Origin of the sequence: Paenibacillus paridis, from assembly GCF_006345825.1 — a bacterium.
GTDB lineage: Bacteria > Bacillota > Bacilli > Paenibacillales > Paenibacillaceae > Pristimantibacillus > Pristimantibacillus paridis.
Genome location: NZ_VCIX01000086.1, coordinates 1 through 115,343, shown reverse-complemented (window position 1 = coordinate 115,343; position 115,343 = coordinate 1). Strand labels below are relative to the sequence as shown.

Sequence of the window (115,343 nt, the reverse complement as noted above, 5' to 3'; positions counted from 1 at the left end):
ACGTGGAGCTGCTCGGGGAACAAGAATGGCTCCGTGATCACGATCGACAACGAGCCCTTGAGGAACTGCTTCACCTTGGACTGCAGCTGCACTGCGAGCTTCTCTAGCAGCAAATCCTGCTTGGCTGACGGGAATTCATCCTTGAATTGCAGCAGGAAAGCCAAGTAGCCATGCTCTTCCTTGACGCCCCATACCTTCATATATTCCCCAAAAATTTCTTCGGCAATATTAATAATCGCATATTCCATCAACTGCTGACCGTTATGCCGGTACTGGCTGAATTCATCCTCCATACGGACAAGCAGCAGAGCGCAGTCTCCGAATACAATCGGCAAGCTATAATTCTCTAGCTTACGGCTCCATTCCTCCGCAGCCATCTTCTCGCCGCGCAATCCGTCAAGCAACAGCTGTCCGCGCAGCAGCGGCAGATTTTCACGCAGCGTATATTCCGTTCGCTCATGGGAGCTGATGCTCTCCCACTCCTCCTTCAATTGATCAATGGCGACTCTTACCGCTCCGAACAATTCATCATCGGTTGGCGGTTTAAGAAGGTACTCGACCGCCTGATGCCGGAGCGCTTCCTTCGCATAATCAAAGTCAGAATGTCCGGACAAAATGATGCATTTGATCCGTTTGTCGTATTCGCGAATTTTTTCAATCAGCTCAATGCCAGTCATCTCCGGCATGAGAATATCGGATATGACGATATCAACCGGATTCGTCTCGATAATTTGCAGCGCTTCCCGCGCAGAATAAGCTTTGTGCACCTGTTCAATGCCCAGTGTATGCCAAGGCTTGTGCATGGACAGATTATCTACCCAGTGGGCTTCGTCATCAACGATGATCATTTGCATGTAGTGTATCTCCTTGTTGAGTTGATGGTTGAGAGGATGGTTGAGATAATTCTGCTGCGGCAGGCGTCTGCCAAATAATTTCGGTCCGGAATCCGCCAAGCGGCGAAGCGGTAAAATGCAAATAGGAACCTTCTCCGAACTGATGGTAAATCCGCTGATTGGTATTCCATAGCCCGCAGCCCATTTCTTCCTGAAGCGGCTCTTTCATCTTGCGGTTCAGCGCTTCCTGCCCGTCCGCGCTCAGGCCTGGCCCGTCATCGTCGACATAGACGCGGCAGCAGCCGCCGGAGATTTCGCCTCTAATCCGAATTTCGCCGGACGAATACGACTTGCCAACGCCGTGAATGACGGCATTCTCGACGATCGGCTGAAGCATGAGCCGCGGAACCTGCTGCTTCAGCATTTCATCCGGAATATCGATCGTGTATTCAATTCTTTCGTTGCGCAGCTTTTGAATATCCAAATAATTGACGAGCAGCTTGATTTCTTCTGCAACGGTTGCCGTTTCCCGCTCCATCCTTGTCGTGTAGCGGTAATACGCGCTCAAATTATAAGCCATGGAGACAACCGCCTCCTGCTCCTTCATCTGTGCCATATTAATTATATAGCCGAGGCAGTTGTACAGGAAATGGGGATTAATCTGCGCCTGCAGCTGCTTTAACGTCGCCTCGCGCGCGCGCAGCTTCTCGCCAAGCACCTTCTCGACCAGATCTTGAATTTGCCGCGACATCTCATTGAATCGATAAAATAAAAAGGCAAACTCATTATTCACGTTCGACTTGATTTGCACGGAGAAATCTCCCCGCTGCACGCTCTGCAAGCCGCGAATCAGCTTGATGATCGGACGCTGCACATTGCGGTACAGCAATACAGAGGCAGATATTCCGACCACGAACAATAAAACCATCGATAAATAAAATAAATTCCGGCTGGATGAGATCGGCCCAAGCATCTGGTCCAGCGGCACAATATCAACGAGATACCAGCCCAGCTGCGGCGATTTGACTGCGCTTACCAAATAATTTTTATGATCGAGCAGGACCACCTCTTGATTCGTATCCGCCAGCTGCTTGCCATCCAAATAAAGCGTCAGCTCAGAAGACAGCTTCTTGGAGGCGCTTCGGTTCAGAATCGGCGTTTCCCCTTCATGGTAAAAGATAGGATCACCTTGTCCGCCTGCTTTATACGTGTCCAGCATATTTTGAATATTCTCGTGTCCGAAGCTCGCCTGCACGACGAGATTGCTGCCCTTAAGCGTTCCCTGATGACCAAAAGAATCGGTATAAAACCAATTAAACGATTTTTGTGTCCCAGCGGTCGCCGCTCTTCCGTCCCCGTAGGTCCAATCCCCTGTCATGTTATTTTCCAGATAATCCTCGTCATATTTGACGGTATCTTTATTATTGGATATCGCTTCTTTGTTCTGCTGCGAATACAAGGTGTACGTCACCGGCCAAATATTCATGACGCCTGACTGCAGCATCATCTTCTCCTGTACGACATACCGAGTCTGCATTTTATCATAAAGGTCATCCCAAAGATTAAGCCCGTTAAACTTCTCGACATTCGGGTCCTTCGAGAACGTAATGACAAAGTCCACGGTCTGATTGATTCTGGAGTCAATTTGGCTCGATAGGAACGAAAGCTGCTTAATGTTCGAAGCCTGCAGCTCCTTGCTGATCACATGCGATGCCACCTGATTGGAATAGGTAAAAAGGATGATAATCGGAATGAACAACAAGAGGATTAATATATTCATTTTGGCAAAGAGACTGACCCTTGCCCCTAGTTTTTTTTTGAAAAAAGGCATGCTTTTATTTAGTACCATGATCCTACCCCTCCAAAATGATCTCCCTAACAAAAACCTATGAATCCTAACATTGTCTTATAGTTTCGAGCTTACGCACTTTGTTACTATTTATATCAGGGTTTCACATGATACACAAATATGATTTTATGGAAAGGGAGAACTATGGACTCTAATACCCTACAACAAGCAAACCCTAACGTCGCCCCTAAAGTGAAAAAAGATCGCGGCTACAAGCAGCCCTGGACGCTTCATTTGATGGTACTGCCAGCTGTTCTGCTCGTCCTTGTTTTTGCTTATTTGCCTATGACGGGACTTGTAATGGCATTTCAGGATTATAAGGCCGGCTTAGGAATATCCGGCTCCCCATGGGTCGGCTTGAAGCATTTCCGATATATGTTCGAGAATGAATACTTTTTGCAAATTACATGGAATACGTTATTTTTTGCCTGCTCCAAAATTGTAATGAACTTGATTATTCCGTTCCTATTCGCCTTGCTGCTCAATGAGGTACGCAATATGGGACTAAAGCGCTCCATCCAAACGCTCGTCTATCTGCCCCACTTCTTGTCGTGGGTAACGTTATCCGGTATTTTGATCGATGTGCTTGCCCAAACCGGCATTGTGAACCAGTTCTTGACCAGCGTGTTTGGCATTAAGCCGATTTTCTTCCTCGGTGACGGCTCATGGTTCCGATTCACGATTATATCCAGTGACGTCTGGAAAGAATTTGGCTTCAACACGATTATTATCCTTGCTGCGCTATCCGGCATTAATCCGGCACTGTATGAAGCAGCCGAGGTCGACGGCGCAAGCCGCTTGAAACAAACGATGCATATTACGATTCCTTCGCTGATCCCAATTCTGATCGTTGTAGCCACGCTGGCGCTTGGCAACGTGCTTAACGCCAACTTCGACCAGGTATTCAACCTGTACAGCCCGCTCATTTATCAGCAAGGCGACATTATCGATACCTTTGTCTACCGCGAAGGCTTGCTCAGCGGACAATTCAGCTTTGCTACAGCCGTCGGCTTCTTCAAATCCATGATTAGCTTAATACTGATCGTTATCTCCTACCGACTCGCGTACAAATTCGCCGGCTACAGGATCTTCTAGAAAGGGTGACTGCATATGTACCACAAAACAATACCATACCGTATATTCAGTATTATAAATAATACCGCGTTGTTGATCATCTCGATTGTCTGTCTGCTTCCGCTGCTTCACCTGCTAATGGTATCCTTAAGCTCTTCTGCGCCGGCCAATGCCGGCATGGTTACCTTCTGGCCAATCGGCTTTACGCTTGAGGCTTATTCCAAAACGTTTGAAAATGCCAATTTCCTGTCCTCCTTGTGGGTATCCGTACAGCGGACCGTACTCGGAACGGCACTGGCGATGATCGTCAATGCGGTTGCCGCTTACGCCCTCTCCAAGGACTCGCGCATTTTCCGGGCGCGCAACGTATACCTCTGGTTTTTTGTCGTAACGATGCTCTTCAGCGGCGGCTTGATCCCAAGCTACATTCTTATTTTGAAACTGGGGCTTATGAACACGCTGATGGCGCTTATCCTCCCGGTTATGGTTTCGGTTTACAATATTATTCTGCTGCTGAACTTCTTCCGCACAGTGCCGAAGGAGCTTGAAGAAGCAGCCTTTATTGACGGTGCCGGCCACTTGCGCAGCTTTATTCAAATTTATCTTCCGGTTTCCATGCCGGCGATTGCGACGATTTCCTTGTTTACGATGGTTATGCATTGGAACGCTTATTTTGACGGCTTGATCTATATTAAAGAATCCATGAACCTGCCGCTGGCGAGCTTCCTTCAAACGATTATCGTTCAAGCGGATATGACCAAATTTGATCCGCAAATGGTAGCGAATATGTCGCAGCGTACGATTCGCGCTTCCCAGATCTTTATCGGAGCCTTGCCGATTCTAATCGTCTATCCGTTCTTGCAGCGCTACTTCGTTAAAGGGATCGTTATCGGTGCGGTAAAAGAATAGGTTGCCGTACTATATAAGTTGAACTAAAGTTTCTCGTTTTGGTCGCTGCGCGAGTAGATCATTCTTACGATCGCGGTTGTAACCAGATTCTTTGATTGACTAAGACCTTTAAAGGTAAGAATCCGGCTACAAAGGCGAACACTTCGTTTCTCCAGAACGATCTTCTCGCTTCGCTTACACTACATTTCTTTTGTTCCACATTTATAGAAGTGCCGTACCAATTCAACAGCAATGAATTTACGAACTAGAGGGGCTGCAAAATATATGTCTAACGAAACGAACCAAACCGTACAAATCGGTGGTAACTCTATAACTTTGAACGACTTGATCGGGAAAATGACGCTTGACGAAAAAATTGCGCAGCTCATTCAGCTAGCTGTTCCTTTCTACGAGGGAGCTGAGGATGCCGGACTGATTACAGGTCCAATGGAATCGCTTGGCATTACCGAAGACACCGTCCGCAACAGCGGTTCCGTGCTGGGGATGGCTGGAGCCAAAGACGTCATCAACGTACAGCGCACGCATTTGGAAAATAACCGTCTAGGCATCCCTTTGCTGATGATGGCCGATATCGTTCACGGCTTTAAAACAATTTTCCCTGTTCCGCTTGCGATCGGCTGCTCTTGGGACCTGCCGCTTGCCGAGCTTAGCGCCGAGATTGCCGCTAAAGAAGCTGCCGTATCCGGCGTCCACGTGACATACGCGCCAATGGTTGACCTTGTGCGTGATCCGCGTTGGGGTCGCGTGATGGAATCCACAGGCGAGGACCCTTACCTGAACGCCGAATTTGCGCGCGCATTCGTTCGCGGTTTCCAAGGAACGGACCTGGCTGGCGATTATGACCGCGTAGCGGCATGCGTGAAGCATTTTGCCGCTTATGGCGCAGGCGAAGCCGGCCGCGATTATAACACGGTTGATTTGTCGGAGCGTCAATTGCGCGAGTTCTATTTGCCAGGCTACAAAGCAGCACTCGATGAAGGCTGCGAGATGGTTATGACCTCTTTCAATACAGTCGATGGCATTCCGGCGACGGGCAACTCGAATTTGATGCGCAAGCTGCTCCGCGAGGAGTGGGGCTTTGACGGTATCCTCATTTCGGATTGGGGAGCGGTTAAAGAGCTGATTGCCCACGGCATTGCTGCCGATGAGACGGAAGCCGCCGCCAAAGCGCTCAAAGCAGGCGTCGACATCGAGATGATGACCTCCTGTTACGCGAAGAACCTGGCTGATTTAGTGGCCAAAAATGAAATCGACGAAGCGCTTATCGATGAAGCGGTTATGCGCATTCTTACATTAAAGAAGAAGCTTGGCCTGTTTGAAAATCCTTACCGTGCTGCTAATCCGGAGCGCGAGAAAGAAATCGTATTTTGCGATGATCACCGCGCGGCATCGTTCGAGCTGGCATTGAAATCTTGCGTGCTGCTTAAAAATGAATCCGTTCTTCCGCTTCAATCTGGACAGAAGATTGCCGTTATCGGCCCGTTCGCCCAAAGCGGCGATTTGCTTGGACCTTGGTCTTGGACCGGCTCGCATGATGCCGTTGTCCGCTTGGCCGACAGCATCAAGAACAAGCTAAGCCAGCCTTCCTCCTTGCTCGTTGCGGCTGGCTGCGATATCGAGTCGTCAACGGAAGAACAATGGCAGGAAGCTCGCGCAGCGGCTGAAGCTGCCGATGTAATCGTGCTTGCGCTTGGCGAGCATTCGGATATGAGCGGCGAAGCCGGCTGCAGAGCAAACATTCAGTTACCTACAGTTCAGCTTGAATTGATCCGCAAGCTGAAAGCATTAAACAAACCGATGGTAGCTGTCTTGTTTAATGGCCGCCCGCTTGACCTGCATGGCGTATACGATGAAGCCGATGCCATTCTAGAAGCTTGGTTCCCAGGCAGCGAAGGCGGCAATGCGGTAGCCGAGCTGCTGTTCGGCGGCGCCAACCCGTCCGGCCGCTTGACGATGTCCTTCCCGTACAGCGTTGGGCAAGTGCCTGTGTATTACAATGCGTTCAATACCGGACGCCCGCAAGGCGCGGCTGACGCTCAAGTGCGCTATGTATCGCAATATCTGGACATTCCGAATGAGCCTCTGCTTCCGTTCGGCTTCGGGCTAAGCTATACCGAATATGACTACAGCGAAGCGAGCATCTCTTCGGATACAATGACCGCGGAGCAACCTCTGACGGTTACCGTGAAGCTGACGAATTCAGGCAAGGTTGCAGGCGAGGAAACCGTGCAACTATATGTTCGCGACATCTCGGGCGAGGTTGTACGCCCTGTCAAAGAGCTGAAGGATTTCCGTAAAGTGCTGCTTCAGCCGGGCGAAACCCAGGAAATCGAATTTACGCTAACCGAAAGCCAGCTTCGCTATTATCATTCCGACCTTCAGCATTTTAGCGATGCGGGTGAATTTCTAGCTTTCGTTGGGCCAAACAGCAAGCAGACAACGGCGCTTTCGTTCAAATTAGTGAAATAACAGGCACAACAAAAACAACCAACATGCCCTTACAGCGTGTTGGTTGTTCTGCTTTATTAATGAAGCAATACAAATACATATTAATTAATGATCCCTATTCCGCTTTCCTTATTGCTCTATACGCCTGCTTTTGCTGTTAGCGTCTCCAATGGCTGCGCATTGCCGTAAACGGGCCGTTGGCGTCCCACGGGCTGCGCCCATTTCACGGCATTGGTGATGACGCGTTGAATGTCGGCGTTGTGATAGGTCGGGTACGTTTCATGGCCCGGCCGGAAATAAAATACTTTGCCGTTCCCGCGCATGAACGTGCAGCCGCTGCGGAACACCTCTCCGCCTTCAAACCAGCTGGTAAAAATCACTTCATCCGGCGCTGGAATATCAAAGTGCTCGCCATACATTTCTTCTTCCTCAAGCTGAATGTATTCGCCGATTCCTTCCGCGATAGGATGGCTAGGGGCAATGACCCAAAGCCGCTCCTTCTCCCCTGCCTCGCGCCATTTCAAGTCGCAGCTTGTACCCATCAACAGCTTGAAAATTTTCGAAAAATGGCCGGAATGCAGGACGATCAGGCCCATGCCATCAAGCACGCGCTGCTGTACTTTACGAACGATCTCATCGCTTACTTCATCGTGAGCAAGATGTCCCCACCATACGAGCACATCGGTGCTGTGCAATACTTCATCGGTTAAGCCATGCTCCGCTTCATCAAGCGTAGCCGTGCCCGTTTCAAAGCCCGCTTCCGTTAAAAATTGTGCAATTGCGCCATGAATGCCTTGGGGATAAATCTGTCCCACCAGCGGATTAATTTTCTCGTGGCGATTCTCGTTCCATACCGTTATCCTTGCCATTGTAAGATCCTCCTCGAAAACTTGTTAATCCCAGTATAAAAAAACCGCTGCTTGCGCGTAATGCTAAATGATGCTTATTTATTATTCAAAAGTGCTATACTCAAAGTGGAGGTCATGTCCATGTCCGTATACGGAGCCATAAGAGAAGCCTATTTCGAGGCTGTAAATGAAGAAGTCGTCTACCAAAACCCGTTGCTGTTTTTAAAAATATGGGAAATTCGCGGGGAAGCAGGCCAATCCAGCACGTTGGAGCAGCATCCCTGGCACTGCCACAAGGAAGTCGAATTTCTTGCCGTTATTGAGGGCAGCTTAGGCGTGCAAAGCAAGCATGGCTACCTTGTTCTCGGCCCTGGCGACGTGATGGTACTAGGTGCCTATCAGCCGCATCGTTCACATAAGCCAACTGTCGATACGGCGCTGCATTATATCGTTTTTCAAATCGATCTGGGCAAGCATTTCGACCAAAGCACGATGCCCTATTTATATTGTTTCTCGGAGCTGACTCAGCCGCTCGATATTTTAAACTATATTTTTGCGGAAAGCGCGGCTGCCAAGCAGAAGGCACATGCTTATATACTCGAGATCTTCAATGAATCACAAACACGGATGAGAGGTTACGAAATCGCCATCAGCTCTGCGATCAAGAGATTGCTGCTGCTTCTGCTGCGAAGCGATACGCGCAATCTGCTGAACGATACGGAAGAAAGCGAGCTTAGCCGCTTAAGGCCGGTGCTTGATGACATCGACGCAAGGCTGAATGAGAAGCTCGTTGTAGAAGAGGCATGCGCCATGCTCAATTTGAGCTATCATTATTTTATAAAATATTTCAAAAAAACGATGGGCGTTTCCTTCGTCGATTATGTGAATTATAAACGGATTAAAAAATCCGAGCAGCTGCTGCTGACCAGCGAGCTCAGCATTATGGAGATCAGCTACGAGGTAGGCATCTCCAATCTCGCCCAGTTCTATAAGCTATTCAAACGGCATAATCATTGCTCGCCACGGATCTTCAAGCAGCGTATGCGCAGCGAATCCAAATCCGCGATGGAAGCCAAGCGGCACGCTGTGGAGGAGTCTTAATTAATTATATTACCAAGGTGAAACGATTGTCCCCGTCCTCTGGCCGCGCAACGCATTTCGTTCAGAGCAATATAGAGAATGTATAGTCTACGGATATACTTTGCTATTAATTGAAAAGAGCTCCATGCCTCTGGCATGGAGCTCTTTCTCATTCCACAAAGTCAGCCTATTTGCATCGTTAAGGAGATCTTAAGGATTTGATAAGGGGATGATCCCACACTTATTAAGAACAGCCCTCTATACTTGCCTTATGAATAGGAAGAAACAAATGAGGCGGACCGCCTGTTTCAAGCTGGATCGCTATTTGTTCGAAGATGAAAGGGGCTTATAGAACGTGCAATGGGTTAAACAAAACAAAGCTTGGTCGCTAGCGATTGTTCTTATTTTTACGCTTGCCTTTTGGCTAAGGGCTGATTTTCTCACCTCGGTTACTCACTCTATCTCACACGACACGAAGTATTATAATGAAATGGTGCACCGGCTGCTCGATCAAGGCATTTATTCTTACAAAGAAGAAGTTCCTAATGCAAGGGTAACGCCAGGCTATCCTTTATTTATGGCTGGCCTGTATGTGGTCGCCGATCAACTTTCCGTTGAGCCGTTTCCACTCATTCGATGGGTACAATTGCTGATTAGCCTTGGTGCAATGCTGCTCATCTATACGCTTGCGATGCAGGCTGCTCGAAATAAATGGGTGGCGATCCTCTCGCTATTGATCTCGGCGATATATCATCCTTTTATTTGGACGAACGGGGCGGTACTGACCGAATCGCTTGCGTTATTTTTGTTAATGTCCTATTTATCCATGCAGCTCCATGCTTTCCGAACGCAGCGGAAGCGCGACGCCGCCTTTGCAGGTGTGTTGCTCGGGCTTACCGTGCTGGTCCGCGCCGAGTTTTTGCCTTTATTTGTGCCGCTGTACGGCGTGTTTTTGCTTCAGCAATGGTTTAGGGCTAAGTCTCCTCAAGAAGAGGCCCATTCCTCCAAGCTCGCGATGTTCAAAAAAGTCGCGTTGCTCGGTGTCATTACCGGCCTATGCCTGTCCGCGATGATGCTGCCCTGGTGGATTCGCAACCTCGTGACGCTGAATGAATTCGTGCTGACGGCTTCCCAGTCCAATCCGTTTAGTGCAGGTACGTATCCGGACAAGGACTATACCGATAAAATTGTGGAACGCAATGGCATGTCGCAAAACGAATATGCTTGGGCGCGCATCAAAGCGGGCTTTACCCAGCAAACTTGGAAATACGTAAAATGGTACACCGTCGGCAAGCTGAAATATACGTATACGCATATGTTCTTCGGCTCCGGGCACTCACCTGTCTATTACGCTTACCCGCATGTCGCCTATTTGCACTTGCTTATCCTATACAGCACAATTATCCCGCTGCTAGCGCTAATTCGGAAATGGCGGCATCCGGCCGTCATGCTGGCGGTAGTGATCATCGTGATGTCGCTGATTAGGCTCTTGTTCGTACCGGAGTACCGTTACAATTTTACCGTTATGCCGCTGTTTATTATTTTGTCATCTTGGCTTGGCGTATATTTATTGAAGCATATAGGGGCATATCTCACATTTCGAAAAGCAGCAACCAAATCGTATACACCGATTCCACTACAAGAGGATGCCTCCCTTTCAAAAAAATAAGCGCCTTTCGGCGCTTACGAAGCTTTCGGTGCTATATTAGTTGCGCGGCAGATCTAACAGTAGGTCATTCAGGTTGTAACAAAAGCCCGGCTCCTCCGTATCAGCAGGCGCGACCATCATCACATATAGTTCCAGAGGCCGCTCCTCCCGAAGAGCCTCTACCTCCAATCGATGATCCCCGGCAGTCAGATTCAGCTCTACCCGCTGTCCTTCTGCTCCCCGATGATAGGCTGGAAGCCAATCGGCGGCTCCAGTGGTTTCAAGCACGGTCTCGCCACCCAGCTTCAATCGGACCGCTCCCGGTGCCGACACGATGAGGCAAATTCGACGGTCCAACGGATTATGCAGCATCGTCCGCCCTGTGTACCACCCTTGGGCCTGCAAGCCTGTAATTTCATCCAGCAGCATACGGTTGCCAGGTATCCAAGCAGGCTGCTCATTCGAACCGTCAGGACCTGAGACCAACCAGCCATAAGCCCGAACTAGAGCAAAGGTGGCATGATACTGTGCCCATTCCGAATAATTGTGCAGCCGGGTGAATTGGAGCTGCAGGTTGTACGCCGCTTGCTGCAAGCTCTGAGAGGCATGAACAGTCGTATCCCAAATGTAAGATTCACCGGCTGCCAACGTAATCGCCTGCATGTCCTCACCCGTCCAATCCTTCGGCAACAAAAGCTCCAGCCGGAATGCCAGAGAAATGGTTGCCGTGTTCGCAATCGTGAATTGCAGCTTTTTCTCACATCCGGCACCTATGGATGGGTCGTTGCCTTCATATCGAATTTCCACCTTCAGCAGCGCATGCTTCTGCGAGCCTTCAGGCAGGTAGCGGATATCGACGGCCGGATCCCGTGTCCATAATGGCTCCAATGATTCATCGGCTTCTGCCCGGTAATCCAGCTTGCTCGGCGCATCCGACCGAATAAGAATTGGAGAGCCTGCGTAGGCCAATATCTGCCTGCCCATCGCAATCGTTCTGCCCGTTAGCTCCTCCAACGTCACAGGATACGGAAAGCCTTTAATCGGCGGGCTGACCACGACCTTGTTGCCGACAGGATCCACCCACTTGGCCGGCAGCCCTTCCGGTCCGAGTATCATGCCAAGGATAGCAGCGAGCGTAGCGGCAGTGCAATCGGTATCATAGCCGCAGTTCACCGCTTTAAGAATGGCATCCTCGAAATCATCCCCGTACAGCCAGCCGAGCAGGGTAAAAGCAATATTTTGCGGCGTATCCGTAAAATTCTCGCTCCCATGATGCTCCAAAATAAGCTCGCGCGCTACCTTCCACTCTTTCCCTTCCTTATGCCAGCGCAATAAATCCTGAATCGCCAGCGCCGTTCGGCAGTCAGGCGGTATGAATTTCATGCCAATGGCGATTAGGGCATCCCGATCCTTCTCGAAAAAAATCGCGCTTTCCAGAGCCGCGAAAAACATCTCCCCGTAAACGCCTTCGCCGCCCGCATGGTCCGTAATAGCATCCTCGTAGGCATACCGGGCTGCGAGCTCCGGCATGCCGGGAGCTACCATCGCCCAGATTTCAGAGCGGATCGGAGAGCCCATGCAGCTGGTGAACGGATTATTAAAGAGTCCCGCAATGGGCGGCTTCAGCCCTCTGCGCATGTTGGTTAAGGCATAGCCATATTCATCAAATGGAAAAAAAATATGGTCTACCCACTCCTGGGCGAGGTGCGCAGCCGTGAGCCCTGGTCCATATTGCTCCAAGGCATGAAGCCAAACCAGCTGCAAGTCAAGATCATCGTTCTCCAGCGGGCCGTCTGGCAGCTCGGGGTAATACTCCAGCTGCAGCAGCTCTTTGATGCCTTCAACTGGAGCGCCAAGCGTTCCGCCGATATTTTTGCCCAACCAGCCGCCATAAACGATCCGGTAATAGTCCTGTTCATTTAGAATACCTATCTCTGTACGCATGTCGACACTCCTCATAAACTATCTTCCAGCTCAATTCGAATCCCTTTTCCCTTAAGACCGCCTTGTCTTGCCATTCAACGCTTAATTCAATGCCAAAAGCGCATAAACCATTCGCGCCGCTTCCGCACGCGTAGCATAGCCTGTCGAAGAAGGAGTCCCGCCGAATCCTGGATTCGTAATCAGCGTTGGCTCTTTTCCGATTGCAGCGGCAGCATTTTGCGTCATCGCAATCATTTCGGCAATTGTAAGCAACTGACTCGGATTGAAATGTCCTGATGAATCCGCTGTGGCAATGCCCTTCCAAGCCGCGGCCGCCATGGCCGGATAGTTCGCATCGGTGCTTGCAATATCCGCGAATGCCGCTGGCGTATCCGAGTAATCAGCTGAAATTTGCAGCGCCTTCACCAGCATTGTGGTGAAATTCGCTTTGGTCACATTCGCCTCTGGCAAATAGTGAGTAGCGCTTCCGCCAGAAACCAATCCCTTCGTCGCTAGATTCTCAATGTATTCTTTCGCCCAATGTGCTGCATTTACATCGCTGTAGGTTTTTCCGTCCAGCTTCACTACCGTCATGGAATAGGGCTGCAACGTCACGGTTGCCGCAAATCCTTCGGAAGGAATAACCGGCAGCGGATTCGTTTTGGGCTCCTGTCTCCAAATCGTGTAATCATTGACGAGATAATCCGGAACCGGGTCGCCGCCATATGTCCAGACCGGCATCAGATTCTGACCGGGGATGGAAACCTCAATTTCCTTATTCGTCCTGTTGCTGAATACAACCGTGCCTGCGCTCGTTGCATCGCCAAGTCCCCATGCGCCTACGTCATTAATCTTCAGATCCTTGCCATATACATAATTGGCAGGCGATGCGTTGTTCATCATCCGGAAGTCGCCGCTGGTCATATCCATATCATAGTAGTAGTCGTTTTCACTCAGCAGCTTGCCGATTTCTCTAAACGTATAATAGGGCGGCAGGACGACCATGCCCGTTTTGTTGGCGGAATCAAAGCTATCCTGAACGACGCCAAAAAACTGATTGTCGATAAGGCAATGGTAAGCGCTCACCTGCACATTGCCTGACTTCATGAAATTCATAAACCGCTCCATGTAATGCATCGAATAGGCTGGCGTTTTTCCAAGATGGATACGGCCTTTTTCCGTTGTGTTGGTCTCGCCGCCGAAGATGAGTCCGCTGATGCCGCCATATTCGGTAATCCACATTTCTTTGCCTGGAAACTCCAGCGCCTGCTCTTTGATGAGCTGGTAGCGGTTTTCGTTGTTCACATACAAAAAGTCCATGAAATCCGACTGCGTCAGGTCATCGATACTGTGCACGCCGGTATATTCATGCGGAACGACGGCGTCATAAATATCTGGGTGGTCAGCGATCGTCCGGTTCCATTCTTCCCACCGTACATAACGGTTGTTGGCCGTATCCTCCAGATCAAGCGGATCATTCGGCTTATGCGAATCCGGATCTTTGACAATGATCGTCTCCTGCCATTTGTCCAAAATAACGATTCCGACTTTAATATTCGGGTCAATTCCTTTGATGGCGGCATAAACCAAAGCTGCCTTAGCCACGTAATCGGTCACGGACGGAAATTCATCGCCGTAATGGTTCAGATAAAACTCATTGCCCATTTCAATTCGGACAGGCTGATCGGAGAGGCTTTGGATTTCTTCCACCTGCTCGGTGATCTCTTGAACCGTCTGATAAGCCACATTCACCACGAAGGTGCTTGGCAGTTCAAGCTCATTTGGCGACCTGAATATATCATCCATAAAAATGCCGTTCAGCCCGTTGTTAATTCCATTAACGGAAGTATATTCGAAGCCTGTCGTAATGCCGCTGAATCTTGGATCGTTCGCGTTGACCAATGACCCGTCCTTGTACAAATAATAGTTGGCCGACGTTCCGTCTGGCACCCTTAAGATATCAACCCCAATATCCTGCATTAAAGCAATGTCTCTTGAGCTGTACCATTGATCGGTCCGGCCCAAATCATTCAGCTTCTGATAATTGATGCCGTATAAGTCCTCGGGTATTTCTTGCATAGCGCCGTTAAAAGCAAAGGTGGCGCTGCCGCTTGCAGGTATAACAGCCGGCGTGACCGTGACGTAACAAATGACCGTAATATTGTTGTCGGCTGTAACCGCCTGAATGGTTGCTGTCCCCGGCGCTACCGCCGTGACGGCTCTGGCTTTGGACGTGCTGCCGGTCAGCTTCACCACCTGCTCGTTGCTGCTGCTCCATATGACGCTGTCATCATCAAGCACAACCGTTGCTGGCTCGTAAATGGCTCTCAGATTCTCCGTCTCCCCGACTTTCAAATCCATCGCTGTCTTGTGAAATTGCAAGCTGCTTAACACGGGTCCCGTATAAGGATTATCCGCAGCAAGGGCATATACCCGCACGTTATCCAAACTCGGCTTGAGCAAATGATGGCCGAACGTAACTGTTCTTTTGACGGCATTGTACAGACCTTGATATTGACCCATCGTCTCATACTCGGTCTCTCCAGCTTCTTTCACCTGCACAATGGCGGAATTGCCATCCACAAGCAATCGGAAATCGTAGCTTTCACCGGAAACAATGGTGTAATCAGCGATCTTTGTTTCGCCAGTGATGCCCGATTTATAGAAGGAGATTTTGTTTTGCTTAATGAGCAAGGAGTCATAATTCGCGCTGTTTACGTCACCCAGATCCACTCGGGCAAAAGCGCCTGCCGCCGAGACATCGGGGATGGTCAACTGGAACGTGAGCAGAAACTTTTTCCACGACTTGCCTTTGATTCTTGCCTTAGAGGTAGAGAAGGTGTCCTTGGCCGTAAAACGCCCGTCAAGATATTGGTAGTTCATATAGTTTCCGGCGGGTGTATCCCATTTGGCCGTTGGATTCACAAACAGGTCCTCAAAGACGACGGGCCATGAAGCCGTTACCTGGTTCACATCGGGAATCAACGAACCATCGTTCTCCTCCGAAAAGATTCGAACGTCATCTAGGCTTGGCTTAGCTAGGTTATGCCCAAAGGTAACCGTTCTTGCGGACGCCGCCGATAGATTCTCATACTCACCAAGTGCTTGATAGGTAGCTGCTGTCGCCGGCTTCACCTCTACAGTGGCCTTCGTGCCACTCACGAGCACTCTGAAAGCATAGCTGACACCGGATTGTATCGTATAGTTGGCAAGCGTGGTCTCCCCTGTAACGCCGGATTTATAGAAGGAAATCTTGTTCTGCTTGATCAGAAGCGAGTCATAGGCGGTGCTGCCTGCATCTCCCAAATCCACTCTGGCAAAAGCGCCCGCTGCCGAGACATCCGGTATGTTCAGATTGAACGTCAGCATAAATGTTGACCAGGATTTTTCCTTGATTCTTGCTTTGGAGCTAGCGTAGGTATCCTTGGCGGCAAAGCGCCCGCCTGTATATTCATAGTTCATATAGTTCCCGGAAGGCGCATCCCAATTGGCGGCAGGCTGATCGAAGGTGTCTTCAAAAACGACGGGCCACGATGCTTCGATCTGGTCCAAGTCAGGCTCCTCCGTGCTTTGTGCTTCCACTGTGCCAAACTTCAGGTTAAGTCCGCCAATCAAGAGAGTGATAATTAAAAGAAGTGAGACAAACCTCGCAATCTTTTTCATCGTCCAATCCTCCTCAAAGTATTGTCAGCGCTTTATTTCTCTCCGATTTAATGAACAGGATTTTCTCCCGCTATATGGATGAATTTCAGACTTTTGATGCATTTAACCGGAATTTATCCCTCTAATTTCAGGGGTATACCGAAATTGGAGAAAAACAGTTAGATTAGCGGGAGAAATTCCATCTATATTAGTTGAGCTCTTAATCTCCCTAATTGGATTGGAGTCATCCCAATGCTAAAAGGTAGAACTCCCTTCCTCTACTAAAACCTTCAGCCGGGCCCTGTCTGTCACGCCTTTCCCCGCCAGTACATCCTTCTCTTCAAATACTGCCAAATAAATTTCCTTGTCCGCATAACGCTCTCTGTCGTAAATCACGTAAATCAAACCGTCCTCGGTCTCTACGCCATCCGGATAGGAGACATTATCCCGCTCATCAAGCAGAAGGAACCCTTCCCAGCTGTTGCCGTCATCCCGAGACACCATCGCGCTAAGATTGTTTCTGCCCTCGAACGCATGGTGATTAATCAGGAGCAGATTTCCAGAGTGCAGCCGGCGTATGAAAAACCGTGAGCAAGGACCTTCCAGCACATCGGCTTTAGGAGCTGACCATGTTCTCCCTTTATCCGAGGAGAAGCACTCGCCTATGCCGCCATAAGTGCGCACAAGCATCCAAATGTCCCCGTTCGTTTTTTCCACCAGCATGTGCTCATCATAGCTTCTGCTCGGCATATCCACTTGACCGACCAATTGAAAGCTCTCTCCGTTGTCGAGAGAGGAAATGACATTGGAGTACATTTGCTCGGGAAGATGATTATAATCGGATGCGACCTGTATCCCCTCTTTGTCGCGGAAGCCCCATACCGCGCAGGGCAGCAGCCACTCGCCTGAAGACAGCACGGTAGGCTTGTTCATCATCACGCCGTCCACGATCCGTCTTGGCTCGCTCCAGGCCGGGACAGATGCATCGGCATTGTTGCTTACCATTGCCCATACGCCGGCCCTGCCATCATAAAATCCATAGCTTTGCGCCCAGAACAGCCAAAGCCTGCCCGCCGGGTCATGCCATAAGCAAGGGTCGAAGGCACGGACCAAACCTGGGGGGTCCACGGCAAGCACCGGATCGGACCATGTCACCCCGTCATCCTCGCTTAAGATCAGGGCGACATAATTATCCGGTCCCTCCGTATCTCCGCCGCTATATAAGGCCGCCCATAATCTCCCGTTTGGCGTCCGCTCAATTCCGGGAATTCCCTGCCATTGCCGGTTTTTCTTTAAATACTTGGCTCCCGGCTTTGTATAAATGTCCGGCGGCTCCAGCGATAAATCCTTCTCTGCGTTCATGGTCGTTTCTCCTCCTGCTGCATCTGACTGATAACGCTCACATATTTCCGGGCCAAATCGGCCAGCGCTTCATATTGCCCTTCCTTTACCCATTGCTCCTGCACCAGCCGTGCACCGACACCAACCGAAGAAACGCCTGCCTCTAGCCACTCCTGCAGGTTGCTCACGTCAATGCCGCCTACCGCCATCACCGGAATATGGCTTAGCGGAGTCCGTATGGACTTCATGTAGCTGATCCCTAAATCTCCGGCGGGAAACCATTTAACGATATCCGCTCCATACGCATAGGCTGCCACCATTTCGCTGGGTGTCGCAGCTCCGGGAATGGAGACCATGCCTCTAGCCTTTGTTCTCTCAATCACCGCTGCGGATGTGCTCGGCGACAGAATGAACGCTGCTCCCGCATCGCTTGCGAGATCCACCTGCTCTTGGGTCAACGCCGTGCCGGCGCCAATGCACAGCTTCTCGCCAAAATGTTGCGACAGAAGAGCAATGATCGACGAAGCTTCATTTGCCTTCTGCTGATTAAACGGAATTTCCAGCAGCCTGATCCCTCCTGCATACAAAGCCTCCGCCACCGGAATGGCCTGCTCAGCGTCCAAGCCCCGCAAAATCGCAACCAGTTTATGCTTTAAAATTATATCCATCACTTGCTCGCTCATCAGAATGCCTCCTAGCTAACGTACATTTTTTTTGCAGAAAGACCTTCCGCATCGTCTCCTCTTCAGCTTTCAAAATATTATCCCTATCCTTCCAGAGTTAAAATCACCCCGGCTGCTAGGCGGTAATGCAGGCCGGGGTGGGTTCATTTCAACTGCTGCCTAAGGCTTCAACGGTTTGAAATCTGTTTTCTCATATTTGCTCAGGTCAACCGTTCCGGCTTCGACATTGGCTTTCGCCAATTGATTAAAGGCATCGCCGAGCTCCTGCAATTTCTTTTCAATTTCCGGAAGCTCTTGGTTGCTCATAAACAAAGCGTTCATAATATCATTCACTACGCCTGCTTTGTTGACATCCTGCGAGCCTACCTTCAGCGGAGGATTAACGACCGAATAATCAAGTCTTGGAGCCATCGGATAGCTCACCGATTGGTCATCAATGAGGAAGCCTTCGACCCCTTTGCGGTCTGTCGGCTGAATCGCTTTGTCCTGAGCGGCAGCATTCGTGAATGAGCCGAGGCCTTTTTTGGCCAGCTCTACGAACATTTCGTCAGAAATAAGGAATTCCCATACCTTCTTCGCTTCTTCCAGATGCTTCGTTTTTTTATTGATGCTGAAGCCATTGCCCGTCTCAAAAGCAGGACCGCCCAGAGCCTCTCCATCCCATGTCGGGAAGTCGGCTACCGCCCAATCATTTTTGGCTGGGAATTGATCATTGAATACCCCGATATCCCATGTAGCTGCGGACAGCATGCCGATATTTCCTTCCGCAAACTGGGCACGAATCATATCGTTGTCATACGTTCCTGCGCCTGGGAACACGCTGCCTTCCTTGTTAACATCAATCCACCACTTGACATATTTGCCAAAAGGCGCAAAATCGTATTGGCCGGTCACTGCATTCCAGCCCTCGCGGCCATTATTGTCTCCCGACACAGCCGCTGGATGGATCACATAATATCTCCAAAACACCGTTTGCTTGACCGGCAGCCCGAGACCGAATTTCTGTCCGCCTCCACTCGCCGTAATTTGCTTGGCATACTCCTGCATTTCTTTCCAAGTCGTCGGCGGCTTCTCAGGATCAAGTCCCGATGCCTTAAATAGGTCCTTGTTGTAAACTAGCTTGAAGGTGGTCACATTCTCGAATACCCGGTCCAATTCCCCGTTTTTGGCGGTAGGAAGCACCGTGAGAGCGGATTCATCAAATCGGTTGCGAATGTCATCGGTAATTAGCGGATTCAAATCCAGCGGATAATCCGCGTTGGCGAGATCGGCGGAAATATTGTAGGCCAGATCCGGTAGATTGCCGGCATTCAGCGCAAGCTTTAGCTGCTCTTCATAATTGTCCGCAAATATTTTGTAATTGATTTCGATATTGTCCGGATTCGTTTCATTAAATTTTTTGATCAGGCTCTCCCGTACCTCTAGATCATGCCGCGAGTTGGCCCATACCTCGATTGATACTTTCTCTTTCGGCTTATCGGTTGCCGACGAACCGGCATCGCCTTTGCTGGAGCATCCGGTGATAACCAGAAGCAAAGCGGCCGCTGCGAGGATCGCCTGCTTACCCCGTTTCATTTTAGGCAAAATGTTCAACCCCTTAAGTTGTTTTGTTTACAACCTGATTATAGAAAGGAATCCGAATCTAGCTAACCCCTCAAAATTCATATTTACTGCGCAAAAGCCGTTCATTTTTTTGGCGGTTTCCGTTATTTGGAATAGGGAAGCCGTAATTCGAAGCATTTTCCTTCTTCCAGCTGCTTGAGCTCAAGTCCATAAGATTCGCCGAAATACAGCCGGATGCGTTCATGGACATTACGGATGCCAAAGGACGTGGGGTCCGGTTCCTTTTCGCTGAGAAGTCGCTGTACTTTGGGCACATCTAGCAGTAAGCCATTGTCGAACACCTCGATCCTGTAGCTTTCCTCACTGATCCGTTTTCCTTTGATTTCAATGCGGTTCCCGCCAGCCTGACGGCTCATGCCGTGCATAATCGCATTTTCTACCAGCGGCTGCAAAGAAATCTTCACGATATTCTGGCTCAGCAGCTCTGGCTCCATTTGCACGGATATGGAAAATTGCTCTTTGTAGCGGATTTGCTGCATGCCGATGTAATTGTTCAAATGCTTCAATTCCTGCTCCATCGTAACGACGTCGTGCCCATCCAGTCCTGCCCGAAGAAAGCCGGTCAAGTGCTCAATCATGTCCGTAAGCTCGCGATCTCTATGCTCTAGCGCTTTCCAGTTAATCGTATCCAGACTGTTGTATAGGAAATGGGGATTAATTTGATACTGCAGCAGCCGCAGATGATATTCCCGCTTCAAAATTTGCTCCTGGCGGATTTCCATCAGCAGCTCTCGAATCCCGTCATATAAAATGCCAATTTCGTCCCCGCGCGCAAGCGGCGGAATATTTAGATGGGCGCCATAGCTCTTCTTGCGAACCACCAGGGAAGCCAGCCTCTCGATCGGACGCGAGAAGTTGCGGGCCAGGCGGCTGGATACGAGCGTTGCGGCGAGCAACAGCAGCCCCATCACACCGGCGGTCCACTGGTAAACCTCATACAGCGGAAACAGTACATGCTTTCTAGGCACGATGCCAAGCAGCGTCCAGTTTTGCCCGACATGCCGTGCGGAATAATAGTTTCCGCCTTCCGTAAAACCGCTGCCCGTATTCTCATTCCCTGTAATTCCGGCAACCTTCATCAGGCTTGAACGCAGCTGGGAATCCTCTTCAACCCCATGAAACCCCAAAAACATATGGCCTTCCAAGGCATTATCGGCGAGCAAATATTGCCGCTGTCCCGATTCTAGCGGCTCTCCCAGCAAATCCTTAATTGCGCTATAAGGAATGGAGATCAGCATACACCCGTAAATCTCTTGATGGGTGATGCTGCCAATCGGCACGATCCATTTGAATTCATCCGGCTTATCGCCCCCGGTCAACCTGTAAATCTGATCCAGAGCGCCCGAAGCCAAAGAAAGACCCTCGATAAATGCCGGGTCGGCTTTCACTGGAAGGCCGTAATGGGACAAATAATGCTCCTTGGGCAAGAGAAAGGAAATCCGAAAATCCGCGTTAATATATTTAATATTGGTGAGGTACTGCAGCAGCCGGTTAGCGACTGCAGTCTGTTTAATCACGGACATTTCCGAGCTGTTAATCGCCTGGACAAGCTCTTCGTCATGCAGAAATAGCCGCTCCGTAGTTTCGAACTCCTGGTAGAGCTGTTCGAAGGGAGCGGCCGTGCGGGAGAGAATCATATCCGAGCTTTCTTCCAGCTGCCGGGTAAATAAATTGGAGGTCACGATAATATTTACAGTTCCGACAATAAGGATCGGAGCCAGCGTGAGCAGCAGAATCAGCAGAAAGAGCTTATGATGGAAACGTTGAAACGGCAGCCGCCGGCTTCTCATACTAAAGCCCCCCGATATTCGGAGGGTGTCATGCCGTATTCCTTTTTGAATAGCTTCACGAAATGCTCCACCTTGTTATAGCCGACCTTATAAGAAACCTCATATACTTTGAGCGTCGGGTCCTTTAGCAGTCTGAGCGCCGCTGCCATGCGGACCTGAAGCAGATGCGCGCGGAACGTAACGCCGGTCTGCTGCTTGAACAATTCACTCAAATAGACCGGCGATATGCTGAGCTCCTCGGCAACGGTCGTAAGCTGGATATCCCGGTCATATTGAATCTCCATTCGCTCCAGCGCAAGCCGGATAAGACGGTGCGAGCCTTTCCGGTGCCGCTGATGAATCAAATGATGAATGTCATGAATGAAAAATTGCAGCAGGTCCTTAATTTTGTTCTGGCCGGCAATACGCATCTTCAAATTCTCCGTATCCGGCAGAACGTTCTCTTCTCCAGTCTGGATATGCTCCCTGATGGTAGTCAGCCACTCGAAGCACCAGCGCCGGGCAGCACCCAGCTCCCACTCTAGGAAAGAAGGCGTGAGGTGATTCAACCAACGGACAACCTGCTCCGTCTCTCCGCCCTTCATCCATTCAATCAGCTCGGCCATCGGCTTAGTCCACTGCAGATAGGCCAGCTCACGGCTGGAAGGCCGCAGGAAGCGAATCGGCTCCTCCTGGCTTTCTCCCATGTATTCCATCATCTTCTCGGTTTCCCAGAACAACCGGGATAGCTCCAACGGGCTTTGGCCTGCCTCTGAAACCATAATATGCACCTTCTGCTTGGTGAAGCGTTCGATCGATTCATACAGCCGCTGCGCCATGCTCAGCAGTTCTTCTTCCACGGCGCTGCCGCCGGTGGTGAGCAGCCACTTTCCGAAAGAAAGCCGGATCGCGCATACGGCCTCGTATTCGGACAATAGCTCATACAATACATTCTGAACGGCAAATTGGGCGCTTTTGTCGATCGTCGCATGGCCTTCCAGCGTCACTAGAAACAGCCTTAGCTCTCCCTTAAGCATCCACTCCAGCCCGACATTCGCGCATTCCTCCTGCCACTCATAGCCGGGATGATTGCCAAGAATCAGCTCCTGAATATACTGGGAGCGGATCGATTCCTCATAATATTGATTGCGCCGGACACGCTGCTTTTGCACCTGCAATTGCGCCAAATAATCCGCCTGCTTAAGAAGAACCTGCAATAGCTCTTCAGGCCTCGTCGGTTTAAGCAAATAGTCGGTCACGCCAAGCTGAAGCGCCCGCCGCGCATAATCAAACTCACCGTAGGCGCTCAGAATAATATAGCGAATATCCGGCTTTCGCGCCGCAGCACGCGCAATCATATCAAGCCCCGTCATATCCGGCATCCGAATGTCGCTTATGACGATATCCGGCGACAGCTGCTCGATCAGCTCCAAGGCGCTTGCTCCATCCTCGGCCACGCCGGCAACCTCAAGATCATACTCTCCCCAGGGGATCATGGTGACCAGTCTTTCCCGTATGAAATGCTCATCATCTACAATTAGCACCTTGTACATCCCCATCCCCCAATCGGTCAGCCCTTCACAGCTCCTTGCGCAAGTCCGCCTACAATTTGCCGGTTGAGCAAAATAAAAACAGTCAATACCGGAATGACGGAAATCATGGATCCGGCCAAAAGCAGATTCCATGCGGCTGCCCCCGTTCCCGTATTCCGCAGCTCAATCACGCCTACAGTCAAGGTCTTGGTATCCGGATTTCCGATACTCATGACCAGAGGCAGGATGTAATTGTTCCACTCCGCAATAAATTCCAATAAAAAGAAGGTCGCCGTAATCGGCGCCATTAAAGGCAGCGTCAATCGAAAGAACCGCGTGAAGTAACCTGCGCCATCCATAATACCCGCCTCGTCCATATCCTTGCCTAACGATTGGACAAAACCTTCATACAAAAAGACGCTAGCCCCCAGTCCATATAAAGCGACAAGCGGGATCGTATATATACTATCCGTCAAACCCCAATCGACTGCAAGCTTGAATTTAGGGTATAGGGTCATGGGACCGAGGCTGATGAACATGACGCCGATAATTAGCATAGACAGCACGCGCTTGCCCGGAAACTGCGTTCTTGCAAACACATAGCCAGCCATTGCTCCCATCAGCACCGACATCCCCGCGCTCACGACGGAAAAAATGACCGAGTTATAAAAATACAACGAGAAATTAAGCTTTTCCCAAACCTCGGTATAGTTGGACCATGTCCACACTTTCGGGAACAGGCTGCCTCCCGTAATCAGCTCTTGGTTTGTTTTAAAGGAATAAAAGAACACATACAGCACAGGCACCAGTGTCAAAAACGCCGCAGCTGCCAAAAACAAATATTTCATCGCCTGCAAAATAAGCCTCATCTTGCCCCTCCTTATCCATTGTCTATAAATTGAACTAGAAATGTTTACGTTGGTCGCTGAGCGAATCGATCATTCTTTAGGGTCGCCGGTTGCAGCCAAATTCTTTGATTTCATTATTTACTTGTTAATTTCAATTTGAATAGTCCATTTTTTTGGTCAGTTTAAAATAACCAACGGATATAACGACCAGCATAAGCGCGGTCACAACCGCTACAGTGGCACCGTAACCATAATTGCTGCCGGCTTCGCCTCCAAAAAATTGATGGAAAATATAAAGGAAGGTCAGCTCCGTCGCATAATTAGGTCCGCCATTGGTCAGCACGAGGAACGGGCCCATCGATTTTAAGGTACCAAGAATGGATAAGAACAGAATCATTTGCAAAATACGGCCCATCATCGGAATCGAGATATAACGCATCCGCTTCCAGCCTGTGGCTCCGTCCATATCGGCGCTTTCATACACATCCTTCGGAATACTCGTCAATCCTACCAGGAAGAACAGCATGTTGATCCCAAAGTTTTGCCAGGCGTCCATGAACATGCCGCTGGCGAAGGCTGTCCAGCCGCCCGATAGAAATTGTATCGGATGGTCAATGACGTGTAGCTTCAGCAATAGCTGGTTAAGGCCGCCGTTATACGGGTTTAGCAAAATATACATAACGAGAGCCATCGTAGACCCTGGCAAAATATAAGGCATAACGAACATGGCCCGAAATACGTTTCTCCCCCGCAGGCGGGAATAAAGGAACAAAGCCAGCAGAAAGGCGAGCGGAAGCTCTAGCAATATTTTCAGAGAGAACAGCGCCTGCTTCCAGAGACTGGTCCAATAGATCTGATCCTCCATCAGCCGCTGGAGATTGGCAAGTCCCGTGAACCGCTCCGGCATTACGCCGTCATAATAGAAGAAAACATACTTCAAAGCCCACATAATGGGATATAGCGAAAAGACGGCAAAGAAGCAGACGGGTATGAGTAGCATCAAATATGCAGGGCCATACTTCCTGAAAAAACGGGAAAAGGAGCTTCGGCTTCTCGGATGCAAGGACGCGGCCGCTAGATCGGACGCTGCGGATAGCTTGCTCATACTCCCCGCCCGCCTTTCGTCACATGGCCTAGGGTAAGGCGCTGGACTGGAGGTTGTGTAAGACAATTCAACTTTTTTTCGCCGAATTTCATCGTAATGCCCCTTTCTTATCTGTCAGTAACGCTATTATAGCACCGCCATTTTTGGGCTTCGCCCCCTTAAACTTTATAATTACTGCATATTTTCAGGAGAATTTATCCCTTAACTGCCCGTGGCTGTCCGTTATGGGGTAAGGCTGCCACGCTGCGTCCCTTGGGGATGCAAAAAAAGCCGCCAAGCGGTCTGTTGACCGCTCGGCGACTTCATCCTACTGCATATTAGCCTTCACATAGTGAAGCTTCCTCAAGCGTTCCGGACTCCGGCGCGATACGGAACGTCTTCACCTCAAATCCGTTTAAGCTGACTTCCTCGCGTATGCCAAGCTTGGGGATGCTGACCGTTGTCGAGCCGCCCAGGCCGGTCGGCTCAAACAAGCGTATCACATAGCCTTCTCCCTGCTCCTCTTTCTTGAAGGCGCTAAGCTGAATAACGTCATCCTCCAGCGTAAGGAACGAATCGAGGCTTTCCCCCTCTCCCGAAGGAAAGAACGACAACGCATACGGCTGCTCGTTATGAAGCAGGCTTTCCCGGTCTACCTTTTGTCTTCGATCGGCAAGCTCTCCTGCATTCAACCAGAAGGTATAGCTGCGCTCGCCCTGATCCATGCGCGGCTGGAAGCGGTCCTGAACCATAATGGGCCGCTCGCCAATCGGATGCGCGCAATATCCGGCGCTCCGCAGCAGTGACAAACGCATCTCGCCTTGGCGGAAATCGCTGCCGTAGATCCCGTTATTCAGACAAGTAACTGCGAGGTTTTGAGCAGCATCCTCTACCGAAATCCATTTTTGCGATACAGTCTCGTTGCCCTCACGGTCCAGCGGGTTAACGCCAAAGGCCGTTTGGCCGAAGAAATCCCCTTGCTCCAAAGAGGTAGGGATGGACAGCTTGAGCATTTTGTCCTTCTCGTTCCAGTAGACCCGCAGCTCGATCTCCACCTCGGTTCCTCTCTTCGGCAGCTTATATACCTGGCAAATGGATGAACCGCCATACTGAAATACCGCTTCAATAACCGTGCGAACCGCTCCGTCCTCGATCACCCTCACAGCAGGTAGGGAACCGTTCACACCGGAGAAACGGCCGCTCTCTTCCGGACTCATCAGCGAGAAGCTTCCTTCCATTTGGTCAAAAATATTCGTATCCATCCGCCACGGATCTTCATTGTCCTTCATCACCAATGCCGCAAAGGCATTGGGGCGCAAGAAAGATACATTCCCTGCCACGTATTCGTCAAGAAGCCCCGTTTGCGCATTAATGACCACGCGCAGCTCAGCCGTCTCGAACGTATAGCAGCCCCCTTGCTCTTTCAGCTCAGGAAGCGGCTTGGCAGCGAGCATTTCGATTCGGCAATCGAACCGGCTCATGGAGGAAGGAGCTAGCTCTGCTGCGAAGACAACTCTTTTTCTCCAGTCCAAATTCAAGTTGCTGCGTTCCTTCTCTGGCTGGCAAGGCAGAAGCTCTCCGTTCTGATATACCAACGGCATCGAAAACTCTTCTTTCCAGTTCTGGTCCTCCAGCATGAATTCACATTCAAATATCCCTTTAACCGGGAACGGATGTGGGTTATAAATCAAGATCGGATATTCTTTAAGCGCTGCCTTCGGCTGGCCGGTCGCAAGGGCGAAGAACGCTCGCGCTTTCAGCCGTGCTGCGATCTCAAGCCCATGGTCAATCAAGCGCAGCGATGCTTCTTCGGCAGGCTGGATCGACGAACCCGGCAAAATATCGTGAAACTGCGCCGTCAGCAGATCGCATAACGCTTCATGCAGCTCGTTTGCGGGGTAAGACAACAGCCCTTGCAGCGCAGCGGTTGAGAGCATTTTTTCCGTCATAAAAAATTCATTCTCGAGCTGGCGGTGCTTCTGCTTAATGCGGATCATGGAGGTGTAGCAGCCTACGAAGCGAGGATTCAAATCCCCCGCAAAGGCGGGCAGCTCTTTTTTCCGTAAATCCTCAAAATAACGTTCCGGCGTAGAATGGATAATTTCATAGTCCGCGCGCTCCTGCATCAGCAGACGAATCTGCTCAAGGTCGATGCGTGACGGCCCTCCGCCGTGATTGCCTACGCCCCACAGCACCAGACTCGTTTCTTCCTCGGGATGGCCTGCCAGCCACTGCTCTATTTTATCGCGGGTCTTGCCCATCAGCGTGTTATAGCCGCCCTGAACTTTATGGGCCATCACCTTGCTGCCGTTATACCCCTCCCATATAAAGTCTATGGCAGGGAGCTCCTCCATTTCATCCGGGCGCATAAAGAGATAGGAATCATAGCCAGCCTGCTCCAAAATTTGCACTAGCCCTCGCGTATGGCCGAAGGAGTCAAAATTGATAGCCGTCGTCGGCTCCTTCCCGAACTTCTCTTTGAAATAGGCTTTGCCTAACAAAATCTGGCGAACGAAGGACTCGCCGGATAGCATATTGCAATCGGGCTGCAAATACCAGCCGCCCATGATATTCCATTTGCCCTCCTGCACCAGCCGCTGAATGCGCTTGAATAATCCGGGCTCGTATTCCTCGATCCATTTGTAGAGAATGACTTCATTATGATTAAAGATATAACCGTCATATTCTTCGCAAAATTCCGCCGCCGCGCGAAACGTAGATACGGCTGCTGCTGCCCCTTCTTCCCATTCCCATTGCCATACCGGGTCAAGATGGGCGTTGCTGAGCAAATGTAATCTCTTCATTATTGCTGCCTCCTCAATAAGATAGCTAATCTGTATGATCTATTTTGAGGCCGCAGGGTTGCCAAGTACATTTCCAATTCAAGCAGATATTTGTCTTATTATGATATAATCGAGAGAAAAAACGGAAAGAAGTTAAATCAATATGGACCTTAACGACTGGAAAGCCAACCTACCTCCTGTATTCAATCGAATATGCCGGGAAATTCAAATTCAAGATGCAATCATCGAGTGGGTAGATATCATTTTTGAACAAATTGGCACAGCCAGCAAATGCCCGCCGCATGCCCACACCTGGTTTGAATTTAATTATGTGCTCGAAGGTAAAATGGAAACGCGATTCGACGGGGATTCCCTATCTGTTCGGAAGGGCGGCTTCTTCCTCATCCCGCCAGGCATGGTCCATTCCCATTCCTATACCCGCGGCAATCCGCATGAAGGGCTCTGCTTTAGGTGGCGAATTCGCCGCGCCGAACCGGAACGGGAAGCTAAGCCAGAGGAGTCACTATATGCCCAGCTCGAGCTTCTGCATAAGTGGAAACCCGGCGCTTATCACGATGAAGCAGGCTTTGGCATGATGCTCCTTCATTTCTTGGAAGAAGCCCGTCTGAACCGCTCGGAGCTTGGACTTCAGCTCCTGCTTGTGCGGCTGCTGGAGAGCCTATGCCTGCTGCAGCAGTCGGCCGGTGGACAAGTTGAATTAATGAGAACCGCTCAGGACCCGCTAGTACGCAAAGTGGAGGTCTATCTGGAGGACTTTCAGGGGGGCAGACTGAGCGTAGCTGAGCTTGCCGCATCCCTGCATATGAGCTACGGACATCTGTCGCGCCAATATAAGAAGCTTACGGGGAACACCATTGTGGAGAGAATGAACCAGATCCGCCTTGAGAAAGCCAAAGAGCTAGTGCTGCTGCCGGGCTCGCTCATATCCGAAGTGGCGGAACAGGCAGGCTTCGCCGAGCTGTGCTACTTCAGCAAAGCCTTCAAAAAAAAGTATGGGCAAAGCCCCCAGAGCTACAGAAAGCTCCATATGACAAGGAATTCGGAATAAGAGTTGTGATGGTATAAAAATGATCATGCATATCGCTCAACCATAGGCGCTACGGGCTGTCCTATTTTTATTCCCGCCAAAAAGTGGAGCAATCTGCCTTATCCAAAATGTTAAACTCAATCATTTGCTCAAGCAAAGCGTAATCAACCGGTTGATTCCACTGAATTCGCACCAGCAGCTTCGTGTGATCATAGCCAGCCTGCACAATGGAATCAGCAAACTGAGCCATTCCAGCCTTTTCAGGGGCAACGGCCAAATGATGCTTGGAAACGCTAAAGCCAATAATGTATGTGCCGTGATCGGTAAACATAGGCTGTTTCCATGCTATTTTCGGCAATAAATTCGGAAATTTCTCCGTTACCCACGCCAATACCTCTTCCGTTCTTGCCTGGTGATCCGGATGATCTATTTTCGCTAAATAGTCTGCAAATACTTCCATGTTGTTCCCTCCTGAAAATAATAGGATTTCGCTTAAAGAGGCTCTTGAAGAACGCCTGTTTTTCAACTATATATTTTACACGCTAGATAGTCAAAACGATGGAAAGGGCTATCATGCGGTTTCGAAAGAGAAGATCCTTATAACAACAATATATTATCTAATTAAGAAAAAAAATTATTGATAAACGATAAGACTCATGTTAAAGTCAAATCAAATTCAATCATAAGTGAGGGGCTTTACATGAATCGAGGAACAACGCTTTTTTTAAAGGCAGCTGTTATTTTGATTGGAATTCCAGTTCTTGCATTATGTATATTTCTGGTGCCAGAAATCGCGAATTTTGCAGCAGAGCTGTATCCGGATATGACTTATATCAAATCTCTTGTTTTCATCGATCTGTATGCGTCCGCGATACCTTTTTACATTGCTCTGTACCAAGCTTTTAAGCTATTAGGCTACATTGACAAGAACAATGCTTTCTCGGAATTATCTGTGCAGGTTTTAAAAAATATAAAATATTGCGCACTCATAATCAGCATCTTATATGCGGTAGGCATGCCGCTCTTCTATCTCATCGCAGAAATGGACGATGCCCCGGGCGTCATCGTCATTGGATTGGTCATCATTTTTGCTTCCATGGTCATTGCTGTTTTTGCTGCTGTTCTCCAAAAGCTGCTAAAAGAAGCTATTGAAATAAAATCAGAAAATGATTTGACGGTCTGAGGTGAATAACATGGCGATCATAATCAATATTGATGTAATGCTGGCTAAAAGAAAAATGAGCGTAACCGAGCTTTCAGAGAGGGTTGGAATCACAATGGCTAACCTTTCTATATTGAAAAACGGAAAGGCAAAAGCGATTCGCTTCTCCACCCTAGAGGCGATTTGCAAAGCTTTACATTGTCAGCCTGGCGATATTTTAGAATACAAAAGTGACGAAGACACCACCACTATCGGTTAAAAAAGGCGCCCTCATCATCGGCTTCCTTTTAAGCCTTCGGATACCTCTCGTTCAGATAGGCAACCGATTGGCCTATCAATTCTTTCAGTACAGCAACATCAATATCCGCTACTTTATTGATATATACACAGGCTTTGCCCGCGGTATGTTTGCCAAGGCTTTGCAGCAATGCAGCCCTTTCCGTGTCCCCGGTCGCAAAGTATAAGCTGACTTTTGCTTTTCTAGGCGAGAAGCCTGCCAGCGGTGCATCCCCTTCGTGGCCCGTGTCATAGCGGTAGTGATAGGAACCAAACCCAATGATGCTCGGTCCCCACATCTTGGCTGGGTAGCCCGTTGCTTCTGTGAAAATAGCTAAGAGCTTATAGGCGTCCTCGCGTTTCTTCTCATTCTCGATAAGATCAAGAAACTCGATGACGCTGTTGTCGGTTTCTTTTGTTTTCTGTTCGTACATGAGGTGTAAAGCTCCTTTCTTCTTACGTTGTATCGTGCGGTTTCACAAGACTGGGCTATTTCCGTTTATTCGTTTGTTAACCTTGCTTAGCAAAGGACAGTCCTTTTTCTTTGAGCACTTCAATCAGAATCCTCACCGCTTTAGGCCCTACGCCATGCAGCTTCAATAGGTCTGCTTCCGTTATTTTCGTAAATTGTTCAAGTCTATATATGCCTGCGTTGGAGAGTGCACGTAGTGCAGGCTGACCGATTTTGGGCAAATCAGATTCTGGTTTTGTTTGATCGATATGGCTCATAACCCTACTCCTTTATCGATGAATTTAGATCCCAGTATACACTGTGCCTTGCATATCATTCATGCTTCACAATTCGCTGGCAGATTTGGCGCCTTGACTATGCAGCCAATGAACAAGTTCGGCAGCAGAACTTCGTTTCGCTGCATCAAGCGGGGTCAATCCATCCCAAGCGGAGATCCAGTTCAGTTCGGCACCACGGCCAAGAAGGTACTCTGCCGAACGCCGTTGTCCACCATGGCAAGCACACCAGAAAGCGACGGCAATCTTGTCCGGAGTTGAAGAGCGGCTTGCTCCCCAAGGGTAACGCTCTGAAAGCTTGGAACCCGCGAAGTAGGCCTCAATTGCTTCAAATTGCCCAAGCGCAGCTGCATGCCAGAGTGCGATTTGCGCTCCACGTTCAACCAACCTACGCGCTGCCCGCCACTGCGCGAACGCTACTGCATCGTCTAGCGGTGTGCCGCCTGCAATCACTGCACCTGCCGCTTCGATGTCGGCACCCGCATCAAGCAGCGCATCAAGCACTTCAATGTCATCACAACTCGAAGCCCAATGTAGCGGTGTCTCGGCGTGTGATCCCGTAAAGCGAGCGTTCACCTCCGCACCAAACTCGACTAATGCATTTACAGTAGCAGAGCCGTTAGGAAAGTGGCCGGGCCAGTCGGTCACGATATGCAAAAGGGTTCGGGATGCTTCACCGCTATTGACGTTATTGTCGTTGTTACTGCCTTTGCCGATAATTCTTGCCTTAGCCAAGCCCGGATTCTCGGCAAGAAGTCGTTTCAACGATGGAATATCGCCAGTGTGAATTGCTCTCGTAACGGTTACTGCCAGCGCTTCATCTTCGTGAATAAATTCCATATCCAAATCACCTCATGCAAATGTAATCCCACCTATATCTGACACTGTCCTCCAACCTAATTCCTGTATGGCTCCCGCCTCCTACCCTTCTCCCGTCAATTCAGCCTGTCATTATAAATTTCCATACGCTTCATCCGATACAGGTTCCAGCCATTCGGTATCGCCCATATGGATATTGGTGCTTATCGCAATATGTGTAAACCAGCTATTCGCTGCCGCTCCATGCCAATGCTTCACATCCGAAGGGATTTGTACGACATCGCCTTCACGAATCACTTGTGCTGGCTTGCCTTCTTCCTGGTAATATCCCGTGCCGCCAGTAACAAGCAGAATCTGGCCACCTGGATGCTTGTGCCAATTGTTCCTTGCGCCAGGTTCGAACGTTACATTGCCAATCGGGCAATGTAGGGGAGAATCAGAAGGAACGAGCATCTCCAGCCAAGCTCCTCCAACGAAATAGTTATTTGTGATTTTTTGGCCTTTCGGGAAGATCACGCTTTCCGATAAATCTTTTGCTTGATTCATTTTTTAATCTCCTTGTCTCATTCATTTAGTTGGTCCATCTTCGGTTAGGATAACAGCAACACTCTTTAGCTCAGGCTTATTGTGGTGTAGAGCGAATAATTCCTTCTTTTCTTTCCTTCTTACTGCGCGCCAACTACAGGATGGGGAACATATAGCTCTTCTAGCGACGCAATCTCATCCTGCGTTAACGTAATCGCAAGAGCACCTACCGCCTCTTCGAGATGGAGCAATTTCGTAGCACCGATAATGGGTGCGGTTACTGGTTTTTTCTGCAATAACCAGGCAAGTGCAATTTGAATGCGAGGAACGCCGCGTTTTTCTGCGATCGCAGTTACACGATCTACGATCAATCGGTCCATATTTGCCGTTGCATCGTATTTCATTTTCTGAGCTTGGTCGGTTTCGGAACGATGTGTGGTTTCGGACCAATCACGTACCAATCTTCCTGAAGCAAGAGGGCTGTACGGAATAACACCGATTTTTTCTTCCGCGCAAAGCGGCATCATCTCCCTCTCTTCTTCACGGTAAATGAGGTTAAGATGATTTTGCATGGATACAAATCGGGTCCATCCATGCTTCTCGGCAACATGCAGCGCCTTAAGGAACTGCCATGCGTACATGGCTGATGCCCCGATGTATCTTGCTTTCCCTGCCTTCACTACATCATGCAAAGCTTCCATCGTCTCTTCAATCGGCGTGTTGTAATCCCATCGGTGGATCTGGTACAGATCAACGTAATCAGTGCCTAGCCGCTTCAAGCTCTTATCGATTTCACTCATAATTGCCTTTCGGGAAAGGCCTGCACCATTAGGGCCTTCATGCATTCGGAAATGAACTTTCGTCGCAATGACGATCTCATCCCGATTGGCATAATCCTTCAACGCTTTTCCCACAAATTCCTCGCTTGATCCGGTTGAATATATATTAGCCGTATCAAAAAAATTAATGCCCAAGTCCAAAGCCTTTTTGATAATTGGACGGCTATTCTCTTCATTAAGTACCCACGGATGTGTCCACCGCTCGGCTAAGCCAAAGCTCATGCATCCAAGACAGAGACGCGAGACATCCAATCCGGTATTTCCTAGCTTCACATATTCCATTTTATATTCCCACTTTCCAAGTCGTAGTTAGATGATTGAGATTTGTTATTTAGTGAACAGAAGCTTAGTCATTGTTTATGATCTCTGAGAAAACAGATGTCTTAGGCATCGTGCTCCCTAAAGAAAACGAATATGATCTGTGAATGCTCCAATGTTCACTTTCCCCGCTTCAGCATCCGTCACCTTCTGTTTGTTCATATAAAACTCTTCGATTAATACGTCCTTTACCATACGGGACTCGTCGAATCCGATAATCGATGAAGCTGGCGTATCGCTGCCTGCATATTGAATTTGGCTAAAATACACATGCTCAATACAGTTGCCTGGTACCGGGTTATAATCCTTATTCCAGACCACTCGAATATCAATAATTCTTCCCTGCTCGAATGGTTCGATACGAATGTTGCGATAAACCACATTGCGAACGATATTTTTATCTCCTGCATTAATGGTTAAGCAACCGCGATATCCTTCTTGCGGCTCATGATGTTCTAAAATATCGATATTCTCAAACAAAATATTTTCAATTATATCCCCGTTTGCATCATAATCGCCATGCGTACCGATCATCGTTGGATGAGCAACATCTGCCCATAGTACCGAATTTCTAACAGCAATATATCGTGTATCCCCGTAATAACCCCAACGATGGCCATAGATTGCAATACAATCATCCGAATTGCGCATAAACACATTATCAATTTCTACATAGGAGCAGGACATCATATCGATCCCATCCGACCACCCGCGCGTACTGAATGATTCAAAGTCATTTATTTTAATACGCTCAGCTTGTCCTAAGTAAATGCTGTAATGCGGTGGATCAATGACGGCAATTCCTGAAACTTCGATATGACTCGAGTATTGGATACGGACTCCACGAAATGCGGAAAATCTTCCAAAGTCCGATAAATAGATTAATCCTCTGCCGCTAATTTTCACATGCTCCACCCTGTCGCAAACGATAGATCCGACAAGGACAGATCCCCCGGCTAAATAAATGGAAATATTCGAAGGAATGCTTAATAGCACTTGTTCAATATGATGCATGCCTGGTTTAAAATATAACGTATGTACCTGGTCCTTTAATTTGGCAAATAATATTTCCGTACGATGTATGCCTGGCTCAATGACGGCAACGCCTCGGTCCGTCGGATCAGGCGGTCCCTCCTCTACAGCCTTGGCAAATAGATGCAAATTATGAAAACGGTCGCCATTGATCTCAATGGACAGTTTTTGGGGGCGATCCAAACTGAATCGGATAATTCGTTCCCCTTCAACCACAGGTATTAAAGCTGATGATAACGGCCGAATCTCGACTTGCTCGATCGACTCCCTATGGCAGGTAACCTCGATATCTACCACGCCGGCAAAATCAAATCGTGACATAGAAGCTTCCCTAACCTGGTGCATATCCACCTTAACTAGAAGGGTGTCAAGCTCCTCCCACTCCCCCTCTGGCCTCCGCACACGTACCGTATAATCAGCGTTTCTTGGCATTTCCTTAGGAAAGGAATAGGTGATTAGTTGATCTATTTCCATACTAGCTTGTCCTCCAGATCTTAACTTTCAGTTCGTGATTACTCTTTCTGTCTTCTATACTCAATGAGTGGATGATCTGTATAGTCTTTAAAATACCATTTTGTTTTATTATATACGAGAGAAAACGATTGTTATAGGAAACGATTTTCAAAAGAATGAAATTATAATGCTTGAATAAGGGAACGAAAAAAAAAGCCCATCTCCCTTTTATGCTCGCAGAGCGAGCGGGGAGCGCAGGCTTTACCCGGAACTTTTCTTTATGCTTAACAGCCTCTCCCTATAAAATCCAACACGGCTCGTTTACTAATAAATAGCCTATCGGATGATTCTCATTGACGGAAATACAAAACCGGCTACATGCAGCACAAGCGGTACCTTACAAAATTCCTCCTTCGCTCCATCTTCGCTTCTTCTTTGTTTGCGGCACCTCTCCATTTGAATTAGCGGGAATTTGTCACGTTAATTTGAACCCTTTCAGCTTTTATTGACGCTTAGCTGGAATTTTTCCTGTTAATTCCTTCAGAATAGCGGATAACTAAACGAAACGGCTAAATTAACGGGACTAATTCCTGTTATTTTATTTACCAATTAAATAATGCTGAATTAGAGGGAGAAATTCCAGCTAATTCTTCAAACACATCAAAAACCTAAATAAACACCCTTAGAAACAATTGGAGATTAACGATCTCCGTTATCTTCTTAAGTACGATTTTCGAAACCGATAATCAAAATATTCAAACCCCCGCACCGCTTATTTCCGACAAGCTTAAGGCCGACTCCATGCCTTTTTGTCTAACATTAGCCGGTCTTGCGAGGCTTTTTTGACGACGTTGAAGAATTCACTTCATGTTACGGCGTGGCAGGTGGCTTGCCCCTCCTTCGGCTGGCCTTTCACGAACTAGATGCAGCGCGTTTCTGGGCTCGCTGAGCAAAAAAAAGAGAAGGCGTATCGCCCTCTCTCATGCCCCGCCGTAAATAAGGCGCTCTGCTGCAACCAGTTCAACGCTGGCAGTAAACACTTTTACAAAAAAAGAAGAGCTCTCTCGCAAAGCAAATGTGCTCTACGGCAGCTCTTCCTTATTACAGCCAGCTTGCTGCTCCGCGTATGGAACAAAGGCGCAGGCTTCGAACTCTACTCACGCATCATAGCTAACTAAGTAGGGGTGCAGCTGCGTGTTGTAAATTCCGATGCTGTATTCAATGAGATTGCCTTCGCTGTCATATGAGCGCCGCAACCGCTTGAGCACTGGCGCTCCCGGCTCCAGCCCTAGAACCGCTGCGGTCTCCGCCGCTGCCGACTCTACCAGAAAACGATCACGGAAGCTGTCTAGGGTGATATCCTTTTCCTCCAGCCATTCATATAAGGAAGAGAATAAGGCACCTTTATCGTTCTCAGCCTTCACCATGGCGACGCCCGGCGTAATGTAATGCTGAAAATGAATATAAGGCTGCTCATCCAGCAAATACAATCGTTCAATGCGTTGGCAGCTCTCTCCGAACAGCTCCAGCAGTTCGGGGTCAGCCTTCGTATTCACCATCTCTGCTCCGAGCAGCCGTTTCTCCATGCGATGTCCCTGCTCCACTAGCAGCTCTGTGAAGCGCTTGCCCTTGGATAGTTTGGTGGAGGATGTATTGCGCAGCACGATCGTGCCTACCCCGCTCTTTTTCTCGACGTAGCCTTCCGTGGACAACTCGCGGATGGCATTGCGCACGGTCATCTTGCTCACTTGAAACTCCTGCTCCAAGAGCGGCTCCGCTGGAATGAAAGTCCCAAGCGGGTATACGCCGTGCATGATCCGATCCTTAATAATTTTTTTGATTTGCAAATAGAGCGGACCTTTTTTTCGCGAAATGGACACCGAAAGTCCCCTACCTTTCCAAATCACCTGTCTCGTTATGGATGGCCTTCTCAATTTCCTCGCGCGTCGATAGCGGCGTATCCCCCGGAATCGTGTGAGCCAGCCTTGCAGCTGCGGCTGCAAATTCAACCACTTGCTCCAAAGGAAGCCCTCGCAATAGGCCGTCTATAATGCCACTGGCATACGCATCGCCCGCGCCTACGCGATCATGCACAGAGAAACTATGCTCCCTGCCCATAACGAGGCGGTCCTTGCTGAATATAAATCCCTTTAGAGAATGAGTATTGTCTCCGTTAATGCGGCGATGAGTGCCCGCGATGATCTGGATATCATATTGTTTCGCTACTGCTGGAAGCAATTCCTTTAACTGCTGCTCCCGTTCAAGCGCAGCTGTCGGCATACCCAGCACTAGCATGGCATCCTTTTCGTTCATCATCACGATATCCGCTAGCTGAAGCATCTGCTCATAATGGTATTTTGCCCGCTCATAACCAGCTTCTCCCCACAGAGAAGGGCGGTAATTGCAATCAAATACAATCTTCCGCCCCTGACGCTTGGCTTCATGAGCAAGGCGGAGCATGCTGCCGCGAACCTGATCGTTCATCGCCAGCGTAATGCCGCAAAAGTGGAGCACCTCCGCCTCGGCGACCGCTGCAGCCAGCTGCTGATCGCCAAACGTTGCCGTATTAAAGCTGCTCCCTAAGCGGTCGTTATACGTTACCTTGCTTGCCCTTGCGCCAAAGCCCTTCTCCAAAAAGTACATGCCCAGATATTTACCCGAGCGCATAACATGGCGGGTGGACAAGCCCAGCTTGCGCAAATTCGCTATAGCCGCCTCGCCGAGCGCATTGTCCGGCAGCGCAGAAACGAGATAAGCCTCATGGCCATACCGGGACATCGCTGAAAGGACATTGACACCGGTGCCCGAGAACGAATATTTAAGCTGATTTTCCTGTGCAAGCGTGCTGTAGCCAGGGGTTTCAAGCCTCATCATGACCTCGCCGAACGCAGCAATTTTACTCATATTTATCCACCAAATGCTTAAGAGTCTCTAGCAGCTGTTTCACCTGCTCAGGCCTTGTTTCGCCAGTAGCCGAATCAATGATCGAAGTGTACACATGCGGAATCACTTGAGGCACGCCCGCCTCCAGCGCAATTTCCAAGATAGCGGAAAAATTGTCCATGTCAATGCCGCCAGTAGGCTCGAGCGCAAATCCCGCTTCGGCGCAGGCCGCCGCCACGGCACGGTACTCCTCCTCGTAACGCAGCCCATGCATCGGATAGTACTTCAAGGCATTGCCGCCCATATCACGGACCAACGCAATGGCTGCTTCTACAGGCACAATCGCCTTCTGCTCCAGAGGCGCACTGTGGACGCCGGTTGAAATATTCACATAGCCCGCCTTACCGCATGGAGATACAAGTGCGTTGATCCAGCCCGCCCGATCCTGAAGGTTAGCTCTAGTAGCCCCTACAGCAGGGAAAATCTGATTGATATGCGCGCCTTCATATGCCCGAACGATCTCAGCCACAACCGCCGCCTGGCGGTTATCGCCTGCGCCTAGTCCGATCGATACCGCGTCCTCAATATGCGATCCATGAACACGCATGGCCTCCACGGCTGCTTCGACCGTGCTGTAGCTTTTGGACAAAATGCCAACCACGACATGCCCTTCTGCCGCAGCGAAAACCCGCTTCGTATTTTCCAATGATCCTGTCAGCACGTTAAGTGCCGCTCTATTTCTATATAGGCGTTTCTCCAGCTTAGACATGTGTTGTCCCTCCTACGATTTGTTGTATCCGCTCAATGATTACTGCAAGATCATCTCCCTGAAGGGAACGCGGGTCCAGATCAAAGTAACCTTGGCGCACGCCATAATCCCGTGTATACACCGCAATATCCCCGTCACGAAGCTGATCGTTCACTTCACCCGCGCCAATGCCCGCAATAGATGCATCTACCCGAATCCGGCCTCTGAAGATGGAACGTCCTGCTTCATCCTGTACGATAGCTACAGCCACTCCAGGCAAATCCGACAGCACCTTCAGCTTTTCCAGTGCCTGCTTCTCTTGCTCGCTTTTATCCTCCTTGACGAGATATTCGTCCAGAGCGGCCAACAGGCCAAAAACAACCTCCTTGCCCACCTTCATGCTTCGGCCGATTCCGTGAAGCTGCATGCGCACCCAATCCACATACGGACTGCGACCGGCCACAATGCCCGAAGTCGGGCCTTCGATAGCCTTAGAGCCGCTGTAAATGACCAAATCCGCCAGCTTAACGTAGCTGTACAAATCCTCCTCCGCCGCAGCATCCACAATGAGCGGTACCCCGTGACGCTTGGCTACCTGCTGTGCTTCCTCCAGGCCTATCATATTTTTTTGCACGCAATGATGGGATTTGACGAATAGGATAGCCGCCGTACGCTCGCCAATCGCTTGCTCGAGATGGTCCGCTCGTCCTTCGTTGGCGTAACCAACCTCGACCAGTTTCCCTCCGCCTAAATAGATCATCGTTTCGACCGGCACCCCGTATTGGACATTGTGGCCCTTGAACATAATGATTTCATTTTTCGCTATTGAATCCTGATGAAGCCGAAGGGTGGAACGCTCCGAGCCTCTTGTCACTACAGCCGCAACAGACAACGCGATGCCGCTAGAAGCCGAATTAACAACGACCGCTCCCTCCGCGCCCATCACTGAAGCGACATGCTCGCCGGAACGCTTTACCAACTCTGCGATTTCAACATAGCTCTGGCCGCCTTGCTTCATCGCTTCCATCACGTTATCCGTCGGAGCGGATACGCCAAGAATGCTCATGCGCCCACTGGCATTCACAACTCGCTTAAGGCCATATTTAGATTGCAATGTAATTGCCATTTACGACTACCCCTTCCGGTCTGATATGCTGCATCCCCACACGAGTTTCTCCCTCTGAATCTGTCAGGGACACCTTTTCATCTTGCACTGAGAAAATGGTTAAATTGGCGATGTCGCCCTTCTGTATCCGCCCAAGCTCCGGGCGCTTCAGCCAGCTTGCGGGCCTGCTAGTCACCCGTGCAATCGTTTCTTCAAGCGAATAACCAAGAAGAAGAAATTTATCAAGCGTATGCGCCATGCTGTACACAGGCCCATGCAAGCGATTGCCGCGGTAGATATCCGTACTGATTGTGTCTGGTGCAATTCCGGCCGCGCGCGCACGCTCTGCTACCTTGAACGAGAAGCTTGCCGTGCCATGTCCGACATCCAGCAGCACGCCTCGCTCCCTTGCAGCGACAAGCTCGGGAATCGCTCTTCCATGCTCATCAAATAAGCCGTTAGCCTTGCCGTTGAAAGCATGCGTAATCATATCATTGCCGCGCAAATAAGGCAGAATCTCTGTAATGGAAGGCGGCCCCGAGCCGATGTGCAGCATTAGCGGCAAGTCAAGCCGATCAGCAAAGCCTCGAGCCAGGCGCAGCGGTTCAATTCCCTGCTCTTTGACAACGCTGCTGCTCACCCTTGCCTTTAAGCCCACAATAAATTCGCCATACCGCTTAGCCGCTTCACCCAGCAGCTGCTCATTTAACCAGGCCAGCTGCGAGAGCTCATCCGTCCGTGTCAGGCCGATATGCGATACATTCAGCAGGGCAAGCACGTTGGTCAGCGCTTTTTCGCTTGCTGCATGCAGACCGCCGATGCGATCCGCTCCGCAACTGCCCGCATCTACAATCGTGGCAACGCCCTGCGAAATGCCAATCTCATCAATCTCATCTCCGTACGGCTCCAGTGCGGCATCCGCATGAACGTGCAAATCAATCCAGCCACTGGAAACGTAGGCTCCCCTGCCATCCATTCTGCAGCCTGCCGCATCTGCCGGGAGCTGTGGCGCTATATCGATAATTCGCCCGCCGCTGACTACAATCGCCGTCTTCTCGCCTGACAATAGCCTGACATTGTGCAAAATAAAATCCTTCACTTCATCTCTGCCCCTCTCTGGCTCAATAACCATGCCCATTCGAAAAGCTGCTCCAAACTTTTTTTCAAAAACAGCTTAACACAATCTAGCATCAAAATAAATATAACGTTATAATGTTTATATGGATCAAGGTCAAGGTAAACGGCTATCGCCGTCCTTTGGCGGCGCGGCGCGTTTCATTCCGAGAAATATAGCGAATGTACAGCCTAAGGATATACTTCCTATATTGCAAGAAAAAGGAGCGTTCCTGTGCATCATTTCAAAATAAAAGCAACTACACTGACCCAGTTCATTAGCAAATATTGGAGCCAATACAAGTCTCGCCTGCTGTTCAAATATGCGGCTTCCTACATTTTCATGTTTCTGATTCCGCTTACAGTCGTAACGATCTTTATTTATGAAAATGCAGCCTACAATTTGCGCACCGAAATTGAACGCGCCAATCTTAATCAATTGACGCAAGCCAAGCTGACGATTGACGGCCATATGTCCGATCTCTACGAAATCGCCAGCCGCATATCCTATGACGAGCATTTGACTCCCTATATGATGAGCGATCCCTATCGCAGCCGGGAAGGCATTAACACGCTCGCGAGCTACACGGCCAACAGCAGCATTGTGGAGCAGCTTTTTCTCTATTACCATGACAGGAATGAAATTTATTCCTATGAAGGTATGACCAATCCAACAACCCTCTTCAGTAAGGTATATGCCTATCATAATTGGAGCAGCGCAAGCTTATTGAAAGCGCTTAACGAGTCCGTTGCTCCACTTATTCGTCCTGCCGAGCCCGTCTCCATTTATTCGAGGGAGGAAGCTCTGCTTACATTGCTCATCCCGATCAAGCCCAATGACCCCTACCCCTACGGGTCGGTCATGTTTCTGCTCAAAGAAGCCAAACTTACCGGCCTTATGGACACCATACTCAACCAGTACAAGGGCAACAGCTACATATTGTCCCCCGAAGGCGAGGTGCTGACTTCCAATACGATCGGAACACCGCTTACTAGAGAAGCTCTGACTGACATTGCAGTGCTTGAGACAGGCATACACAGCATCCGTCTGGATGGCGAGGCACAATCCGTCGTCATAGTGAAATCGACCGAAAACGGCTGGAGCTACGCGACCACTATGCCAACCTACCAATTTTTTGAGAGTGTAGTTCACATCAAAACCCTGATCATGCTTGTGTTTGCTATCGCGGCTCTGACCGGTATTGTGGTAGCGATTATTTTGGCGAGACGCCAGTATCATCCGATCAAAAATCTAATAGACTTCGCCAGGCTGCAAACCGACAGCCGCGATGAAGCGCTCAAGGTGCGCAACGAATGGGAATGGATCACCCAAACCTTTCGCGACTATAAGGCCCGCATTCACTGGCAGACGCCGTACGTCCGCAATCAGTGCCTAATGCTGCTGCTGAAGCATGGCAAACCAAACGATCCCGAAATCGAACGGATGATTATGGAAACGGGACTTGAGCCGCCTGATGCGGGAGTAGTTTATTTCTCAGCCGTGCTCTCTTGGGATTCTCCACCGGAAGATGAGCCTCAGCAGCCGGATCATATGCTGCAGCTGGAGCTGCTCAGCCATCTGTCATTTCCAGAGCTGGGCGCTCAAGTATACGGCGTTGAATTTTCCGTACGCGACCGTTTTGCGCTTATGGTGCTGCTGCCAGACCAAGAGCCTGAACTGCAAGAGGCTGCAGTTAATCGCCTGTTTGAGAACATTCGGGCGATGCTGCTGGAGCAGACGGATACGCTGCCGCATATAGGCGTAGGCACCATTTATCCGAGCTTGTCCAAGATCAACCAGTCCTTTATTGAAGCCTCTACCGCCCTTGATTATCGGCAGCCGGGAGAGCCGGGCATTACCTTCTTTGACCAGCTCCAAAATAAGGAGGCCGTGTCGCAAACCACATTCTGGCTGTCCAAAAAAACGATCCTTAAGCTGGAGCAAAGCCTAAAGCAAGGAAACGAGCCGCTAGCGCTGTCTATGCTGTCCAGCATGGTGCAGGAAATCAAGCAGGAGTCGCTTTCTGTTCCTATCTTGCGTCTGATATGCTTCGACATCCTCAACACGATTTTACGAACCGCAGCCGATTTGAGCATGGGCGACGTGTTTGGCCGCGTGCCTGCGCTCGCATCCTTTGACACGCTGGAGGAATTTGAGAACAAGCTGGCCATGCTGGCAGTCGAAGTTTGCAGGCAGGCCAACCATCAGACGGAAACCAGCCAGCCCTCATTGATTGATGATTTGGTTGCCTACGTGGACCAGAACTATGCTGATTATACGCTGAGCCTAGAGCACATTGCCCTGCGTTTTTCCGTATCCACTTCTTATCTTAGCCGCAGCTTCAAAGAAAAAACGGGTATTAATTTTACCCATTATATTTGGCTGCTGCGCATGAACGAAGTGAAAAGGCTGCTTATCGCTACTAACGATCCGCTTCAAATTATTATCGAGCAGGTAGGCTATCTGGATGCCCCTAACTTTATCCGCAAGTTCAAGAAGGACAGCGGGTTAACCCCGGGGCAATTCCGCAAGCAGCATTGCCAGAGCAATACTCCTTCCTATTAACAGCCAAAACAGACCAGGGGCAAGTGAATGGCCAAAGCCGGATCACTTGCCCCTACTTTCCTGTTATTGCGCCGGCTCGTTCAAAATATAGTCTACCAATTCATCCAGCGGCACGGTGGCCAGTGCAATCGCCGTATCGGTCACGCCATAATAAATGTATAACAGCCCATCCTTGACGACATTGCCTGTCGGAAAGATGACATTAGGAATTTGAAAGCCGAACTTCTCATAATAAGCCTCCGGCTCCATAATGTAATGACGGGTACGCGCGATCACCTTCTCCGGGTTTTCCAGATCAAGCAAAACTGCGCCAACACGGTACACAATCTCCTCGTCCACGCCATGATACAGCACAAGCCAGCCCTTATCAGTCTTAATCGGAGGCGTGGAGCCGCCGATTTTGCGGGATTCCCACTCTGGATTTTCCCCTTTGATCAGGAGCTTTGGCTCTTCCCAATGGATCAAATCCTCGGAATAGGTAATCCACATAGCCGCTTTTTCAGTCCCGTACTGCTCGCCTACGTATTCCTCCGGCCGGCGAAGCAGGACGAACTTGCCATTAATTTTCTCAGGGAACAAAATATTGTCTCGATCGTTAATATCAAGCGGCGTAGTATCGGCAACAAACTCCCAATCCAGCAGATTCTGCGATTTCAAAATGGAGGAGCGAGTCAGCCAATGCCCCTCCTCCTTCCCCCAGCCATCCGGGTATTCGGGAATGGATCTGGCAGGCACGCCCGCGCCTGTCGGATAATAGCTCATCGCACACGGACGCAGCGCATAATTCAGATAGAAGGTACCGTCAATCTTGACCAGACGAGGGTCCTGTACGCTGCCATAAGGAAAACCGAGCATATCCGGCGTTACAATCGGCTCGTCCTTCACATGGGTGAAGTTCACGCCATCCTCGCTTTCCAGCAAGCCCAAAAAGTTTTTGCACGGCGTCAGCGACTCCGCGGTTCTTTCGATCATATAAAATTTATCATTATCAATGATAACCGCCGGGTTAAACACCGTTACCTTACGCCAGTCATATCCCCCCGGCACAACAATCGGGTTGTTTGGATGTCTCGTAATTTGCATGATTGTTCTCCTCCTGCCAGGCGCTCTCCCCTCGGTAGCCCATAAGGACCACCGCTTTTTTGGGGAAGGTCGCCACGTTATAATGTTGTCGTTATTTTAATCGTTTTGATTTCAAAAGGCTTGAAGCTTAAGCAGAGTCTATCGCCGCTCATCGCCAAGTCTCCGAGTCGGTCTTCCAAAATATTGACTTCAGTGACAGCGAACCGTTCACCTGGGGCAAGCAGCTTTCCGCTCAAGCCGATAACCGCATCCGAGCGGCCGCCAGCTCCTTCATATAGACGCAATACGATTCCAGTGCCGTCCTCCGCAGGCTTCACCGTATCCAGAATGACTTGTTCGCTTGCCAAATCAATCCAGGAATGCTCAAAGCCCAGGCTTTCCTTGGCGGTAACGAAAGCAGAATCTGCCTTGATCGTCCGCAATGGCTCATTGAGCGCGGCTGCGACACGAACGGTCTGGGCCTGTTGCCAGCTGCCTTCATGCGGATACAGCGCATAAGTGAACACCTGCTCGCCCCGATCGGCGCCCGCATCCGGCCAGCCCGGAGCGCGCAGCAGCGAAAGCCGCAGGACAGCGTCCTTAATGTCATAGCCGTATTTGCAATCATTCAGCAGGCTTACGCCATACCCATGCTCGGACAAATCGGCCCAGCGGTGGCCGCATACCTCGTATTGCGCTTGCTCCCAGCTCGTGTTGCGATGGGTTGTGCGTTCCAATGCGCCAAACGGAATTTCATAGGTCGCTTTGCCGCTTACCAGCCCGAGCGGGAAAGCAGCTTTAAGCAGCTTGTGGTTCTCCTGCCAATCGACGTAAGTGCGGAATTCGATGCAGCGATCATGAATAGGGATGATCATCTGCTGCCTGATCCGCGACTGGCTTAGCTGCCAATTCAGCTCGATTACGATTCGTTCGGCACTATGCTCCAATATGCTCCAGCCCGTCAACTGCTGCGCGTCAGCGCGTTTGCTCTCGTAGTCATGCGCAATGTCCCATGCATCCCACAGCAGTGGCGTATCATGGAATAGCTGCAATTCGTTGCCGCGCCGACCTGGCTGCAGCAGCTCGCGATCGCAAGGCTTGTCGTACAAGCGGCTAATAAGCCCTTGCTCGTCCAGTTCAATCGTATAATAATCAGTTTCAAATATACCGATACTGGTCAATTTTTCAGCTTCCATAGCCTGCTCCGCAACGTGTTGCTGCTCCGTACCGGAGCGTAGCTCCTGAGAATCGCTATTCACCCGGCGCAGCCAGAACGTTTTGGAGCCGAATGCAGGAATCGTTCCCGTCCGTACAGTCAGTTGCCTCGCTTCTCCCGGCTGCAATGGGGCTTCTATACGACATGGCAGCTCTCCTGCCGCATCATATGCCGCCAGTTGTTCCATGCCTGGCTGAATCGGAAGATAAACCCATCCATCCCTTGCCCATCCAAGGCTATTAAACGCCACGTAGGCAGCTCCCTCATTCTCCGTTTGCATACGGCCGGCTAGCATCTGCATTGCTTCCTCTAGGGCAGCATTGCCCAGCCACATAATCTCTTCATACTGCTTGGATGAGGTTTCATACACCTCGGGAATAGATGTGCCGGGAATGATATCATGAAACTGATTAAGCAGCAGTAGCTTCCAGCCCTCTTCCAGCCGCTTTCCCGCTTCGCTTTGGCGCTGAGGGTCAAGCAGGCCGGAGAGGCTTAGCCATATTTCGGCAGCGCGATACAACTGCTCGGCCTGACGGTTGCTTCGTTTGTTCTTGGCATGTGTCGTGTAGGTGCCGCGATGCAGCTCCAAATACAAGTCGCCATGCCAATCGGGCAGCTTAACCCCGCTGCTGCTTATGCCGTCAAAAAACTGCCGGGCAGTCGAGTATATCGCCTGAGGCTGCCCGGGGATACAGGCAGAGCGCTCGATGTACTCCAGCATTTCATGCGTGACTCCGCCGCCGCCATCTCCATGGCCATACAAGAGCATCAGCTCGTCATGCTGGTCCTTCTCTTTATAAGCTTGCCAATGCTCTTGCACATCCTGCGGACGAGTATGCTCGTTCAAACCGTGATTCTGATAAGCCACAATGCTGGTGCCGTCAATGCCGACCCAGTTGAACAGCGTATGCGGGAATTCATTCGTATCATTCCAGCCAAGCTTGGACGTCATGAAATAATCGATCCCGGCCTGCTTAAGCAGCTGCGGTAGCGAGGCGCAGTAACCGAAAGTATCGGGAAGCCACTCGATTCCGGAGCGCCGACCGAACTCCTCCTCATAGAACCTTTGGCCAATCAAAATTTGGCGAACAAGCGACTCTCCGCTTGGTAGATTAAGATCCGGCTCCACCCACATGCCGCCTACAAGCTCCCAACGTCCTTCAGCAATCCGCCTCTTGATGTTTTCGTATAGCTCCGGGTAGTTTTGCTTAACGAAAGCATACAGAATGGGCTGGCTTTGCGAATAATAAAAATCAGGATAACGATCCATCAGCGCACAGACGGTTGAGAAGGTGCGGCTTGCCTTGCGGACGGTTTCCTTAATCGGCCATAACCAAGCAATATCAATATGCGATTGTCCAACCATATGCATTAGGCCGTTATTGCCGCTTGCTTGCTGTGCAGCCTCCGCCGCCATTCTCAGCCCAGCGTCCGCCTGCTGGCAAGCTGGCAGATCAATGGAAGCATCTCCGCTAGGCTCATATAGACTCGCGATTGCTTCCTCCAGCGCCAAGATTAGCTGGGTTCGCTGCAGGTTTCCTTCTGGAAGCAATGCAGCCGATTCCTGCACCACGCGTACGGTATGAAGCAGCTGGTAGACCGGCCAATTCACCCTTACCAGCGACACCGAAACGCCGTTGATCGGCGGCTTTTGTTTGGATTGCCGGTTAAGCGGATCTACCGGCTCAGGGATGGGGTCATACAATTCAATCTCCAGGTCAAGCACGTCTCCCGCTTGATAAGATTGCGGCAACGGCACAAACCAATGATTGTTGTCCAGGCCGTGATAGGGCGCTCCGCCCAGTCGCAGCAAGCCTTCGCCGCCACCATGATACAGTAAGGCGGCGTCTCCCGCCTGCCAGCTCTCAGGCCATGCCGCCTGATGGCGCAGCATATAGGTTGTACCATGCCCTTCATTAAGCCCAGCAAGATCGGTTAGCTCCCAGCCTTCCGAAATAGGCTCATAAACGCCGGGCTCGATATAGCGCAGCTTATTTAATTGCCAGTGGGTTAGCTGAATCTGCTCTACCCATTGCCGCTGCTCCAGCCAGCGGACGAAACGATGAACGGATTTCACGGTCATTTCCCCTCCAAGCTGACGCGCAGCGGCGCCTCCAGATAATGCACGCTGCTGGACCCGACCATAATCGTGAAATCGCCGTCCTCAACGATTCGCTGAAGCTGCTGGCCAACAAACTCCAGCTGTTCCCTTCCAATGACGAAGCGTACCGGCTTGCTCTCTCCCGGCTCCAGCCAAATTTTATGGAAGCCCTTAAGCATTTTTTGCGGGCGCGTAACCGTAGCGGCATGATCTGTCACATAGAGCTGCACAACCTCGTGACCAGCCATTTTGCCGCTATTGCGCACCTTTACAACCGCCGCCGCATAACCGTCTTCGCCCGCGGCGGCAGTCTCAATTTGCAGCTCCGAATATTCAAAGCTTGTATAGCTAAGCCCGTAGCCAAACGGATATTGAGCTTCAAAGTCCATTTCCAGGTAACGTTTGCCCCGAGTACGGCGTTTGTAATAGTAGACGGGCAATTGTCCGACATGTCTAGGAATGCTCACGGTCAGTTTGCCGGATGGATTCACGTCACCGAGCAGAATATCGGCGAGCGCATGCCCGCCCTCCTGTCCCGGGTACCAAGCCTCCACAATCGCATCGGCATGCTCTACTATCCACGGCTCAACAATCGGACGTCCATTGATATAAACAACGATAAGCGGCTTATCCAGCTTCCGTAATTCTCGCACCAGCTCCAGCTGTGAGCCGAGCAGGTTTAACGTCATTCTGTCAATGCCTTCCCCGCACTCCATTTCGCTTAGGGCGTTGTCGGTCACTACAGCCGCTCCCGTCACCAGATCGATGGTACCCTCGCCAAAGTCCCGGGCGCTTGAGCCGCCGATTGCCACGATAACGGCATCAGCCTGACGTGCGCATTCGATCGCAGTCGCGAAGCCTTCCCGCGCTTCTTCCTTAATGCGGCAGCCGGGAGCATACAGAACCCGTTCCCCGCCTAACGCAGCTCGCACACCGTCCAGAAGAGTGGCGATTTGCCCTTCCTCTTGGGGGGAGGTATAATCTCCCAATTGATTATATGGAGCATTCGCATTGGGACCAATCACAGCAACCTTGCCAATATTTTTGTTCAGCGGCAAGGTCTTCCGCTCATTCTTGAGCAGTACAATTCCTTCTGCCGCCATTTGGCGAGCTAGCTGCTTGTGCTCCAGACTGCCGATGACCTGCGCTGCCTTTATGGGATCGACCAGGGGACGGTCAAACAATCCCAGCTCAAACTTCAAGCTAATTACTCTCAGAACCGCTTGGTTCAGCGTCTCCTCGCTCAATAGCCCCTGTTCAATTGCAGCCAGCAAATGCTTGCTGAACATCTCCCCCGACATCTCCATATCCGTTCCGGATTCCAGCGCCAGCTTAACCGCTTCCTCGCCGCTGGCTGCGACATTATGCCCGTTCACAAGCATTCCCAGCGCACCGCAATCCGTAATGACAAAGCCGTCAAATCCCCACTCCTGCCGCAGCACATCATTCAGCAGATAAGGATTGCTCGTGCATGGAATGCCGTCAATTTCATTGTAAGCCGTCATAATGGAGCGCGCGCCAGCCTCAACCGCTTTACGGAAAGGCAGCAAATCGACCTCGTGCAGCTCGCGCAGCCCCATGTGCGCGGGCTGTGCATTGCGTCCGCCTTCTGTGCTGCCATAACCTGCAAAATGCTTGAGCGTTGCAAGCAGGCTGTTCTCGTCGGCAAGATCCTCGCCTTGCAAGCCTTCAACAGCCGCTACCGCAAACTCGGCGATGAGATAAGGGTCCTCCCCAAAGCATTCCTCTGTTCGGCCCCAACGTGGATCGCGGACAACGTCCAGCACCGGCGAGTACGTCACTGCGCCTCCCTGACTGCGTGTTTCAAGGGCAACCGCACGGCACATCTCTTTGTACAGCTCTACGTTCCATGAGCTTCCAAGCAGAAGCGGAACAGGGAATACCGTCGCTCCGATCGCCATATGTCCATGCGAGCATTCCTCGCCGAACAGCACCGGAATTCCGAGGCGGGAATGCTGCATCGCATACTCCTGAATTTCATTGATTGCCTTGGCCCCCTGCTCGGGAGACAGTCCCGTGGCAAGCGTAACTTCCGTCCATGGATCTGCCCGCAGCACGCCGTACAGCGAGCCAACCGCGCCCTGCCGAAGCTGCTCCTTGAACTCGTCTGTCAGGCGAATGCTTCCATCCTCCTGCTTCTCATAGCATTTCCAGCCAAAGGGCTGTATCAATTGCCCGATTTTTTCGGGAATCGTCATGCGAGCAAGCAGCTCCTGTGCCTTTCTCCCCGCTTCAGCCTGCTTGTTATCTTTGTCCACCTGGAAGCACACCTCTCCTAAATGATCAGATTTCATGCCATGTGCCGGCTGCGGACGATGCCGCAGCCGGCGAATGCAATCCATCTTGATTATTTACTTATCTGATCGCTTTGGTTCACTTAAAATAGCGGTTTATGCTCGGATCGTTAGCTTTGCTTCCATCTGTCATAAGCGTCCTGATAGATTTTGCTCATCCGGTCGCCGCCCATTTTGGTTACCGTAGTAATATATTTATCCCAGTTGTCAAAGGTATCGGCGCCCGTAATGAATTTGGCTTCCATTTGACGTACATACGTCGTCAGATCCGAGGTCAGCGTCGTTACCTCTGCTTGCTCCTCTGCTGTGAGGAATAATGTCGGGTACGGGATCCGCGAGCCGTTATCCAATAGCTTGGTTTTGGATTCATTCATAACCCATTCATCAAATTCGGTAGTCAGTCCAAGTTGAATTTCAGGAATCGAAATCGTCGGTGCCGGAATACCGTAGTTCGGCGTCAGCGTTGCGCGATAATCCTCGCGGTCTCCGCCGCCCGGAACCGGCAAATATTTCTTGGTCAAGCTGTCGCGGTCCGTGTACTCCCACAAAACGCCCTCAGGCCCTTTGTTGAACAGCATCGCGCCTTCATATCCGTAAATGTAGTCCACCCAACGCATCGAAGCTTCGGGATAAGAGTTGGTTTTCGAGATGGCAAAGGCTCCTGTCGTTACGCCTTTGCTTTTGGCGATGACAGCCTTGTCCACCATCTCGCTCTTGACGGGCAGGAACATAGGATCATCCGTGCTCGGCTCGCCGCCCAAGGTCATGTAGGCATTCCAATCGGAGAACAGCGCGACCTGATTGTTTTGGGCTTTGGCTTTTTTCTGCTCCGCCGTTTGCGAGAACGTTTCATGATCCAGCAGATCCTCCGTCCAAAGCCGGTTCAGGAAGATCAAATACTCCTTATAGCCATCCTCAATTGGGGTGTAGTGAACGACATCGCTATCGTCGACATAAATTTCTTCCTCGTAAATGCCGTAGGCGCCAAGCAGCCAAGTGCGAATATCACGCAGATTGACGGATGACAACGGCACCTCGTCGGCAGCTCCGTTTTTGTTCGGGTCTTCTTCCTTTACGCGCTTGAGGTACGTATACAGCTCCTCCGTTGTTTCCGGCAGCTTGTCATAGCCAAGCGCTTTCAGAAAATCACCGTTATACCACATCGGATTGCGGTACCATGGCTGATTGAACTCAATCACCGGCAAGGAGTAAATATGACCGTCTGGCGCCGTAATGGACTTGCGTATCTCTGGATTATCTTCTAATACCTTTTTGACGTTTGGCGCGTAGTTTTCAATCAAATCCTCAAGCGGGATGAGAATTCCCTGCTCACCGTAGTTCATTTGCTCCGCAGGGGTAAGCCCCGCTGCATAAAATACATCCGGATATTCGCCGCTGGAGAAAATAAGGTTTTTCTTCGTATCAAAGCTTTCCTTCGGCGCATTGTTAAAAACCATCTTAATGTTCGTCAATTTCTCCATTTCCTTCAGGACCTCCATGTCCTTCCAGTTCTGAATGCCGACATCAGGCGCTGTCAGCGTTAACGAAATCTGCTCGTTTACAATGGGAAGCCCTTCTTTGGCTACCTCTACCTCAACCTCTGCCTTTTGTTTGTCATTCGACGATCCGCAGCCCGCCAGCAAGCCTGCCACTAGAGCCGCAGACAACAGCGCTACCGTACCTTTTTTCTTGTTCCGCATTTTAAATCCTCCCTTTTTATATAATCATAACGCTATAACAAATGATTGCGAAATCATGGGGTTCACCAAGGCGAACCCGTACCCGCATGCATCTATTACCTCTTAGTTACGGTGATGCTAGCCTTTGACCGAACCGATCATGACCCCTTGCACAAAATACCGCTGCAAAAACGGATATAAAGCGACAACCGGCAGGGTAGATACGATGATAACGGCATATTTGACCAATGAGGCAATCTCAGCCTTGTTGTTCATGGCCTGGGCAATATCGCCGCTGATCGCCGCCCCCGTCGTTTCCGCAGACATCTCCTGCAGTACCAATATTTGGCGCAGCACCATTTGCAGAGGATATTTCATTTCATCATTCAGGTAAATAAGGGCCGGAAAGTAGCTGTTCCAGTGGCTGACGCCATAGAACAAGGCCATAACGGCAATAATCGGAGCGGACAATGGCAGCACGATTTGGAAGAACAGCCTTAAATTCGTACAGCCATCCATATGCGCAGCCTCCTGCAGCTCCTTCGGAATCGTGGAGTGAAAGAAGGTTCTGGCCACTATGATATTCCATACGGATGCCGCAACAGGGAGAATCAAAGCTCCCATTGAATTGATCAGCCCCAGATTTTTGACTGTCAGGTATAGGGGGATCAAGCCGCCATTAAAAAACATCGTGACGAGAAACATCGCCATAAAAAAGTTGCGTCCCACAAAATCGGAGCGGCTGAGGGCATAGGCTGCCGGCAAAGTTACTGCCAGGTTCAGCAAGGTTCCTACTACGGTATAAAGAAGAGTGTTGCCATAGCCGTTCCATATTTTGGGATTCGCAAAAACAAGCTTATAGCCATCCAATGTCAGGCCCTTCGGCAGCAGCCACATTTCCCCCGAATTGACGAACTTTGGCGTACTGATTGAAGCGCTGACGATATAGATAAGCGGATAGAGCACAACAATGAGCGCAAGGGCCAAATAAATATAGTTTACTGCCAGAAACAGCTTGTCCGAGGTGGATTCCCTCATCGACTTCACCATCTTAAACCTCTCCTTTCCTTACCATAAGCTTGTTGCACTTGTACGTTTGGCAATTTGGTTCACTGTAATCAGCATGAGAGCATTGACAACCGAATTGAATAACCCAACGGCAGTCGAGAAGCTGTATTGCGCGCTTACGAGACCTGATCGGTAAACGAAGGTTGAAATGACATCTGAGCTTTCCAGATTCAACGAATTTTGCAGCAGTAAAATTTTCTCGTAACCAACACCCAAAATATTGCCCGTGTTCAAAATCAGCAGGATCGTAATGGTCGGTATAATGGTTGGCAGGTTAATATGAAGCATCCGTTTGAATCGGCTTGCCCCATCCACAATGGCTGCTTCGTGCAGCTGCGGATCAACCGCTGATAGCGCTGCCAAATAAATGATCGTTCCCCACCCTGTATTTTGCCATACGCCGGAAATGACATAGACCGTCTTAAACCAAGCAGGATCGTTAAGAAACTGCGGCGCATCGATGCCAAGCGCCTCAAGCCCGCGGATCAGCATCCCGCTTGATGGAGAAAGGAATGAAATAATCATCCCGGTCATGACCACAATCGAAATGAAATGCGGCGCGTAAGTAATCGTTTGCACGCTTTTCTTGAAATAACCGTTGCGAATTTCATTAAATGCCAAGGCCAAAATGATTGGCAGCGGGAATCCGAGAGCCAGCTCATAGAAACTGATGCTCAGCGTATTCCAGAGCAAATCCCAAAAATAATGCGAATTAAAAAAACGTTCAAAGTGTTGAAAGCCGACCCAGTCACTGCCAAAAATACCTTTGGACGGAATGAAATTTTTGAATGCAATTTGAATTCCATACATCGGTGCATAGTGGAATACCGCAAAATATACAACCGCGGGAAGCATAAATAAGTACAATTCCCAGTTTTGCATCATTCGCTTGGCGATCCCGCTTGACGCTCGCAGCGGAGGCGTTTGCAGTGCCTGCTGTCCTTTACCGTTCATTTTCTGATGCCCCTTTCCTGTTCCTGTACCACTCTGCTCCAAATTATAGGCGTCTAGCTGGGCAGGTTAAATATGTCGTATTTGAAGCATGCGGCAAAAAAAGGCCAAACCCTTGATAATACTGGGTTTGACCGCTATACCAAAGCAAATTTGACACGCCTGCAGCAATGCGTTGTAAGCGCTTTTGTGTTGTTTTTGTACCTAGATTCAGCACTGCATATTATACATATTGCCGATCTGACGGCCTTGTGACATCCTGTTGGATAGATCAAGTTAGGACATGACCAACTTTCAGGAGGCCCATACCATGACATTGCCAAAATCGATTACAACTTTTCTAGAGGAAGCCGACAAGCGTCTGGCCCATCGTCCCAAGCTGCAGCAATTATTTCGTAATACGTTCCCTAACACGTTAGAAACAACAACCAAATTATTGGATGACGGTACGACGTTTGTCTTCACTGGAGACATCCCGGCCATGTGGCTGCGCGATTCTACCGAGCAGGTTCGCCATTACATTCCGTTTGCCAAAAATGACGAGCAGCTGCAGCGCATCATCGGCGGCCTGATCGCCAGACAAATCTTCTATATTAATATTGACCCGTACACCAATGCTTTTAATGAAACGGCCAATGACCGCCATTATCGCGACACCGACGACTGCCATTTGAATCCTTGGATGTGGGAGCGCAAATACGAGCTGGACTCGCTTTGTTTTCCTGTTCAGCTCCTATACTCCTATTGGAAGGAAGCGGGACAAACCGATATATTCACCCATGAATGTTACCAGGCCCTGACCTCCATCGTCGAAGTCATGATTACGGAGCAACATCATCAAGAGCGTTCCAATTACCATTTTATCAGGCAGACCAAGCAAGAAACCGAAACACTGCCAAACGATGGACGCGGCATGCCTGCTAACTACACGGGCATGACATGGTCTGGCTTTCGCCCAAGCGATGATGCCAATGTGTTTGGCTATAATATCCCTTCCAATATGTTCGCTGTCGTTGTGCTGGGCCATATTATTGAAATCGCAACCGAGATTTATAAGGATGAGCGCCTTGCAGAACGGGCTGACAAGCTCCGTAGAGAGATTGATTTCGGCATCCGCCATTACGGTATCGTGAATCATCCGGTTCACGGTCCTATCTATGCCTACGAAACAGATGGCTTCGGCAATTATTGCCTAATGGATGACGCGGGGACACCAGGGCTTATCTCCATCCCTTATATCGGTTATGTAGGCACGGACGATCCGATTTATCAGAATACGCGCCGCTTTGCCCTTAGCTTCGATAATCCGTTCTACTTTGAGGGCAAGCATGCCAAGGGCATTGGCAGCCCCCATACCCCTGGCGGCTATGTATGGCATATGGCACTCTCGATGCAGGCATTAACCTCGGATAATGACGCGGAGATCAAAGAGCTGATCCAAGTGCTGCTGGATACGGACGCCGATACGGGCTTCATGCATGAGGGTTTCCACCCGGATAATCCGGCAGACTTCTCCCGCGAATGGTTTGCCTGGTCCAACAGCTTGTTTGCGACCTTGATCGTCAAGGCGATGGACAGAAACATCATTTAATTCTCAAGAACAAGCATTGCTATACAAAATAAAGCTGCCGAGATTTTCTCGACAGCCTAAGCGCCTGAATCGTCATAAAGACGTCCCAGGCGCTTTTCTAATAAACCCTATTAACTACAATCAGTCCTTATAAATTTTCCTGTAGCTATCACGAAAGCGTACTCCGTCACCTTCCATCACGCTAATTACATAATCTCCGTATTCCTCGGAATAATTAAAATGGACATTGGAACCTGTATCTAAGAAGACGATCATCACGTCACGGCTCCTGCATATTTCAACGATTTGTATACCATTTCGCTGCGTAAAATCTTTAAAGCCCTCCCAAACATGGATGTCCGTTTCCTGCTTCGTTTCGTCCTTGTTTTTGCAATGGCTATCACCTAAAAACTTAATATTTTCGCCTATGAATTGCAGTTCCTCATCATAAAAGACCTCCAAAAGCCAAGCTTTAAAATGGAATCCCAATATAGTGCCCGTTATGCTGCTATGGCTTTCTTTGGTCGTGCAATTCATGAGCAAATCCTCGAATCGACATTCCTGATTACCCGGTACGTTAAAGAAGCCGCCATGTTTCAGATATTGGATGACCGTAAAGCCCATGCTCTCCATATCAAGGATGCACGGCTTCCCGTAAATGAAACTCATTTTTCTTCTGTTGCTATAGCGGCTGGTTATTTCATTTATGAGAAAATCATCATGAGTTTTCGAATAACGAAAAGCTAAACGCACTCCGTTGTTTAGTATAATTCTGATGCTGTTTTTGGTTTGCGTAAAAGTGACGATGATCAGACCTAGTTCCTCTGCATAGCCTTGGAAATGACTCCAAAAGTTGATTGCACAGCTTTTGACGATCCGTTCCTTGCTGCTTATCTGCTTAAGACGACTAAAATCGATATGCGATCCGTAATAGCCATTGTTCACATAGATAACGGTCAAGTCGCAATGCCGGAACTCGTACTCTATGGCGATGTCGTGTTCGCTTCTAAAACTAGCCTGACAATCTGCCAGAGAATCGCGAAGTGTTCGTTCGCGATTCTCTGGCAGTTCCATAAAACCGCCGAATTTCATAAAAGCGTTGAGCTTGCTAAAGCTGGTTAACTTCTTTGGAGTACTTATTTTCAACACCTCTATCCTGTTATGAACCTTATGTACGGCTATGCGTTATTTATTCGACGAGAATTTCAGCTCTGTCGCCCCGACGTCTTATGATAGAAAGAAGTAAGCTCCTCCGCTTCAATTCCGCGATACAAAATCTTTCTCTCGAAAGGTTGCCTACATGTATTATAACTCGGTTTTGCTTCATCGTTATACGAAAAAAGGTTGAATTCGTCCCATAAAATCAGGCGAATTCAACCTTTTACTTTTACAATTCAACTTCCTTGCTAAGCTGGGCTTGGGCTCGGCGGATCATTTCCCGAACCATGGAACCGCCAATTTTACCGCCAATATGGCCAGCTGATTCCGTCGTTAAATGACCATTGTCGCCAGGCTGTAGCGGTACGCCAAGCTCCTTGGCCACTTCATATTTCACGTCATCCGGACGATTAGGGTCGACAGTGTACCCTTCACGCCTCATGACATCCGCTTTGAAATTCCGCATCTCTTGTTCAATGCCCGGCACTGCATACCGTCGTCTTCTTGCCATTTTGATGCACTCCCTTGGCGCTTTTCCTCTAAGATGTGCTAAAGCTTGTTTTTTCATCCGCAGCTTTGGCGATTCTATTTCTTCCCAATCTGTTACAAACGTCGCTATTTCTTTATTTTCTTCATAATCGATAACAAAAAAGCGCTAACCCGAAGGTTAACACTTTCTTGATCATTGCATTTTTTTGTAAAAGCCTGTTAATTGATGAAATGAACGAATTGCATGAGTCTTCTCAGCATGACTGCGGCCTGCGCCCTTGTCGCATTCGCTGCAGGGTCAAACGTATCCTTTGTGATCCCCGTTATGAGGTTTGCTTTCACAGCTTTCGCGACAGACGCTTGTGACCAGCTGCCAATGAATGCTTTATCTTGGAAATTAGCCAAAAGCTCATTTTCTACACCTGAAACATCGATGCTCGCGCCTGCGGCTTCGGCAGCTCTCGCTGCCATAACGGCCATTTGTTCACGCGTAATGGGCTCGTTCGGCTTAAAGGTTCCGTCTGAGTAGCCGGCAATCAAGCCTGCTTGAACCGCTGCTCCAATGGCACCGGAATACCAGTTACCAGTTTTGACGTCTGTGAATGATACTAGAGCCGTCTCTACCGTTAGCCCTAGAGCACGTACCAGCATAGTCGCGAATTCTGCTCTTGTAATCGAACGTTCAGGAGCAAAGCTGCTCTCGCTCACCCCGCCAATGACCAGCTTGGAGGCGAGAAGCTCGATATCTGCTTTTGCCCAATGCTTGCTTACATCATTGAACGTTTTGGTTGAAGATAGAACGGTATAGATACTGTTGCCGTTCCGCTTGAAGGTAACTTTAGTCGTACCGTCTGCTTGTTCTTCAAATAAGGCAGGCACAAAAGAAAATTTCCCCGTTGTCCGATCGTAAAGTGCAACTGTCGTATGATCTGCGTCAACTGTAGTCGCCAATTGAACACTGCGTTCAACATAGGTTGATCCAAAGTTGTTCAGTTCAATGGTTTGTCCGTTGCCCGTTGCAGTAATCGAGAATTCAATTGCGCTTCCTAGCATCACTGCATGATCGCCAAGCTCGCCGCTTAAATCCATTTCAACCAGCGCTATGTTCACTTGGATGCTAATATTCGTTACTGTTGTGCCCAAGCTTTCGGCAATGGCAGCAAAATCAAGGATACTCAGTGGCAACGAATAAGTGCCATCGTTGGATTGAATTTCAATCATTGCATTTGCCGTCTTAGCCGCAGCATCCGCAAGAACCGATGACGGCAGCTTCACTGTAGTAGCTGTACCAGCAGGATTATTGACTAAAAGGCTAATCTTTGGCGCTTCGCCGTTATGGGTTGCCTCATTTTCCAATTGCTTGAATGCATCTGCAAGCTTCTCCGCATCTTGAGTCACAACAGTTGTGACATGGCCATCTGCACCTGTAGTTGTTGTTACAACGTTAGCGCTAGAATCTACCTGCACAGCTGCATGCGGCGCAGCAGTTGGCGTAACATCTGGTGTAGTGCTTGGTGCTGGACTTGGTGTTGATACCGGCGCTGGCGAAGCAGACGGCGTTGTTACTGGTGTTGGTGATGGCGTACTTGCCGCTGCCCGTGTCACCGTTACCGTGAAACTCCTTGTTGTCTTCTCATCCTGCGCTGTTATAACAACAGTAACCACATTTGAACCAACACTCAGGTTGACGGACTCGCTTGCCGCTAGTCCATTGACCAAGACCGTCGCTGTTTCATCTGCTACAGTCGGCAAGATCTTTATGCTGTTAACGTCATGGCCCACATTAGCTGTATAGCTTGCCGTCTCCGGTGCAAAGGTCTCATTCAGCTCTGTATCGCCGCTTAAGGCCAAGCCGCTCAAACTTGCATTAGATGACTGCGCACGCGTCACCACTACCGTATAGGTCTTTGTCGTCGTTTGGTCTTGCGCCGTTACGACAATCGTAATCTCATTGGTGCCAACATTCAACCTGACTGGCTCGCTTGCAGCCGATCCGTTCACTGTGATCGTTGCGGCTTCATCTGCTGAAGTTGGCACTACCGTTAAACTCGTCATTTCGTATCCCACATTGGACGTGTAATGATCAGTCTCCGCATCAAATGCCGAGTTTAGTGCTTGTCCGTTGCTTAAAGCCAAATCGCTTAAAGCTGCATTTGAGGAAGCGGGAGTAACCGTAACCGGCTTGCTTTGATCTGATTCCAAGCCGCTTGTATTTTTGGCGGATACTGTGAAGGCATTGCTGATGCCGTTAGGCAGCTCCAGCGCGGCAAACGAAGTGGTGTTCTTATCCACTACTCCCACTTCAATCCCATCGCGGTATATTTTATACTCGGCCAGATCGCTTTCTATATTTGCTGTCCATGAAATCACTGCTTGATGATCTCCGGGCGTCCCCGTTACTGCTGCTGGAGCAGCAGGCGCTTCAGGGTTAAGCGGAGTTTTAAAGATACTCTCACTCTTCTCGGACTCTATGTTCGAGCCATTCGCTGCCGATACTTGGAAGCTGTATTCCGCTCCATTGACAAGACCAGTCACTTGATAAAATGTATCCGTTATCGTCGCCAAGTTGCTCTTAGCCCCGTTAACGTACACAACATACCCTTGCAGATTCGCATCTGAGTTGGCATCCCATGTCAATTTCGCTGTTCCGGAAGCAACACCGACTTCAACGTTTATTCCTTTAACCGTAGAAGGAGCCACTGTATCATAAGGAACGATGTTTACCGTATTCGACATGGCAGATACAATGCCCGAATCATTTAACGCCTCTACTTGGAAGTTGTATACAATACCATTGGTTAAACCGTCGATGTCGTAGCTTTCTTCAAGAAGTGGCACTGTATTAAGCTTTTCACCGTTTTGGTAGACGTTATAGCCTTCAAGGTCATCCTCGGCATTAGCCGTCCACTTCAAAGCAATAGCCCTATCCTCTGGAGTTCCCGTTAAATCTGTAGGAGCAGCTGGCGCTACAGCATTAATTGGTGTCACGAAAACCCTTTCGCTTTTGGCAGACTCGTTGTTAGCCGAATCATAAGCGGTTACTTCGAAATTGTAGCTCACCAAATTCGATAAGCCTTCAACCGTATAGGTTGTCGTATCGCTACTTACGCTCGTCAAGTATTTGCCGTCTTTATAAATCCGATAGCCCGATAGGAAACCCTCATTGTCTGTAGATGCCGTCCACTCCAGATTTACTTTTCGCTTGCCCGGTACAGATGAAACAATCTCAGGTACCGAGGGAGAGATACGATCAATCTCATAAGCTTCAAAGCTAAAAATTTTCAGCGCCGTTTCAGGAGTTAACCCTGAGTTTGGTCCAAAGTTTATTCTGGTTACTCCACGCAGATTCACGTATTTGGTGAAGTCATTGGACCTAATATCCGAGTTCACCATCAAATCGTAATATTGATTATTTTCGTAGAAAATCCGAATGGCTACGCCCCAAAATTTATGATAATCATCGACAAGCACTCTAATTTTACCAATGTCTTTGGCACCATTCGTAAAAACAAAATTACAGTTGCCGTATAAATCATAAGCTCCTAGAGCGGTGGAATCATCCCCATCTGTCGCATACGTGGGATTGATGGTTGAACAATAAGAAGGCGACATGCCTTTCAGTAAATTTGGCTTTTGATAGACTAGATTTAGCTTAGTCGATTTGGCCGATGTCAATCCGGAAGTGTTTACCGCTTCCACTTCAAAGCCATAGGAAGTAGAGGCTGTTACGTCGCTAACTGAATAGCTTAGATCAACAATCGGCGACGCATTAATTTTTACTCCATTGTTGTAGATGTTATAGCCGGCAATATCATTTTCCGAGTTAGCTGCCCATCTGAGAAGAATAGCCCCTTCTTCAAACGTGCCCTCAATATTTGTAGGAGCGGCAGGCGCTGCTGTGTTGACAGGAGTTAATGAAACCGCTGTGCTCTTAGCTGACTCATTATTTGATGCGTCAAAAGCCGCTACCTGAAAATTATAGCTTTTCGTATTAGCTAACCCTGTCGCGGTATAATTCAACGTATTGTTGTCCACTTTCGCCAAGAGGCTGCCATCTTTATAGATGACATAGCCCGCCAATTCATTTTCGTTATCCGTAGATGCTGACCAGTTCAAGCTAACTTCGCCGTTGCCCGCTGCCGTCGTCGTAAACTCCGGTACAGTTGGCGGAACCAGATTCATTTCATAAACCTCGAACGTAAATAATTTGAACGGATCATCGGAGCTAACCACTTGCACCAACGGAATTTGGATCATCGTTACATTACTGATATTCCAAATATCCGTAGTCGTATTCTGCGTCAGGTAGCGGTCCGTGTAGGAGCCGTCCTGGTGCCACATACGAATCATTTTATAGTAGAGCTTGGAATAATCGTTAACGACGATTCGCACTTTCCCGATGTTGGTCGGCGAAGGGAACGTTAGCGAATACGAATTATAATAACCCGCTCCCATATCCGTTGAGGTTGTATCGTCACCGTCCGTCGCAAAATTGGCATTAGCCAAATAAGGAGCAGACGCATTTTGGATATAATTCACTAATAATCCTGACAATAAATCAGGCCTGTAGTACGGTGTAATCCGAATCGTATCCGATTCTGCCGAAACGAGTCCCGAAGTATTTACGGCTTCCACATAAAAGTCATAGGGAACTCCGTAGGTTTGGCTTTTAATGGAATAGCTTTCGCCAATGATTGGCATGGTATTCAGCTTCGCGCCATCTTGGTAAACGTTGTAGCCTGCCAAGTCATTCTCTGGATTAGCCTTCCATTTCAACGCGATGGATCCATTCTGAACGGTTCCCCTAAATTCAGACGGAGCAGTTGGCGCTACCTCATTCGTAGGCGTCAATGACACGGCTGCGCTTTTGGCAGACTCATTATTCACAGAATCATACGCGGATACCTCAAAATTGTAGCTGACCTTATTGGATAAGCCTGTTACCGTGTAGGTTGTCGTATTGCTGTTCACGCTCGTCAAGTATTGGCCGTCTTTGTAAATCTTATAGCCTGCTAGGAAACCTTCATTATCGGTAGATGCAGACCATGTGAAATCCGCTTTACCATTGCCCACAGCAGAAGACACAATAGCCGGCACGGAAGGCGGTACATCATCGATAGCGTAAGCTTCAAAGCTGAATAGCTTTAACGCCGTTTCAGGGGACAAACCTGAATTGGGACCAAAGTTTATTCTGGTTACCCCACGCAAATTCACATATTTGGTGAACTCGTTGGACCTAATATCCGTGTTCACCATCAAATCGTAATATTGATTATTTTCGTAGAAAATCCGAATGGCTACACCCCAGAATTTACGGTAGTCATCGACAAGCACTCTGATTTTGCCAATGTCTTTTGCACCATTCGTAAATATAAAATTACAATTGCCGTATAGATCATGGGCTCCTAAAGCGGTTGTATCATCTCCATCCGTTGCAAACGTTGGGTTTGCGGGCGAGCAATAGGAAGGAGAAATGCCCTTAAGCAAATCTTTTTTCTGATATACCAGTTGCCAAATAGCTGACTTCGCTGAAACAAGCCCCGAAGTATTAACCGCTTCTACTTCAAACCCGTAGGATACGCCTGCGATCACGTCACTGAAAGAATAGCTTGAGCCAACCACCAATGACGTATTTGCCTTTACGCCATCTCTATAGACGTTGTAGCCCGCAATATCATTCTCCGGATTAGCTGCCCATTGGAGAAGTAAAGCACCTTCTTCAGGTGTTCCCTTTACAGTAGTTGGGGTTGAAGGCACATCCGCATTGATAGGAGTCAACGCAACCGCTGTGCTCTTAGCTGACTCATTGTTCGAGACATCAAAAGCTGACACTTGAAAGGTATGGCTAACATTATTGGCTAAACCTGTTGCTGTGTAGCTCGTCGTATTGCCGTACACTTTCGCCAGGTAGCTGCCATCTTTGTAGATGGTATAGCCTGCCAATTCATTCTCATTGTCCTCTGATGCAGTCCAGTTCAGGCTAACTTCACCATTGCCCGCTGCCGTCATCGTAAACTCCGGTACCGTAGGGGGGACCAGGTTCATTTCATAAACCTCGAACGTGAATAATTTGAACGGATCATCGGAGCTAACCACCTGCACCAACGGAATTTGGATCATCGTTACATTACTGATATTCCAAATATCCGTATACGTATTCTGCGTCAGATTACGGTCCGTGTAGGAGCCGTCCGGGTGCCACATACGGATCATTTTATAGTAGAGCTTGGAATAATCGTTAACAACGATTCGCACTTTCCCGATATTGGTCGGAGAAGGAAACGTAAGCGAATACGAATTATAATTACCCGCGCCCATATCCGTTGAGGTCGTATCGTCCCCGTCCGTCGCGTAATTGACATTAGCCAAATAAGAAGCAGACAGATTCTGAATGTAATTGACCGATATTCCTGACAATAAGTCCGGCTTTCCATTCGCAACGGGCTCTGCCTTCGCTACGTAGGGATAAGGAAATAATGTGAGCAGTATTGCAAACAGCGTCAATCTAATTATAAAGCTTTGAAACCTTTTGTTTCTTGGTACAAGTACGTGACTACCTGGCATCGCATACACTCCTACATGTATAAATTACTATTTTTCATCATAGCTACAATAACTATATCAACTCTCAATGACAGCAAAATGACAAACTTCGACAAAAACTATGTTCAAAGACTTCACTTGGAGAGAGATAGATAGTTTTATAGTGAAATGATAAAAAATGCCAAGTGAGCATCCTTATGAAAAGGGAGGCTTACCTGGCATTAGAGTTATTGGTCTGTATGGAGTATTGCATTTACGTTCACAAAAAAAGAAGATGTTCCCGCGTGAATGCTTCTGCTGTTCATAACGTCAACTCACAAGCTTATAGCTGCCTCCATGCTAGATAAAGACTGAGCGCCGCCAATATGAAAAAGACCGTTGAAACGTTTTTATTCCGCCGCAGCTTGATTCCAAGAGCACAAAAAAAGATTGCGGCTGCACATTTAGCAATGCTTTGATCATAGCCATGGTACTATAAAAATCCCCCCGTGAATACAGATGATCTGTAATAGCCACGGGGGAATCTTAATGTAAGTTTGAGTTTGTTGTGGGTAACGGTTATAACTGAGACTAAAAAGTGCCTTATTAAGCTATTTTTACAATTTATATTTGCGACAATGAATAATTATAAATGAGATAAGTTACCGTTTTTGCAATTATAGGTGAGACAAAAAAATAATAATTATTTTATTGAAAAGGAGCCACTCTTGAGGCTGAATACCATGTATATATTGTCGACCAAAACCTTGATTCATAGTAACGGATTCGATAGGACTTATTATATTTTTTACTGTAAACATTATAGTAATTAGATCTAAGTAAATAACAATTACTTTTAGCGCGACTTACACAAACAAAGAAAATACGATGTTCTTCTGCAAGTTTTCGTTCGTTGCTTAGACTTGCAAAACTCGGGAATCGTTCTTCATCCATACCTAATAGTATTATTACCTCAAATTCAAGTCCCTTAGAGGAATGTCTTGTAGTAATTGTAATTTGATTTTGCGGTTTGCCAAGTCTACTAAACATACTGATGTTGTATCGGCTAAACTTACCAGCTATCGAAAGCTTATATAATTTCTCCAAGTTTGTAAGTTCATCAGGGTAAGCACTCGAATTCTTTAATAAGTTTCTGACATTTATTTTATTTAGAATGAATGCTATCCATGATCCCAGGCTATTTTTATGTCTCGTGCTGTCCGTTAATATATCATACAAAGCCCTTTTTTTCTCCATATCTAATATCTTTAGAGTCTTTAGACCATGAACACTCTGTATTTTTCTCCAGAAGCTATAAATATCTTCAAATGAAACAGCCGTTGGATCATGGACCCAAGTTGCGCATTGTTCCATCCAAACAACTATCTCTGATCTTTCAAAATCGTGTTTAGAAATATAATTTGGAATACTGCTCACATCACAAAGTCTGCTTAGTTCACTAGCTTCTTTGTTTGAAGCAACGATGACTGCTATTTCGTCTAGAGAAGTGCCTCTTTTAACACAGTCTGGTATCAGTGTGTTCAAAACATACTTATACTGATCATCCATGCCATCTTCACAGGTGATAAACGAAAACTCTGCCATTTCCCCAAAACGAGTGCCAGCAATATAATTTCTCTTTTCTGTAACATTCAAAGCAAGTTCAGAAGCATCGACGATATCTTGATTACTGCGATAATTTGTTTTAAGACTGACTTTATTCATGTTCGAAAAATTGAAAAGTTCGAGCAAATAGTCTGGAATACCCCCACTGAAACTATAGATTGATTGGTCAGGATCACCTACTGCAAATATCTTAATTGCAGTACTATCTATCAATGAAAGAATCATTTCATGAAGGGGTCTGCCTAAATCCTGATATTCATCTATTAAAATCCACGGGAATTTTGCTTCTAAGCATTTTCTAACAAAATCTTCTTCTTGAATTAATAACGTTGCATATTTAATAATAATCTCGAAATCCACAAAACCCAACTCAACCAATCTTTTCTCATACTCAGTTGCTACCCTTAATGCAAGATCATAACTAGGTATATTAACCGCTGTCTTTCCATTTAAATTTTGGTAACGTTCCTTATTCATTTCTAAAATGCTTACTTGTTCATATTCAATGCCTAAATCATCTAAGACGTTTTTGAATAGAGTACTCTTATTTTTAGAAGAGATTATGTTTAATGGCAACGGAATATTATATTTTGGATAAAGATGTCCAAATGGCACGATGATTTCAGAAATGCAAAATGAGTGAACTGTTCCTAAAAATACATTGTCCCTTTTTTTAAGACCAAGCTCTTTTAATCTAGAGCGAAATTCTTTTGCAGCCTCATTACTAAAGGTTACACAAGCTAACCCTCGAGGTGCTAAAATATCCTCATTTAACAACTTTACAATCTTCATTGTTAATACTGTTGTTTTACCACTACCCGGACCCGCAAGAACGGTAGTATTGCCTTTACTTAGCAAAGCAGTATACTGCTGTGGATCTTTTTTTATTCTAAGAAGCCTGCTTTCATACTTAGACATCAGTTCTGTTCATCTACTTTCTGATAGATGTAATTAATAGCATTACTTATATAACCCGGAACATGATGAACTGTACATTCAGTGGCCAACCTTTGAGCATAGCGTCCTTTTCCGATATTATTCCCCGAAGCCTCAATTTTACGTAAGCAATCCCAATAACTGCCCGATTCAAGCGATTTTTTAAAATTCTGTTTTTGCCTGCTGCCCCCTGAAGTCAGACAATTAAAGATATTGCTCAGAACTTCAAGAGCGCCTTTACTCTTTGCTGCTTTCTCCATAATATCTACCTCTAAAGTATACATACCATCAAAAAATCCGTTTTCATTAAAAACCTCATCGAGTTCGTTAAAGTCTGTAGGCAAGCAATCAGAATCAATTGCATCAATGATATTTAAATTTACGATAATCCGACTTATTATCTCTTGTCCATAATAACCAATTGATTCAGCCTCATCATGCAACATTCTATGAAATTTCTTTTCTTCACCTTCTACCTCATAATAATCTCCATCTGTTATGACAACGTATGGAATACCGAGTGAAATTAGAAATTTTACATACGGCTCAAAATTTGTCGAGTTTATATTACAAACAATGATACCTTTATAATCCAATGGCATTTCAAGTAATTCAGCAAACTGGGGAATTAAATACTCCTCGGCTATACCTTCAACCAAAACAACTCCCTTACCGAAGTAAATTTCTCCTCTTTTGGCATCGATATATCTGGCCAGGTCTTCAATATCATCAGGATCTAAAATCAAATTAACTGAGGAATTCACCTTAGTTCCTTTCGCTTTGGATCTATATAAATGAACAATCGATTCTATAGGTGCAACCGAAGTTATATGAGTTGAATGAGTTGTCATTAAAACAGATGCATCATTTCGCTGAAAGAGATCTTTATAGATAACTCTTTGAATTGAAGGATGTAAATGTGCTTCTGGCTCCTCAATAGCTAACAGTGTTATGCCTTCGTCTTTAGGATTATTAGAATCCAGAAACTCATATAATGAAATTATCAGTGATTCCTCTAAACTATTTTTCAGTTCCCAATGTCCCGAGATATTTTGTTCATAACAGTTCGTTAAAACTCCTGTTGAATCAACTGATTGTAGCTCTAAAAATTTATCATTCTTGAAGTATGGAATAATAGTTTTATCTTCAATAGCTAATAAGATTAAAGTCATGTATAAAATATTAGTAAGGCCTAGACTAGTCTCTGTGACGCTTCTTTCCCCTAACATAAGTTTTAAACTTTGAAGTATACGATTCGTTTTATACTCATTGGTGCTCATTTCTACACTTGAATCAGGTTGAAGTTCAACAAATTTTAAAAACCTATTGTTAATCCTCCGCTCAAGGTTTTTTAACTCCCCTAATTTGAGCACCTCATCATTCTGCTGTTTAATATTATTTGCTATCAATTCAAGATCACTTATATCGATATTGTAATCCTTTAATAAAGCTGTTAAAGGAGACTTCTTAGAATTTTTCATTTCACTTTCTACATCTCTAATAGGCTTAATGACCTTTAAATTTAAATATTTTCGATCACTATGACGAAATTCACTTTCTTCATTTTCCCCTTTGAAAATAATATAATCATATCGAAACCCGCCTTCTTCTTTAGGGATGGAATAATATCGATATGTTAGTCTCATTGTATCAGGATCGGTTTTTATAACTGCTCCGTTAAATTGACATAACAAGTTTTTGTTATGTTTAAACTCCTTTATTTCTATTGAAATTTCAATGATTTCTCCCTTTTCCATTGGTGCCTCTAAACCATTATTAAAATCAGTTACTTCTAAATATCGATCTTCTTCGTTTAATTGAGGATCAAGAATTAATTGAATTGCTCTTAAGAAATTACTTTTTCCAACGTTATTCTCCCCTATAATGACCTGTTTCTTACCTAGCTCAACATCTATATCGTGAAAATTCCGAAAATTCTTGATTCTTACTCTTGAGATAAAAGGTGTGGGCAATATTCTCTTCCTCTCTTAACCAATATTAATTTGGATTTAGTACTTCTTTAATTCTCCCTCTAATAGATCTAAACTAAGTGCAGGGCCCAATATTTCGACATAATTGCTCTTATTATAACAAATGCAATAAGCAAATATATACAGTTAAAATGGAAAAAGAAAACCACCTTGCGGTGGTCGGGTATGGAATATATTTAATCTTGCATCGCTTTTCTGTAAACTAGCTCATTCACCTTGTCGTGACACTCAAAGGCCAATTCGATCAGCCCCTGAAACTCTTCAACGGAATAGTTAAAGTCAGTATGAGGATTGTCCCAACACTGAATTACTTTCTTAACAGCTATTTCATACTGTGCCGCCGCTCTTTCCAAATCTATAATATCGTCTTGGACGAGTGGAAAAACTTTTTTGTATTGCTCAAGTCGATTATAAATACCTGCTTTCGCCCGTTCAACGTCCTGATTGGAGTTGACCTTACGAAAATACGAATTATCGTTGAAGAAATGCTTATCCGCATATTTACGCAATTCTCTACTGTATTGGTACTTCTCAATTATCTCCCATACATCAGATATTATTTTAGCCATATGAGTCACCTCTTCCCCGAACTTCAATGTACAGTGAAAGTCTCCCCTTCCAATCTGACCCTCAACCTGTATAGCAAGCTTACAGATCAACATAATTCTCTTTCTATTTGATTAAGAAAATATACGGTTTCATTGAATCCTTTGCACAGGCTATATTCAGTGATTACTTTGTTCTCTTTTCTCAAGCCATTTATTACATAATTATAATGAAAGATCTGTTCTTCAAGTTTACTTGCAAGTTCAAGAACTTCAGTTGTTTGCTTGCTGTTTTGTAACTTTACAACTAATGAACTTAGGCGATGTTAGATATTAATAATTTCAGAACGATTATAGGTTAATTTCATATTAGCCTATTAATATATCTGCCTTATTAATAGGCTCTCTTTAACATGCCACCAATGCATTAGATTATCAGTAAAAATGATATACATTGTTAGATCATTAAATCGTCTTCTAACTGACCTATGTAGAGGATCGACAAAATTAGGTTTTCTCGGACACTGGTGCCGGAAAGAGTTCTTGAAAAAGATCTTTGACAATCGAGATCTGTTCCTGATCATAAGTCAGTATTCCAATCTCATCAATTATATACTCGCTCCCTACACGGAAAGGCTCAAGATGAATTACAATCATATACTCGTTATTAATTATTATTCGTGTGCCCCGAATATCTGAAAGCTCTTTAAAACGCACTTCTTTTACATTCTTTTGTTTGATTTTCGATATAACAGTTCTCGACGAAGAACTATGACCAATATATATTTTGGTTTTTTGGGACAAAGATTCTATAAGAGTGAGTAAATTATATTCACTATTTTGCAAATCATAAAACTGATCTGTAATAATTACAAGTTCATAAGGTGTTATTATAGTAAGCGCTTTGAGTATTTCTTGATATTCCCGATACATCAACAATCTGTCCGTGTAGTAACGGCTACTAATTTGATCAAGTTGAATGTCTGTATTTGATAGAAGCAATGCTAACTCTTCTCGCTTATGCTGTAGGGCTGGCATAGAATATTTTTCTCCAGAGTACCAGTTAAACAAGTTGGAATCTTTATGCTTTTTATACATTAGAGTACTGTATACTCCATCAAAAGATTTCGGATGATCCCGTAATTGATCTTTTAGGCAGCTATAATGCAATTCATTTTTCACATCATCTTCATTTGCCAAGTAATAATTGAGTCTCTGTGTTTCATCTGAATAATATACATGTGCAAGGAGCTCTTCATAAACAACAATATAGTCTTCAATATTGATGACACGATACAATTCATCTTCTCCCACAGTGTCATCGCTCATCGATTTACTTCTATCCTCACCGATTCTTACATTATAAAGTTCCCTGATCTCTTGCTCATGGTTGACAAGAAAATTACCTAAAAGATCTATCTTGTTATTAAGATAAACCTCACACTTTGCCCTTTCTCTATACTTAAAAAAATATTCACTCTCTTCTTTAATAATTTCACCTGTAAGCATGTTCACATGCACATTTTCCATAAAATCCGGTTCAATCCGAATCGATTTTAGTTCCGTGAGAAGCTTTCTTCCTACATCCGATAACGCTAGTTTTCTACCTAGGTGCGTAATATAATCAGATTCGCCAAGTTCCAAAAGTATATTGTCAAAATAATCCTGATCTATACCTAAAATCTCTCGGATCTGATCGTAGCTATTCCATTTTTCCTCTATTAAACGTAGAACAGCTTCATGTGCCAGAGGCACATGATACTCCCTTCGTGTAGTGATATTCAACTTCATCCGTACAAAAGGTAAACCAATCGTAATTGACTTAATGAAACGGTTCCCCTCTAATTGAGGCGGTATTTTTGCCCTCAAGTCTAATATATGATCATTTTCTCGCATGTGCCTGCTCCTTATAATCGATGATTTCACATCCCGCAGCTTGAGAGATATATCGAATAATATCGGGAAGTCTATTGGTGGGTTCTGTATTATTCATAAAGTGATCTTTGTCGCCTACAATAACAAGCAGTTTTCTTGCTCTTGATAAAGCAACGTTAATTCTATTTTCAGATTTCTGGAATCCAATATCTCTGAATGTGTTACTCCGGACGGTACTATAGATGACAATATCTTTATCCTTCCCTTGATATGAATCTACTGTATTGACTTCTATATTCCTGATATTTTTAAATCCCGTTCTGTTAACAAAATCCTTGATAATTGTTTTTTGCAAATTGTATCCCGTAATTACTGCTATTTCATATCCTTGAGTACACTCTTCTCTATCAAGATCCAAGAGCATCTTTTTTATTATTTGAATTTCCTTGTGGTTTTTAAATGCTTTATTTTTGGAATTATAGGTTTCTCTGCGATTGTAAAGCTTGCTTGTACTAACCCATATCAGTTGTTTTTCCTTGAATAAGTTCAATGAATGCAAACGTTCAGAATCATCAATTCCCGTTTGAATTTCGTTGCCATAAAAAACTTTACTTATCATATTACCAATTATTCGATGCATTCTATATTGAGTAGTCAAGCGGATTCGATTCGTATCAGGGAAATTATCGTATAAATGCTTAAACATTCCTTTCTCAAAGTCTTCCCTTTTACCTAAGGTACTTCGCTTAATTGCTTCGATGTTTAAAACAGGGGGCAACTGTTTATGATCACCTACTAATATCAATCGACTTCCTTTTAATAGCGGTATTAATAGTTCTGGCACACTCGCTTTAGCACCTTCATCCACGATAACATAGTCAAATCTCATATTTTTTGTAGATGGATTGGAATTAAACCCTGTGCAAGTACCTGCTACAATAGTTGCGTTTTCTATTAATCGTGCTTCTGAATCTTTTGCCAGTCCCAATCTAGTTATCCAATCATTCTGAATCATTGCAGTTCTTAAAATACGTGCTTTTTCGAGGTCACTATTATACATTGCTTCAATTTGTTGAACAATCAAGAGTTCTTCATCAGTTTTTTGCAACTTTGACTTCAAATCAACATACTTAACTAATTCAAACAAATCAATTCCATAGTGCTCTGCAAGTTGTCTCATTTTTTGGGTAGATGCTTCTTTGGTTTCTCTTTCCCAAACATTCCTGGCATTATTGACACTATATTGATCCCGAATTGCTGGTAAGATGTTTTCGTCTGCACCGATGCGGATGATTTTTGTGTTAAGATTTTGTGGGAAATGTAGTCCTTCTATCACATTATCCACTGCGGTATGCGACTGAGAAACAATTAAGGTTTTATATTTTTCTTGTGAAATATTTAAAGCATTACGGCTCAATATTTGATTTACAACTTCTCTGATCACTGTTGTCTTACCAGTTCCCGGTGGTCCTTGAATAAGAGCAATTGAAGATGTATTTAGAGCTACTTTTACAGCTTCTTTCTGGTTAGAATCTATTCTTTGGTTAAAAAACTCAATTGAATTAAAACTATCCAGAGACTTAGGTGTTTCAAAACCAAGAATAATATCCTTTAAATTCTCATTACATAACGCTTCATCGTTACTTAAAGCACGAATGGCTCTTTTTTGTTTATCAATTAATCCAAACTTAATACGATAATCTTCCACAAGAATACCTTTTTGAGGAAGATTTTGTACTCGGTTTGTTACTTTCACGATTAAGTAAATCTTTTCATCATAAAATACAACTTCTTTAAACTTTCCGATAACTACGGGTTTTGACCTTTTGCCCCTTTCGGGTTCCATAAAATCCGGATCATAAACAATAGTCGTTTCATTGGTAAAACCTAAATCCTCAACATTAGAATCCATCAATTCGAACTCCATAGTTTTATCTGAATGACTATAATTAAAATCTGTGTACTCCACGCTTTCAGCAGCCGAAATAATTAATTCCTTCTCTTTATCAAGATAATCGGACCAGAGTCCAAAAAAACGTTCAAATTCGGTCTGCTTGCTTTCATCAGATTGATAATCCATCCTATGATCAACTAACTCATTAACAATCTCATATGTTTTAAATTGTTCCTTCTGTTGATATCCCATGGAATGAAAGAAGACAGGTTTCCCGTTTATTCGTAAATACTTTTTCTGAGTAGCGTTTCTATATTTAGGTTGAATGTACTTAAGCGCACTAATAATAAAGCGTTCGTCCTCATCTTTATAAATACATTCTAGGAGGTAACCGTGAGGGCAATAAAAGGATACGGTCTCCCCATTTTGCAGCGTTGCAGTTTCCAGCTTTGAGTCTATAAAGCCATAGACTTCTTGTCCGAACCATTTATCTAGATAATTACATATAAATTGATGAATATTTATGTTAGCAGGTACATATTTTTGACGTTTCGCCTTGCTAAGTAACTCTAAGGGAAAACCAATCGCAAAGCTTGATTCAGATAATAGCTCGACCATTATCATATTTAAGTCTCTTTTAAAGTCAGTAATTGTTTCATATCGTTTTTTCAAGTCAGGTTCTACTGCCTTTAGTAGCAATCGTTTAAGACGCGGAGTGACGTCCGAGTTTTGTTCAATAGAACCCATCAAGTATTCTGGAAGATCTGGTTCTTTCCCCGTTAATAGAAAGTAAATTGTTGCACCAACAGAGTAGATGTCACTTTGATACGAAGCATTTTCAGGATGGTATCCCACTTCAGGAGCAGAATAGGAATTAGATCCATATTTATAGATGGTATCTCCTGTAATCATTCCTTTAATTTTTGATAGCCCGAAATCGATTAATTTAAGCTGTTTATAATCAATAATCATTATATTTGAAGGCTTAATATCTCGATGTATAATAGATTGACTATGAGCTGCCTCTACTGCATCCACTAATTGAATAATGATTTTCACTTTGTCACTAGGTTCAATTAGTGATCGATTTATAGTTAAAAGCTCTTCACCAGGGATATGTTCCAAATAAATCTTTCCAGAAACTTTACCCTCGAGCGGAGGCGTTATTTCATATTCATCCATTTTAACGATGTTTTTATGATTCAACCTTCTAAGGGCGCTTACTTCTCTTTCGAAGAAAATCTTAGCATAATGATCTAAATTCTTTACTTCTTTAATAACAAAATAGCGCTCTCTAATCTTGTCGAAATACTTAGAGATAATTGAAATTTGTGTTTCAGCAATTTTCTCCATGAACCTTGTATTTGACGACATATCTCGACCTCATTCTTTTTTAAGTTTCTTCATATTATATCATAATTTTACCAGGAACATAGTCGCATAGTGGTGCACATCGTGTTAGTGTTAAGAGTATATTGGGTCTCGAGTCTAGTCCCAATATATTATATTTTCAAAGTTGAGGCTGCGAGGCTTAAAATGGGATGAGAAAATCATTGCAAATAACGGTTATATGAGTCTGACAATAAATTTATGTAATTTCACTTATGCCCCCCTCGGTGGGAAGCTATCCGCCAGAGCTTTTACTATATGAACCCAAATGATCAACCTAGATCTGAAATTAATTTATTTATACTCTTTGCTTCTTTTCTTTTATCTTCAGTGGTCCATGCTACAGTGTGATTCACTTTTTTCAGTAGTTCGATGATTTTTTCAATATCATTTGAGCTGCCTTCAGTATACAAATATAGTTTCCTTAACGTTTTATCTCTTGGTGTTTGTCCTTGAGGTACTCTCTTTGTTCCAATTAATACTGATTTATTAGGTTCATCAACAGGATTAATTGTATTCATGATTGTTTTATTCTCTCTCATTTGTGTTAATTTCTCTTCAGGGCTAATTGATTTTGGCATCATATTATTCATTTGATTAATTAATCTACTAAAATCAAATTCAATACTCCCTTGTCCTAATTTTAGTTCTTCTATAATAAGTCTTATTTGATCAGGTTTTAAATAAACCTTAAAATCCCCCTTTCTATGGTTACCGTAGAGTTTAATTTGTACAATTTGATTTATATTTCGTAAATATACAAATAATAAGTCTAATGATTCAACATCTTCTTCAGATAAAAACATCATAAATAAAAATCTACCTTTATTAATTTCTAATTCAAACAATAAAGTCTTATCGAACGAATCAACTGCATTATTATAAATATCTTTTAGTCCCGTGAAGTTAAATTCAAAGTTCATTATTATTTATTCCTTTCTACTAATTTCATAGGGTGTCAGCAACCTAATCTACTGATCCTTGCTTAAAAGCTTCAACCCAAGAAATAGCAGCCAATACACTGCAAGCTTTTATTTCATCCATCTCTCATTCATTGATACATTCCTGCTCCAGACGAATCCTGCGCTCTAACATGATTTCCAGCACCGGAAGCCAATCCGCATATCTTGGTTCGTTCAACGCATGAAGTAGCTGACTGGCATACTCTTCACTGACAGGCGCTGCTTGTGCTTCGTACTGAAGTAGCGTATCCACTCCCATCCGATAAGGTCGAAGCCTGGGAAAAAAATTGAATTGAAGCCATTTAAAAATGCGGATTCCACCAAGGTCTATATCACCCCAGTGGAGCAGTTCTGGCGGATTCGACGCTTCACTTACTACCTGACTCAACTTTCGAAGAAAGCTTTGCAGGACACGATTTGGGTACCCTCCTGTGTAGATGGCAAGAACCTCGCCAGCACGAACCGAAGGCTGTTCCAGATACTGATGGTAACTCGTCCAATTTTCTATGGTAAGAATGTGACGAGCAGGTATAAAGAAATGCGTCATCGCTTCAATCGTCTCACCAGAAAGCCCAAGACCGCCCGGAAATGCGCTGGTGTCAGCCTGCTTGCCGTCACGGGCTCGAAAGACAAGCGGGCCGCATAAAGAGACACTCTGAGGATTACGGGTAAGACCAAGGTAATCCAGCCATTCTTCCTCTGTCTCCCGCTGCTCACCGGAAGCCTGCTTCGCCAGAGCAATCAGCCGTTTGAGCGTCTGACGCTCCAGATGCTTCGTATCTCGAAACAACTGCTGGCTAAAGATACGAATCGGTACTGCGCGATCCCCAAGCAGCGGCAACTCGTTCAACGTGCGAACTAGATCAGCCGTCCCTTGCACGTCATCTGGATCGAGGCGGGCAGTCTTGCCTTGCGCCAGCGTGTCGTCCACCTCCTTTCGCCACTCTTGAACCCAACGCCACGGATGAAAGCCCAGCGGGACCAGAGAAGCCCGCAGTTGCTCCAGTTTGGCGCGCAAAGGAGTCCGACCGGAAATTCGGTACGCCTCCTCTACAGCGTTCCACTGCAAGTATACTTTCTCTATTTCGTCTGAACGATATATAGTCCTTGCAAGTTCAACAACATCCACTCGCTCTAGCTCTAGTAGACTTTCATTCATCCAATGGCGCTTTCGGAAGTCCATCTCATCATTGTAATCCCGAGCAAAAGGACTCTTCCCAATTACGAGTTGGGGACGTATTTTTCCTGGAGTCCCTGTGGCAAATGACTGGCTTTGCTCATATTTGTCTAAAAACAGGGTCAGCAGCTCCCTGCCAAATTTCTGCTTAAACCCTATTTCATCTGCTTCCATACGCAAGTCCTACCTTTCTCTGCCGATTTAAAACAAGGTGCCTTGCCCCCCGTGGCGTTCACTTTCAAACGGAGGACTCACTGCGCTTTCCCCGAACTTGGACGAGGATGAGTCTGCATCGGGAAATTTATCTTGCTTAAGGTCTACCGACTTTTCGATTGCTTCAACATTGTGAAATGTAGGGCTCGTCTCTGCCATGTCTTTATCTAATTCTGCTTCGTCTGGGACCCAGCGGTCAATCATATCAACAAAGCACTGGTAGTCATGCTTACTGACGAACAGCGTAGTCGTCACTTCGGGTGCCATATGCTGCATTTTCTCGTCCGGAACAGCGGCGACCAATTGCAGTCCCATTTGCTTAATTAGCCGTAAACTGGATTGAATACGCTGTTCGTCCATCTTGTTGAACGCTTCATCGAAGACAACTAGACGTGAGCTTTTGTTTGAATACAAATGATGAAACGAAGCCAGAATGGCAATATAGAAGGGAGTCTGTGTCTCGCCGCCGGATTTCTCTTTAAGCACATGCGAGAACCGGTAGCGCCCCCCGCTGCTCGAAGAAACCATGATGTCAAAGTCCAGGTATTGCCGGTAATCAGCATACTCCTCCATCTGCCCGGCCTCTCCACGCACCAGCATTTCGAACAATTCATGTAGCACTGCTGTCCGATCATTTTCCGGCAGGTCGAACAGAGAACCTTTCTCCATCAAAAGCGGGTCCATCACTGCCTCATAAAATTTCTTGTACCGTTCGCTCGGCGAAACCTCGAAGTGATACTTGTCGTCAGAAAAGGGGAAGTTGCGCAGCGCATAATTCAATTGTTGGAATTCACGCCGCGCCATCTCAATTGCTTCCCGCAGCTTGAATACGAAGTGGGACTTGAACTCCTCCTCGGATTCTGCAAGCGCCTCTGCGACCTTTTGCTGATATTCTGGAATGTTAAGATGCTCGATTGTATCAAGCAGACGGTCATAGGCATCATTCTCGGAATCGTTCGCATCACCGCTGAAGGCATGATCAACATTGTACTTTTGCCTGTGTTTGGCAACATAGTTGAATTGGTCATCACGCTTGGTCTGTAGTCCCTTGGAGCTACGTTCCCAGTTTTGTAACTTTTGCCACGTACTGACTGTCGTTGATCGCTCCGCTTCCTCAAAACGCTGCTTGGCTCGCTGCTCACTCTCAGCACCATACTCACCTACCCATTGCTCAAGGATGAATTCAGCATCTCGTACTTTATTCTGGTGAACGAGCAAAGCTCCCACAAGCTGCTTACACTCGGCTTCAACCGTGCCTTTATCCTGCAAGAGGCCCCCCCAGTTTTCCCTCCATTGCTTCTCCGCCTCGCGCCAATGCTCGTACTCAGCCTTAAGGCGTTCGGCTTCCTCCAGATTGAGTCCTTCCCATTCTAGTAGCACTTGTTCCTGACGACACCTGCAAGCTTTCAACTCTCGCGGCAATGCGAGGTGAGAGGATAAGCCGTTATACACAGCATCCTTGTCCCGAAGCCGATCCATCCACTCTCGGAAGCCATCCGCCAATTCCCGCAGTCTGGTGATTGTTTCCTTCACCTCCTGAAGCTCCGACTTACGTATCTCCAATTGGCTAGCAATTGCCTTTGTTCCGATATAAGGAATTTCATAATACTTTTTCGGGATTTGTCTGGCCACAAGATTGTTGTATACCATACAACTACGCGTAACGGCTGTATGATGCCGCCGCAACTCTTGCTCGTCCTTGGCTTTCATCACCCTGCCTAGCAGATGCTCGGCTCGAGCCCGAACGACAGGATGCTCGGCAATAAGCTCATGGGCGAGCGAACCTGGCTCCGCCGTACCTAAATATTTTCGTTCTTTGTCAGTATCGACCAGACCCACGCCTTCGAGCTTTTGCGTCCATTTCTCTCGTTCATAGATGCCTAGCGCCTCCGCGAAGTATTCCGGTTCCACCAATAGATCGAATCGTTGCGTATTCAGATAACCTTCCAGCGCATCCCGCCAGCTCTCGTCAACAAGTTCTGCTTCTTCACAAAAAATCCAGACCGCAGAACGTCCCCTTAACCGCTCCTCCAGCAATGCCTTCAACTGTCTGACCGGCTCCGCATAGCTGCGCCGCTTCTGTTCAAGATCACGGATAATGCTCTCCAGTTCGGTCGCCTGCTCCCTCGCCGTCTTCAGTGTTTCCAATAAGCGAGCTTCGCCAATCAACAGCCGTTCATACCAACCGGATCGAGCTTCGCCAATCGCAACAAGCCTCGAAGCCCATGCTTCTTCATCCAAATCTTCTGCATTGCCTTTGTCTACAATCGCCAGCAATCCCGCTAGATGCTCCGCATATTGTCCAATCTGCTCCCGCTCTCCTGTTTCCCACGACCAATATTTCCCGGACGGCCAGGTGGAGAAGTTCTCCAGCAATTGTCTCTCCCGATCAAGCTTGGTACAGTAAATGGACAATAATTTCTCCAGTTCCCCACGTTTCGTCTCAAGCTCTTGGATTTCAGCCTCCAGTTCCTGCTTGCGTCTTTCATCCGCATGATTCTGCCAGCGCTGGTAAGCGAACTGTGACTGTTCACGCGCCTCATTCAACTTACGCTCTGCCAATCCAGCACTTTCCTGTAAGTTAGCCAACTTTTCCTCCGCTTGATGCTTCAAACGCTCCTGTTGCTCAAGATTCTCTGCTTCATACAACAATTTTAATTTTCGAATAACATAGTCCTGCTCTTTGATTGTTTCTTTGAGCCGGGCATACTCCTGATAGCCATCTCGAATTCCCTTCAACTGTAATTTGCGCTTCTGAAGTAGTTCAAGTTCCTGTCTGTAGCGCTCATGAATCTCGAAATTCTGCTTCATCAAATCCAACTGCAATTCACGCTTGTCCAGGATGTAGTCGTAAACAAACGCCCGGATATTTCGAATCGGCTTAAACGACAGTGCTTTGGTGAATATATGGAAAAATCGATCCTGCAGTTGACCCAGTCTTGCCAACAACGCTTTCTGATAGTTGGACTTGTTACGCTCGAACAGGGCCCGCCCCCTTGTACTCTGTCTCACACCAGGCCACAGTTCTCCTTCTCCAACACCGGCTCCATATCGTCGTTTAAACGCTTCCCGATTCAGCAACTGCCCTTGCGGATTAATAAAGTCAAGCTGATCCAACTTGCATGCAGCCAATATAAAATACTCTTCCTCATACGAACGGTCGCGGTACACGTCAATAGCTGCACCAATAACAAACGATTCCTTCTTGTCCTCGTCTAGGAACTCAGCAATAATGTAGGTCGTAAAATCCCCGTCCCGAACGTACGAACGCTCATCGCTTCCAATCTTACCCATTAGATAATTCTCAAAACTGCGCTTCGCCTCATCGTGAGCCGCTGCGTTGAAGCGGATAAGTCGCTGATCAACTACAAACAGCACCTGAAGGGCGTCAATAATCGTCGATTTACCGGCGGCATTTTGTCCTGTAATTAATGTCTGTCGGCCAAATTCCATAGTTACATCCTTGAAGTAGTGCCAGTTAATCAACCGGAGCCGTGTCATCCATTTCATCCAGCAATCCTCCTTCCTCTGCGGCATCGTAGCGTTCCAGTCTTTCCGTAAGTTGAGCGATCTCGTCAGCCTGAACAACATACATCCAAGTATGGTATAGTTTGAACCGAGCATCGTCCGCTCTATGATCCTCATCCATCGCTTCGAGCAACTGAAATTGTGCACACAACCGAATAAGCTTGTCCAGCGCTGTCCGTCCCACCCATTCAATCCGAAACGTCTCAAACTTACTACGAATTTCATGCAACGTCACCATCGGATAATCAGCTAACGACAAGCCTTGTCGCTTCTCCTCATACAGAAGCCGCAGCACAAGTAGCCAAAGGGTCTGTTCCCTATCCAGCCGCCTGCGGAGCCGTCCATCCGGAAGGTGAAGAAAGACGCATTCATGACGTTCATCAACTGTTAGTTCCCAACCAAGAAATTGAAAGTAGGCTTCAAGTGCCTGACTATGACGCCGTATGATGGCATAAGCTTCACGGTCCTTGTCTCTAACCAGCAGATTGACCTCGAATAGCCGATTCAATACATGACGAACCTTGGCTTGCTCAGATTCACTCAATTCGTCAAACATCATCTTTTCGAGCCCCCTTTCTTCTTAACAATTGTATGGTTATCGAAGCGATAACCGCCAATCGTTAGAATATTACGGCCATCACTTCGCCGAATCAGGAAGTTCGAGCCCCCATCTGATCCATACAAATAAATATAGCCCAGCATAATGAACTGCTCCGCATTCTCGGGTGCGAGTTCCGCCATCTCCATCTCTGCCCGTTCACCCAAACGATTCGTTACATAATCATCGACCTTCTTTCGGGTAATCGCCTTGCGCATTCGTTCTAGGTTTTTGGTTCGCAATTCCTCCAGTAGATGATCAGGCATCTCCACAGCTACATGCACATCAGGTTGATGAGGCGCCCGCTTGCGGCGCGGCGGCAGTAAGGATTGTTCAGAAAGAGCGCGGGTCTGGCGCAGTGCGAACAAGGACTCCGTAGCATCCATTGATAAGTCTTTGCTCAGCCGTTCAATTAAACGTGCAAGCTGCTGATCTATGCCTTCATTCTGCTGACTCAAATAGCGAGCACGATCATAAGAGGAACGCAAGTATTGATTGTGCCGTAAATCGATTTGGTAGAACAACTCATCCAGTCCGTTAAACGTTTCTTCAATGAAAAAGAGTGCCTGCTTAACTGCCTGCCCCGCCTCGTCTACCGCAGCGTATAATCCGCTCTTCACCCCGTCGCGTGCAGCCTCTTCCAATTGTGGCCGATCCAGTAGCCATTGCTGTATTGTATTCAGAATTTGCATCCGATAACGGGCAACATGATCGGATGTCTTCAGTCGGTGATAACTCTTGTCAATAATTTGCGTTTTATAATGATCAAAATGATGGTCCAGCACATCCTGTATTGATGTTTTCTGAACAACCTGTTCCATCAAGTGCTTCATATTGTTGTAAAGCCCCACAAGCTCCTGTCGAAACTGTCCACTTACTTCCGCCGCACTCATAACGGCCGAACATGGCTGCAGCCGAGCTCCTTCTCCGGTCAGCGATTGGTAGACCAAAAAAGCAAACCGCTGGTACTCAACCGTCCTCGCATCGCATAGCTCTTTTAACACACCAATCAGCCGACTAGCATAGTGGGGCAATACAATGAAACGCTCGAACTGAGCTCGGCTCTCCACATCGATCCACTTCCGCTCTTCCAGTCGCCGCAACATTGCATTCGCTTGAGCTCTCGTAAGGTCTTCCATATTGATCTGTCTCAGATCGTCACCACGCACGCTCGCCTCATCTTCCGTATCCAATACAGCAATATCCTCACCCAATTCGCGCCGGGTATCGAGCATCTCCTGCAGTAAATCCCGCATGACGTTAAAACGAATGCCGAAGCGCTCTGTCTGTGCCTGATCGTACAGCAACAAAAGAGCCTCAGCATAGATGTGCTTATTAGAGCCCGCAAGCAACGTAAACAGTCGATCCGGAATAATGTCGAACAATTTCATACTCGTCACACATTCCCTCATTAGAATAGAAACTCTTGCGCCAATAGGCTTGTTAATACTCGGCCTTATGCCATCTCCAGTTATCGACGCATTTATATAAATTTCGACAGTAATGGCATCGTATCCTTCTACCTCTTACTGCCTAAAGATGGAGTCACATCATAATTAAATCTCTTACATCCCTTACAGCCATATGGCTCTTTTGTCTGAATATATGATTTTCTATGTGGAAAATTTGCTTTGATAACATTGCTTGAACACTGAAAAATTACTGCCCGGCATACTACTATGTAGTATGATAAAAATGAAACCAGCGATATTAATCAGGAAGAAATACGCCTTAATAAAGGAGGTGAACGTATGGCGAAGTATTCGGATGAAGAGATCAGAGGCATGTCCAAAATTACCATTAAAATTGCAGCAGATTACCTGGGCATATCCCCAAACATGCTGACACTCGGCATGAGAAATGACTTGTTGCCCATTGGTTTTGCAATTCGTAATGAAGATCGATATAGGGAGAGTTGGTCTTATACCATCGTACCGGAACGGCTTATTGCCTATAATCACGGCAAGATCAATGCAATTCAGGTGGAGAATATTGAAAAAAACTTGAATACGATCATTGATCAATTCGAAGAAATGAAACGGGATCTGGTTTTTCTATTAAGCGAAAACGAGGGATTGGAGGAATCAAACAATTCGACGCACTCCTTGCACCGCAGGTAAATCACACACTGCAGGGTAAACACACTGCAATTGACTTTCATGATGATAAAGAAGCAGTTCAACAAGTCGCACAAAAAGAGCAACCAACTAGAATTGAACCTGCAGTTGTTCCCATCATTGAAGTAAGCTCGTCAAGTGAAGGAGAGGAGGGAAGTGCTTTGCCCGAGTATTCGAATATTGAAATGACTCGAAAGCAATTATACGAGGAAATCTGGGAAATATCAGTCGCCGGAGTAGCCAAAAAATACAACCTCCCTTATACCCACCTTATGAAACAGATTAAAGACGCGGGCATTCCGATTCCTCCGTCTGGATACTGGACGAAGCTCAATTTTAACAAGCCTGTAACCAAGCTTGAATTACCGGAGCCGGCAGACGAAATCATTCTGTTATCCTACTCCCGCCCTTCTACTCCTAAAAAGAAGCGGCAAAGCTTAACGATTGAAAGCTACAGCAAAGCCGAGTTGGAAGCAGGCATCGCTGAAGCATCAACAGCACTCGAAGCTCCTACATTACCAGTGGAGGAGCAGGCTCCCTTCCCTTCTACAACAATGAAGGATGATGCCAGCGAGGTCGCTCAAACAATTGACCTACCAGAAACATATGAGCAATCTGGACAAACCTTCAATATTTATGACAGAGAGCTTCTATACAATGAAATATGGTTGGCTCCCGTAACCGAAATAGCTAAACGGTATGCTGTCTCGGATGTCGCAATCCGCAAGGTATGCCAGTCCTTGGATATCCCCACGCCTCCAGTTGGGTATTGGGCCAAGCTTCGAGCAGGCAAGCGAGTGACCCGTACTCCGTTACCTATAACCAACAAGCCTACTAAAAAATCAGGGGTACGAACCGGATCAGATTACAGTCCACCACTTGAGAAAGAGACACTCAGCTTTTTAACTAAAGAAGATAGAAGTGTTGTTCTCTCTATTGCAACGCAAATCAGACTGCCCGATGTGAACGCCAAAATGCATCCGACAATTGTAGCCCACCGAAAATCAGTCATTGATTGGAAGAGAAAACATAGGGAGCAAGAAAGCAAAGGTTATAATAGAAGAGCTATGGATACTCCTCTGTTTCTTGCCGACACGGTTTCTGAAGAATCCTTGCCTAGGGTGTTGCATCTCTTTGATGCGCTAATCAAAGCCATGGAGCCGCTCGAATGCTCCCTAACTAGCGATTTAAAATTTGTTGTCAACGGTGAAACCGTCTCTGTCTCGGTAACAGAAGCAAAGGACGAAATTCAGCATATTCCTACGAAAGAAGAAAATATAAAACTACTAAAGTATGAAGAAGACAAACGCCGCCATTCGTGGGCTTCAAAGCCAAAAATCAGAAAGTATGACTATTTTTACAATGGCCGAATTACCATTACGGTGAATAGCTCAAAAAGCTTCCGAGATTGTAAATCATATGTCATTGAAGACCGCCTTGGCGACCTAATGATTTCGTTTTACGAAGCTTCAGATATACTCCGGCAAGAGCGCGAGGCCCGAGAAGCTGCCGAACGCAAGCGTAAGGAAGAGGAACGTCGAAAAGAGGAACACCGTCAGCGTGTAAATGAAGAAGTCAGCCAAACACTGATGTTGGAAAATCTATCGGAGGATTACGATAACGCCTGCAAAATAAGACGTTACATTACCGCAGTTGAGGCATCTGGAAACCTTGATCCAAAGACAGTGGAATGGATTGAATGGGCAAAAGCCAAGGCAGACTGGTATGACCCAACGATTGCCCGGGAAGACGAATTTTTCGGGAAACGTGATCACCGAAAGAACTCTGACCAAAAGGGGCTAGAGCGTAACAGTTACAAATGGTGGTAAAGGTAGAGCAAGTGAATCATTCCATCTTCAGATTCGCTTGCTTTATTTTTATCGACAACGGTTCACGAGAGTATGTGTTCTTCACAGGACTGAATTCATACTATGGCTTCAAGGCGAAGCGCTGATTCTTCAAGAAAAAGAAAACTTTACAAGAAAAATAAACAAAAAGTTATTTTTCAAGATTTTGATACCTTTGCTCTCGTATATATTCGTTTAGATCCGGTGCTATTGAATTTAGATGCGATTGACTTACTCCGATAAATTTGTAGATATCCTTCGATAAAATGCGTCGATTCTTCGTCTGCTCAAAAAATTGATCCACTCTATTTACCAACAGATTCTTCCTTTCATCTAAGCGTTTCTTCCTTTGTTCTTTCTTCATGTCTTTTATGTAATGTTGAAATCCCCAAGTCCTAATTGTATTTGCTGATACTTTAAGAAATAAAGATATTCGCTCCATAGAAATGTCTTCATCGTTCTTTATCATTTCCCGACATAAGTCAATCATCTGTTCTTGATATGATTCGATATTATGTCTCATTGGAACTTTTCGTCGCGAATAAACCTGGGCATTCATTACATCGATGTGGTATCTATAAAGCAGATAGTTACGATAGGAGCCCCACCACTTCCATTTGTGAATGTTATTCATGTTTGCGTTTTTTTGGACCGCTTGAACAAATGCTAAAATTAGACTATCATCAAGTTTTTCAACTTTTCCAAAAACAAACCTTGTACTAAAATACGCAATAATTCCTCTCCAATCCTTGTTATAGTTAATTGGCCTTGGACATTCTTCTATTGTTACAAAATCATTTTCTTCCATCATAACTTTTAAATGGTGATACCCTTTTATGAATCCATCTTTTTCAACCATACTACCATCAACAATAGAAGCAAACCTGCAGCCACAAGCTGTACATGCAACATAATTACGAAACAACGAACCATTTGAATGGCGTTTTGTTGTAGTTCCGGTTTTCACCAGAGAACCGGGCTTTTGAAAGTATATACACCATGGAGCCGTGCATCTCATGGTTTCGAATAGACTATTTTTTAATGAAGTAGTTATTGAAGTTTGAAAGCTCTTTGGTATTTCTAATTTTTCAAAGTATTCATAATCAATGTTGAAGGATGCCATTACATTTAAAAGAGTTTTAATGTGTATTGTTCTCTTCTTAGAAAATGTATTTCTTGCAATCTGTAGTAAATACGGAAGATGAATTTTGAGGACAACAGCATTAAATTGCACGACGTCTCTATTGAAATAAGGATTCTCCTTATTTAATAAATACAATAGAATTACAGCAACCTCTGATGGACTTCTATATTTCCCACTATAAGATAATAATTTGCCCCATATGCATTCAACGCATTTTTCTTTTTCTAACTCAGCCACATTTAGTTTTTCAATAGTTGATGGAGTGTCTTTTAATTCAAAGTAGCAATAAGGGCAAATCTCATTGTGCTCAACATCAATTAATTTAATAGAGTTACAACAATGACTGCAACTTTTGGATAAATATATTTGATGTTTAACACAACATGTGACCCCATCTATTTTCCATTTAAGTCTGATATACGCCTTCTCTTGAATACAAAGAGGACAGAAATGTAGCTCATCACGAATCATACCTTTTAGGATACGAGAAAACGAAATCTCACTAGGGTGACAGAACTTCACTAGGACGTTGTAATATGTCATAGCTATTAACTTATCCTTCGATACTTCAGTTGACTCCGCCAAATCTTCTAGATTTATAAATACCTCAGGTGTGAGTTCAAGCAAATGTGCATCGGCCTTCTGAGGATTTATCTTCTTATTTTTACTGCTATCGTGCCAGATAGAAAGCATCTTAGTCCCATTTTCAGTTGCAAATCTAGTAAAAAAGCTAATAAGGGATTCATCATCCATCGGTTTTATACGAACTGAAAACATGCTTTTCACTCCTCTTCTAGGGACTATTAGTATTATTGCCCCCTAGAAAAAAAAGCATACAGGCTCACAATAGATTAACTATTTAAATGACCAAATGAATAACGTTCAATCTCTTGTTTAATAATATCTTTTACTGACTTATAACCCTTCACATGGATATACTTTATTCCTAATTGCCTTGCCACACTTGCAACAGATAGATTCATCTGTGATTTAGTATGCTGCAGTATAGCCTCCCTTATTTGATTCACAAGTAATTTTAATTGATAGTCTTTAACCTTTTTATTGACTTCTTTAATTGAAGCATTCATGTAACTGATGAATCCGGGGTATTTTAGTATTATATAATCTCTATTTCTTCCCAGTCTTTCATAAATCGTCCGCATTAACAATAACTCTTTATCATCATAATCGGTAACTAAATTATCAAATATTCTTCGAAGTTCTTTTTCTTCGCTATGTTGCCTTATAGATAATTGTTTTTCCTTAGCCTTTTGAATAGTGGTTGTGATGCTATGCGAATGTATGGTTCTCTCGGAGCATTCGAGAGCAACTGCCACTTGAGAAAATGATAATCGAGTTTCAGAAAAAATTAAATCATTGATAGTCTGTTCAGCTCTAATAGAGAGATCAAGATATTTCTTTAGTGGTTTTTTCAAGTCTGACGACTTATGAATAAAATAAAGCTGCACTTCAGAATGAGCGTAATAATAGCTGAACATTTTCAAGTTCCAGCCATATCGTTCTCTCATTTTCTTATATTTGGACTCTGGATAGGTATTCCAATTATATGGAATACCATTAAATAAAGTAACAAGGTTCTCCGGTACAATTGAATAAGCATATAAAGAGCTTATGGAGTCAGGTAACAAACGATGATAAGCAAGATACCCAAATATTTCACTTATTCGAAAGAGATTGATTTTCAGTTTACGAGAAACTTCTGCTCTTGTCATTCCAACTTCAGCTAGATTTTTTATCAAGGATACTAATTCTATTTTCCCGTTAATTTCCTGCCACTGATTAGATTCAGGTTGATATGCATATCTCATAAAGCATCCTTCGCAAACAAAATAATAGGGATACCGAATCCCCTTTTTCCTAGGTTCAACTCTTTCATTTATATAAATCATTTTTTTGCGTTCACGATGGCAACACCAAGGTGTTTCACAAATACCTGCTGTCTTTTTTTTCTTCACTGTTAATAGGCTATTCAAATATAACTTTGGAACGTCAAGCTTGACAAAATCCTCTATAGTCATGTTGGCATAATCCAACACTTCAAACAATATCGATTGAGTTACTTTTTTAATCACCGAGGTACCCCTGACAAATGCAACAAGACTTTTCACCAGATTTTTAGAAAACCCAACTATGTCTTTCCGAATATAAACTGTTGCTTGATTTTGAGCAACGAATAAAGTTTTTAATGCCAATGACCTCTCCATGTTCAAGTTCCCATATTTCTTTGTGAGCATTTGTCCTGGTGTCAATAGAAATTGCCAACGCCGATAAAGTTCTACTTGTTGATTAAAGTCTTTAATATCAGCTTCGACCTCTGGAATATCAACCAACTTCACATTTGAATCTAGCTTAATATTATGAATGTAGCATTTATCTATATCTTTCAACTGCCAAATAAGCATATACACATTCTCCTGTTTAGTACAGGATGGACAAAATCTTTTAGATTTCTTATCAAGAGCCATTTGAATCATAACCATAGCACGATCATAGTCATGATATGGATTATCAAAAAACTTAGAACATACTGTAAAATAGGTAAGCTGAGCAATGTCATCTAAGCTGATATCTAAGAGCCTAGTCAATCTTCTAGGATTAATTAAGCAAAAATCATAATCTAGCCGACAAAATAGATTTGATCTTATCATGTGATCAGACCCAGCATGAATGTCTCTCCAAATATCCATCTCATCACAACCATTTAAATTTCCTGCCCGAAATAAAAAAGAGGTAAGACTCTCTCCAGATTTAGGAGTAGGTCTTACCGTCAATTGATGGTTAACCACTCTGCACTTCCCTGCTGTCATCAAAGTCTATATTATCTTAATGTTTGTCCAAAAAAGCTTTCTTTAGCTTCTCTAAGTTTGGTAACTGTCAAATGAGCATGGTGAATATCTCGGAAATCATCTTTAAAGACTCCTAGTAACCTATATGCTTCTATTAATATAGCGTGTAAATAACCAATTCTTCCTTGACAATAATCATGTAACAATTGAGGTAATCCTGATTCTAATTCTCCAAGTTGTAATGATCTAGGAGGTTGAATTGCAGTTTCGATATCTTTCAGTAATTTGCAGAAACGATCATCACATTCTTCGAATGGCTTAATTCGTTCAAGTTTAAAGCGACGGAAGTACTCATCTTCCATATCCAAAAGGTATTCAACCTTTGGGGTTCCCATGCACACCAGAGAAACTCCTTCATTGGATAAATCTTTGAACATCTCCATTCCATCTTGATCGTCAAATCTTTTAGTGCGGGTCAGAAAATTCAATTCATCGAAGATGATTAATTCTGTTTTTTGTTTTCTAAGCAAATATAAAGCCTGGTCTTTAGCATATCCAACTCGCATATCAGAGCGAAGAATTTTAGTTCCTAATCCTGATAATATTTTTTTATAAAAATCCAAAGCGGTAAAAGGATACGGTAGCTTTATATATAATACTGGAGCAATATCAATTTTCGTTTCGTCCCTATCAACATATGTATAAACAGGATTTCGCCTTTTATAATGAGTTGCCAGTTGTGTCTTTCCGACACCTGAAATACCAGTTAGCATTAAATGATTAGGATCATGTTCCTGGTTTCCTGCCTTCAAATGAACGCGAAGAGAATCAAAACGATCCCAAATTCGTTTCACTTCTTCATGGTGGATAAACAAATCTGCTATCCGATTTGCAAATTGCTTCGCCTCTACCCTACTCATAGTTTCTCATTCCTTTTCTCTTCAGCTAATTTAGCTGCCAGAAATAGTTCTTCTTCCCTAGATCTATTCACAATATGTTTTGGCTGCTGACCTTGGAAAGTAACAGTCACACTTTGCCCTTCATTCGTCATTCGTGCAACTGTCTTTCGTGTACTCTTCTTTTGTAAATATCCCTTATTGATCTCATCTTGAATCTTCTTCGAAGCCCGAGCATACTGCTCATTTCCGGGAATATTTTTCTTTTTACGTTCCCCCTCCTCAGTCCATATCTTTAAGACTCTTGAGTACGTATATGCATTGACTCCAGCCAGTTGTTCATAAGATGGCGAAACAGCCAGCAGTTCAATAAATCGTTCTTTTTTGGGATGTTTCAGAAAGATACGCGAAATATCATCAGGATCATATTTAACAACGTACTTCGTTTCCTTTTTACCAATAATATCGTTGCATTCTTCAGACTTATAAATACGGTTTCCAAAACGAACTCCGTCTCTCGTATAAGGTTTCATAAGGGTCAGCATAAATTCTATTTTATAGCGCTCTTCTTCTGATTTCTCAATCCACTCAGGAAATCCAGCCTCGTTACAGCCCTCATGATAACGATTCAAGGGAGTTTTACTATAGACAGGCAAGCCCCTATGATCACGAATAGGATACATATCCGTCATATATATTGTAATAATTTTTCTAATTTGATTTAATGTAAGACAAGCTTCTTGTTCAGGCTTTATCTCACCCAAATCGGCGAACTTACTCTTCGTCGTACCCAAAATATTATGAATTAATTCGTCATTTATCGTTCGGAATAGTCTTTCGATTATTGCACCATATTTCGGAATTCTAACAGGACGATGCATGATTTCGGACATTAAACTTTCATTCACAAGACGTTTGATATCCGAACTCTTAAAATCCATTCCGTTATCCACGTAGATAACATTTGGAATACCAAAAGCTTCCCATTCTGATTCGGTACCATAATGTTTCTTGGTATTCTTAAAGAAGACTCCGTGTTGTATCGCTTTTCGAACCACATTTGCACTAGGGGCTTCAAACGAGACATATAAGCACCATGGCATACGGCTATACACGTCGATTCCCACGGTAATCCAAGGTCGATCGACGGTCAGGCCTGTTTGGTCATCGATAACCTGCATGTCTAATCGAGTATGGTCGATCTGAATAATGTCAAGCGGGTGTAGGGCATCTCGATCCGCATATCCTCGAGCAACATCATCATATACTGCTTGTGCTTGCTTCAAATTACGAAACCGTTCTCTTGCTTTCTTATCAATTCTATCAATGATATCTGAAATCGTGCTGTAGCTGACCTCTTTGAGCTGTTTGTATACACATTCACGTTTAATAGCTCTCCATACAGTAGCTTTTGATATTTTGTATTTTGTTAAATATTCATTTTCTATAATTGATTTCACTATGGGTATCAGTTCTTTGCTCAAACGAACTTGAAGAACATCCAATACGATCTCAGGCTTTTGAGGATGACAGATTTCAAGTATTTTAGTATCTTTTCGTCCAGTATATCCTCGCCCTTTTCTAGAAACTAGACCCTCTATCCCGCGACTGTTTTGTTGATTTTCATATTCGCGATATGCTTTTATATAGCGCATAATAGTTGATCTAGATACTCTTTTCTTTTTCTGAACAATGCGCATTTCATTAATGCGATTAATGAGTGTCTCTTGATGAATAGTTGCAAGTTCTTCTCTTTCTTTTAACAGATATTGATATTGATCCATGAACTTTTGAATAGATCTCAAGTTATTGTTTTTACTTTCCTCCAGTAATATCAGAGGGCGTATAACTTCAAACCGTTCGCTCACTTCTTCTCTTTTTGGTTCAGAGAGCTTCGCGAGGACATCGTATGCCACAAGTTCTTTTTTGGTAACCTTCATCGATGTATCAGGTTGAAATGTTGAATGGGAGACGATTTCAATGAATTTCATTTGAATATCTTCGCCATCCGGACGTTTAATTCGTACAAACGGTGGCTCAATAGAAACAATCTTATGTTTCTTTCCATATAGGAAAAACTCCGAATACAGTTTAAGTTGATTGATGGACATCTATTAATACCTGCTTTTCATCTGAAATAATGTTCGTAAGTTGGTTAACAGTTATGGAACTATTTGAACCGATATTTTGGTTTACATCGGTATGAATCAGCCCCCTTGCAATCAAATGATAAATTAACGGTTTAATTAGTAATGGATGGTATTCGTCACTAAAACAGTCAGCTAGATTGTCTACTGTGCTCATTTCTAAACAAACTAATCGATAAACAACCTTATCAATCCATTCCGAATAATAGGACCTCTCCTTAAGAAAGCCTTTTAGGAACCGAATATTACGTATGAGAACAGAAGGCATCATTTTAGGGTAGATCACAAGGTATTCCCAACCTTGGCTTCGTGCATATCCCTCGCAGAAATAATTCACTTGTTCCAATCGTTCATCTTTCTCTTCGTCGGGTTCATGCTTTACTTGGTAAAGAAACGGAATCGTATTCTCACGAAATACTAAGATATCCGGAGTATGCTTCCATGACTCTTCACCTTGCTTATGTATAAGAATTTCAACGGGCTGAACATAATATCTAACAACCGAATGATCCAACTCCAAGTAGTAATAAAAGAGACGTTCCCCTAAGGATTCATATTCTACGGTTCGTTCCATTCTGTGACTATAGAAGCTCCCGATAATATGCGGATGCTGGTGACTATTTCGGTTATTTACCTTCCGCTTAGAAGCGTAGAGGTGATCCTGTAGCTTCCAATCCATGTTTGACCAATCATAACCCATATAAGTCCTCCGATAAGTATCAATTATTATCCAAAAAAACAGCAATTTTCATGTTATCATGTATAGACAAATTCTAGGTACAATAAACATGAAGATATTTTGAACAACAGCATAAAAACCTTGATAAACCAAAGAATATGGTCATCAAGGTTTTTATGTTTGTCTCAAATATATGACGTTGTTCATCTCATTTATTACCGTAATCAGTCTCAACTATAACCGTTACTCACATTTGTTCTTTCTACTCCACTTTAAATCTTATAAGCCTTCATCGCTTTGCGAAGCTCTTTAAAGGTAGGACGCTTGCCGTACATAAGTACGCCTGTGCGATAGATTTTTGCCGAGATCCATACCGAAATGTAGATCGTCACAAGCAAAAGGCCGATTGATGCAATGATCTCCCATACTGGCGGATCGGTTAGTCCGAGTCTCAGCAGCATAACGAATGGCGAGAAGAATGGAATGAAGGAAGAAATCTTCACCAGCATGCTGTCTGGGCTCGAGATACTGAAGATCGAGATGTAGAAACCAGCCAACGAGAGCATCGTAATAGGCAATACCGCTTGGCCGAGATCCTCCGTACGGCTGACAATAGAACCAACCGCAGCGAATAAGGTTGCAAACAAGAAGTAACCCGTCAAGTAGAACAGTACCGAATAAATGAGAAGCATCGGATCAATTTGGGACAAATCAATGTTGAATTTTATAAGCGTTTCGCTATTGTGCGGTAATTTTACGTTAATGATAATAACCAGGACATAGATGGTGATTTGGATAAGGCCCACCAAAAACATTCCTACGATTTTACCGAACATTTGCTTCAGCGGAGAAACACTTGTAATGAGCAGCTCCATGACGCGCGAGCTTTTTTCTGCCGTTATTTCAGATGCAATCATTTGACCTGTAATCATAATAGCCATGAACAACAGAATGACGATGAAGTACACAAGGCCCATGTTTACCGCTTGCTCTTCCGGTGTTTTCCCTTCGCCGATACTGCCTGCGCCTTCCGTTGCCGAAATCTGTACGGATTGTATTTCAATCGGCGCGTTTAGCAAGGCTAGCTGCTCGGAGGTTAATCCTGCGTCTTTTAAGACGGTTCCCTGGCGAATCACTTGCAATCCGCTTTGGATAGAGCTAGTCAGCTGAAATGCGAGCAGCTTTTCGGATTTATAGGTCATTTCCGGGAAACCGCTGTCTGTCATTTTTCCGAAAGCCAGATAGCCTTTGATATCTTTATCAGTAATCGCTTGTTTCAGCTGCTTTTCATTCTCAGCCTCAGAGCCCTTGTCTTCATAGGGAACCAGCTTTACGCCCGGCTTCTCTTGCGCTTCGAAATAAGCTTTAAGCTGGTCTCCCGTCGCTGAGCCTTCCGATTGCGCGGATTGAATATAACCGATGCTTGTTACCTTGTCGCCACTATTGAATTGAGAGAAAATATAAGGAAGATTAATGCCGATCGTCATAATCAATGCGATAATGAGCGTTGTAACCAAAAATGCTTTGCCTCTGAATTTGTTTTTTAACGTAAAACCAACAACCGTCCAAAATTTATTCATGGCTATCACCACCTACTGTTTTAATGAAAATTTCGTTTAAGGTCGGTTCCTTGATCTCAAATCTTGTGATATCGGTCTGTGTTAACGCATGACGCAAAATGTCCGCGCCTGCAGCTTCATTGGCAATGCCGATCTCATAGCCATACTCATGGCGAATCACGTTTGTAACGCCGTTTATTCGTTCTAGCCCCGTTACTTCCTTAGGCGTATTAAGAAGCACACGCTCTTTCGGAAATTGTTTTTTGATGTCCTTCAGGTTGCCTTTCAGAACCACATTCGAGCGATGCAAAATGGTAATGTTCCGACACAGCTCCTCGACATGCTCCATCCGGTGAGTGGAGAACAAAATGCTGCTTCCTGCGTCACGCAGCTCCTTAACCGTTGATTTCAGCAGCTCTACGTTGACCGGATCAAGACCGCTAAATGCTTCATCCAAAATAACGATTTTCGGTGAATGGATGACGCTCGCGATAAATCCAATCTTCTGCTGATTTCCTTTAGAGAGCTCTTCAATCTTCTTATTGTAATACTCCGGCACTTCAAAACGGTCCAGCCATTTCTTCAAGCTTTGCTCCGCATCCCTCTTCGACATGCCGCGCAGCTGACCGAGATAGACCAACTGATCGCTGATGCGCACCTTTGGATACAAGCCTCTTTCTTCCGGCAAATACCCAAGATTGCTGAGCTGATCATTGCTATAGCCTTTCCCGTTGTACAAAATCTTGCCTTCGTCCGGGTAGATCAGGCCAAGCACCATCCGCATCGTTGTCGTTTTCCCGGCCCCATTGGCGCCGAGCAAGCCGTAAATTTCTCCCTCGCTTACCTCAAAGCTGATTCCGTTAACGGCTGTTTTTTCCCCATACTGTTTAACTACATTTTCTACTTTTAATGGATTCATGTTCATGCTCCCCTCAGTTAGTTCGCTCTTGTACTTAATCGGTCTTGCATAAGTAATGCGCTCATAATCTCATCCAGCTCAAGCGCTTGCCTGCTCACAATCTGATACCCTTGTGCTGTGCACCATTCTTCAGATTCGCCGGTCTTATTTGTCGTAATTCGGTAAGTGGTACCACCCGCATGCTCAATTCCGCATTGTCCCGGCATCGCAGCCGCTATCTTCGGATTCAGCCCCGCCCCGCTTACGAATATGGTGAACCAGCTGCTGAACAGTTCATCTTTCTCGTATACGCCAAGCACTCTTCCTTGAGCCATAAAGATAATATAATCGGCCAGCCGCTTCACCTCTTCAATAATATGGGAGGTCATCAATATGGTCCGGTCCCCCGGGTCCATATACCGATGCAGGATTTCGATCATCAGCTTCCACGCGAGCGGATCAAGTCCGGAGGACGGCTCGTCTAACAGCAGCAGCTCTGGGTTATGAGCTAGAGACAACGCGAATTCGAATTTGCGGCGCATGCCTTTTGACATTTTGCCAAGCACCTGATTATCGTCTACCTCAAGAATATGCAGCAGCTCACGGTATCTATTCACATCCCAGCGGTCGTACCAGAACCTGTGGAATGCGGCCTTCTCCGTTCCTTTCATGCGCTCCTCATGCGAGGAAGACTGATCATGCAAATAACCAATTCGTTTCTTAAGCTCCGTGTCCAGCCCCTGCTCAACCTGCTGTCCAAGCAGCTGAATCGAACCTTCATCCTGTTTATCGAGCCCCAGCATCATCCGAAAGGTCGAGCTCTTGCCACAGCCGTTTGGACCAACGATCGCTGTAATATAGCCACGAGGAATGTCCAGATGAAGCGGCCCCAGCTTGAAATTAGAACGGTTCTGTACAATTCCATTCAGTTGAATCGCAGATTCATTCATCTTGCTTCCCATCCTTTAGTCAAAATGTCTCTTTATCGCTTCCTTGAGCATACTCTGCAGCTCTTCCTCCGTGCATTGTACGCGTTTCGCTGCAATTACTGCCTGCTCCAACGCATCCATCACCGCTCCGAGCCTATGCTTGTCTCGCTCCTTTTCGCAAACCTCAGCAACATAGGTACCGGTTCCTTGGCGCGTTCGCAAGAGCCCCTCCGCTTCTAAATCGTTATATACCCGCTTTACCGTAATCACGCTGCATTTGACAGTTTGCGCCAGCTCGCGGATCGAGGGAAGGAGCGTTCCCTCTGTAAGTTGGCCGCTAACAATTAAGGCACGAAGCTGAACCTCGATTTGATGATAGAGCGGCTCAGCGCTTTGCTCGTTAATTTGTATCGGCAGCCGCATGGGCCACACCTTCTTCCGTTCCCTATTGACTAAGCTCTATATGTTCGATTCTCTAATCGGTTCTCCATTCGATTAACCCCTATCCAGAACGCTGCAGCGCTTATTGAAAGCGTGAGGAGTGGAAGCCACCAGCTTCCGCCTTCAATCGCTTGCAGCGAGTTCATCACAATGTTGTCCATCTTCATTAGGGAAATTCCAAGTGCGATCAGCAGCATAACGCAAAGATAGATGAGATTAAAGAAGAAATAAGTTCTGCCAGAGTGGCCAACCTCCCAGTAGACGTAGCCAATGGCCATGGTCAAGGAGTAACCGAACCAGGTTAAGGCGTAGAGTGCAAAGCTTCCAGCCGAGATTTCCGAGCCTAAATTCCGAGCCATTATATATTGTAGTAGGAAAAAGACAAGCTGAGCAGCAAATAATACGATCGCCAGCTGAATGATCCGCCCTAATGCGATCTGTCTGGAAGAAATGGGCAATGTACGCCAATGTGCCATCTTCTTCGTGTAGGAGTTGTCTTTCCAGTATCGCATCATCGTTTGATTCATAACGAATCCGAACACAGGCAGTATCGTCAAATAGATAAAATCTGTAGCGAAGCTGGACAATCCCTCGCTTTCTCCATTAATGACATCTCGGAATAATGGGAGCGTAAAAAGCAAGACATAACCAATCATCAATAAGGTAAAAAGACTATTCCAACGATCTTTAGCCAGCTCGTGCTTTGCTAAAAACCAGGCACCTTTCCATTCGCCCACGATAGTAACTCCTCTCCAAGCTTTGGTCATTATACTGTGTATATCATTATACACAGTATATTCACTGTGTATAATGTTGTCAACCCTTTCCAACAAAAAAAGCTATGCTCTGAAAGAGTGTTCTCTTTCACTAGCATAGCTTCTTATAATGGCGTCTCTATGTTAACCGAAAATGGCATCAATAACCGGCTTCGTATGTCCGCCTGGATACATGAGATATAACAGCACATAAACCATCGTACCTGTGATTGCTGTAACAAACCAAATCATGGATGTTACTTTCCCCCACTTGCGGTGCTTGGCGAACTTCTTCTTGTAGCCTAGCGTCAAGGTTGTAATACCAAACACAGCAGCAACTGTGGCAAGCACGATATGAAACAATAAGAAAACAAGATAAAAAGGTTTTAATTCATCTGGTCCGCCCCATGACGTATTGCCAACGAATATCGTCCGTGAAACGTACACGATAAAGAAAATCGTTGCGGCTACCGCAGCATAGAACATAACCTTCTGATGCTCTTCCAGTCTGCGTTTGATCGCCAGCCTCCAGCCTACGGCTACCAGTACTGCGCTTAGCACGATAAAAAAGGTGCTGATTGTTGGCATAATATTATAACTGTTCAATGTTACCCCACCTATTGTTAACATAATAATAAGTACGTGCTAAGCCGTACCGGTATTCGGATTTGAATTTGGCAATTCGTCTTCCGTGTGCTCGCGTTTGAACCACTGCTTGAAAATATAGATCAGGATGATGCCGTACATAATTTCTTGCACGAACTTCATCACAATCCCGCCAAGCTGTTGGTCTTCTACGACATCCATCAAGTTAAAAAACTGCGGTCCGCTGAAGCTTTCCAGCAATCTTGCCGGATCACCTGACACGCAATAGCCCATCGCGGTTACCCAAACGTTCGGATCGCTATAGATCGCGTACATGGATGATTTGGCAAAAATAATGAGCGCGCATGCCGGCGTAAGCAGCATACCATTTGCAAAAACATAGGCCATCCGCTTCAAATCCGTCAGTCTAGCCCACTCCGGAACCGGAACGGTAATCTGCCACCACATCATAAAGGAAGTAATGAGGAGAATCAAATAATAAAGACGATGCACCGCAAAGTGCGTCATCACATAGTCATGGACAATAGGGACATGATAAACAGAGAACAATACATTGAATAACACAAGACACATAATAGGGTGCATCATAAAACTAAACCTTCTCCAGAATGGAGCGGAAAACATTTTGATCCATAGAAAGCTTGGAATGCCTAGTAAAACAAGCGGAGGAACAACTAAATAGGAAACAGACATATTGATCATATGAAACGTAAACATGAGATGGCCTAATAGATTAAACGGACCACCGTGTACCAAATACAACATAACAGCAGCTGAAACAAACATCGTTTTCTGCAGCCTTGTCGCAGGCGGCGCCTGCGGATCATGCTTTTCTCGCCATGGACCAATGAGGTAGAAATATAGAATGACTATAGCCGCCATTCCGAACAGAAACATCGGGGTCCACAATTCCTCGAAGCGAAAATATTGTAAGCCAAGCATCGTGGAAGCTCCTTTCAATAACACTAGCCTTTTTCTACAAAAGAGGAGGGACCCAACCCTTGGGACCCTCCTCTCCTCCAACAAAATGGTGAATTACCACCAAGCCCAGTACTCGGCCATAATAACACAGGTGAATACGATAAATACGCCAGTCAAGATTCCGATAATCGCGAATGTATGACCACGATCTTTCATATGCATCCAAAATGCCATTTGAACGAACACTTGCAATACTGCAAGGCCAATCAAAATGATGTAAATAAAGTCTTTGTTAATCTCTCCGCTGATTACAGTCGCAAATGCGATGAAGGTAAGCAAAACCGAGAAAATAAATGCGATAATATGCTTCTTCGGTCCTTCGACCTTATGACGCTTGGGGCTTTCCTCTGTGGCTGTATGATTGCTTGCCATGGATTAAACCACCTTTCCCATCAAGTAAACGACGGTGAAAATGAATACCCATACAACGTCGATAAAGTGCCAGTACATACCGGCAACATATACCTTAGGTGCAGTAACGACAGTCAAGCCTTTTTTGGCTAACTGAATAATGATGAGCGTAATCCACATAATACCGAATGCTACGTGAGCACCGTGGAAGCCGACAAGTGTATAGAACGAGGAGCTGAATGCACTCGTAGTAAAACCGTGACCTTCATGTACGTAATGAACAAACTCATAAATCTCTAGACCCAAGAAAGCAGCGCCTAGAAGAACCGTTACAATCAACCAATTAATCAAAGCTTTAACGCGGTTCGTGTGCAATGCATGAACAGCGAAAACGCTGGTCAAGCTGGATGTAAGCAGCAGCGCCGTTGCAAGAGCAACGAGCGGCAGCTGGAACAACTCATGTGCTGGCGGACCGTCAAGCACTTGATTACGCAGTGCCAGGAACGCGGAGAATAACGTTCCGAACAATACGGTCTCGCCACCAAGGAAAAGCCAGAAGCCTAATACTTTATTGCGTCCCTCGAGGGTCGCCTTTTCGGGCTCATGAGGCAATTGCCCCTCTACATGCGAATGCGCGCTCATGCTTTCCCCCCCAAATCTTTAAGGATTTCTTCTTCTTCAATATGGAAGCCATGATCATCAATCACAGAGCGTAAGAACATGCAGGTGAACAAGATCAGCAAGCCGACGATTCCAACTGCATAGCCTGTTTTGATCAAGCCGAACAATTCGCCCCAATCATGCGAATACATAAAGCCAAGACCGGCAATAAACAATCCTGCTCCCATGAAGAATGGAAGAATGGATGGAGACGGCATATGAATCGGGCCGATCGGCTCCGCAGGCGTCATGCCTTTGTGGCCATCCATTTTTTCTTTCCAATAAGCGTCATATCCGCGTACAAGCGGAGTTTGCGCAAAGTTGTACTCTGGTGCTGGTGATGGAATTGTCCACTCAAGCGTACGGCCATCTTCCCAAGGATCTGCCGGAGCATCCGCTGGTTTGAAAGCTGTAATAACAACGTTGAGCAGGAAGAAGATTGTACCAAAGCCCATCAAGAATGCGCCAACCGTACTAATCATATTCATTTCATTAAAGCCTAGACCGTCCAGATAAGTCCAAATACGACGCGGCATTCCAAGCAAACCAAGGAAATGCTGGATGAAGAACGTCAAGTGGAAACCGATAAAGAACGTCCAGAAGGTAAGTTTACCAAGGGTTTCGTTCAGAACGCGTCCGAACATTTTTGGCCACCAGTAGTGTAGACCCGAGAAAATACCGAGAATCAATCCGCCAACGATAACGTAGTGGAAATGCGCTACGACAAAGTAGGAGTCATGGTACTGGAAGTCAGCTGGCGCTGCGGCTAGCATAACGCCGGTAACGCCGCCCATTACGAAGGTTGGGATAAATCCAACAGCAAACAAGTTCGCTGAGGTGAATTTGATGGAGCCGCCCCACATCGTAAATAGCCAGTTGAAAATCTTAATCCCTGTCGGAACAGCGATCAACATCGTTGCAATCGAGAACAATGCGTTCGCAACCGGTCCAAGGCCAACGGTGAACATGTGATGCGCCCAAACCATGAAGCCCAAGAAGCCGATCAGGATAGTCGCGAATACCATTGAACTGTAACCGAACAAACGCTTGCGAGAGAATGTACTTATTACCTCGGAAATAACACCGAAGGCCGGCAGGATGAGGATATAAACCTCAGGATGCCCGAATATCCAGAAAATATGCTCCCATAGTACAGCATTACCGCCGCCCGAAGGATCAAAGAAGTTTGCGTCGAACAATCGGTCGAACATAAGTGCTGCAAGTCCGACAGCAAGTGCCGGGAATGCAAACAGGATAAGCGCCGACGTAATGAATGCAGCCCATGTAAACATTGGCATACGCATGAAAGTCATGCCAGGAGCACGCATATTGATGATCGTAACGAGGAAGTTAATCCCCCCGATTAGAGTACCAATACCTGCGATTTGCAAACCCAGTACGTAATAATCTACGCCATGGTCGCCGCTGTACGTGGTTCCAGCCAGTGGTGCGTAAGACGTCCAGCCCGCATCAGGAGCTCCTCCTGTAAACCAGCTGACATTCAGCAAGACACCGCCGAACAGGAACGTCCAGAAGCCTAGCGAGTTAACGAAAGGGAAAGCAACGTCGCGCGCGCCGATCTGCAGCGGTATGACCGCATTCATAAGGGCGAACAACAGCGGCATGGCCGCAAGGAAAATCATGGTCGTACCGTGCATCGTCAGTAGCTCGTTGTATGTATCCGCACTAACAAAGTTGTTAAGCGGCTTCCATAATTGAACCCGGATTAGGATTGCTTCCAAACCGCCGACAAGGAAGAAAAATCCGCCTGCGATCATATACAATATTCCAATTTTTTTATGGTCAACCGTTGTAAGCCAGTCCATCAGACCGCTATAACGTTTGACCGGATGCGTATGCGCATGAGCCAAAGTAGGTACCTCCTTCAATCACCGATAAATTATTATTCGTAGTTAAGTTTCAATTCAGATAGATATTTAGCAATACCTTCAAGTTCTTGCTCAGTTAGATCGATTTTGCCCATTTGGTTGCCCGGTTTAACTTCGTCCGGATTTTTGATCCAACGGTGCAGGTTATCGTAAACTGAACCTTCGTTTGAATATTGCGGATCATCGGTGTTAACAAGTATACCTCCGACAGTCTCACGGCTACCGATACCAGTCAGGTTTGGATAAGCCGGTCCGCCAAGATCGCCAACAGCGTGGCATGACAGACATTTGCTTTCGAAAGCTTTAGCAATTGCCGGATCGCTTGGAAGTGCCACAGGCTCTTGAAGCGCTGCTACCCAACGATCAAATGAAGACTCGTCCACTGATTTGACCTTAAAGTCCATCAATCCGTGCGAAGGTCCGCAAAGCTCGGCGCATTTACCTAAGTAAACGCCTTCTTTTGGAGCCGAGAAATACATTTTATTTACGTTAGCTCCAGGGTTTGTATCGATTTTACCTGCAAGCGAAGGAATCCAGAACGAGTGAAGCACGTCTGCGGATTTCGCTGTAACCGATATCGTTTTGCCTTTTGGAATGATAAGTTCCTGCGCTGTCTTAACTCCATAATCCGGATACTCGAATTCCCACCAGTATTGGTGCGAAGTAACGATAACTTGAACAGCTTCCGGATCTTTAGTGTAATCTTTAGCTAAGTTAAATACGGATTGTACGGTCGGAACACCCAAAATAATAAGCATGATGATCGGAATAACCGTCCAAATGATCTCTAGCTTGTGATTCCCTTCCACTTGCTTAGGAATCGTTTTGTCGCCCTTACGTCTGCGAAAACGAACAATTACATACAAAGAAATCGCGAATACTGCAACAATCACGATTAACATGATGCCAATTGCCAGCTTCATCAGACCGAATTGCTCTTCCGCTACAGGCCCCTGAGGATTCAGCGTCGACAAATCGCTCCGCCCGCAGGCCGCCAGCACCAATACCATCATGGCCATAAGCGGCGCAAGCCGTTTTACAAATCGCCACCGTTTCATCATTAATCAACCCCACTTTTGACGTTTTCGCAGCTGCCTGATTTTCACGTGGCATGCGGCTGGCTGCGTGTTTTCACAGATGTTTTTACAACTCCTGCAACTTAAATCACTTTATTAAATATAAAGTTGAAGCCCCTATTTGTCAATGTTCCACAGAGAGTTCACAAATTGTTCTCAAAGCTGTCAAAAACGCATCAATTCAACGTTTTTAAGCATGTGAAGCCACATTGTTCGGCTATGTAGAAACAGCATTCCCTCTACCCTACATTGTGCACCAAACCCATGGTCAATTATGTATGCTTCCGAAAACGTATATTTATGGAGCTAAAACAAAAACTAAAGCCATTATCGTAGGAATGGGGGTCCCATCTTAATGTTGAAACGAATGGCCGCACTGCTGCTTTCCGCTTTCGTCCTCTCTGCGACAGCTGGCTGTAATTATGAGCAGCTGGCACAGAACAGCGATACCGATTACGGCAGCCGCCAGGCTAATGATCCGAAGATGCTTGGAGGCAAGTCGTACGGGCCAATGTCGAATAATCCGCACCAGCATGATAATGCCTTTTTCGAATACAGCTCCATGATTTCTCGCAAGGTCACCGATCTAAATGGGATAGCATCTGCTATTGTCATGCTGACGGACAAGAATGCTTATGTTGGTTTAATGACGGATTGGACAGCTGTGGGCACACGCAATTCAGGCGGCAAAAGCGAGCAGGATAATACCGGTACGAACGATGGCGTCTATAACCATGACACAGGCAGTCCTTACGGCAACAGCCGAACGCTCGTCTCGCCTTATAACTCTTATTTCTCCGTCAACGACATCAATAACCTGTCAGATGAGCTCAAGCAGACTGTCGCTCTCAGGGTACGCGAACTTGCCCCGACCGTTCAGGAGGTTCATATTTCCGCCAATATGGAGTTCGTCAATTATTTCAATGAATTTGCCAAGGAAGCATGGGGCGGGCGTCCGCTTATGCCTTGGATTGACCAATTTAATACGGTCGTTAAATATCATTTCGCCGGTGGAAAAGAGATGCCAAAACCGATTACCCAGCCCGGAACCTATAGCCCATCTGAGGCTCAAATGGATCAATAAAAAAATCGCTTCCTATTATATATAGCAAAAAAAAGGCTCTTCAAGCGAAGGGCCTTTTTTTATGCTGAATATCTTTTATTTGCATTTAACGCATAGGTGCGAAATGTTTAACCTCTGCTAGAATAGCCTCCGTTTGAGCCAACAGTTCGTCCGTCAATTCGAAGTCGATGGCTTTCACGTTCTCCTCCACTTGACCTGGACGGCTCGAACCAATAATCGCTGAGCTTACGTTCGGCTGACGAAGCACCCAAGCCAACGCGAACTGCGATAACGATGCGCCGATGCTTGAAGCCAGCTGTTCAAGCTTCGCCGCTACTTGAAGCACATCCTCGCGTAAGTAGCTGTTAATCACGCCATTGGTTTTGTCATTCGCTGCGCGGCTATCTGACGGAATTGCTTGGCCTGGTTTATATTTGCCGGTAAGCACGCCTTGGGCCAGCGGGGAAAAGACGACCTGTCCCAATCCTTCCTGCTCGCATGCTTGTATTACGTCCTGCTCGATATAGCGTTCAAACATATTGTAAATCGGCTGGTTTGAAATTAATGGCCGCAAACCAAGACGATTTCCCGTTGCGGTTGCATCCTTAATCTGAACGGCTGTCCACTCACTGATTCCGGTATATAGCACTTTACCTTGAGCCGTTAAATCATCGAGAGCCCGTAACGTTTCCTCAATTGGCGTATCGGCATCAAAGCGATGGCATTGATAAAGGTCGATATAATCGGTGCCCAGCCTCTTCAAGCTTGCCTCGCATTGCTCCATGATATGTTTTCTGGACAATCCGCGGTCATTAGGGCCTTTGCCCATCGGGAAAAACACTTTGGTAGCCAGTACATAGCTGCTCCTCGTATACGCTTTCAAGGCATCGCCCATAACCTTCTCGGCTTCCCCGTTATTATAAGCATTTGCCGAATCGAAAAAATTAATGCCAAGCTCATATGCTTTATGTATGCATTCTTGAGCGGTTTGCGCCTCTGTCGCCGTTCCATACGTTAACCAGCTGCCAAGTCCGATTTCACTAACCTTTAGCCCGCTATTGCCAAGCTTCCTATATTTCATTTATAATCGCTCCTTCGACTCATATCACGCTGCTCTCTTGTAGTAGTGTATAGCAGTTCGTTCTTTATTTAAAGTAGTGAATCTTTTTTCATTTTATTATCTTTAGTATATATACTATACTTAATGATAGTAGCAGTTAGAGAGGAGAATGACCAGATGAGCGCTCATAATTATATTCCTAAGGAACCCACGCATATCGAATGCAATATTGAGAGGACGTTAGATGTCATTGGAGGAAAATGGGCGTTTCTTGTGCTGCGAGAGCTATTTTGCGGCACCAAAAGATTCGGTGAAATTCAACGGCTCATTCCAGCCGTAAGCCCGCGCGCATTAACAAGCACGCTCCGTCATTTGGAAGACAAGGGCGTGCTTGAACGCAAAGTATTTCCTACCGTTCCGGTAACCGTTGAGTATACGCTAACGCCAAAAGGCGAGGATTTGCATCACATTTTAAAAGAAATGAAACTATGGTCAGCCCGCTGGACCTAGAGCTTGCTAAGTCGAAACCTTCACTCAAGGTTTAATAGCTTTGTCTGGCAATGTTTTCGTGCTCGCTTGGAAGCGGTCGATGGCTGTCTGGTAAACGCGCCGATCGCTTTCATTACGAGATAACCGTTCGAGGCGAACCAGCTCGGCTTCAAATTGCTCGATAAGCATGCTTACCCGTTCTTTCGGTTTCGTTTGGCTGTTTTGCGGCTGTTTCGACTCTTCTCCCGTTTGAAGCAGAAGTTCTCCGTTACTGTCGATTTGTGCGAAAAACACCTCTTCCTGCTGCAGGTTTCTTTTGTCCAGCTCATGCCGCAGCCATTCTCTGTCACGCCCTGCCTCTACAAGAACCTCCTCTTGTATTTCCCCGTCCATCATGACCGTAAGCGCTTCTCGTTCATTGGCTACCTGCCAGCCAAGAACATCCGGCGTGATCGGCTGATATTCCTTCTTCAGCATAACATTGACCTCGCCGCTAGACTCCATCACCGCAAATTCTACATCCGCAACTCGGTAAACATCCTTTTTGCGCAATTGCTCAAGCATTTCATCTAGGGTCAGCCGCTCCTTGTGTAAATTTTTCTTAAGAAGCTGGCCATCTTTAATAAGTACAGTTCCTTTGCCGTCAATGAGATCACGTGCTTTCTTGCTTTTCATTGTCAAAAATTCCATAGCTACCGAGACACTGACCCATACGCCTAATGACACCATTCCTAGAAACCATAAGTTGTCAAGATCAAGTGAAATGTAGGCGGCAATATTACCTATCGAAATACCCGTTATATATTCGAATAGGGACAGCTGTGAAATTTGGCGCTTACCCAACACCTTTGTAAGCGCAAATAATATAACGATTGCTGCTAATGTTCTCAGAACAATTTCAAACCAGCTTGGCATGTTAAATATCCCCCTTCCAAATTTAGAATATCCAGAAAGGCATTTCTCATTCGGTTTAAAATTGTGCTATGTGCGAAGATTCCTAAAGAGGAGCTCTTGCGAGAGCGGATTGGCGGGACAGGCGGCATTCTTTGTACCCTTTACCATATTTCAGACGTTGAATATAGTTAGAAATAGTAAAATATTAAGTGACTCGAGGCTCAATTTCCGCCAACTGTAGACTTGTTTGCCCGCCATCTCCTCAACCCTGCCAAATAAAAGGAAAATCTCCCGCTAATTTAAGCATAAATCTTCATTTATCCACTTTAGAAGGAATTCGTCCCGTTAATTTGCCTCCAAAACTGCCTAAGCGCTTAATTGACTTGAATTAGCGGGACTTATTCCCTTTAAAAACCTCTACAACTCATCATCTTCATATTAGCAGGATAAATTCCATCTAAAAGCTGGTTGAATGGGAAATTAGTCAATGGTGGTATTAGTTACTTTCACGCATCTAGCTTAGCAGCATTTTGTCGGCCAATTTCCAACGCTAAAGGGTTCCTATGTTTGCCTTTTCTTTAAGCTATCTGACAAATTTTGAAAAAAGCTTGCTATTTAAATTGTCCTATAGTAAGATAATAAGAATGTATTATATTTAACCTCATCCAATCCCCAGTAAGATTCAACTTTTTCCCACGGATTTTGATTTCTTTGCTGTTAATTCTCAAGCCTGTTACGTGATGTATTTCTGATTCACACTGGCGCGGTCATCGGAGCCGCGAGGACGGAAGAGAGGTAGGGCTTTCGTTGTTTTAGGATGCGAGTTTTTTTCAACTTGGTACACATGCTGTTTGCTGTTAACAAGGGGATTCCCAACGGCCTTTCATTTATGAAGAGGTCCGGTTAAATATAAGTTACACAAAAGGGCTGTCCGCTAACACATTCTGGTGTTAGAAGGACAGCCCTGTCCAATTTTATAGGCCCTATTCGTTAGGACATCCGCTAGCGGCTAAATGGCCCGACCGGTTTATTTTCGTATCCAAATATCGCTCGTTATACGTTGAACGGTCCCCCCAAAGCGGAATCCGCTCTACGACGTCAAGGCCTGCCATCTTCATGGCATCAAGTTTTCTCGGATTATTCGTGATAAGCGAAACAGGCTTCTCCCGCAGCGTGTTAAGCACGCGAATCGCATCACTATAATTACGGGCATCGTCCACGAAGCCTAGCTCAACGTTAGCCTCAACCGTATCATATCCTTGTTCTTGGAGCAGATAAGCCATCGCTTTACTGAACAAGCCGATGCCTCTTCCTTCATGATTCGCCAAATAAAATAAAGCGCCAGCACCCTTCTCGACGATCATCCGCATCGATTCATGCAGCTGATAGCCGCAGTCGCAGCGCTTGCTTCCAAAAATATCGCCCGTGTGACAAATGCTGTGCATTCGTATCCAAGCTTCCTCCGCCTGTGCAAAATCGCCGTAAACCAGCACACTCGATTGCTGCATTTCAGCCAAATTGCTCGCAGACAGCTTCTTAATCATTTGTTCCGCATCTTCTAGCTTCTCTTTGCAGAGCAGCCAGCAATACCACTGAAAGATGGCCTCGCCATCCTCCAGCTTAACAGGAAGCGAGATGGGGCCCACTAAATAGATAATGCCTTTTTCACTTTCAATGACTTGTATTTTGTGATCAACAATCGATACCGCTTCTGTATGCATGGGGTAGCTCCTAACCTGTTCATAATAGCTGTTTGGACTATTATGTTCGGTTAGCATTACCGCTATGCTAAGTTCGTTCCTCTATTTCTCCTGTCGAAGCCTCATCTGCCTGTTTCACGCCAAATGAACCTCGGTGATCCATTTGACCATTTCATCCAGATGTCTTTCCAGCGTAACCGGATTATAGTTTCCCCAAGCTATATCGACAACATGGCCGCGTCCGTTCTGCACTGCAGGCAGGTTATTCCATATTGGATGCCTCAATATAGCCCTTCCTTGCGAGGCATCAACGCCCGTTTCCGCCAAAGCCAGAAAAATACGGTCTCCTGCATAATCCGGCAGCTCCTCTAGCTTGATCAGCTTCCATTTCATTTGCTTATCCGCAGCGATGAGCTGCTTTATTTTATCGGGCTTCTCGAAGCCCAATCCTTGATAAAGCGTATGCCCAAAATGGTGGCCAGCATAAACGTACAAGCCCTCCGCATGGTAAACGAACGCTGTTGCCGTCTCTCCCTGCTTGAGATATTCGCCTAGCCGTGCTCTAGTCCGCTCGGCTTTTGCTTCATATCGAGAAATCCAGGCTCCCGCCTCCTTGCTCCGCCCAAGCAGCTCCCCCATATGGGTCAACCGGGAATAAACATCATCCTGCCAGCTAATCTCAAAGGCGGGCGCAATTTTGAAGAGCTGATCTACACAACTTGCCTGCATAAAGCTTGGGAACAAAATCATATCTGGCTTTAGCTCCAGCACCTGCTGCGCATCAAGCGGTTCATCAACCCCTTTTATTCGGCTCGATACCCCTTGAATAACATCAAGCATTGCCCGATTGGTTCCGACTGGCTGAATTCCTAGTGCCAACAGCTCACCCAAATATTGAATCGAAAAAATCCGCTGACCCGTCTGCTTGCTCTGCATATATTCGGTAGGTGTCATGCCCGTTGTTTGCTTAAAGCGCCTGCTAAAATAATACTCATCCGAAAAACCGACGCTGGCTGCAATATCCCTTACCCGTACGCCGGCCCCCAGCATGAGCAGCTTCGCTCGCTCAATCCGCAGCAACGTCAAGTATTCCATAGGGGTGTAGCCCGTCAACGCTTTGAACATCGTGCCGAATTGCCATTTGCTTAACTTGGCTTCCTCGGCCAGCCTCCCAACGGCAATTTCCTCGTGCAAGGAACGATGCATAAAAGAAATCGTATTTTCAACAGCTATTCTTGCATTGTGCTCAACGGTTGAATAGCTTTGCAATAGCTCATATAAGGTAGATTGAAAGCGGATATGCAGATGAAACGAATCCAGCTTGCTCTGGAACATGCTTGCAGACAGCAGCTCCTGAAGCTTATTTTCCAGCTTTGTGTGAGGAGTATATACCACTTCCATAATAGGCGTAAACAAGCCAGTAGCATCTTGCTCCACCTCATACGTCAGCTGGTAGACCCGCATCGTGCTTTGCCCATCGTTTCTTATCTCAATGGCCGTATTCGGCGGGAGTAGTAAACATTTCCCTCTTGCGGCCACATATCGCTGACCATTAAGGAGAATGACGCCTTGACCGTCCGATACTGCAAGCAGCATATGCCTCCTCGCCCAAAACCTTGAATCGCGATGGCTCAAACGGCTGCTATAAGACAAACTTTCAATCGTATATAAATAAACGGAAGGGGGCCGCTCTAATATATAGCGCTTCTCCAAATTGTTCATGCTGCCCCTCCTAAGTGATAATGATTATCATATATTTCATTATATTGGATTTCATTAAGAAAAAAAAGCTCTCAACAACATTCCGTTGTTGAAAGCTTTTCGTTAAATGAATGCTTACTTTTTGATTAGCAAGCTCGTCATTTCGTCAAGGAGATAGTCTAGGGTGAGTGGATCGTTTAACGACCATCGCTTGTCTACGACATAAGCCTGACCGTTCTGTACGGCAGGAATCTTGCTCCAGATTGGACCGTTAATAATTTCTTCCACTGCCTGCTTTGCTTCCTCGCTGTCATCCTTCGTTACAAGGAAAATACGGTCCCCTGTAAATTCGGGAAGTGATTCCAATGAAATGGTCTCCCAAAGCGAATCCTTCTTGCCCTCAAATAGCTCTGCAACCTTCGGCGGCTGCACAAAGCCAAGCGCATCATACATCGTTGGACCCAGTCTTTGCGGGCCGTACACATACAGCTGCTTGTCCAAATAGACGATGAATGCCGATGCCGTTTCACCTTTTTTCAAAAACGGCTTCAGTTCCTCCCGCTTAGCTGCTGCCTTCGCCTCATATTTTTGAATCCAGCCTTCAGCAAGCTCCGGCTTGCCCACGATTTCAGCTATCGTACGCAATCGGCTAAAAATATCGCCGCTATAGCTAATCGCAACCGTCGGCGCAATTTTTGCCAATGCCTCGATATCCTTTGCCTCAATAAAATCAGGCACGATAATAAGGTCTGGGCTGACGGAAAGCACCTTTTCCATATTAGGAACCGTCTCTTGGCCGCCAATATCCTCCAAGCCGCTCAGCTGTTCCTCGTTCAATACAAGCTTCGCATTTTGAAAATTTGTGCCGATCATCGGAATGTCTAGCGCAGTCATCTCTGAAGCATAATAATGTGCCACAATGCGCTGCGGGTTGGCCGGCAGCTCCACCTTCCGTCCCAGTGCGTCAGTAAAAGTACGGATGTCAGGTATATCGGTTTGCGTGTTCGCAGTCGGCGTGGGCTCCTGCTGTTTATTAGCCTGAATGTTGTTGGCATTCTCAGTCCCGCAAGCGCTAAGCATGACGGTGATCAGCAATAAAATGCTGCACAGTAGCATTTTCCGCTCTCTCTTCACGGTAAACATCAAACCTCTCCCCCTCTATGATAACAGTTCTCATTTAGAACTTCTTCAGTGTAGCCTAACCCATTGCTGTGCTCAATGGACATTTATTAAGTTTTTCATAGATATATTTTGGGTGATCCCGCTATTCCTCGTAAATCATCTTTCTTGTCATGCCGCCATCAAGCGTAATATGGGACCCAGTCACAAAATCATTAAGCGGATCTGTCAAGTATAGGCAGGCACGTGCCACATCCTCCGGTTTGCCGACCCGCTGGGAAGGATGCTGGACATGATCCGCTTCACGCAGCTGGCTATAATCCCCGGTTTCGATCCAGCCCGGACAGATCGCGTTGACTGTAATTCGGTCAGGACCCAGTGAAACGGCCAGCGCATGGGTGAGCGACAGAATGCCTCCCTTGGAGGCGGCATACGCTTCTGAATTAGGCTCCGACATCATCGCCCTTGTCGATGATATATTGACGATTGCTCCGCCGCCGGTTGATCTCATAAGCTTTGCTGCCTCCCTGGAGCATATAAATGTCCCTCTTAAGTTCGTATTAACGACGCTGTCCCACTCGTCTAGCGATAAGTCATACGGCGATTTCCAAATGCCAAATCCGGCATTATTAATGACAATGTCCAGTCTTCCCGCCAGCGTCTCCACATCCCGAAGCATCTGAACCACTTCCTCCGATTTGCTCATATCCGTTACGAAGGATAACGAATCATAACCGGCTTCCTGCAGCAGGGCTGCCGTTTGTTCCAACCCAGCTTCATTTTTATCGGCTAAAATGGACAAGGCCCCCTGCTCCGCATAAGCAAGCGCCAATGCTCTCCCTATTCCGGCTCCTGCACCTGTAATTAGCACTCTTTTTTCCGTATAATCTGCTTTCATTTTATGTCCTCCTTCGCCTAATGCTTTTCCTAAAAGTGTAATTCATCCGCTGAAAAAAAGAAAATCCGGGCTCTCTGCCCCCTTGAGAGGAATTGTGGCTAAGCCGTGTCAAATAAACTGAAAATTTAATTATCAATGAACATTTTTTGCAAATAGCCCTTGTCAACCTTACTTAAAAAGCATATGATAAAAGCAAGAAAAGGTTGTGAATGTTTTCACATAATAATCTGGGTTGTGAAATAATTCACGTTGTGAAGATCGCTGCTCGCAAACAAAGCGCGCTTTACACATACAATAGGAGGCGTTCGATGATGACGATGAACATTGCTGTTATTGGTTGCACACATGCAGGTACGGCTGCGATTACCCAAATGGCCAAGCTTTACCCCGAGGCTAGGATTACGGTATATGAACGGAATGACAATATCTCGTTTCTATCGTGCGGAATCGCGCTGCATGTCGGCGGCGTTGTAAAAAATGCCGAAGATTTGTTCTACGCTTCGCCCGAGCAGCTCGCCGCGCTAGGCGTACACACTCATATGCGTCATGATGTGCTCGCTGTAGACACGGATGCCAAAACGATACAAGTCCGCAACCTGATCACTGGCGAGGATTTTACCGATACATTTGACAAGCTTGTCGTAACGACCGGATCGTGGCCGATCATACCTCAGATGGATGGCATTGACCTGGAAAATATCGTGCTTTGCAAAAATTACAACCATTCGAAAACGATTATTGAAAAAGCAAAAAAAGCGAATCGTATTGCGGTTATCGGAGCAGGCTATATCGGAATTGAGCTAGTGGAAGCATTTGAGCAGCTTGGCAAAGAGGTTACGCTAATCGATAATATGGAACGCATTTTGTTCAAATACTTGGATAAAGAATTTACGGACGTAACCGAGCAAGCGCTGCTTAAGAAGGGTATTACCATCGCTACCGGCCAAACGGTTACTTCGTTCAAGGGCACAGAGGGACGTGTTACGACTGTAGTAACGACAGCTGGGGAGTACGAAGCTGACCTCGTCGTGCTTTGCATAGGCTTCCGACCTAATACGGAGCTTCTAAAAGGACAGGTCGATATGCTTCCTAACGGTGCAATCCTGATCGATGAATATATGAGAACGAGCAAACCCGATATTTTTGCCGCTGGCGACAGCTGTGCCGTCCACTATAATCCAACCGGACAAAATGCCTATATCCCGCTGGCAACAAACGCCGTACGCATGGGAACATTGGTTGCCAAAAACCTAATGAAACCGACAGTCAAATATTTGGGCACACAGGGCACATCGGGAATTAAAATCTACGATTACAATATTGCTTCGACAGGCTTAACTGAGGCCGCTGCGCTTGCCGCGGGAATGAATGTGAAAAATGTCACAATCATCGACAACTACCGTCCAGAGTTTATGCCAACCTACGAGCAATTTACGCTCAAGGTTGTCTATGAAGCCGACAATGGCCGAATTGTCGGCGCGCAGGTGCTCTCGAAGGTCGACCTGACCCAATCGATCAATACCCTTTCGGTTTGTATCCAAAACGGCATGACGATGGACGAACTAAGCTACGTCGATTTCTTCTTCCAGCCGCATTACAACAAGCCGTGGAATCTGCTTAACCAAGCCGGTCTGCAAGCAGTGTAACGTCAGCTTTACCAGATCCACAATCCTTCTTTCTTAGCAACGAGCAGCAGAGCTACTAGGCCCCCCTCCTAGTGGCTCTGCTGCTTCTTTTTCATTTGCTTATGCTGCCTTTCGCCTTCTTTCCTTACACCCGTACAATGCTAGTCCGTTAGCTCAAGCTTCTTTCTATTAAAAATAACATCACAATATTCCTTGACAGGAATATTCCTAATAAGGTATATTGATTTCAGAAGCAAGACACTTTCCGAAGAAGCGAGGTGGCTTTCGTTGACTGGGACTGACAGAATTGGCTGCACCTTAAGTAAAGCAAACATTACTTTCATTGATAGAAATTCTGAATGATGGATACAACAACCTTTAGCGCACTTGCCGAGCCTAACCGATTACGCATAGTAGAGCTGCTTCGCAGCGGGCCTTTGACCGTAGGTGAAATTGCCGAGCAGCTTCAGCTTCGGCAGCCGCAAGCTTCCAAGCATTTAAAGGTGCTGCATGAAGCTGGACTTGTTGAAGTAGAAGCTGTCGCCAACCGACGGAATTATAAACTGCACAGGCAGCCGTTTCAAGATATGGACGCATGGTTGAATGCCTACCGCCGCATATGGGAAGAAAGATTTGATAGCTTAAATAGTTACCTTCAGCAGCTGCAATCCGGTAGCGATAAACCAAATAACGAAAATTAAAGGAGGCATTTTTTATGACAAACCAAATGATATCCAAAGTTGAGGGCCAAGAGCTCATTCTGGAGCGTGTTTTCCATGCGCCGCGCCAGCTCGTATTCAAAGCTTTTTCGGAAGCAGAGCATCTTAAGCATTGGTGGGGGCCGCGCGGCTGGACGCTTTCCGCTTGTACCGTTGATTTCCAGGAGGGCGGGGTGTGGCATTACTGTATGAAATGCTTGGATAAGAATCAGGGAGATTTTTATGGAATGGAGTCTTGGGGCAAAGCGGTATATAAAGAGATCGTAGATGGCGAAAAAATCGTCTATGTCGATTTTTTCTCTGACGCGGAAGGCAATGAACTGGATACGATGCCATCTGCTCATGTTACGACCACCTTTTTGGAGCAGGATGGACAGACGAAGCTGATCAGCCGGTCACGCTACGCATCTGCCGACGAGCTCAAGAAAGTCATGGAGATGGGAATGGAGCAAGGGATTACCGAAACTTGGGATCGTCTCTCCGAGCATTTGCAGGCCGTACAATCCTAATCAAACGCAGAAGAGCTGCCCTTTACACAAGGGCAGCTCTTCTTTTATACCGTGTCCGCAGGCGGCTTTCCGAGATTCGGCGTCCCATCGACGTTCCACGTAAACACCTTTGCACGCGCATGGCGATTAGGATCAAATAACGGATCGCCTACGATTTCCTTATAGCTGCGAGCATGGTAGATCAAGACGTCCTGCTCGCCATCCTCTGTCACCGTAAAGCTGTTATGTCCCGGTCCATACTGGCTTGTCTCCGGACAACTCTCAAATACCGGGTTCTGCGATTTCACCCACGAAGCAGGATCAAGCAGATCGCTCGATTGATCCGCCGACAGCAGACCCATCGCATAATTATGGTCCGTGGCGCTGCCTGAATACGTCAGAAAAATCCTTCCGTTCCGCTTAAGCACCGCTGCTCCTTCGTTCACCATAAACCCTATCATTTCCCAATCCAGCTCAGGCTTGGTGATTAGCACTTGTTTGCTTTTCAACGTCCAAGGGTTGCTCATCGTGGCGATATACAAGCTCGTATTCCCTGGTATGGCCGGATCCTGCTGCGCCCATACGAGATATTGCTCGCCACTCTGCTCAAAGCTGGTCGCATCAAGAGAGAATGAGTCCCAGCCGGTCACGATCTGCCCCTTCTCGGTCCAGCTGCCTTCAAGCGGATTAGAAGATTCATTCTCAAGCACGTACATCCGATGCCGGAACGGCTCGTCCTGTCTGGCAGCTGCGAAATAGATATACCATTTTCCGTTGATAAAATGAAGCTCCGGCGCCCAGATATGCTTGCTCATCGCGCCTTCCTCATACTTCTTCCATGCGACAACTTCGGAGGCCTCGGTTAAACCTTCAAGCGATTCCGCTCTTCTCAGCACAATCCGATCGTATTCCGGTACGGAGCCTGTAAAATAATAAAAGCCGTCCGTATGCTTATACACCCATGGATCCGCACGCTGCTCGACTAAAGGATTACGCAGCCGCCTGCTCGACCGTTCCGATGCTTGAATACTCATTATTTTTTCAGGCCTCCTGTAAAAATGTTCTAATTATATTAGGTTTTGACGATATGCATGGCAACCAAAACGATATTTTCGCTTCGAAAATAAGTGCATCCGATTAGGAGTGCGGCGAGTATAAAGTTTTTATGACTTTGCAGGAATTTCTCCCGTTAAATGATCGTTATTCGCCGAGTATATGAAATAACGGGATTTCCTACCGTTAATTCAACCGTTTCAAGTCATTATCGGCATATTATCTGGAATTAAAGGGAGAAAATCCACTAGCGTTGCATTAAACCTGTCCTAGTCTTGTAGGTATCTAAGTTTGTTCAATAATTCACAAACTTTCAAGTTTCAAATAAATAAAAAA

At 46.2% G+C, this 115,343-nt stretch carries 84 protein-coding genes (1 of these 84 running past the window's edge); 17 read left to right on the top strand and 67 right to left on the bottom strand.

What is annotated here, in order from left to right; translation table 11 throughout:
- A protein-coding gene (locus FJQ58_RS15380; protein ID WP_139994920.1) for a response regulator transcription factor crosses the window boundary here: on the bottom strand, positions 1-854 show its 5' portion. It extends 754 nt beyond the left edge of the window; only the first 854 of its 1,608 coding nucleotides appear in the window; the start codon lies at positions 852-854; its stop codon lies off the left edge, out of view.
- On the bottom strand, positions 835-2,682 hold the full coding sequence (locus FJQ58_RS15375; protein WP_238404072.1) for a sensor histidine kinase: 1,848 nt from the start codon (positions 2,680-2,682) through the stop codon (positions 835-837). Before FJQ58_RS15375 ends, FJQ58_RS15380 begins: the two co-directional genes overlap by 20 nt.
- A gap of 144 nt (positions 2,683-2,826) precedes the next feature.
- On the opposite strand from FJQ58_RS15375, the gene FJQ58_RS15370 reads away from it, so the two are divergent.
- The 3 genes from FJQ58_RS15370 (at position 2,827) to bglX (ending at position 7,134) form a co-directional block, all read left to right on the top strand.
- Positions 2,827-3,777 (top strand): ABC transporter permease, encoded by a 951-nt coding sequence (locus FJQ58_RS15370; protein WP_139994918.1) that lies wholly within the window; start codon positions 2,827-2,829, stop codon positions 3,775-3,777.
- A 15-nt stretch (positions 3,778-3,792) separates the two neighbouring features.
- On the top strand, positions 3,793-4,665 hold the full coding sequence (locus FJQ58_RS15365) for a carbohydrate ABC transporter permease (RefSeq protein WP_139994916.1): 873 nt from the start codon (positions 3,793-3,795) through the stop codon (positions 4,663-4,665).
- A 264-nt stretch (positions 4,666-4,929) separates the two neighbouring features.
- Positions 4,930-7,134 (top strand): beta-glucosidase BglX, encoded by a 2,205-nt coding sequence (gene bglX, locus FJQ58_RS15360; protein ID WP_139994914.1) that lies wholly within the window; start codon positions 4,930-4,932, stop codon positions 7,132-7,134.
- Between the two features lie 116 nt (positions 7,135-7,250).
- Here the strand turns inward: bglX and FJQ58_RS15355 are convergent, their stop codons facing one another.
- A complete protein-coding gene (locus FJQ58_RS15355) occupies positions 7,251-7,982 on the bottom strand; it encodes a ThuA domain-containing protein (protein ID WP_139994912.1) in 732 nt (243 codons plus the stop codon).
- Between the two features lie 120 nt (positions 7,983-8,102).
- Here FJQ58_RS15355 and FJQ58_RS15350 point away from each other — a divergent pair, with 120 nt between their 5' ends.
- Together FJQ58_RS15350 and FJQ58_RS15345 are read left to right on the top strand one after the other, a co-directional pair.
- A complete protein-coding gene (locus tag FJQ58_RS15350; protein ID WP_139994910.1) occupies positions 8,103-9,062 on the top strand; it encodes a helix-turn-helix domain-containing protein in 960 nt (319 codons plus the stop codon).
- A gap of 334 nt (positions 9,063-9,396) precedes the next feature.
- Complete coding sequence (locus FJQ58_RS15345; protein WP_139994908.1) at positions 9,397-10,710, top strand: phospholipid carrier-dependent glycosyltransferase; 1,314 nt, start codon at positions 9,397-9,399, stop codon at positions 10,708-10,710.
- Positions 10,711-10,746: 36 nt separating this feature from the next.
- Here the strand turns inward: FJQ58_RS15345 and FJQ58_RS15340 are convergent, their stop codons facing one another.
- From FJQ58_RS15340 to FJQ58_RS15295, 10 genes are all read right to left on the bottom strand, one after another.
- Positions 10,747-12,633, bottom strand: a complete 1,887-nt coding sequence (locus FJQ58_RS15340) for an ADP-ribosylglycohydrolase family protein (RefSeq protein ID WP_162341508.1) — start codon at positions 12,631-12,633, stop codon at positions 10,747-10,749.
- Between the two features lie 81 nt (positions 12,634-12,714).
- Positions 12,715-16,275, bottom strand: coding sequence for an S-layer homology domain-containing protein (locus FJQ58_RS15335; protein WP_139994904.1), 3,561 nt, complete (start codon positions 16,273-16,275; stop codon positions 12,715-12,717).
- A gap of 234 nt (positions 16,276-16,509) precedes the next feature.
- Complete coding sequence (locus FJQ58_RS15330) at positions 16,510-17,616, bottom strand: sialidase family protein (RefSeq protein ID WP_139994902.1); 1,107 nt, start codon at positions 17,614-17,616, stop codon at positions 16,510-16,512.
- The gene (locus FJQ58_RS15325; RefSeq protein ID WP_202915274.1) at positions 17,613-18,278 is read right to left on the bottom strand and encodes a bifunctional 4-hydroxy-2-oxoglutarate aldolase/2-dehydro-3-deoxy-phosphogluconate aldolase; all 666 of its coding nucleotides are present in this window, start codon (positions 18,276-18,278) and stop codon (positions 17,613-17,615) included. The genes FJQ58_RS15330 and FJQ58_RS15325 overlap by 4 nt, the downstream gene beginning before the upstream one ends.
- 159 nt (positions 18,279-18,437) lie before the next feature.
- Complete coding sequence (locus FJQ58_RS15320) at positions 18,438-19,853, bottom strand: ABC transporter substrate-binding protein (protein WP_238404078.1); 1,416 nt, start codon at positions 19,851-19,853, stop codon at positions 18,438-18,440.
- Between the two features lie 131 nt (positions 19,854-19,984).
- Positions 19,985-21,691, bottom strand: a complete 1,707-nt coding sequence (locus tag FJQ58_RS15315; protein WP_139994898.1) for a sensor histidine kinase — start codon at positions 21,689-21,691, stop codon at positions 19,985-19,987.
- Positions 21,688-23,223: a response regulator gene (locus tag FJQ58_RS15310; protein WP_162341507.1), complete on the bottom strand. Its 1,536-nt coding sequence runs from the start codon at positions 23,221-23,223 to the stop codon at positions 21,688-21,690. The genes FJQ58_RS15315 and FJQ58_RS15310 overlap by 4 nt, the downstream gene beginning before the upstream one ends.
- Before the next feature lie 17 nt (positions 23,224-23,240).
- The gene (locus tag FJQ58_RS15305; protein WP_139994895.1) at positions 23,241-24,071 is read right to left on the bottom strand and encodes a carbohydrate ABC transporter permease; all 831 of its coding nucleotides are present in this window, start codon (positions 24,069-24,071) and stop codon (positions 23,241-23,243) included.
- 130 nt (positions 24,072-24,201) lie between these two features.
- Positions 24,202-25,155: a carbohydrate ABC transporter permease gene (locus FJQ58_RS15300; RefSeq protein WP_139994893.1), complete on the bottom strand. Its 954-nt coding sequence runs from the start codon at positions 25,153-25,155 to the stop codon at positions 24,202-24,204.
- Between the two features lie 317 nt (positions 25,156-25,472).
- On the bottom strand, positions 25,473-27,938 hold the full coding sequence (locus FJQ58_RS15295) for a glycoside hydrolase family 38 N-terminal domain-containing protein (RefSeq protein WP_139994891.1): 2,466 nt from the start codon (positions 27,936-27,938) through the stop codon (positions 25,473-25,475).
- Between the two features lie 142 nt (positions 27,939-28,080).
- Here FJQ58_RS15295 and FJQ58_RS15290 point away from each other — a divergent pair, with 142 nt between their 5' ends.
- The gene (locus FJQ58_RS15290; RefSeq protein WP_139994889.1) at positions 28,081-28,986 is read left to right on the top strand and encodes an AraC family transcriptional regulator; all 906 of its coding nucleotides are present in this window, start codon (positions 28,081-28,083) and stop codon (positions 28,984-28,986) included.
- A gap of 67 nt (positions 28,987-29,053) precedes the next feature.
- Here FJQ58_RS15290 and FJQ58_RS15285 read toward each other — a convergent pair whose 3' ends face one another.
- Positions 29,054-29,425, bottom strand: coding sequence for an iron chaperone (locus FJQ58_RS15285; protein ID WP_139994887.1), 372 nt, complete (start codon positions 29,423-29,425; stop codon positions 29,054-29,056).
- A gap of 240 nt (positions 29,426-29,665) precedes the next feature.
- On the opposite strand from FJQ58_RS15285, the gene FJQ58_RS15280 reads away from it, so the two are divergent.
- Together FJQ58_RS15280 and FJQ58_RS15275 are read left to right on the top strand one after the other, a co-directional pair.
- A complete protein-coding gene (locus tag FJQ58_RS15280) occupies positions 29,666-30,148 on the top strand; it encodes a DUF2975 domain-containing protein (RefSeq protein ID WP_139994885.1) in 483 nt (160 codons plus the stop codon).
- 10 nt (positions 30,149-30,158) lie between these two features.
- The gene (locus FJQ58_RS15275) at positions 30,159-30,386 is read left to right on the top strand and encodes a helix-turn-helix domain-containing protein (protein WP_139994883.1); all 228 of its coding nucleotides are present in this window, start codon (positions 30,159-30,161) and stop codon (positions 30,384-30,386) included.
- A gap of 28 nt (positions 30,387-30,414) precedes the next feature.
- Here FJQ58_RS15275 and FJQ58_RS15270 read toward each other — a convergent pair whose 3' ends face one another.
- The 11 genes from FJQ58_RS15270 to FJQ58_RS15220 form a co-directional block, all read right to left on the bottom strand.
- Positions 30,415-30,837: a DUF1801 domain-containing protein gene (locus FJQ58_RS15270; protein WP_139994881.1), complete on the bottom strand. Its 423-nt coding sequence runs from the start codon at positions 30,835-30,837 to the stop codon at positions 30,415-30,417.
- Between the two features lie 76 nt (positions 30,838-30,913).
- Complete coding sequence (locus tag FJQ58_RS15265) at positions 30,914-31,132, bottom strand: helix-hairpin-helix domain-containing protein (RefSeq protein ID WP_139994879.1); 219 nt, start codon at positions 31,130-31,132, stop codon at positions 30,914-30,916.
- A gap of 66 nt (positions 31,133-31,198) precedes the next feature.
- The gene (locus FJQ58_RS15260; RefSeq protein ID WP_139994877.1) at positions 31,199-31,990 is read right to left on the bottom strand and encodes an ankyrin repeat domain-containing protein; all 792 of its coding nucleotides are present in this window, start codon (positions 31,988-31,990) and stop codon (positions 31,199-31,201) included.
- Positions 31,991-32,101: 111 nt separating this feature from the next.
- On the bottom strand, positions 32,102-32,515 hold the full coding sequence (locus tag FJQ58_RS15255; protein ID WP_139994875.1) for a cupin domain-containing protein: 414 nt from the start codon (positions 32,513-32,515) through the stop codon (positions 32,102-32,104).
- Positions 32,516-32,634: 119 nt separating this feature from the next.
- Positions 32,635-33,615 carry an aldo/keto reductase gene (locus FJQ58_RS15250; RefSeq protein ID WP_139994873.1) on the bottom strand — a complete coding sequence of 327 codons (981 nt, stop codon included), beginning with the start codon at positions 33,613-33,615 and terminating at the stop codon, positions 32,635-32,637.
- A 117-nt stretch (positions 33,616-33,732) separates the two neighbouring features.
- Positions 33,733-35,157: a glycosyl hydrolase family 28 protein gene (locus FJQ58_RS15245; protein WP_139994871.1), complete on the bottom strand. Its 1,425-nt coding sequence runs from the start codon at positions 35,155-35,157 to the stop codon at positions 33,733-33,735.
- Positions 35,158-36,293: 1,136 nt separating this feature from the next.
- Positions 36,294-37,016: a GntR family transcriptional regulator gene (locus FJQ58_RS15240; RefSeq protein ID WP_139994869.1), complete on the bottom strand. Its 723-nt coding sequence runs from the start codon at positions 37,014-37,016 to the stop codon at positions 36,294-36,296.
- Between the two features lie 10 nt (positions 37,017-37,026).
- Complete coding sequence (locus FJQ58_RS15235; RefSeq protein WP_139994867.1) at positions 37,027-38,040, bottom strand: sugar kinase; 1,014 nt, start codon at positions 38,038-38,040, stop codon at positions 37,027-37,029.
- A complete protein-coding gene (dagF, locus tag FJQ58_RS15230; RefSeq protein WP_139994865.1) occupies positions 38,033-38,788 on the bottom strand; it encodes a 2-dehydro-3-deoxy-phosphogluconate aldolase in 756 nt (251 codons plus the stop codon). The genes FJQ58_RS15235 and dagF overlap by 8 nt, the downstream gene beginning before the upstream one ends.
- Complete coding sequence (locus FJQ58_RS15225) at positions 38,781-39,893, bottom strand: DgaE family pyridoxal phosphate-dependent ammonia lyase (protein ID WP_139994863.1); 1,113 nt, start codon at positions 39,891-39,893, stop codon at positions 38,781-38,783. Before FJQ58_RS15225 ends, dagF begins: the two co-directional genes overlap by 8 nt.
- Positions 39,871-41,004, bottom strand: coding sequence for an amidohydrolase/deacetylase family metallohydrolase (locus tag FJQ58_RS15220; protein ID WP_139995004.1), 1,134 nt, complete (start codon positions 41,002-41,004; stop codon positions 39,871-39,873). The genes FJQ58_RS15225 and FJQ58_RS15220 overlap by 23 nt, the downstream gene beginning before the upstream one ends.
- Before the next feature lie 216 nt (positions 41,005-41,220).
- Here FJQ58_RS15220 and FJQ58_RS15215 point away from each other — a divergent pair, with 216 nt between their 5' ends.
- Positions 41,221-43,551 (top strand): helix-turn-helix domain-containing protein, encoded by a 2,331-nt coding sequence (locus tag FJQ58_RS15215; protein WP_238404071.1) that lies wholly within the window; start codon positions 41,221-41,223, stop codon positions 43,549-43,551.
- Positions 43,552-43,614: 63 nt separating this feature from the next.
- On the opposite strand, the gene FJQ58_RS15210 is transcribed toward FJQ58_RS15215, so the two are convergent.
- The 6 genes from FJQ58_RS15210 to FJQ58_RS15185 form a co-directional block, all read right to left on the bottom strand.
- Entirely contained in the window at positions 43,615-44,634 is a 1,020-nt protein-coding gene (locus tag FJQ58_RS15210) for a glycoside hydrolase family 130 protein (protein WP_139994861.1), read from the bottom strand.
- Positions 44,635-44,711: 77 nt separating this feature from the next.
- Positions 44,712-47,906 (bottom strand): alpha-mannosidase, encoded by a 3,195-nt coding sequence (locus FJQ58_RS15205; RefSeq protein WP_139994859.1) that lies wholly within the window; start codon positions 47,904-47,906, stop codon positions 44,712-44,714.
- 2 nt (positions 47,907-47,908) lie between these two features.
- On the bottom strand, positions 47,909-50,149 hold the full coding sequence (locus tag FJQ58_RS15200) for a glycoside hydrolase family 3 N-terminal domain-containing protein (protein WP_238404076.1): 2,241 nt from the start codon (positions 50,147-50,149) through the stop codon (positions 47,909-47,911).
- 206 nt (positions 50,150-50,355) lie between these two features.
- A complete protein-coding gene (locus FJQ58_RS15195; RefSeq protein ID WP_139994855.1) occupies positions 50,356-51,945 on the bottom strand; it encodes a type 2 periplasmic-binding domain-containing protein in 1,590 nt (529 codons plus the stop codon).
- A 117-nt stretch (positions 51,946-52,062) separates the two neighbouring features.
- Positions 52,063-52,974 carry a carbohydrate ABC transporter permease gene (locus tag FJQ58_RS15190; RefSeq protein WP_139994853.1) on the bottom strand — a complete coding sequence of 304 codons (912 nt, stop codon included), beginning with the start codon at positions 52,972-52,974 and terminating at the stop codon, positions 52,063-52,065.
- Between the two features lie 18 nt (positions 52,975-52,992).
- A complete protein-coding gene (locus tag FJQ58_RS15185) occupies positions 52,993-53,946 on the bottom strand; it encodes an ABC transporter permease (protein ID WP_139994851.1) in 954 nt (317 codons plus the stop codon).
- Positions 53,947-54,253: 307 nt separating this feature from the next.
- Here FJQ58_RS15185 and FJQ58_RS15180 point away from each other — a divergent pair, with 307 nt between their 5' ends.
- Positions 54,254-55,534 carry a glycoside hydrolase family 125 protein gene (locus tag FJQ58_RS15180; protein ID WP_139994849.1) on the top strand — a complete coding sequence of 427 codons (1,281 nt, stop codon included), beginning with the start codon at positions 54,254-54,256 and terminating at the stop codon, positions 55,532-55,534.
- A 120-nt stretch (positions 55,535-55,654) separates the two neighbouring features.
- Here FJQ58_RS15180 and FJQ58_RS15175 read toward each other — a convergent pair whose 3' ends face one another.
- The 13 genes from FJQ58_RS15175 to FJQ58_RS15115 all read right to left on the bottom strand — a co-directional run bounded on the left by FJQ58_RS15175 (position 55,655) and on the right by FJQ58_RS15115 (position 81,807).
- A complete protein-coding gene (locus FJQ58_RS15175) occupies positions 55,655-56,659 on the bottom strand; it encodes a hypothetical protein (protein WP_139994847.1) in 1,005 nt (334 codons plus the stop codon).
- A gap of 241 nt (positions 56,660-56,900) precedes the next feature.
- Positions 56,901-57,182: an alpha/beta-type small acid-soluble spore protein gene (locus FJQ58_RS15170; protein WP_139994845.1), complete on the bottom strand. Its 282-nt coding sequence runs from the start codon at positions 57,180-57,182 to the stop codon at positions 56,901-56,903.
- Positions 57,183-57,379: 197 nt separating this feature from the next.
- Positions 57,380-63,724: a fibronectin type III domain-containing protein gene (locus FJQ58_RS15165; protein WP_139994843.1), complete on the bottom strand. Its 6,345-nt coding sequence runs from the start codon at positions 63,722-63,724 to the stop codon at positions 57,380-57,382.
- A gap of 666 nt (positions 63,725-64,390) precedes the next feature.
- Complete coding sequence (locus tag FJQ58_RS15160) at positions 64,391-66,226, bottom strand: ATP-dependent helicase (RefSeq protein WP_139994841.1); 1,836 nt, start codon at positions 66,224-66,226, stop codon at positions 64,391-64,393.
- Positions 66,226-68,217, bottom strand: a complete 1,992-nt coding sequence (locus tag FJQ58_RS15155; RefSeq protein ID WP_139994839.1) for an ATP-dependent nuclease — start codon at positions 68,215-68,217, stop codon at positions 66,226-66,228. The genes FJQ58_RS15160 and FJQ58_RS15155 overlap by 1 nt, the downstream gene beginning before the upstream one ends.
- Before the next feature lie 194 nt (positions 68,218-68,411).
- Positions 68,412-68,804: a hypothetical protein gene (locus FJQ58_RS15150; RefSeq protein WP_139994837.1), complete on the bottom strand. Its 393-nt coding sequence runs from the start codon at positions 68,802-68,804 to the stop codon at positions 68,412-68,414.
- 483 nt (positions 68,805-69,287) lie between these two features.
- Complete coding sequence (locus FJQ58_RS15145) at positions 69,288-70,676, bottom strand: hypothetical protein (protein ID WP_139994835.1); 1,389 nt, start codon at positions 70,674-70,676, stop codon at positions 69,288-69,290.
- Entirely contained in the window at positions 70,663-73,923 is a 3,261-nt protein-coding gene (locus FJQ58_RS15140) for a serine/threonine-protein kinase (RefSeq protein ID WP_139994833.1), read from the bottom strand. The genes FJQ58_RS15145 and FJQ58_RS15140 overlap by 14 nt, the downstream gene beginning before the upstream one ends.
- Before the next feature lie 287 nt (positions 73,924-74,210).
- Complete coding sequence (locus FJQ58_RS15135; RefSeq protein WP_139994831.1) at positions 74,211-74,861, bottom strand: hypothetical protein; 651 nt, start codon at positions 74,859-74,861, stop codon at positions 74,211-74,213.
- Between the two features lie 124 nt (positions 74,862-74,985).
- Entirely contained in the window at positions 74,986-76,059 is a 1,074-nt protein-coding gene (locus FJQ58_RS15130) for a Wadjet anti-phage system protein JetD domain-containing protein (RefSeq protein WP_162341506.1), read from the bottom strand.
- 219 nt (positions 76,060-76,278) lie between these two features.
- The gene (locus FJQ58_RS15125) at positions 76,279-79,800 is read right to left on the bottom strand and encodes an ATP-binding protein (RefSeq protein WP_139994827.1); all 3,522 of its coding nucleotides are present in this window, start codon (positions 79,798-79,800) and stop codon (positions 76,279-76,281) included.
- On the bottom strand, positions 79,769-80,377 hold the full coding sequence (locus FJQ58_RS15120) for a DUF4194 domain-containing protein (protein WP_139994825.1): 609 nt from the start codon (positions 80,375-80,377) through the stop codon (positions 79,769-79,771). Before FJQ58_RS15120 ends, FJQ58_RS15125 begins: the two co-directional genes overlap by 32 nt.
- Positions 80,374-81,807 carry a Wadjet anti-phage system protein JetA family protein gene (locus FJQ58_RS15115; protein WP_139995000.1) on the bottom strand — a complete coding sequence of 478 codons (1,434 nt, stop codon included), beginning with the start codon at positions 81,805-81,807 and terminating at the stop codon, positions 80,374-80,376. The genes FJQ58_RS15120 and FJQ58_RS15115 overlap by 4 nt, the downstream gene beginning before the upstream one ends.
- A 360-nt stretch (positions 81,808-82,167) precedes the next feature.
- Here FJQ58_RS15115 and FJQ58_RS15110 point away from each other — a divergent pair, with 360 nt between their 5' ends.
- Together FJQ58_RS15110 and FJQ58_RS15105 are read left to right on the top strand one after the other, a co-directional pair.
- Positions 82,168-82,536: a hypothetical protein gene (locus FJQ58_RS15110; protein WP_139994823.1), complete on the top strand. Its 369-nt coding sequence runs from the start codon at positions 82,168-82,170 to the stop codon at positions 82,534-82,536.
- A gap of 158 nt (positions 82,537-82,694) precedes the next feature.
- A complete protein-coding gene (locus FJQ58_RS15105; RefSeq protein WP_238404070.1) occupies positions 82,695-84,362 on the top strand; it encodes a hypothetical protein in 1,668 nt (555 codons plus the stop codon).
- A 169-nt stretch (positions 84,363-84,531) separates the two neighbouring features.
- Here the strand turns inward: FJQ58_RS15105 and FJQ58_RS15100 are convergent, their stop codons facing one another.
- The 16 genes from FJQ58_RS15100 to coxB all read right to left on the bottom strand — a co-directional run bounded on the left by FJQ58_RS15100 (position 84,532) and on the right by coxB (position 102,183).
- Positions 84,532-86,301, bottom strand: coding sequence for a TniQ family protein (locus FJQ58_RS15100; protein ID WP_139994819.1), 1,770 nt, complete (start codon positions 86,299-86,301; stop codon positions 84,532-84,534).
- Between the two features lie 74 nt (positions 86,302-86,375).
- Entirely contained in the window at positions 86,376-88,331 is a 1,956-nt protein-coding gene (locus FJQ58_RS15095) for a TniQ family protein (protein WP_162341505.1), read from the bottom strand.
- Between the two features lie 32 nt (positions 88,332-88,363).
- Entirely contained in the window at positions 88,364-89,251 is an 888-nt protein-coding gene (locus FJQ58_RS15090; RefSeq protein ID WP_139994815.1) for a TniB family NTP-binding protein, read from the bottom strand.
- Positions 89,248-91,338, bottom strand: a complete 2,091-nt coding sequence (locus FJQ58_RS15085) for a Mu transposase C-terminal domain-containing protein (RefSeq protein ID WP_139994813.1) — start codon at positions 91,336-91,338, stop codon at positions 89,248-89,250. Before FJQ58_RS15085 ends, FJQ58_RS15090 begins: the two co-directional genes overlap by 4 nt.
- On the bottom strand, positions 91,319-92,074 hold the full coding sequence (locus tag FJQ58_RS15080; protein ID WP_139994811.1) for a TnsA endonuclease N-terminal domain-containing protein: 756 nt from the start codon (positions 92,072-92,074) through the stop codon (positions 91,319-91,321). The genes FJQ58_RS15085 and FJQ58_RS15080 overlap by 20 nt, the downstream gene beginning before the upstream one ends.
- Before the next feature lie 251 nt (positions 92,075-92,325).
- Positions 92,326-93,633, bottom strand: a complete 1,308-nt coding sequence (locus FJQ58_RS15075; RefSeq protein WP_139994809.1) for an ABC transporter permease — start codon at positions 93,631-93,633, stop codon at positions 92,326-92,328.
- Positions 93,626-94,531 (bottom strand): ABC transporter ATP-binding protein, encoded by a 906-nt coding sequence (locus tag FJQ58_RS15070; protein WP_139994807.1) that lies wholly within the window; start codon positions 94,529-94,531, stop codon positions 93,626-93,628. Before FJQ58_RS15070 ends, FJQ58_RS15075 begins: the two co-directional genes overlap by 8 nt.
- Positions 94,532-94,548: 17 nt before the next feature.
- The gene (locus FJQ58_RS15065) at positions 94,549-95,460 is read right to left on the bottom strand and encodes an ABC transporter ATP-binding protein (protein WP_139994805.1); all 912 of its coding nucleotides are present in this window, start codon (positions 95,458-95,460) and stop codon (positions 94,549-94,551) included.
- Between the two features lie 15 nt (positions 95,461-95,475).
- Complete coding sequence (locus FJQ58_RS15060; RefSeq protein WP_139994803.1) at positions 95,476-95,862, bottom strand: GntR family transcriptional regulator; 387 nt, start codon at positions 95,860-95,862, stop codon at positions 95,476-95,478.
- Positions 95,863-95,891: 29 nt separating this feature from the next.
- On the bottom strand, positions 95,892-96,617 hold the full coding sequence (locus FJQ58_RS15055; protein ID WP_139994801.1) for a hypothetical protein: 726 nt from the start codon (positions 96,615-96,617) through the stop codon (positions 95,892-95,894).
- Positions 96,618-96,779: 162 nt separating this feature from the next.
- Positions 96,780-97,265 carry a DUF420 domain-containing protein gene (locus FJQ58_RS15050; protein WP_420799841.1) on the bottom strand — a complete coding sequence of 162 codons (486 nt, stop codon included), beginning with the start codon at positions 97,263-97,265 and terminating at the stop codon, positions 96,780-96,782.
- Positions 97,266-97,280: 15 nt separating this feature from the next.
- On the bottom strand, positions 97,281-98,183 hold the full coding sequence (gene ctaG, locus FJQ58_RS15045) for a cytochrome c oxidase assembly factor CtaG (RefSeq protein ID WP_139994797.1): 903 nt from the start codon (positions 98,181-98,183) through the stop codon (positions 97,281-97,283).
- Positions 98,184-98,276: 93 nt separating this feature from the next.
- Positions 98,277-98,594 carry a cytochrome C oxidase subunit IV family protein gene (locus FJQ58_RS15040; protein WP_139994795.1) on the bottom strand — a complete coding sequence of 106 codons (318 nt, stop codon included), beginning with the start codon at positions 98,592-98,594 and terminating at the stop codon, positions 98,277-98,279.
- Positions 98,595-98,597: 3 nt separating this feature from the next.
- The gene (locus FJQ58_RS15035; RefSeq protein ID WP_139994793.1) at positions 98,598-99,215 is read right to left on the bottom strand and encodes a cytochrome (ubi)quinol oxidase subunit III; all 618 of its coding nucleotides are present in this window, start codon (positions 99,213-99,215) and stop codon (positions 98,598-98,600) included.
- Complete coding sequence (ctaD, locus tag FJQ58_RS15030) at positions 99,212-101,059, bottom strand: cytochrome c oxidase subunit I (protein ID WP_139994998.1); 1,848 nt, start codon at positions 101,057-101,059, stop codon at positions 99,212-99,214. Before ctaD ends, FJQ58_RS15035 begins: the two co-directional genes overlap by 4 nt.
- Before the next feature lie 77 nt (positions 101,060-101,136).
- Positions 101,137-102,183 (bottom strand): cytochrome c oxidase subunit II, encoded by a 1,047-nt coding sequence (gene coxB / locus FJQ58_RS15025; protein WP_139994791.1) that lies wholly within the window; start codon positions 102,181-102,183, stop codon positions 101,137-101,139.
- Between the two features lie 370 nt (positions 102,184-102,553).
- On the opposite strand from coxB, the gene FJQ58_RS15020 reads away from it, so the two are divergent.
- Positions 102,554-103,282: a YhcN/YlaJ family sporulation lipoprotein gene (locus FJQ58_RS15020; protein ID WP_139994789.1), complete on the top strand. Its 729-nt coding sequence runs from the start codon at positions 102,554-102,556 to the stop codon at positions 103,280-103,282.
- Between the two features lie 85 nt (positions 103,283-103,367).
- On the opposite strand, the gene FJQ58_RS15015 is transcribed toward FJQ58_RS15020, so the two are convergent.
- Positions 103,368-104,342, bottom strand: coding sequence for an aldo/keto reductase family protein (locus tag FJQ58_RS15015; protein ID WP_139994787.1), 975 nt, complete (start codon positions 104,340-104,342; stop codon positions 103,368-103,370).
- A 156-nt stretch (positions 104,343-104,498) separates the two neighbouring features.
- On the opposite strand from FJQ58_RS15015, the gene FJQ58_RS15010 reads away from it, so the two are divergent.
- Positions 104,499-104,831 (top strand): winged helix-turn-helix transcriptional regulator, encoded by a 333-nt coding sequence (locus tag FJQ58_RS15010; protein WP_139994785.1) that lies wholly within the window; start codon positions 104,499-104,501, stop codon positions 104,829-104,831.
- A 24-nt stretch (positions 104,832-104,855) separates the two neighbouring features.
- Here FJQ58_RS15010 and FJQ58_RS15005 read toward each other — a convergent pair whose 3' ends face one another.
- From FJQ58_RS15005 to FJQ58_RS14980, 5 genes are all read right to left on the bottom strand, one after another.
- Positions 104,856-105,725, bottom strand: a complete 870-nt coding sequence (locus FJQ58_RS15005) for a DUF421 domain-containing protein (protein ID WP_139994783.1) — start codon at positions 105,723-105,725, stop codon at positions 104,856-104,858.
- 962 nt (positions 105,726-106,687) lie between these two features.
- Entirely contained in the window at positions 106,688-107,425 is a 738-nt protein-coding gene (locus FJQ58_RS14995) for a GTP cyclohydrolase II (RefSeq protein WP_139994781.1), read from the bottom strand.
- A gap of 114 nt (positions 107,426-107,539) precedes the next feature.
- The gene (locus FJQ58_RS14990) at positions 107,540-109,126 is read right to left on the bottom strand and encodes a helix-turn-helix domain-containing protein (RefSeq protein ID WP_139994779.1); all 1,587 of its coding nucleotides are present in this window, start codon (positions 109,124-109,126) and stop codon (positions 107,540-107,542) included.
- 114 nt (positions 109,127-109,240) lie between these two features.
- Positions 109,241-110,248 carry an ABC transporter substrate-binding protein gene (locus FJQ58_RS14985; protein ID WP_139994777.1) on the bottom strand — a complete coding sequence of 336 codons (1,008 nt, stop codon included), beginning with the start codon at positions 110,246-110,248 and terminating at the stop codon, positions 109,241-109,243.
- Between the two features lie 121 nt (positions 110,249-110,369).
- Positions 110,370-111,122, bottom strand: coding sequence for an SDR family NAD(P)-dependent oxidoreductase (locus FJQ58_RS14980; protein ID WP_139994775.1), 753 nt, complete (start codon positions 111,120-111,122; stop codon positions 110,370-110,372).
- A gap of 317 nt (positions 111,123-111,439) precedes the next feature.
- Here FJQ58_RS14980 and FJQ58_RS14975 point away from each other — a divergent pair, with 317 nt between their 5' ends.
- The 3 genes from FJQ58_RS14975 to FJQ58_RS14965 all read left to right on the top strand — a co-directional run bounded on the left by FJQ58_RS14975 (position 111,440) and on the right by FJQ58_RS14965 (position 113,975).
- A complete protein-coding gene (locus FJQ58_RS14975; protein ID WP_139994996.1) occupies positions 111,440-112,768 on the top strand; it encodes an FAD-dependent oxidoreductase in 1,329 nt (442 codons plus the stop codon).
- A 341-nt stretch (positions 112,769-113,109) separates the two neighbouring features.
- Complete coding sequence (locus FJQ58_RS14970) at positions 113,110-113,448, top strand: ArsR/SmtB family transcription factor (protein ID WP_139994773.1); 339 nt, start codon at positions 113,110-113,112, stop codon at positions 113,446-113,448.
- A 14-nt stretch (positions 113,449-113,462) separates the two neighbouring features.
- Entirely contained in the window at positions 113,463-113,975 is a 513-nt protein-coding gene (locus FJQ58_RS14965; protein ID WP_139994771.1) for an SRPBCC domain-containing protein, read from the top strand.
- 44 nt (positions 113,976-114,019) lie between these two features.
- On the opposite strand, the gene FJQ58_RS14960 is transcribed toward FJQ58_RS14965, so the two are convergent.
- A complete protein-coding gene (locus FJQ58_RS14960; protein ID WP_139994769.1) occupies positions 114,020-114,988 on the bottom strand; it encodes a glycoside hydrolase family 43 protein in 969 nt (322 codons plus the stop codon).
- Between the last annotated feature and the right edge of the window lie 355 nt (positions 114,989-115,343).

Bases quoted from the DNA above. Each gene is read 5' to 3' on its own strand.
- FJQ58_RS15375 (WP_238404072.1), bottom strand. From the start codon at position 2,682: ATGGTACTAAATAAAAGCATGCCTTTTTTCAAAAAAAAACTAGGGGCA.
- FJQ58_RS15370 (WP_139994918.1), top strand. From the start codon at position 2,827: ATGGACTCTAATACCCTACAACAAGCAAACCCTAACGTCGCCCCTAAA.
- FJQ58_RS15365 (WP_139994916.1), top strand. From the start codon at position 3,793: ATGTACCACAAAACAATACCATACCGTATATTCAGTATTATAAATAAT.
- bglX (WP_139994914.1), top strand. From the start codon at position 4,930: ATGTCTAACGAAACGAACCAAACCGTACAAATCGGTGGTAACTCTATA.
- FJQ58_RS15355 (WP_139994912.1), bottom strand. From the start codon at position 7,982: ATGGCAAGGATAACGGTATGGAACGAGAATCGCCACGAGAAAATTAAT.
- FJQ58_RS15350 (WP_139994910.1), top strand. From the start codon at position 8,103: ATGTCCGTATACGGAGCCATAAGAGAAGCCTATTTCGAGGCTGTAAAT.
- FJQ58_RS15340 (WP_162341508.1), bottom strand. From the start codon at position 12,633: ATGCGTACAGAGATAGGTATTCTAAATGAACAGGACTATTACCGGATC.
- FJQ58_RS15335 (WP_139994904.1), bottom strand. From the start codon at position 16,275: ATGAAAAAGATTGCGAGGTTTGTCTCACTTCTTTTAATTATCACTCTC.
- FJQ58_RS15330 (WP_139994902.1), bottom strand. From the start codon at position 17,616: ATGAACGCAGAGAAGGATTTATCGCTGGAGCCGCCGGACATTTATACA.
- FJQ58_RS15325 (WP_202915274.1), bottom strand. From the start codon at position 18,278: ATGAGCGAGCAAGTGATGGATATAATTTTAAAGCATAAACTGGTTGCG.
- FJQ58_RS15320 (WP_238404078.1), bottom strand. From the start codon at position 19,853: ATGAAACGGGGTAAGCAGGCGATCCTCGCAGCGGCCGCTTTGCTTCTG.
- FJQ58_RS15315 (WP_139994898.1), bottom strand. From the start codon at position 21,691: ATGAGAAGCCGGCGGCTGCCGTTTCAACGTTTCCATCATAAGCTCTTT.
- FJQ58_RS15310 (WP_162341507.1), bottom strand. From the start codon at position 23,223: ATGTACAAGGTGCTAATTGTAGATGATGAGCATTTCATACGGGAAAGA.
- FJQ58_RS15305 (WP_139994895.1), bottom strand. From the start codon at position 24,071: ATGAGGCTTATTTTGCAGGCGATGAAATATTTGTTTTTGGCAGCTGCG.
- FJQ58_RS15300 (WP_139994893.1), bottom strand. From the start codon at position 25,155: ATGAGCAAGCTATCCGCAGCGTCCGATCTAGCGGCCGCGTCCTTGCAT.
- FJQ58_RS15295 (WP_139994891.1), bottom strand. From the start codon at position 27,938: ATGAAGAGATTACATTTGCTCAGCAACGCCCATCTTGACCCGGTATGG.
- FJQ58_RS15290 (WP_139994889.1), top strand. From the start codon at position 28,081: ATGGACCTTAACGACTGGAAAGCCAACCTACCTCCTGTATTCAATCGA.
- FJQ58_RS15285 (WP_139994887.1), bottom strand. From the start codon at position 29,425: ATGGAAGTATTTGCAGACTATTTAGCGAAAATAGATCATCCGGATCAC.
- FJQ58_RS15280 (WP_139994885.1), top strand. From the start codon at position 29,666: ATGAATCGAGGAACAACGCTTTTTTTAAAGGCAGCTGTTATTTTGATT.
- FJQ58_RS15275 (WP_139994883.1), top strand. From the start codon at position 30,159: ATGGCGATCATAATCAATATTGATGTAATGCTGGCTAAAAGAAAAATG.
- FJQ58_RS15270 (WP_139994881.1), bottom strand. From the start codon at position 30,837: ATGTACGAACAGAAAACAAAAGAAACCGACAACAGCGTCATCGAGTTT.
- FJQ58_RS15265 (WP_139994879.1), bottom strand. From the start codon at position 31,132: ATGAGCCATATCGATCAAACAAAACCAGAATCTGATTTGCCCAAAATC.
- FJQ58_RS15260 (WP_139994877.1), bottom strand. From the start codon at position 31,990: ATGGAATTTATTCACGAAGATGAAGCGCTGGCAGTAACCGTTACGAGA.
- FJQ58_RS15255 (WP_139994875.1), bottom strand. From the start codon at position 32,515: ATGAATCAAGCAAAAGATTTATCGGAAAGCGTGATCTTCCCGAAAGGC.
- FJQ58_RS15250 (WP_139994873.1), bottom strand. From the start codon at position 33,615: ATGGAATATGTGAAGCTAGGAAATACCGGATTGGATGTCTCGCGTCTC.
- FJQ58_RS15245 (WP_139994871.1), bottom strand. From the start codon at position 35,157: ATGGAAATAGATCAACTAATCACCTATTCCTTTCCTAAGGAAATGCCA.
- FJQ58_RS15235 (WP_139994867.1), bottom strand. From the start codon at position 38,040: ATGAGTAAAATTGCTGCGTTCGGCGAGGTCATGATGAGGCTTGAAACC.
- dagF (WP_139994865.1), bottom strand. From the start codon at position 38,788: ATGTCTAAGCTGGAGAAACGCCTATATAGAAATAGAGCGGCACTTAAC.
- FJQ58_RS15225 (WP_139994863.1), bottom strand. From the start codon at position 39,893: ATGGCAATTACATTGCAATCTAAATATGGCCTTAAGCGAGTTGTGAAT.
- FJQ58_RS15220 (WP_139995004.1), bottom strand. From the start codon at position 41,004: ATGGTTATTGAGCCAGAGAGGGGCAGAGATGAAGTGAAGGATTTTATT.
- FJQ58_RS15210 (WP_139994861.1), bottom strand. From the start codon at position 44,634: ATGCAAATTACGAGACATCCAAACAACCCGATTGTTGTGCCGGGGGGA.
- FJQ58_RS15200 (WP_238404076.1), bottom strand. From the start codon at position 50,149: ATGACGATTCCCGAAAAAATCGGGCAATTGATACAGCCCTTTGGCTGG.
- FJQ58_RS15195 (WP_139994855.1), bottom strand. From the start codon at position 51,945: ATGCGGAACAAGAAAAAAGGTACGGTAGCGCTGTTGTCTGCGGCTCTA.
- FJQ58_RS15190 (WP_139994853.1), bottom strand. From the start codon at position 52,974: ATGGTGAAGTCGATGAGGGAATCCACCTCGGACAAGCTGTTTCTGGCA.
- FJQ58_RS15185 (WP_139994851.1), bottom strand. From the start codon at position 53,946: ATGAACGGTAAAGGACAGCAGGCACTGCAAACGCCTCCGCTGCGAGCG.
- FJQ58_RS15180 (WP_139994849.1), top strand. From the start codon at position 54,254: ATGACATTGCCAAAATCGATTACAACTTTTCTAGAGGAAGCCGACAAG.
- FJQ58_RS15170 (WP_139994845.1), bottom strand. From the start codon at position 57,182: ATGGCAAGAAGACGACGGTATGCAGTGCCGGGCATTGAACAAGAGATG.
- FJQ58_RS15165 (WP_139994843.1), bottom strand. From the start codon at position 63,724: ATGCCAGGTAGTCACGTACTTGTACCAAGAAACAAAAGGTTTCAAAGC.
- FJQ58_RS15160 (WP_139994841.1), bottom strand. From the start codon at position 66,226: ATGTCTAAGTATGAAAGCAGGCTTCTTAGAATAAAAAAAGATCCACAG.
- FJQ58_RS15150 (WP_139994837.1), bottom strand. From the start codon at position 68,804: ATGGCTAAAATAATATCTGATGTATGGGAGATAATTGAGAAGTACCAA.
- FJQ58_RS15145 (WP_139994835.1), bottom strand. From the start codon at position 70,676: ATGCGAGAAAATGATCATATATTAGACTTGAGGGCAAAAATACCGCCT.
- FJQ58_RS15140 (WP_139994833.1), bottom strand. From the start codon at position 73,923: ATGTCGTCAAATACAAGGTTCATGGAGAAAATTGCTGAAACACAAATT.
- FJQ58_RS15135 (WP_139994831.1), bottom strand. From the start codon at position 74,861: ATGAACTTTGAATTTAACTTCACGGGACTAAAAGATATTTATAATAAT.
- FJQ58_RS15130 (WP_162341506.1), bottom strand. From the start codon at position 76,059: ATGAATGAAAGTCTACTAGAGCTAGAGCGAGTGGATGTTGTTGAACTT.
- FJQ58_RS15125 (WP_139994827.1), bottom strand. From the start codon at position 79,800: ATGAAATGGATGACACGGCTCCGGTTGATTAACTGGCACTACTTCAAG.
- FJQ58_RS15120 (WP_139994825.1), bottom strand. From the start codon at position 80,377: ATGATGTTTGACGAATTGAGTGAATCTGAGCAAGCCAAGGTTCGTCAT.
- FJQ58_RS15115 (WP_139995000.1), bottom strand. From the start codon at position 81,807: ATGAAATTGTTCGACATTATTCCGGATCGACTGTTTACGTTGCTTGCG.
- FJQ58_RS15110 (WP_139994823.1), top strand. From the start codon at position 82,168: ATGGCGAAGTATTCGGATGAAGAGATCAGAGGCATGTCCAAAATTACC.
- FJQ58_RS15100 (WP_139994819.1), bottom strand. From the start codon at position 86,301: ATGTTTTCAGTTCGTATAAAACCGATGGATGATGAATCCCTTATTAGC.
- FJQ58_RS15090 (WP_139994815.1), bottom strand. From the start codon at position 89,251: ATGAGTAGGGTAGAGGCGAAGCAATTTGCAAATCGGATAGCAGATTTG.
- FJQ58_RS15085 (WP_139994813.1), bottom strand. From the start codon at position 91,338: ATGTCCATCAATCAACTTAAACTGTATTCGGAGTTTTTCCTATATGGA.
- FJQ58_RS15080 (WP_139994811.1), bottom strand. From the start codon at position 92,074: ATGGGTTATGATTGGTCAAACATGGATTGGAAGCTACAGGATCACCTC.
- FJQ58_RS15075 (WP_139994809.1), bottom strand. From the start codon at position 93,633: ATGAATAAATTTTGGACGGTTGTTGGTTTTACGTTAAAAAACAAATTC.
- FJQ58_RS15070 (WP_139994807.1), bottom strand. From the start codon at position 94,531: ATGAATCCATTAAAAGTAGAAAATGTAGTTAAACAGTATGGGGAAAAA.
- FJQ58_RS15065 (WP_139994805.1), bottom strand. From the start codon at position 95,460: ATGAATGAATCTGCGATTCAACTGAATGGAATTGTACAGAACCGTTCT.
- FJQ58_RS15060 (WP_139994803.1), bottom strand. From the start codon at position 95,862: ATGCGGCTGCCGATACAAATTAACGAGCAAAGCGCTGAGCCGCTCTAT.
- FJQ58_RS15050 (WP_420799841.1), bottom strand. From the start codon at position 97,265: ATGTTAACAATAGGTGGGGTAACATTGAACAGTTATAATATTATGCCA.
- ctaG (WP_139994797.1), bottom strand. From the start codon at position 98,183: ATGCTTGGCTTACAATATTTTCGCTTCGAGGAATTGTGGACCCCGATG.
- FJQ58_RS15040 (WP_139994795.1), bottom strand. From the start codon at position 98,594: ATGGCAAGCAATCATACAGCCACAGAGGAAAGCCCCAAGCGTCATAAG.
- FJQ58_RS15035 (WP_139994793.1), bottom strand. From the start codon at position 99,215: ATGAGCGCGCATTCGCATGTAGAGGGGCAATTGCCTCATGAGCCCGAA.
- ctaD (WP_139994998.1), bottom strand. From the start codon at position 101,059: ATGGACTGGCTTACAACGGTTGACCATAAAAAAATTGGAATATTGTAT.
- coxB (WP_139994791.1), bottom strand. From the start codon at position 102,183: ATGATGAAACGGTGGCGATTTGTAAAACGGCTTGCGCCGCTTATGGCC.
- FJQ58_RS15020 (WP_139994789.1), top strand. From the start codon at position 102,554: ATGTTGAAACGAATGGCCGCACTGCTGCTTTCCGCTTTCGTCCTCTCT.
- FJQ58_RS15015 (WP_139994787.1), bottom strand. From the start codon at position 104,342: ATGAAATATAGGAAGCTTGGCAATAGCGGGCTAAAGGTTAGTGAAATC.
- FJQ58_RS15010 (WP_139994785.1), top strand. From the start codon at position 104,499: ATGAGCGCTCATAATTATATTCCTAAGGAACCCACGCATATCGAATGC.
- FJQ58_RS15005 (WP_139994783.1), bottom strand. From the start codon at position 105,725: ATGCCAAGCTGGTTTGAAATTGTTCTGAGAACATTAGCAGCAATCGTT.
- FJQ58_RS14995 (WP_139994781.1), bottom strand. From the start codon at position 107,425: ATGCATACAGAAGCGGTATCGATTGTTGATCACAAAATACAAGTCATT.
- FJQ58_RS14990 (WP_139994779.1), bottom strand. From the start codon at position 109,126: ATGAACAATTTGGAGAAGCGCTATATATTAGAGCGGCCCCCTTCCGTT.
- FJQ58_RS14985 (WP_139994777.1), bottom strand. From the start codon at position 110,248: ATGTTTACCGTGAAGAGAGAGCGGAAAATGCTACTGTGCAGCATTTTA.
- FJQ58_RS14980 (WP_139994775.1), bottom strand. From the start codon at position 111,122: ATGAAAGCAGATTATACGGAAAAAAGAGTGCTAATTACAGGTGCAGGA.
- FJQ58_RS14975 (WP_139994996.1), top strand. From the start codon at position 111,440: ATGAACATTGCTGTTATTGGTTGCACACATGCAGGTACGGCTGCGATT.
- FJQ58_RS14970 (WP_139994773.1), top strand. From the start codon at position 113,110: ATGGATACAACAACCTTTAGCGCACTTGCCGAGCCTAACCGATTACGC.
- FJQ58_RS14965 (WP_139994771.1), top strand. From the start codon at position 113,463: ATGACAAACCAAATGATATCCAAAGTTGAGGGCCAAGAGCTCATTCTG.
- FJQ58_RS14960 (WP_139994769.1), bottom strand. From the start codon at position 114,988: ATGAGTATTCAAGCATCGGAACGGTCGAGCAGGCGGCTGCGTAATCCT.